This is a genomic window from Clostridium sp. 1001271B_151109_B4, from assembly GCF_015670405.1.
Taxonomy (GTDB): Bacteria; Bacillota; Clostridia; order Clostridiales; family Clostridiaceae; genus Clostridium.
The window spans coordinates 1-115,343 of sequence record NZ_JADPBQ010000004.1; the positions used below are offsets into that span (position 1 = coordinate 1).

The window sequence follows — 115,343 nt, forward strand, 5'->3', positions numbered from 1 at the left end:
TAGAGATACACTTTCTTCTAGTGTTAAATAAATTGGATGGCGTTTATTTATTTTTAGCTGTACTTTTTTCAGCTTTTATTATAGCAACTTTTTTATCTGCAGGGCCTGCTGCTGCAACACTTCTTCCTATATGCTTACAATTAAACCCTATTGTAGGAAGTAATTTAGTATATGCAGCCTTAGCCCTAGGAATATTAGCTGGAAGTAGTATGTTACCTTGGTCAGCTACAGGAGGCCCGATAATGCTTAGTGAAGTAGGCCGATATCAAAATGACCACATTATTCAGCAAAATTATAAACTTAAAATAAATCAAGTTTACAATTTGAAAAAATATATTTCTTTTTCTATTCCTTTTTCACTAATAATATTATCTATATCAGCTTTATTCTTAATATCATATGTTTTTATCTTTTAAGTAAAGCTACAAATTTCAATTTGGTTAATCCAAGTTACTCATTCTACTGAAAATGAGGAGAAGTTTTCTTTAATTAAATATATTAGGTAATTATTATTAAAAACAATAATTATCTAATACATAAAAAAGCGGCATAGACCTTAATCTATACCACTTTTTTTATAATAACTATTAATTAAAGAAAGCTATAAATTCTGTATTTACATATACAGTTCTTTTATCTTCTAATCTTACAGCTGCTATTCCGTTATTTACATAAGCAACTTCACCTGTAATTAATATTGGTAATCCTGTAATTCCTATTGTTAAAGTAACTCCTGTATAATTTCTAATTAATTCTTCCATTTTCTTATTTATCCCCCTGTTTTTCTTTATTATAATATTTAAAAATATGCTTTTTTCATACAGTGTTATTATTTATGATGTTCTTCGCCTTTATTGTGCCCTTTTTCATCATCATGATCTTCTTTATGATGCTCTTCTTTTTCTTCATGGTGATCTTCTTTATGATGCCCTTCTGATTTTTTTTCATTCTTATCTTTATGATCATCTTTCTTATGCTCTTCTTTTTCACCATGATCTTCTTTATTATTATCGTTTTCTTCTTTTACTGCTTCTTTTTCATTATTTTCGTCTGCTTGTTTATCAGACTTTTCTTTTCCGTCTTTTCCATCATTGTTGCTCTTTCCGTCTTTATTATCCTTTCCACCCTTTCCATCATCTTTTTTATGATCTTTATCCCCTGGTTCTTCAGTAAGATCTTTCAAGGTTGAAAATCCTAATCCTAGCCCTTTTAATTCACTAAATCCTTCTTCTTTTTTAATTTCTGCTATAGGTTTAGGTGGTCCTGGTTTTTTCCCTTTATCATCTGGTCTATCTGTTAATGATTTTAAAGGCTTAAAACCTGGTCCTAAATCTTTTAGTTCACCAAATCCACTAAAAGATTTGCTTTTTTTGTCGATTAATTCCTTCAATGGAGCACCTAAACCCTTTAGTGCTTCAAATCCAGCTGCTTTCTCTTTCATTTTGAACCTCCTTTTATTCCCCTTTTGTAGTAATTATCATAGAACTTATAATCTATCTTGAACTTCTTATCATTAATAGAAGAAAGCAATTAGAGTTGATTCTATATAAACGCTACTACCATCCCTTAATCTTAAAGTTATTATAACTCCATCTCCACCAACTACTTCACCAGTAATCACTATTGGTAATCCTGTAAGAGCTATAGTTATATTTGTTCCTTGAAAATTATTTGTTATTAAATCATACATCTTTTTATCCTCCAATGATTCCTCTCCATACCAGCAACCTTTCTCGGTACGCCTTAATACGACAAATATTTATTTTTTTCTTATAGTACATAGTATTAAAACATAATTATTTTCGTTCCTCATAATCTTTTAAAAAAATGAAATATATTAATTTTTAAATATTTACATATTCTTAATAAATTATAAAAAAAGAAGTCCATATAAATAATTCACATTATATATATCGACTTCTTTTTTATACAACTTATAACTATTTAATTAAGTTATATTATACAATATTAAACTCAACACCTATATTTAATATTCTATGCGTAAATTTTATATTTACTATTTTAATATAAAGTAGACTGCAGAATATGGTCTCATATCAATTGATAGTAGTCTTCTCTTACTACTTGAAATTATTGAATTTGAATCATTTTTATTCCCATTTTCATAATACTTAATATACTCTTCAATTAATATTCTATAATCAGTAGTTCCATCTCCACCATATTCATTTATACTACTATCCATAAGAATCTCTAATGTTTTATTTTCAATTGGAACTTCAAATCCTTTATGATATGCATCTGAAAAATTGAACAAAGCTAATATTCGTTCATCTTTGCATATTCTTTCAAAAACATATATACACTTCTCTTCTTCATGGCAATTTACCCAATTAAATCCTTCTGTTTCATAATCATTTTCAAATAATGCTGGATGATTAATATAAACTAAACTTAAATCACGCATGAATCTATGAAACTTATTATGCATCGGATACTCTAGAATATTCCAATCTTGCTCTTTCTTTTCATCCCATTCTCTAAATTGACCAATTTCATTTCCCATAAAATTCAGTTTTTTACCTGGATGAGCATACATATACATATATAATGCTCTAGCCTGCTTAAACTTATCATCATATTCTCCATGCATTTTTTGGATTATAGTAGCTTTCCCATGAACAACTTCATCATGAGATAAAGGCATTAGAAAATGTTCACTATAAAAATACATCATAGAAAAAGTTAGCTTATGATAAGCTCTTCTTCTGTCATAAGGATGTAATTTAAAATATTCTAATGTATCATTCATCCATCCCATATCCCATTTATAGTCAAATCCAAGTCCGCCTTCTTCTATTGGAGCTGTAACTTTTGGATATGCAGTTGAATCTTCTGCAGCTAAAATTATATTTGGATGCATATATTTTAACCCCTGATTCATACCTTTAATGAAATCTACTGCATCTTTATTTTCTCCTCTATTTGAATCCCCTTGCCAATAAATAATATTACTTAATGCATCAACTCTTAATCCATCAAAATGATATTCTTCAATCCAATAATTTGCTGCTGATTGTAAAAAGCTTCTTACTTCTCCTTTTGAATGCATAAAGTTTTTACTTCCCCACTGACTAATTGCAACATCATCATATGAATATTCATATAAAGGCTCTCCATCATAATTAGCCAATGCAAAACTATCTACTGCAAAATGTACTGGAACAAAATCCATTAATACACCAATATTATTCTTATGACATGCATTTATTAAGCTTTTTAAATCTGTTGCAGTTCCATATCTAGATGTTGGACTAAAAAAACCTGTATTTTGATATCCCCATGACTCATCACATGGATGTTCACTTAACGGCATAATCTCAATATAGTTGTATCCATACTCCTTTACATATGGAATTAACTTATCCTCTAACTCTCTATAATTATACCATATGTTGCCCTCTTTCTTTTTCCATGACCCTAAATGAACCTCATAAATATTTAAGGGTTTATCTTTACAATCTGTTCTATTCTCAATCCATTCGTCGTCATCAAATTTATATTCATTTAAATCCCTAATTATTGAGGCAGTATTTGGTCTTAATTCCATTCCAAATCCATATGGATCACAATGCTCAATACATTCTCCATTTTTACTGTATATTCTATACTTATATAACATTCCTTCCTTTAAATTGGGGACTTTACATTCAAAGAATTTACCATCTTCTATCCTTTTCATCTCTGTTCCTTCCCAATTATTAAAATCCCCAATTAATTCTACCTTTAAAGCATTTGGTGCATAAGTTCTAAATATAACTCCATCTTTCTCAATATGTGCACCCATATATTTATAAGCATCAAAAACTTTTCCTGTGTAAAATCCATACATATCCATATTGTAATCTCCTTTTATTGTAATGTAGTGATTTTATCAATCACTTTTATTTTACAATATTTGTAAGATAAAAACTATCATAAATTATTACAAAAATTCAATTTATTTAAAATAAAGCTGCTTACTTGTATTATAAACATTAATTAATTTAATTTGGATTAATTTTAAATCAGTACATCTACTATTAAATAAAAAAAAATAAATAGGTTATCAAAAGGAATATTCTAATTCCTTGAGATAATCTATTTATTTTCTCGTATTACCATGATTCACAATAGTGTTATGGTTTCACATTTACATTACTAAACTAAATACTACGCAATTTGTCTACATCACTTAATTGTTGCTTAATATATAATTTATGTGCAAATGCCATAACTGATGACTTTAATATTTCACTTTCCTTTGTACGATTACTTGGGTTAGAAGACTTTGAAAAATCCCTTGTGAAAAATACCGACTTAATTGCTTCCTCAGTTTCATCACAAAAGTAATCATAAGCTACTTCAATTGGACAGCTTTCAATTTGAATATTTATTAAATCACATATCTCATGTAAACTAAATACTTGTTTTAATAAACAAACAACTATTAAGTATGCCAAATGTTCCTCATTATATTTTTTATCCTTAGGTGGAGAAACAATCTTTTGTTTAACATAATTATTCAACATAGTTGGTGTTAATAGTTTTTCATCACTTTCAATATTTAATGTTTTTGCTAATTCTTCTAAATATATAATTACTTGATCTTTATAAAGTGGAACCCTTGGTAATTCCTTAAATCTTGGTATAGAAAAATCAAAAGACTCCATGTTTCCTCCTCTCTACTTTAATGCATCATGCTTTTTAATGTATTGTACAGAAATACAGCTTGGACCCCCTTGAGTAGTAAATACTGGTCCTAACATATTAATTTCTATATCTGCATTTTCTATATATCCTAGTATAATATTTTTTGTGCATTTTGCCAATTCCTCATTACATGCATGAGAAATATAAATTTTATAATTTGAATCTACATTATTATTAATCATTTCTTCACTTATTTTTTGCATTGCCTTTTTAAGTGTACGTTTAGTTGTAAATTTCACTAAAGACTTTTTATCTTCAGCAAGAGTCATAACAGGTACTAATTTAATTACACTGCCTATTTTCCCAACAATAGGTGATAATCTCCCTCCTCTTACTAAATAATCAAAATCATGTGGAATTAAAAATGATTTTGTTTCTACTAATGACTTATTTATTTCACTAACTATTTCATTTTTAGTCTTTCCTAACTTAACAAGCTCTACAGCTAAATCAACTAAATATTTTTGTGGACCACATAAAGTTCCAGAGTTAATTACTTCAATACGCTCTGGATTCGTTGCCATATCCTTCGCAACACATGCTGAATTATAAGTTCCAGACAATCCATCTGCCATTGAAATATTAATTATTTCATCTTCTATATTTTCATCATAAATATTTAACACTTCTCCTATAGCAGGTTGTGATGAAACAGGAATGTGCCCAGCATTAATTATCTTAATAAATTCCTCAGTTATTATATCTTCATACTCTCTATAAGTTTCCCCATTAATAGTTACTATCAACGGTGCAATTGCAACTCCCTTTGCTTGTCCATCTTCTTTTGAATATAATGCCGATGAATCAGATACTATTTTTATCATAAATTCTCTCTCCAATCACTTAATATAGCGTTCTAAATTATTTTGAGTTTAATTCTAAAATACATAGTTTTAAAAACTATTTGTTTTAGATTATCACCCTAAATACATTTTGTCAATATCATTCATCTATTCTTCATGTTCATCCCAAATAAAAAATACTATAATAATCTGTTAATATAAAAATAGAGCTGAATCTATTTTGATTCAGCTCTATTTTTACTATTAATACTTATAAATCTCTTTATATTTATCATCTAAATATTTTAGGAAATACTTAGCTTGAAGTTCCTCGCCAGTAATTTTCTTTATTAATTCACTTGGATCATAAATATTAGCATATTCATGTACATTTTTCTTTAACCATTGATGTACTGAATTTAAATTTCCCTTTGAAATTTCATCATAAATATGTGGCTCATCCTCAAGCATTTTATTTAGCATTTGTGCTCCATAAAGATTTCCTAAAGCATAACTTGGAAAATATCCAAATGACCCATCTGACCAATGAACATCTTGAAGTACACCTTCTTTATCATTTTTTGGCTCTACTCCTAAGTATTCTTTATACTTTTCATTCCACACTCTTGGAAGATCAGAAACCTTTATTTTATCATTTACAAGAAGCTTTTCTATTTCATATCTTATAATTACATGTAAACTATAAGTTAATTCATCTGCTTCTGTTCTTATAAGAGACGGTTGAACTTTATTTATAATTTTATAAAAATCATCTTTTGTTACATGATCAAATTGATTACAAAATTCCTTTTTAGCCTCCCTATATAAGTAGTTGGAAAAGGCTTTGCTTCTTCCAATTATATTTTCATAAAATCTTGATTGTGACTCATGAATAGCCATTGAAGCTGCTTTATTTATTCCTGTTCCCTCTAAATAATCAGGTATATCCTGCTCGTAAATTGCATGCCCACCTTCATGTATTGCTGAAAACATTGCTGAAATAAAATCATTTAAATAATAATGATTTGTAATTCTAACATCTTTATTACTCATGTCCATAGTATATGGATGTTCACTTTCATCCATTCTCCCTGATTTAAAATCAAATCCCATAGTATTTAAAAGTTTAATACAAAATCTTTCTTGATTTTCCTTTGGAAATCTTTTTCCTGAAAGCTTGTTATTTATTTTCACTTTACTATTTTCTATTTTATTTAATATCTCTACTATTCCATCTCTCAATTCACCAAACACTATGTCTAACTTATCAACTGTTAATCCAGCTTCATAATCATCAAGTAATGTATTATATTTATTTTCACTATATCCTCTATATTCTATAGCACGTTTAGTTAGTTCTACTACTTTTTCTAGCTCTGGCCTAAATATTTCAAAATTACTTTCATTCTTAGCCTTTTCCCAAGATAATTGACCCTTAGATGCCGCTAATGAAAATTCCCTTACAAATTCCTCTGGATATATTTTTTCTTTTTCATATTCCTTTTTCATTTCACTTAACATTCTTTTTTGAATAAAATTCAATTCATTTATATGCTCTTCAAAAAATTTAATAAATTCCTGCTTTTTTACCCCAACTAATAAGTTATGCTGCTGAAGATTCATAAACGACATAGCCTCTGCTCTTTTTTCTGCTGCATTTTCAGGCATACCTGTAGTCATATCCCAATACATAAGGCTTTCTGCAGTTCTATAATATTCTATTTCATTTAAGTACTGTGCATATTCTTTTAATTTATTTTCTAATTCTGTCATAAAAACACCCCCTATATCTTAAACTTTTCCACTATAATATATTATTACTTTCTTTTTAATTTACTATATATATCCACAATTGTACCATAAAAAGTTATAAAATAAAAAATAGTCTTAACCTATATAAACTAAAGGTTAAGACTATTTCATTAATCAAAATTTATTTAATTTTTATTTCTAATTGAATTATTGACTTTTCTGCCTCATTAGCATTTATCCTCGATAGTATTGAAAACTCATTAAAATTCCCGACTGTTTCTATATTATTTTTTTCAATATAATTTAGCATTCTTTTATAATACTTTAAATTATTTTTATATCCATCGTCATAATACATTGTTAAATATTTTCCCTTTGGCAATATAATATTTTCATAATTATCCACTAAGTTCTCATGCTTATATAACATTATTGCAGTATAAACTACTTTACCTTGAGTTTTTAATTCCTCTAAAGAAGCTTCGAATGCTAACTCAGAATTCAACATGCAATCATCCTTTTCTGCCGCAAGTAAAACTTTCCTTAAATTAAGTTCAACTTCTTTTACATTCTCCATTCTGCAATTATATCTCTCAACTACTCTTTCATCATTTTCCTTAATAAAGATTTCTGTTTTCTCTACTTTCTTACTTTCTTTTATTCTAAAATCTAAAAAATCAATATATGATTTAACAGCCTCAAGTTCCCTTATCTTTTCATCTAAAACTATTCTTTGCTTCTCAAGTATTTTTATCATTGAATCTGCAGTTATTTCATCTTTTAATAACTCTTCTATTTCTTTTAATGATAATCCCATAAGCTTGCATTGCTTCAATAAATCAATCTTTATAAATTGATTTATTGAATAATACCTATAATTATTTTGTTCATTTATATACGCTGGCTTAAGAAGGCCCATCTTATCATAATATCTTAATGTTTGAATTGGAACATTAGTTAATTTAGATATCTCTCCAACTGAAAAATAAGTTTCCATATAAAAAATCTCCTGTGATTAACTAGCCTTGGCAATAGACTTTGTAGTATACGACTTAATATTAATAGAATAACTCAAAATTATAAATGTTAGCAATTCTGATATAGCTAAACTAATCCATATACCATTCATTCCAAGCAATTTAGATAAAGTAAATAATGATATAGGAAGTAATATTATACTTCTGCAACTGCAAAAAATATTAGAAACTTTAGGCATATTTATTGCTTGATAATAAACTGTACTTGTTAAATTAAACCCAACCATAATAAATGCAATATTTGTTAAATTTAAACCTATATATGCAGAATTAGCTATTTTAATATCTGAAGTAAATATATCTATCATATTTTTCCCAAATATAAAGCATACAGTCATAAATACTATATTTATTATAAATGCTGATTTCATTGTTATAGAATAAAATTTTAACATTTTTTTTGAATTTTTTGCACCATAATTATAACTTAATAATGGCTGTACTCCTATTGATAGACCTAGTAATACCATATAAATATTTGTTGTTATATAATTAATTATTGCAAAAGCTGATAAAGCTATTTCTCCACCAGTTTTAACTAATGCTAAATTCATAAAGAATATTATTATTGAAAAGCTTACTTCCGCAAAGAAAGATGGAAATCCTATATTAATAAATTCCTTTAATATTTTACTTTCTAATTTTATATTTCCAAAAGTTAATATACCTCTCTTCATTATAAAATGAGGTAATAATATCCCTATAGTAACTATTTGACCAAGTCCCGTAGCTATTGCAGCACCTTTTATTCCAAGCCCTAATGGGAATATAAATATATAGTCTAAAATTATATTAGTTACCGCGCCTAATAATGTTGATATCATGGCAAGCCTTGGTCTTCCATCATTTCTAACAAAGCTATTTAATGCAATACCAACTAAATTTGGAATACAAAATAAACTATAATACCTTAAATAGGTTGATGCTAAAGGCACCAATGTATCTGTAGCTCCTAATATTCTTACTATATATTTTGAAAATACAACTGCAACTAGACTTATAACTAAACTTATAATTAACAAAAACTTAAATACTTGCCTAAATATTTTCACAGCCTTTTCTTTATTATTAGCACCTATATTTTTAGATACTAGATCTCCACCACCTACCGCGAACATAGTTGCTATTCCAAATAGCATTATAGTAAATGGCATAACTATATTAACTGCTGCCAATGCAGAGTCTCCAACACCTTGTCCAACAAAAATTCCATCAATTATTGTATATAGAGATGAAACAAACATGGCTAAAGCTGAAGGAACTGCATATTTTAAAAATTCTTTTATCATGATTTTACCTCCATTTTTGTTTCTCTAACCATAATAAAGTCTATAGTAACTATAGTGTCAATAGTTATTTATAAAAAGTCTATAGTAACTATAGTGTCAATAGTTATTTATAATATGAGTTTATTATATATGCATCATTAAATAAACCATAACCAAACCTATAGTTTAATTATAAAAAAACACATACTAAAAATGTATGTGTTTATATATACTAGTGTAGTTATAGCACCTATTTAGATATATTCAAAGTTTTCTTTTCCAGCGCCTACTTCAAAGTGATATTTAACTATTCCTAAATCTAACTTACTATAAAATGCAGTTAATGCCTTAGCATTTACTTTATTTCCATCTAAACTAATAAGAAACTTTTGTTGATTCATAGCCGTAGGGGCTAGAACTGCTGCTTCCATTCCTCTTTTAAACCAATCCGGCATATCTCCATTTACCCTACAAAGTTGTTCTATAGGTTTACTTTTATGCGCAACACCTTGATTTTCCCCGTATCCTAAAGCTATTACACAACATAATTTTTCTCCATTTTCAATCTTACATATTGTATTACCTTTACTAAAGGTAAGCGCTACCCAACATGTATTCAATCCTAATTGAGTTGCCTTAATAACTATCTTTTCACCATAATATCCACACTTTTCATAAAAGTCATTGCCTTTCTTGCCTACTATAGCAATGTAGTTTCTAACATTGTTAAACTTGCCATAATGAGCCATAAAACTATCAAAAGCTCTAGGCTCATCTGTACATAACTGAATATTTAAATTTCCTTCTTTATTACACTGATCAATAGTCTCTAATAACTCACTTTTAATATTTTCATCAATCTTCCTATCAGTATATCTACGAACCGAATGACGATTATTAATTGCCTCAATAATATTCATAATTAATCTCCCTCACTTATTAATATATTCTTATATAAAATCCTTATTTGATTCTATTTCTATTTGGCTTTTCGAACATTCCTTTTCTGATATCTCATCAACTATTTCATTTATTTTAGCAAACAAATTTCCAAGATGCTTCCATATAGTTTCTTCTGCACTTACATAATAATAATTTTTAGTACCTTCTCTATACATACCTACTATTCCAGCCTCTTTTAATATTCGTAAATGATGTGATACTGCTGGCCTTGAAAGATGTGTTTTTTCTGTTATTTCCCCTACCCTTATTCCGTGAACTTCACTTTCAAGCAATGCTATTATAATTTGCTGCCTAGTTTCATCTCCTAAAGCTACAAAAGCCTTTTGGCATGCTTTTAACTCTTCAGCAAGTTCTAACCTCACTTCATGGCATTTTTTCATATGCTTACCTCTCCCCTTCTTAATATTTTTTTATAAAACCACTATTTCATCTTTAACCTTTGGATCATGTGTTGCAAATACTCCTACACACTCTTTTTTGTGAGCCATATTCCTAATCCATTTTAAAGATGTTATCATATCCTCTTTATTAACTAATGGCCCTGGTATACGTAGATTCTCCCATGAATCCTTGGCATACCCACAATCACCTGTAATTAAAATAAATTTATCGTTATTTTTTACCATAACTACAATATTTCCTTGAGTATGTCCCTTCGCATCTATTAATAATACAGTTCCATCCCCAAATACATCATATGCTTTATTAAATGGCCCATATTCTGAGTATTCCATTGAAAAACCTTCTATATTTATTCCATTCCAAAATCTTTTATAATATCTAACATTTCCTTTTCTTATCGCCTCTAACTCTTCTTTCGATATCATAATTCTTTTAGCATCCTTAACTAATTCTAATCCGCTTGCATGATCACAATCCATATGAGTTAAGAATACATAATCTAAATCTTTAGGCTCTATATTTAATTTTTTAAGCTGTTCATTTATAGCTTCTCCTTCTGGTAATCTAGGCTTACTTGCCATATATAATAATGGAGATAAATGCTTTATAGGTTTATTTCTAACATCTGTATGCCATCCAGTATCTATTAATATATTCCCTTTTGGATGCTCTATTAAATAAGCAGTAACTGGCAACCATACTCGCAACTTTTTACTCCTGCCAATCCCTGTATATGCTATGGGATTTTTAGATACATCCCTAAAAGGAACTGCAGGATCAACCCCAACTTCACCACAATTCAATATATTAATTTTTATTTTCTCTTTCATAATTGTATTTCCTCACCACATTCTTTCTTTTATTTTATTGATACCAATAAATTTTTATTTATATTTTCTATAGTTTAATTGTTTATATTTTTAAACAATTATATCACTAATATCTTTCTATTGTTCAATGGTAAAGAAAATCCATACCATTATCTTAAATACATAATAGTAGCATTTTCATATTTTTTTAAATTAGCAAATTAGTAACCCGTGCAGATAATCTGCACAGGTTTTTACTAATAACTAAAATTAAATTTCCATAAATCAATATCTATATTTGCTTGTCCATTAGCAAATATAGCAACACCTTTACTTTCTTCTTTTGTAAATATCCTTGAAGTAAATACCTCTTCTCCATCATTAACAAATATCTCAACTGAAGAAACATCTACAAATATTTACACTTTTAAATTCTTTTCATTATATTCGCATTTTCTTTCTGTACCATATTCTGTCGAAAATACTTCTCCTGATTTACTTCTATCTAATACTAACTTTTTATTTTCTATACTGTCTACTATAAAGGGAGCATATCATTATCATAGTTTTATATTTTACTAGAATATTAAATTATATGGTTTTCAAAACCACTTGACATCTTATGCCAATTTTTTTAAAATATTACTAGACAAAACATTAACAATTTTATATGAGGAGCTTTGTATATTTATGAATATAAAAAAAATAATTTTATTTATTACACTACTTTTAATATCTATAAATATACCTACACTAGTTCATTCATCTGAACTTATGTTCAATAATCTGATGGCATCAAATGCTTTATCACAAACTTCAATAAATTATATATATCAGGATAGTTCAGATTATATTTGGATTGGTACTAAAAATGGATTGAATAGATATAATGGCTTTGAATTCGAAATTTATAACAAAGGTTTTAGTGAGAAACGAAATATTGTTGATAGCTATATTACATGTTTAAATGAAGATTTAAACAATAATTTATGGGTAGGAACTCTTGATGGTTTAAGTAAAATTAATTTAAAAACTGAGGAAATAAGTAATTACACTATAAATAATAGTTCATTGTCATCAAATACAATTATGGATATCAAAATTAACAATCACGGTGATATTATAATTGCTACATCAAATGGATTAAATATCTATGATGATACTAATGATAATTTTCTTTCTTTAATAAAGGAAGATTTTGAACTTTCATCTTCAAAGATACTCTCTATAGAATTTTATAATGATAATGAAATTTATATGATATCAAACAATTATCTTTTAAAATATGATATGATAAATAACCAATATAGCATCGTTAAATCTTTAATTAAAGATACTATTTTTACAACTTTATCATTATATGAAAGTACTCTATACTTAGGAACCGAATCTGATGGTATATATACATATAATATTAAAACTGGAGAAATGACTAATAAACATAAGTTATATATTAATGGCGATAGTGGTTCTTCATATACTGTTAAACATATTTATATTGATAATACAGGAATTTATATTGCCTCAACTAATGGTATATATATATTGGGAGAAAAAGACTCCCAAATGCATTTTACAAATAATCCATATGATGAATATTCATTACTTGATAATAATGTATCTTATATTATGAAAGATTCTAGTGGATTGTTATGGATAGGTACATTTTCTGGAATAAACACAGTAGATTTTAATTTGGGAATAAGTTACTATAATAATCTTATAGTTGACCCAAATTTGAAAAATAACATTATAGTTGGTACATATGAAGATGTTAATGAAAATCTATGGCTTGGAGTTTATGGAAATGGTATCAGTATATGTAATAAGGAAAATGATACTTTTATACAATTAAATACTAAAACTGATAATAAATTAAACTCTGATACTATTTGGGATATAAAGGGTAATGAAAAATATGTCTTTGCTACATCTTCTGTTGGACTAAATATTATTAATATAGAAACTTTAGAAATACAAAATTTATTAGAAAACAAATTTTGCCACACTTTATATGTAGATGGAGATTATCTATGGGTTGGAACTATAGGTGGTTTTGATATTATTGATCTAAATGACTTTAGCATAAAAAGTATTAACAAATTACTTGCTGAAAATAATATAAATATTACCTTAGGCGGGCCTATTTTTAAAGATTCGCATGGCACTTATTGGCTTGGCGGAGCACGTAAAGGAGGATTGATACAATTTAATCCTAATAATAACGCTGTAACACTCTTCAAATATGATGAACTTGAAAATAGTATTTCTGATAATGCTATTTTATCAATTTCTGAAGATTCTAAAGGAAATTTATGGTTTGGTACTGAAAGTGGTCTGAATAAATATAATAGGTTAACTGAAGAATTTGAAATATACTCCGTAGAAGATGGCCTTTCTAATAATACTATTTATGGCATCATTCCCTCTAATAATAAAATATGGATAAGTACAAATTCAGGGATAAACTGTTTAGAATTTAAAAATGATCAATTAATAAATGTAAAAAAATATTTAACCGATATAGAATTTTCTGTAAACTCATTTTTAAAAACTAAGACCGGAAAATATATTTTGGGATCAATTAATGGTATATACCTTATAGATCCAATTATTATAGAAAAAGATATATCTTCTCCTGTAATACACTTTGATTCTGTGTCTATAAATGGAATAGAGATATATGACTTAGATAATATTTCTATGGATTATAAAGATAGTTCTATTACTGTGAAGTTATTTACTAATATTTATAACAATATGCAGAATGTCGATTTTTATTATCGTATAAATAATGATAAATGGACATTAATGAATGGTAATAAAATTACACTCTCAAACTTAACTGATAAAAAATATAATATAGATTTTATAGCCCAAAACTTTTATGGAAATAATAGTGAAATTAAAAATATTTCTTTTTATGTAAATCCACCATTTTGGAAAAGTAAAATTTTTAAATTTATTTATTTTCTACTCTTCTTTTTAGTTATAATATATGTTTCATTAAAAATAGCACACTTGAAGAATGCCATTAATCTAAAAAATAAACAATTAGCAAAGAAAATAAAAGAAAAAAATGAACTTCTTCAGAGAAATATTGAATTAGAAAAACGTAAAAATAATTACTTGATAAATATGTCACATGAACTTAGAACTCCACTAAATGTTATAGGTGCAACTCAACAATTAATAGTTAATCTTAATAAATCAGGTGGTATTTCGTCAAAAGATCTATCAAGATACATGAAGATAAATGATAATAATTTAAAAAGACTTCTAAATATTATTAATGATTTAATTGATTCTTCTAAAATAAATGAAGGTTTTTATGTCCTTCTTCTAGAAGAAAAAGATATTATATACGTAGTTGAAGAGGCTGCTTTATCATTAAAGAGTTTAGCCGAAGAAAAAGAAATAGACCTTATTATCGATACAAATACAGAAGATTGTATTATGAAATTTGACCCAACTGCTATTGAAAGATGTATTGTAAATATTGTTGGTAATGCTATAAAATTTACGGACTCTCATGGTAAAATACTTGTTAATATATTTAATTCACATGATATATTAACTATAGAAATAAGTGATACTGGTAGTGGAATAGCACCTGAAAAAATAGATAGTATATTTGATAGGTTTAGTCAAGTTGTAAATTCAAAAAGAGAAGTATCAAAAGGTAGCGGATTAGGACTTACTATCACAAAAGGATTAATCGAACTCCATGGCGGAGATATTAGTGTTGTAAGTGAATTAGGCAAAGGGACAACATTCACAATAAAATTACCCAAAAGTAATGATGAGACTGTAGATAATTTTGTGTAATATAGTTTCTTATAAATCAAATATTACTGGAAACTTTTATCTCCATTAAAATTTTCCAAAGCTTATATGTTATATTATTCTAAATCTAAAATCTAATCATACAATAAAAAGCCCTCGACAACACATTCTGTATTGTCGAGGGCTTCATGTGCAAAGTTCAGTGTGTAGACAACATTATTAATAAAATTTAGTGTGATTTATCTTAAGCGGTTATTATCTTAATGTTATTTGAAAGTTTTAAAAAATCTTTATCATTTATAATAATTTTAATATTATTATCCTCACATAATTGTGCAAAATACTTATCATTAAAATCAAAATTCTTATCAGCAATTAATATTTTGCTCATATCTACACTATTAAAATTATCATTTAATTCAACCACAATTAATATTTATAGAAAATTTTTTATACTGCTATTTCTTCTTTTTTATTTAATTTAGGTAATTCTATAATTCTATCACACACTCTATTGGCTAATTCAATGTTATGTGTAACTACAAGCATACCCAATTCATTCTCTTGCGAGATTTTTAAAAGAAAATTCCATATTTGAGCTTGAGTTATAACATCAAGCATAGTACTTATCTCATCACAAACTAAAAATTTTGTTTCTGGACCTAGAACTCTTGCTATGCAAAATCTTTGTAACTCTCCACCGGACAATTCATTTGGCCATCTATTAAACCAAGACTTTTCTATACCCATCTCTTGCAAAATATTATTATCAACTTCCCATGCTTCATTTAATATTTTTGCCATTTTCCATCTTGGGTTAACTGACTTTTCAGGATGTTGATAAATCATTTGAATTGGGCAATATACATTCTTCGGAAGTGGCTTGCCATCCCATAGAATTTCACCCCTTTCTGGCTTTATATATCCAGATATTATTTTAGCTAAGGTACTTTTTCCATATCCCGATGGACCAACTAATGCAACTCTTTCCTTTGAATCTATAGTAAAGCTAACATCTTCAAGTATCCAAGGAGAACTTTTATTGTAACGATAACTTACATTTTTAACTTCAAGTAGCATTAATACATCTCACCTCTCCACCTCTTAATTTTCTCATTTCAATATTTTTATTGCATTCTTCAGTTCTCATATGGCATCTATCTCCAAATAGACACCCTGTTGGTAAATTTCCTGCATACGGTTGAAATCCTGGTATAGATTTAAACTTATTTTGTGGTAAAGCATCTATAAATGCCTTACTATATGGATGTCTCAATGCATCTTTTCCTTTTATAAAATCATCTACTTTTGCTATTTCAACTATTGTTCCTGAATAAAAGACAGCTATTCTATCAGCTACATTTAATGCTAAATCCACATCATGAGTAATTAAAAGAATACCACATCCATTATCTGCAATATCTCTTAAATGCTTCAAAGTATCCATTGCTAGTTCTATATTCAAACCTGGAGTTGGTTCATCTGCTATAATTAACTTTGCATCATTCATTACAGCTGTTGCTATTAATACTCTTCTAGCCATTCCCCCTGATAGTTGAAATGGGTATTTGTCTGCAACATTATCTTCTAAATCATATTTTTTAAATATTTCTTTTCGTTTTTTTTCACTTCCATTAATTCCGATAACTTGTTTTCCAATCTTCATTAATGGATCTAAAAATTCTACGGATTGTGGTATAAAAGATATATCTTTTCCTCTAAGCTTTTTTAACTTTTTCTCTGTTAAATTTTCTCCGTAAAACTTTATATCACCTTTTATATTTGAATTGCCTGGAAGTATTCCCATTATCGCATGGGCAAGAAGACTTTTTCCAGAACCGCTTGACCCTACAACCACTACTATTTCGCCTTTTTTTACATTTATACTTAATTCATGAATAACTTCTAAATCATTTTTATTTAAACCTTTATCATACATATTAAAAGCTACTGATAAATTATTTACTTCTAATGCAAATTCATCATATACACTCTTTGCATTATTCCTCATACCTTCCTCCTTATTAAACTAATATTTATCATAATTAAGAAGATTACCACCATCTCTTAATTATCAATTTTGAAAATTACTCATTACCACTATTGGGATTTATTAATTGTTTAAGATTTTCGCCAATTACATCAAATAGTAATACAACACTCAATAACATAAGCCCTGGGAATAATGCAAGCCACCACTTTCCTGTTGCGATATGTTTCATAGCTTCTGATAATATTACACCAATTGCTGGAACCTCAGCTGGAATCCCAAATCCTAAAAATGTTATAGATGCTTCATGCATGATAGCATGTGGAAATAATAGAACAACACCAATTAAATATACTGGAAGAACTTGAGGTATAATATGACTTATTGCTACTTGAAATTTACTTTTTCCCATCTTATAAGCCGCTTGTACATATTGTGTGGAGCGAACCTGTAATACCTCAGCTCTAACAAGTCTAGTCAATCCTGTCCAATGAGTTAATGCAACAGCTACTGTAACTCCTATAGCTCCTCTTCCAAGCATAAATGATATTAATATTAATAAAATAAGATGGGGAATTCCCATACAAAGATCTACACACCAGTTAATAAATCTATCATACCATCCACCTATAATTGCAGATGAAACACCAAATAAAAGTGCGATAAATGAGCTTACTACAGATGCAAAAATACCGATTAATATACTATTAGATAATCCCTTAATACATCTCCAAAACATATCTCTTCCCATAAAATCTGTGCCAAATAGATGACCTAAAGAGGGGCTAATAAATTTTGCAGAGTAATCTACAGCATATTTATCTGGATTCATCGTTAAGCCTACAATAAAAATTGTTAATAAATAAATTACTGAAATAGTTATATAAAATACTATTCTTCTTCTTCCATTAGAAAATATTTGTATTCTTTTCTTTTCTAAATTAACTGAAGGACTATTAAGCATGATATCCCTCCTCTTTTAATCTTGAGTCTAAAATTCCATATAATATATTTGCAATTAAATTACCTACAAATACAAATATAGCGCTAAATATTGCAATCCCAAGTAATAGTGGAACATCTCCATTTAGCCCAGCAGCTGTTGTTGCGGTACCTAATCCTGGGTAAGAAAATACTGTCTCTGCTAATGCCATTCCTCCAAAAAGTTCGCTAAAAGATGAGAACTGTTCTGTAATTGCTGGCAATGCTATATTCCTTACTCCATGCCTCATAATTAACTGAGTAGTGCTTTCTCCTCTTGCCTTTGCAAAAAGTATAAAATCACTATTTAATATTTCTATTAATTTTTGTCGTGTAAATAATGTTATTTTTCCTATACTTAAAACACTTAATGTGAAAGCTGGTAATATAAGATGATATATTCTATCACCAATGGTTATATCTGATGCTAATTTTCCCATTGGGGCTGCTAATCCTATAGGAAACCAGCCTAACTTGACTGCAAATAAACTTAAAACTAATAAGCCAATCCAAAACGTTGGTGCTGATTGAAGCATAAGACAAAAAACTTTTATAATCTTATCAAAAATACTACCTTTATATACACCAGCTAGAATTCCAATTATAAATCCTAAAACACCTGAAAAAAGCCAAGCTACCATCATTAGAACTATTGAATATTGAAATCTTTCTAAAATTACTGTACCAACAGGTTGTTTAAATGTTATTGATGTTCCTAAATCACCTTTTAATACATTTTTCCCCCATGTTATAAATCTTTCCACTGGAGGGTCATTTAACCTCCAGTGTTCTGCTATTTCATCTTTTGCCTCTTTTGAAAGTGTAGATTCTGTCCCTACATACGATGTCAATGGGTCTATTGGGGATGATGTAACTAAAACAAAAGCTATAATACTAACTGCAATTAAAAGTGATATCAGCCTTAAAAACGTTGAACCTATATACTTAAATCTATTCATTAATTTTCCAATCCTTCATATTACAAATAATTGGTAAACCATGACCATGAGGATGAGCTATTTGAGTATCTACTGAAATATCAATAGAATCATTAACAAAATAACTATGCTCAATATTTACTATATATAAATAAGGATAATCTTCTGCTGAAACAGCTTGTACTTCTTTCCACTTTTTAATTGCATCTTCTTGATTATTAGAATCTATTGCTTCATCTATCAATTTATCTACCTCTTCATTAGAATATCCAACTGTATTGTCATAATCACCACCTAAGAATAATTCTGAATAAAGTAAGGACTTTAATACTGTTGGACTATATTGTCCCCATCCCCATACTATTCCAGCTGTATTTGCATTTGCAGTAAGTTCATCCCATGTTCCTTGTTTTGCATTTATAGATATACCTAATTCCTTAGCATCTTCAGCAACAGCAACTGCTAATAAGTAACGTTGTTGGTCATTAGATGGTGAATATACATCAAATTCACATTTTACTCCGTCTTTTTCTCTAATTCCATCTCCATCTGAATCAACCCATCCAGCATCTTCTAAAAGTTTTTTTGCTTCTTCCCTTTGATTATCTTCATAAACCAAAGGATTTCCCCAAGATAAATTAGTAGTAAACCCAGTAGCTGGTTTGCCTATACCATTTAAAGCATTATTTATTATTGATTCCCTATCTATCCCTATACTTAAAGCTTTACGAACTACAACATCAGAAGTAACATTATTCCCTACTGTTACTTCATTCCCATCAGGATTCTTAACTACTTGTTCTGGTATACATGGCAAACTAATATTACGAACATCCATTGTTTCAAGATTTTCTATATGCATTCCATCTATTTCTTCAAGAGCATAATTGGGCGCTACCATAACTATATCTAATTGACCTGATTTTGCATTTGAAAATGCAGCTTCATTATCCATCTTTACAAAAGTTACTTGCTTAATTTCTGGTGCTCCTTCATAATAATCTTCATTTGCTTGAACTATTATTTGTTGGTCTGTATCATATTGAATAACTTTCCATGCTCCTGTACCAATTGGATACTTATCAAATGTTTCACTATCATAAGCATCACTTGGAACAATACCTAATAAAGCTACCGAATCAAAGAATGGAGAGTAACTTTCTGATAATTTAAATTCAACTGTATAATCATCTAAAGCAGTTACTGATTCCAATCTTGAAAGATCTACATTTTCATTATTTCCTTGATTTTCTTTAACAGTTTCATAAGTAAAAACTACATCTTCTGCTGTAAAATCTGAACCATCATGGAATTTAACTCCTTCTCTTAAATTAAATGTATAAACTAAAGAGTCATCACTTATTTGCCAATCAGTAGCTAAGTCCCCTTCATATTCTGACTCTGAATTAACCCTTGTTAATGCACAATTAGTAAAAGAATATCCATAGCTCATTGCTCCCTTAATTGGATCTAAACTTCCTTCAAATATACTAGTTCCAACATATGCAGATATACTATCTTTAGCTTTAGTATTAACTGCTACTTCTGTATTATCATCTGTATTTTTATTTGTTCCTTCACTTGCACTGTTACACCCCACAAACATTAAACTCATTGCAAAAATTAAAGATAAAGCAATACTTCTTTTTCTCAACTTATTTACCTCCTATAATATGTTTTAAATTGCTACGTTACTGAAATTTTATCATTTGCAATTTTTTCCCACAAGCTTGGTAGGGGGTTATTTTTTTATATTTATTTAAAGTTAAAATTATATTCAATAAAAAAAGAAACTATCAGCTTGTAAAGTGGACCCTATGTCAAGGACATAAAAAAAGGGGCTAAGCTACTAAAAGCTGATTTCTGTATTTTACAGGAGTCAGCTTTTTTAAATTCCATTGATAACGGTAATTATTATAATAATTTATATAATTATCGATTATGCGTTTAAGTTCTTCAAAAGTCGTACAACTTCTATAATTAATTTCATCCTTCATATGTCCAAAAAAAGATTCCTGCGGGGCGTTATCCCAACAATTACCGCGTCTGGACATAGATTGTCCGAGATTTTTAGACTTTAATAATTATTGTACAAAAAAAGACTCTATATAGATAGATACTCTTTTTTTGAATGTCTACTATATAGGGTCCATTTTATTCTTGCCTCCTACTTCTTATTTAGAAAATTATATTGAATTATTTCCTAATTTGAAGTACAATATATTTAGAAAATATTACATTGTATACAAATTGTATCCAATAATTTAAAGAGTAAAAATAGCTGCCAACTATTTTTGCTCTTTTTGTTTTTTGTATAAATAGTTTTAATTAATTATTAATTAATATAATATTATTTCTTTATAGCTTCAATGTAATACATTTCTTCATTATCTATTGTCTTTTCTGTTATTAAATATCTATTTATTATCTTAACATTTTCATCAGTTGATAAAAGTATATCATCTTTAACTACCTCACTTGTAGAATGAACATGATTTATTTCATCTCTACTTTGAGAATGAGCTGTAATTACTTTACCTCTTGGATTTAATAATTTAGATATGTGTTCAGATAACTTTTCTTTTTCCTTAAAATTAGGATAAGCTGAGTGAATAAAAATATAATCATATCCATAATCATTAAATTCCATTTAAAAATAAAAAAAACAACTCTTTATTTTTTTATTTTATCAACTTAGCTAATGATTTATTTAAATCTTCAATTACCTTTTTATCTCCATATTGTATTGCATCTGTTACACATTCTTCTATATGTCCTTGTAAAATTAGTCTACTTACGCTATTTAAAGCTGATGTAACTGCTGCTATTTGATTTAGTACTTCACTACAATCCCTTTCATCTTTCACCATACGTCTTACAAACTCTAAATGTCCTGCTGCTCTAGCTAATCTATTTGATATATCCTTTGTACTTTCATGTGAATGCATATGCTTATGCCCTTCAACATTTTTATGAGTATGGCTAAAGCTGTTCCCATCCTCATCTATATGCGTATGCTCTAATACCTCAATACTATCCATTTTTACCCCTCCATTTTATACTTAATTATAGTTATTGATACACTTATATTATATATTTCTTTACATTTTTTTGTAAATAAAGTGTCTCCTATTTTTTCTTACACTTAAATAATTTATGGAATATAATTGTAACACATCACTTATTACCCTTTTTACAACTGCAACCAAAATAGGCATTACTATAACTACTAACGAATCTGATCTAAAACTTATTTCATTAACTATACATTTGTTAAGCTTTGGATTTATTATTTGAATAATAAAAATATGTATAATCCACTTATTACTGTGGTATATAAAATTTCAGCATCAATTTGTATACTCCCTAAAAGCTCCATAAATATAAATGATACTCCTAATAGAATAGCCAATATAAAATATTTTATAAACTTCTTCCAACTAAGACTACTTTCATTTAAATATATATTTTCCATAAACTTATCCCCTTATAGCAACTATATGAGAGATTATATTTAATTATGTTAATATAGCTTAATTAACTTCTTTTACTCGTAAAAATGCACACCCCTAGTAAAACTTATACTAAGGGGTGTGCACAAATACTCAAAACATATAAATATGGCTAAAATACCTATTAAATATACCTAAAAATTTATCTTTAAAAAGCAAAATACAATGGCCAAGCCTTGATATTCCAAGGTTTTACCATTGTATCCATACTTAAGTTCTTATTTGGTGGAGGCGAGGGGTATCGAACCCCTGTCCGAAAGCAGACCAGCCTGACTTTCTACGAGCGTAGTTTAGTGACTAAAATTTCGGTCCTTAGTTCGCTCACAAACAAACTCCTAATTCCCTAGCTTCATAAATACCCCTTTAGCTCAAAGCTTTGCTAAACTTCGTTTCCCACTTCTATGACACCCGCTACCCAAGTCATGGGGAACCTGGACGGATGAGCGGCTATATTAAGCTGCTAATGCAAAATTGTCTTCTGCGTTTATATTTAGTGCATAGCTTATTAACGAGTCGTCCATGCTTTACTCGGCCCGCTTATCAAACCCATCGCACCCCCGTCGAAGCCAAAACGCCCCCATGTAAGGTTAATAGGTCATAAACGCCTTTACCTATTCAATTTTCAATCGATGATTAACATCGTGACTTTATTATAAAACATACAGTTTGAACTGTCAACTTAACTATTCTATTAAACCTTTGGTAAATTCATAATATTATTCTTTTACAAGAAATTTTATTTATTCTTAAAATAATTATTCTAAATATACCATAATTTTTTTAATTTAAATTTAATAGCTCTTTTCTTATACCTAAATTTAATATCTTCATATCTATCATTCATTATTTAAAGTATGAATATCCACAAAGTTCATAATATACTTACTTGTATATTATATACTAATCTTTCATTATTATAACCTTAATACTCAATATAATTTTAAGCTATAAATAAAAACTCTTGCATTCTTTGTCGAAAGGTGTTATTCTAAATGAGCAGTTGGTACGTAAAGTGCTAATTATTTGTAGAGTCTAGTTTGTCCTTCGCCGGATGCTAGGCTCTACTTTGTTTTACAAGAAAAATTTAAAGATTATCCACAGCAAATAGAAAACTATTCATATTTATATTCATATTTTCCCCATTTATCTGTTTATAAGTGCACAAAATTAGTTCTTTTATATACTCATACACATACTTGTAAAATAAAAAAGCAATATCTTTACAACATTTTTTAAAATTCTATTTATTTTTAATTTGAAACTGTATTACATCATAATTCTCAGTATTTATATAATAATCATTTTTATAATCATCTCTATTAATATCATAAATATATATCATTTTAGAATAACTAAAAAAGGAGCTTCCAAAAGATTCATCATTTATCTTATTTCCATTAATCGTATATGCATCATAACTTTCATTATCACCATCTATAGTTTTGCAAATAAATAAATTATTAAAAGCTGTAATTGAATCATATTCATCATCAATAATCCAATTTCCTTCTAAATCTCTTACTCCAACATTAGTATAATTTTCATCATATACTATTAATCTATTTTTATTTGCAACCTCCACATAATAAAATCCACTTTCTATTAAATTTCCTTTTGAATCAACTATCCCATAACTATAATTATCCTCATTAACTAAATAAGCAGGAGCAATTCCATCTACAAAAGAACTATCAATTTCATATTTAGAATCAAATAACTTATTTCCACAATAATCTATATAGGTATATACTCTCTCATTGCTTCCATAATAATATACACACGCAATTTCATTCTCATTATCAAAACAACAAGTTAAATAGCTATAATCATCCTTTAAATATATTGGTTCTAGTTTACTATTTAAATAAACATATTTCCCTTTATCTTCATTATATAATTCATAGAAACTGGTAGATATATCCGTAATATTATATTCATCAAAATTAATAATTTTTAAATCTTCATTTAAAATATAATAATCATAACTTTCATTATCTTCTATAACTGCATATCCTTCGCAAAATCCTCTATATATAGAGTACTTATCACTTATGGAAATTTCATTACCATTTACATCATATAAAGTTTCTTTATTATCCTTTTCAGTTACAATAAACCCATTATATTCAGTAGTAACATAATCATATTTACCTATTAATACTTCTTTTCCGTCCTTATTAATAACAGCACTAATTTCATCATCTTCTTCATTGCATTTAATATCATAATAGTATACAACTGCTAATCCATTGCAAAAACTATCTCCATAAAAATAATCACCACTTGTAATTACTTCACCTTTTTCGCTTATGTACGCACCTTTTTCACCTATAACTACAAAGGCTATCCCCTCTGAAAAAAAGTTTGCATATCCATATTGCGCTTCAATTATAACTTCTCCATTGCTATCAATATAACCATATAATCCTTCTCCATTAACAAAAGGATATAAATCCACTTCCTCTTCTTCCTCTTCGTAATATAAATGTACATTATTAACAAAAACATTATTGATATCAGTTTCTATTTGTGATTTATCTTCAATTTCTACTTTGACAGTACCTAAAGCTTTCCCTAGATCACTACTTATAAGTTTTGTGCTAAGCAAATAATATACTATACCTATTATTGACATTCCTACTATCAAAAAAGCAGTAATAAAAATAATAACAGCTTTTTTACTAGCTGCCTTTTCAGTTATATATTTTTTCTCTGCAATTTTCTGTACATCATATTGATCATTTTCATCACTCTTGTCCATTTGCAGCTCACCTTCTTATTATAATTATTTACATTTTATATTATATATGTCAATTGGTAGTTTTAATACTATTTCTGTTTTCTTTGCTAATAAAAAAAATGATAAGACCTATGCGTTCGTAAGCCTTACCATCTTTCATTCTTATATATTATATATTATTCAAGTTTATTGTAAATGTTCTAAAATAAAAAATAGACAAATAGTGGTTATAAAAGTTCAATAAATTTTAGAAATTTCTTATTAATATATAGTATACTAAGTAATTGTAAAAGATTCTATCCATTATAGTTAGTACAAATCACCCAATAAACTCCATATATAATTCATATTCTAATTTAATCTATGAAATTACTATAAAAATATAACTTTTTCAATCTCTTTAAAAGTTCCATTTTTCAATTTGTGCAGCACCTTCACCTTTTAATGTTAAAGCAGCATCAACTGACTCATTATAAATTCTAGTACTAAATACTTCTTCTCCATTATTTAAGAAGATTTCTAAAGAAGAATTATCAGAGAAAATTTTCATTGAAGTAATAGCTTCAATTTCTACTGCTCTCATATCTCTTCCACACCCTGATTTCCCAAGTTCTAATTTAAATACTTTATTATTAAATGAAAGCTTACAATCTTCTCTTAATGAAATTTCAAATTCTGAACTATTTTCAAAATTAATATTTAATTCAAAGGTATTGCTTTCAAATATTTCTAAAGTATTAGCTTCATTTAAATAAACTTCCCTCTTTGTTGAATCACCTTTTCTTAAAGCCTCTAATTCAACAACTGGAATTTGGTATACCTTATTATCCTTTAAAACTAATTCTCTTGGAATTGTTAATTGATGTTGCCAGAAATTATTTATAGTTGGATTTTTATGATCTACAGCATCTGGTACTCCCATCCACCCTATAACTATTCTTCTCCCCTTAGAATCTTCAAAAGTTTGTGGCGCATAGAAATCAAATCCTCTATCTATTTCAACAAACTTGCCAAGTTTAAGCTCTTTCTTATCATTAACAAAATTCCCAATGGAATATCCACATTGATATACATTATTATATTTATATCCTTCTGCTTCAATCCCCTGTGGTGAGAACATTAATATATCCTTATTTCCTAACTTAAATGTATCTGGACACTCCCACATATAACCCATATCATCTAATTTTCCAGCTGGTACAGAGTGAAATTCCCAATTATAAAGATCATTTGATTTATATAATAAAATACAACCCTTATCATCAGTAGTTCTAGCCCCTAGAACCATATAATAAGCTCCATCCTCTTCCCAAACCTTAGGGTCTCTAACGTGTAGTGACATATCAGCTGGAAAATCTGTATTTCTTAAAAGCACTTTCTTTTCTGAAAAGTTCATACCATCTTTGCTAGTTACTAAAATAACATTTTGTTCTCTTCCAGTTAATATATAATCATAATCTCCTTCATGTTTTACATTACCTGTATAGAAGAAATAAATTGTATCATCTTTTACAAAAGCTGACCCTGAATATACCCCATCCTTATCTTCATTCATATCTGGGTAAAGAGCAACTCCTTTATCTTCCCAATTAGTTAAATCTTTAGAAACTGCATGTCCCCAGAACTTTAACCCACTCATTGGTGTTAACGGTGAGTATTGATAGTAGAAATGATATTCTCCATTAAATTCACATAATCCATTAGGGTCATTTATCCATCCTATTGGAGCCATTATATGATATTTATTTCTCCATTTGTCACTATTTACAGCCTCTAAATTCTTGTTCATACATTCATTTATTTGCTCATCAAAATCAACTCTTAACATAATTATCTCCCTTGTACTAATGTTAAAACTTCTTCTTTAGTCGGTAAAGCTCCTATAGCTCCCCTTTTACACACTGTTAAGGCAGCCGTTGCATTCGAGAATGTTAAAATCTCTTTTATCTTTTCTTCTGATAAATTAACTAGGCTTTCTAAAGTATTATCTCCCTCAGCAACTTGATATAAGAATGATCCTATAAATGAATCTCCTGCCCCTGTTGTATCTTGAGCCTCCACTTTAAATGATGGAGAAAATACTTTTCTTTCTTTAGTTATAAATTCTGCACCATTAGTTCCTTTTGTGTATATTATAACTTCAACATCTCCTTGTAATAAGAAATTTAATGCCTCAGTTTCATCTGCAATTCCAGTTATAAATTCTAATTCTTCATCACTTATTTTAACTATATTAGCAAATGGTAAGAATTCTAAAATTGCTTCTCTGCAAGCTTCTGATGTTTCCCATAAGGGTAATCTAACATTCGGGTCAAAACTTATTAAACAATTATTCTTTTTAGCAAATTCTATAGCTTTTCTATGGGCTTCTTTTATTGGTGCATCTATTAAGCTAACTGAACAGAAGTGTAATATTCCACCTTGTGCAAATACTTCTTCTTCTATTTCTTCTGCATTTAATAACATATCTGCACTTGGATTTCTGTAGAATGAAAAATCTCTTTCTCCATCTTCTCTTAATGAAACAAAGGCTAATGCAGTATTTGCTTCTTTTGTTCTTAAAACCTTTGATATATCTACTCCTAAAGGTTCAACTTGTTCTAAGATGTGATCTCCAAAACTATCAACACCTAATTTAGTAAGCATTTGTGCTGTACCACCTAACTTTGCAACTGCAGCTGCTACATTAAGCGGAGCTCCTCCTGCAACTCTTAAAAAGTTACTTACATTATTTAAGGATTGTCCTTTTTCATGGGGTATAAAGTCAATTAAGGCTTCACCTATTGAAATTACTTTTTTCATAAATCTTCCTCCTCTACATACATGGGAACGTTCCCTCATAATTCAAAAAATATATTTATTTAAATAAATACTTTCACATCACTTTTCTACGATATTATTATAACATTTATTCATTCTTAGTCTATATATTTTCCTTCATAAATATCCTAATTTTATAAAAAAGATACCTATTATCTTTATATGTCCTTATAGTATAGAATTTAAATATAAAACTCTAACTATAAATTTCTATAAATTATAGGTATCTATTTTTTATTTATCTATTATCAAACATATATGTCACTTGAGCTAAATAATTATTTTCTTTATCTTCATATGCTAAATATAATGTATGATAAGCTTTATCAAAGTTTATTGTATCAAATGATACTACTCCATTTTCATCTACACACTCATCTATATCAAGAGAAACATCTTCTAATGTTATATTATTCCTAACTACTATAGCCGATAATTCTACTGTACTGCCTTCTCTATTAACAGCATCATATTTTACAGTTATTTTATTATCTTCTTTATAAAGACTTCCTATCACTATATTTTGGTACATAGCTTGTAAATTAGATAATTTCTCTAGTTCCTTAAGTTTAGATAAATCATTTATTTCATTATAATTTAAATTTAAACTCTCTAAATTTTTAGCATATTGTAATCCTTCTAAATCTGAAATTCCACAACCTACAGCATTTAATTCAGTAAGTTTATACATATCTCCTATAGTTATATCATTTGATGATATTTTTAATGCTGACTTAATAGCGTCCTTTAGATATTTATCACTTATATTCACTACTTCTGATAAATCAACCGCTTTTTCTAGTTTTTCATATGCTTCATTTAATTTATTAAATAAGTTATCAACTTCTTCTTGAGTATATCCATTAGCTAATTCTACATTAACTTCTTCTAAAACTATTTTTAGATCATCAAAAGTTTCTTCAGTATAAACATCTTTGTTTAAGTTATTAATAACTTCAATTAATGAATCTAATTGTGCTCTATTTATTTCAATACCTTCATTATTTGCAAAGTGTAATTTAGTATCACCCCATGTTGCATGATCTGAACCATTACCATTTCCACCATCAGTTACAACAAGTTTTAACTCCTTTGCACCATTAATATCTACTTCAACATACTTTTGCGCATCTCTTGATGTCATTAATCCACTATCAAATTTCTTTTCACCATCAACCCAAACTTCAAAGCTTACAGACCCAACAGTTCCATACATTTGTCTATCTACACCAACATATGAAGTAAAATATGCATAATCCTTATCACTTAAATTATAAATTATAGTAGATGTTGAATGTGCTCCTATACCTCTTTCATAAGATATTTCTTCTCCATTCTCACCTGTTAATCTTAAACTTCCTCCACTTATTGATATATCTTTCTTTGGAGCAGTATAACTGTTATTAGTTGAATTCCAATCATATTCTGTTAAGTAAGTATAATCATTCATATCAACTACTGCAATAGTTCTTGTTTTTATAGTTGTATTTCCATCACTATCCGTTACTTTATAAGTTAATTCATACTTTCCTGCTTTATTAAAATTAACTTCTCCTGATACTTCAACATTATCTGTTAAATCTCCATCTTCAGCATCACTTGCAGAATATTCTTCATTTAACTCTATAGGATATCCTACTTTTGTAGACACTGACTTTGGTATATTAAGTGTTGGTACTGCATTTAATATTAAGAATTTAGCATCACCAAAGCTAGCATGATCATATGAATTCCCATTTCCTGAATTATCTGCAACAAGCTTCAACTCGGATACTCCCTCTAATGGAATTCTTACTAACTTAGCATCATCTGCCCATTTCATTACTCCACTATTATAAACTTCTACATCATCAGCATAAACTTTAAATATTACACTTGAATTATTTTGTTGTGCAATATTTCTATCTATACCAACATAAGTTTCAAAGTATTCATAATTTTTACCTTCTAAGTTATAAACTATTTCTGAATTTGCATGAGTTCCAATACCTTTATCAAATACTTTTTCTTCACCATTTACACTTAACTTAATTTTATCTCCACCTGATGCTAAATCTTTTCTTACTTGTCCATAGTCAGTTCTTGCAGAATCCCAATCAATATCAGATAAATACTCTGAATCACTATAAACTACAATAGTTTTTTCTGAAGTAGCAATATTTCCATCACTATCTGTTACTGTATATGATACTTTATAGTCACCAGTTTTATTAGTTGTAAAATTATTTGAATTAATTACTACTTTATTTGTTATATCTCCATCTTCTTGGTCGATGGCATTTACAGATGACATTAAATCATATTCACTTCTTAACTTAACATATTCTGTTTCACCTACAGTTAAACTTGGAAATTTATTTCTTATAATTTCTTCTGCTCTATTTAAGTCATCTTGGAAAAGTTCTTCTGCTGGATGAGTACTAACCTCTTCTCTTAACTCATTTAATTTCTCTAAAGTATTATATTTTTCAGTTACTTCATTTTTATTACTGTCAGTAAATAATTCATTCTTAATTTTATCTGATAATTCATCAGTTTTATAGAATGACATTTCACCTATACTTGCCCAGTTTTGATTTGCTTCAATGAATTTAAACTTAACTCTTCTTGCTTCTGTTTTAGTTATATCAATTTCAATAACATCATTTACACTACCATTATATGAGCCAGTACCTGCTAATCTAAAGTCATTGCCTTCTGCTTCGGTAGAAACATAAATTGCAAATTTAGTTGCAAATCCTTTCCCACCATTTCTAGCTGCATAAGCAATTTTATCTATCTCATTAACTTCACCTAAATCAAACACAACTTCATTTTGGAATGAAAGACTATTTGGATTTCCTGTTTCCCAATGAGTATCCCTATTATTATCTATTGCATATCCAATAACACTGCTTCCATAGTTTCCACCATTATTAGAAATTGAAGCTACTGGTATCTTGAATTCTTCATTGTACGCTTCTAAATTATTAAATGAACCATACTTTGATTTAGTAGTAGTTAGCTCTTCATATACTGTTATATATGAAGTCTTTTCCACTACATTATTATCACTATCTGAAACCCTATAAACAACTTCAAATCTACCAACCTTTTCTGCCTCATAAGTATTTGAAATTATTTCGATACTTGAAGTTAAATCTCCATCTTCACTATCAGTAGCAGCTATACCTTCATTAAAATCTACTACTTCTCCTAATTTATAAGTTTTATCTGTAACAATTAAATCTGGTTTTGCATTATTAGTAGTTAATTTTGGATTTGCTATCACTGCATGGTCATATTTATTTCCATTTCCTCCATCACTAACTTCTATAACTAATTCCTGAATGCCCTTAACTGGAACATTTATAGCAACCATATTATCTGCATGTTTTATTATACTTGTAGTAGCTAGGACTTCACCATCACCAATAACCTTAAATGCTACACTTGAATTACTTTGAGATTCTATCCCCATATCAATTCCAACTAATGCTTCGAAATTGTCATAATCTTCATTTGATAAATCATAAGTTATCTTACCATTTGCATGTATTCCAAACCCTTTATCAAAAGTTTTTATTTCATTATTTACTCTACCCTTTATACTACTGTTTCTTCTTGGCGTTCCATATTGAGTTGTAACATTTGTCCAATCCGTATCTGATAAATAATCATAATCACTTACCACTTGTACATTTACTGTTTTCGTAACAAGCACACCATTATCTTCAATAGTATATTCTAATGGATAAGTTCCCTTTTCATTTACATTCACTTCACCATTTATAACTATATTTGAGCTTATATCTTCGCCATTATAATTTAATGCTTTAACTAAATTCATTGGATCAAATTCTTCTCTAAGTTTTATACTTATTGATTGTTGTTGTATATTTAAGCTTGGAGTTAAAGAGTTCACTACTACTTCATCCCCAGTATTTAATTTCTTATCATAAGGTATAACCGTATAATTTACTGACTCTTCTATATTTGATTCTGTATCCACAAAACTATTCGTTGAAGTAAATCCTATTAATTCACCATCCTTAAATATTTCATAACCTAATACATCATCCCTAAAGTCTTCATTAACGTTAAATGATAATTTTATATTTTCATTTTCCCTAATAACATTAACACTTAATCCTGGATTACTAGTAAATCCTTCACCTTCATACTCTATATAATCATAATTAGCATACCAAGTTTTTATATCAGGTTTTGGATATTGACTTAATAATTCTTTTGTCTCATCAGAAACCCAGAATCCATGTCTTTCAAAATGCTCGCTTAAATCTAATCCTAAAGCTATACTAGAGTATTTAGCTAGCTGATTTAACTTATCATTTGCTGAATTTGCTGAATCTAAAATTACATTATTTTCTCTATACTGCCTATTTAATTTCCCCCAATATCCTGGATATATCATTTCTAATTGCCAGAATACTGCTAACTCTTCAAAAGCTTCTCCATCATAATAATAATTACTATCTGTTGATATAACATTCTTAAAAACATGGCTTTCAAAAGGTATTCTTCTATTTGGATTATTATAATAATAAGAAGAATTTTGAGGTATCATATTATTTGTAACTTCACCTATAGTTCTTACTTCTATATCAAGCTTATGACCTATTTCATGGTCAACACCCCATCCACCTACACTAGTTAACATAGACACCATTACATCCCCTTGAACACCTATATGCCCAGATGCAGCATACATGTACCCAAATGGTTGAGCTAATCTTATATTCTCTCTAGTATACTTAATATCATTCTTTATGCTACTTCCATCCATACCTAAATATTCAAATATCATATCCATATGGTCATTATACATATTTATAGTATTCATTGGAGTAAATCCTTGGTTTATATAAGCCTCATATGCCCCTGTTGCAGTTCCTGTAAATACAATATGATCTGAAACTACCTCTACGACATCTATCATTTTCCTATCCATAACATTTGGATTTTCTGCCTTATCTGCATCAAGTCTTGCCTTGTAATCTTTTAGAAGTTCTAAGAATTCTTCTTCATCTGTATTTTTATCCATCATAGGGAACTGTTCACAACCAGATGCAAATCTTATAACCGGAGCTTTACTTTGTTGTTCTTCAGTATAAGGATTCACTATATATACAGCTCCACCTGGAGTTACATCATGATTGTACCATCCATCATTTTGACTAACAGCAGGCACAGTTATTACATTCTTACCTATATTTAAACTTACTGTCCTTCCCCAACTTGCAAAACTTCCTTCTTGTTGTGAAAACATTAACTGTGGTAATGGTTGCCCTGGCTCTGCATCAACATATACTGTTATTGTTTCTCCAGCCCTAGCAACTACTCCAGTAGGCTGATTATTATTACCAAACCCAAATTTTAAATTACTATTTGCATGTGCATTTCTATCTCCATACTGTTCCGCAACAACAGTTTTAACAGTTTGTAAAGTACCATTTACAATATCCTTAGCCAATTGTACGTCTTTTAAATAAACTGCTGCCAATGGATGCTCATTAATCTCATTTTCAAGTTCTGTTAATTTTTCTATAGTATTAAATTCCTCTGAAACAGTATCCATTAATCCATTTGTAAATAGTGTTTTCATTTTTTTAGATATTAAATCTTCTTTATATAATCTTATGTCTGAAATTGATGCCCAGTTTTCATGAGCTTTATCAAATACAAATTTTACTCTTTTAGCTTTAGTTGCATCAAATTGTATTTCTAACATATTATTAGTTACTGTATAACTACCTTCTGTCACCTTTTGAAAATTATCTCCTGAAGCAACTGGCGATATATATATACTAAACTGTTCTGCAAATCCTTTTCCACTAGTTCTTGATTTGTAAGTTAATCTACTTATTACTTCTGCTTCTTCTAAAGTTAATATAACTTCGTTCTTAAATGAATCACTATTAGGCTTTCCAGTTTCCCAATGAGTATCGGTATCTTCATCTATTGCATACTTTATTGCTGAACTAGAATATTGTCCTCCATTGTTACTTATACTTAAGTTTTTAACTCTATATACGTCATCATATTCATTTATATAATCTGTATAAAATGGTTCAAATTTAGATACATTTGCAGTACCACTTTCAACTTTCCCAAATTCAATTAACTCTTTAGCTAAATTTAACTTTTCAATATATTCATCTTTAAATGGATGTCCATTAGCTTCTTCTATTAAATTATCAATAGCCTGAATTGTTCCAAATTCAGGATTAACTTCATTCATTTTTTCATCTGTAAATAATATATCTATTTTTTGATCTAATTCATCTGGCATATATAAACCAAATTCAGAAGCTAAAGCCCAATTTTCATATCCCTTTTTATATACAAATTTTATTCTTCTTACTTCTGTTTCTTTAAATTTTATTTGTAAAGTATCTTTAGTCGTTATACTTGTAGATCCATCTGATATTTTCTCAAATGTATCCCCTTCAGAAGTTCTAGATCCATATATTTCAAATTCCTGTGCAAACCCTCTCGAAACTAGGTTTGTATACATTATCCTATCTATGGTAGTTAACTCATCTAAAGTTATTACTACTTCATTTGTATGGTTAGATGTATTTTGCTTACCTGAATGCCAATTTGTATTTACATCTCCATCCATAGCCCTTGATATATCATTAGAGGCATATTGTCCACCATTAGTTGTTATACTTGTAACTTTTTCTAGTGGCACCTTGAATAATTCATCATAACTTGCTAACCTTTCATCATTAAATGACTTAAAGTTAGATACTTTAGCCTCTGCAAATTCTAATGACTTTCCTTCTAATATTATTCTAGCATTGTTGATATCTTCTGCTATTTCACTATACAAAGGATGTGTACTCGCTTCCAAATCAAAAGCTTCTAATTTTTCTAGTGTATTAAATTCTTCACTTACCTCATTCTTTGAATTATTAGTGAATATATTATTCATTTTATCTATTATGTTATCTTCTTTATAAAACATAAATTCAGATGCACTTGCCCAACCTTGATTAGCCTTTTTAAATACAAACTTTATTCTCTTAAATTCAGTTGCATCAAATTTTATTTCTACAACATCTCTTGTTGAATCTTTATACTCACCAGTAGCTACTAATTGAAAATCATCACTATCATCATTAGATGCATATATTTCAAATTCTTCAGCAAAGCCTTTTCCCCCTGCATCTGGTCTTGCTGCATAAACTATTCTATTTAATATAGTTGTCTCTTTTAAATTAATTATAACCTCATTAGTAAAACTTGAACTATTAGGTGATCCTGTTTCCCAATGAGTTTTGAAATCTCCATCTATAGCTTTATCTATGGTGCTACTTCCATATTTTCCACCATTATTAGTTATAGATTCAATATTAGAATTATCCATTTTAAATACTTCATTATAATTCTCTAATAAATCACTACCATATAAGCTAAATTTAGTTACAGTAGCTTCCTTACTTTCAGTTTCTTCAACTGCTTCATCAACCTGTATAACATTATTTTGTATTAGTGTCTCTGCAAATATATTAGCAGGTGTAGCTAGCAAATTTGTTATTGTTGCCGCTAAAATTAGTGTCGATAATTTTCTTTTTAACATTTATTTTCCCCCCGAAATATTATTTCCCAAGAGAAGTACATTAAAAAAAGCTACTCTTTAAAGAGTAGCTAAAAATAAGTCTTAATAAAGATTAATATTTATCGAAAATGCTGTAAGGGTGCATTTAATTGAAAGTGAAACACTTCAATGAAATATATGAACTTTATTTACTTAAAAACAAAAAGTCTAATGTACTCTTTGGCAACTGGCTGACATAGTAATTAAACTTTAGTCCCTATAGTTTTGCGTCCTTAAATTTCTTTAAGTTTGCCTATTTAATTTTCAATAATATTGATAATACTTAATATTATTTACAGTAAAATAATTACTATATAAATTATATCTCATTCTCATTAGTAATCTGTTAAAAAGTATTAACTTTCATATTTTTCAACACAATTTTCATTAATAAATCTTTATTTTCCTTTTATTCGACTTATATTCCATTTATAATATACATACTTACCTAATATTAACTATTTTTTAATTATTCTATTCCCTATACACTATTTCTTTCAACAAGTAAACAATCTAATTTTACTTTTTTTACCACATGATTATTTTTTTCTATTCTTCTATTAAGCTCATCTAAAATTATCTCTGCTGATTTTCTTCCAGCAGTTTTATAATGATAGTGTACTGTTGTAAGTCTTGGCGTTATAACTCTAGAAATTTTGGAATCTCCCATTCCTACTACTGCTATATCATCTGGAATTTTATAATTGTTATCTGTTAGATACTCTATTGACCCTAAAGCTAAATTATCAGTCACGGCGACAATTGCAGTTGGAACATCTTTCCCTTCCATTATCTCTCTAGTTAATATATATCCACTCTTCTCATCAAAATCACCACTCTTGATATTTTCATAATTTATCTCAATATTATTATTTTTTAATGTTTCTATATAAGCTTGCTTTCTATATAGTCCAACAGCCTTATCCTCTTCATAAACTCCAATATAACCAATTTTTTTATGCCCTTTTGCAATCAAATAATTAGTTATATCTTCTGTTGCTTGAAATTCATCAAAATATACAGATGGAAAATTTTCAATATCTTGTGCAACAACAACTATTGGAACCTCTAAATCTTTTATAACTTCTATATGATTTTCTGTTACCTTAGTTGCCATAAATATTATTCCATCAACTTGATTTGATTTAAATATATTAAGGTATTCTAATTCTTTTTCTATAGATAAATTTGTATTTGCTATCAAAATATCATATCCATTAGGAGATAAAACTTCTGTAATACCTTCAACTACTCTTGCTGGGGTCTCACTGCTTATTTTAGGAACTATTACTCCTATTAAATTCGTCTTTTTAGTTCTCATACCCTTTGCTTGTCTCTGAGGTGTAAATCCTGTTTCATCAAGCACTTTTTTTATTTTATCTCTAGATTCAACACTAACATATCCATTATTTAAATATCTAGATACTGTAGATTTTGAAACACCCGCTAATTTTGCAATATCTATTATGTTTAATGCCATTAGCTATCCTCCCTATATAATGAATATTTATAAATTATCTATTACATTTTAACATTATTTAAGATTTTTATCACATTATTCTTAATATTTTTCAGTAACAATTATAAATGAGACTACTTCTCATTTTCTTTACCAATTGCCTATATATCTTTACCCCTCTAAATTTAATCTTTAAATATCTATTTATTGTAGGAATATTATAAAAATTATTCTTATATATTAAAATAATTGCTATTTTTTTGTTTGGTAAATAATTCTTTAATGAATTGATAATACTATAAATAGATGTTTTTACTAAATATATTTGTATCATATTAATTATAGATGTATATTTTCTAATTATTTATAATAATTAATTTCATATATTTTCACTTAAAGGAGTGATTTTATGCTTCACATAGATAAAAATAATAAATTCAAAGTTATAAATAATATTTTAATAGCAGTATATTACTTATTAGTAATTGCACTGTTTGCTTACTTCTTTTTTTGCATCGGCAAGATTCCTCCTAGTAATTATATTTTACAAAACAACATTTTAAATAGTGTTGCAGCTAGCGCGGATATTACTAGCATTGAATCAACTAATAACCTTAATACTGAAACTACTAGCCCATATGAAGAAGCGCTAACTAAGTTTATTTCATCAGCTTTTAATGAACGTAATAATAGCTTTTTAAATGGCAATGTAGCTAAACTATACAATTATTATGGAACTTCTGAATCTAATGGAAAATATTCATTAGAGTATGAATTTAAAAGAATAGCTTACTTGAGGGATTGGTCACTAGAACGCTCTATAATTTTTACTTCTATTAGTTCATCTGTTGTTATTAATAAAATAAATAGGAATGATAATAAAATCATAGTTAATTTAGATGAATATTACAATTTTAATTATCTTCATAATAAACAAGTAACTTCAAATAAATTTTCTTTCACTATACCACATATAATGACTATTTATTCTTATACTAATGAATATGGTGAAGAAAATTTTATTATCGATAAAGATTATTATAGTGATATTTTCAATGATGATTTAAATGATTATGACTTCACACTAACCGAAACTTCTTTACCTTATACTAAAAGAATAAATCCTGATTATAATGTTTCTAGTAGTTTTAATAAAGATGATGTCATAAGATTTGATAAATCACTTTTTACTGATCACAAAGCAATAATATCCGGATATGATTCAAATGGCTATCCTTTAATTGATAGTAATTTATTTAATATAACTAATATGCCATTTGATTTAGGTTGGAAGGAAAAAAATATAAAATTATCATATTAATAAAAGGTTAGGCAATGCCTAACCTTTTATTAATATCTATTACTTGCTTTCATTTGACGTTCAATATCTCTCTTAGCTGCTTTTTCTAACATTGAATCTCTCTTATCGTAATTTTTCTTACCTTTACAAATTCCAAGAGCCACTTTAACTCTCCCATTCTTTAGGTATAAAGATAATGGAACTAATGTATACCCATCTCTTGAAACTAAGCCCGCTAATCTTCCTATTTGTTCTTTATGAAGTAAAAGCTTTCTTGCTCTTAAAGGATCAACATTAAATATATTACCTTGCTCATAAGGACTAATATGCATATTTAAAATAAATACTTCACCATTTCTTACGTCTGCATAACAATCTTTTAGGTTACACTTTCCACCTCTAATAGATTTAACTTCTGTTCCTACTAACTCAATCCCTGCTTCAATTGTTTCTTCAACAAAATAATCATGACGAGCTTTTCTATTTTCAGCTAAAGAATTACTATTCTTAACTCTTGCCAATCTTCTCACCCACTTTTTATTTACACGTTTTTTCTTAATTATATCAAGAACTCCTAATAATCACAATATATCTAGTTACCTCATGTAATTACGAAAAAAGAAATATTATCTTTTTTCTTGATATACATAGTAAGCTAAAATATACTCAAAACTAAACTTCTAATATCTGCAACTCAAGCATTAACTAATCCAAGTAAAATTCAATCAATTCCGTACATCTGATAATAAAGAAAAATATAAATGGAGTATCGGAAGGAATATTATAATTAAGTTTTAGAATTTAATTATTATCCGTAAGAAAATGACCGTTAAAAAGCTGAGGGAGTGAAACGACATTCGAAGCTTTAGGTCATTTTATGAAGTGAATAATATAAATTCTTAACGAAATTATATTAATTCCTGTAGATATTCCATTTATTTTTTCGCCCTACCATGATAAACAAATATTATTCGTTAAATTCCTCTTCTGGTTCAGTTGTAGTTTCTGTATTTTCCATTTCTTCAGGCTTTGTTCCAAATTCTTTTTTTACTTCAGCTATTATTGATGCTGTTTCTTCACTTGGTACAATTTCTTCAAGATTTTGTTCGCTATCTAAAATATCAAAGAAAACTTCTCTATTATCTATATCAACTCTAGAACATTTAACTTTTACAGAGTCTCCAAGTCTATAAACCTTCTTATTTCTTTGACCCAATAACATTAAATGTTGCTCATCATAAACATAATAATCGTCATCTAAATCAGTAATATGAACAAGACCTTCTACTGTATTAGGAAGTTCAACAAATATTCCGAATGATGTAACTGAAGAAATAATTCCTTCGAATTCTTCACCTATTCTATCCATCATATATTCAGCTTTCTTTAAATCATCTACTTCTCTTTCAGCTTCTTCTGCTAATCTTTCCATTTCTGATGATTGCTTCGCTGCTATATCAACTATTGGTGCTAATTTAGTAGCTCTCTTTTCATCAATCTTACCATTTAAATATTCTTTAATTATTCTATGAATTTGTAAGTCTGGATATCTTCTTATTGGTGAAGTAAAGTGACAATAATAAGTTGCTGCTAATCCAAAGTGACTTGAACATTCTGGCGTATATTTTGCCTTCATCATACTTCTTAATAAAAGAGTACTTACTACAGTTTCTTCCTTCTTCCCCTTTACCTTTTCTAATACATCTTGTAGAATTCTTGGGTGAATATCTTGAGTAACTTTCATTGTATAACCTAAGTTATATATAAAATCTCTAAACTTCTCTAACTTTTCTTCATCTGGATTTTCATGAACTCTATATACGAAAGGTAAATTAGTCCAGAACATGTGCTCTGCAATAGTTTCATTACAAACAAGCATAAATTCCTCAATTATTCTATTAGCAATTTCTCTTTCATATGGTTTTATATCAATTGGCTTACCATTTTCATTTAAGATTATCTTAGATTCTTCAAAATCAAAATCTATAGCTCCTCTCTTCATTCTCTTTTCTCTAAGAATTAAGCAAAGCTCTTCCATTGTTTTAAAATCATCAACTAAATAATCATACTTCTTAATAAGCTCTTCATCATGATCTTTTAATATTTTAGTTACATCAGTATAAGTCATTCTTTCTGAAGTCCTTATAACTGTTTCTGCTATTTCGTGCTCACAGACTTTACCCTTACTATCAATAGTCATAAAGCAACTTAATGCTAATCTATCAACTTTAGGATTAAGAGAACATATTCCATTTGAAAGCTTTTTAGGTAGCATAGGAATAACTCTATCTATTAAATAAACTGAAGTTGCTCTCTTTAAAGCTTCTTTATCTAAAGGATTCTTTTCCCTAACATAATGAGTTACATCAGCTATATGAACTCCTAATTTATACTTCCCATTATCTAATTTCTCAATAGATACAGCATCATCTAAATCCTTTGCATCTTCCCCATCTATTGTAACCATTCTAAGATTTCTTATATCTTTTCTTCTCTTAATTTCTTTTTCTTCTATTTCCTCAGATATACCTTCAGCATATGCTAATACCTTAGGAGGAAATTCTTCTGGAAGCCCATGCTTTTTAATTATAGTTAAAATATCTAATCCTTTTTCACCTTTTTTCCCTAGAACTTCCTTAATTATCCCTTCTGGACTTCTTCTCTTATCTGGCCATTTAGTTACTTCAGCAATAACTACATCACCATGATTTGCACCATTTTTATCTTTTTTAGAAATAAAAATATCTTGATTTAATCTAGTATCTTCCGGAACAACAAATCCAAAATTTCTACTATCTTCATAAATACCAATTATTTTAGTATTTGCTCTTTCAAGTATTTCTATAACTTCTCCTTCCCTTTTTTTACCATTGATATCATCTCTAGTAATTTGTACAAGAACTCTATCATTATTCATTGCACCATTAATAAATGAACTTGGTATAAAGACATCTCTTTCGCCTTCTTCTTCTGGTATTAAGAATCCAAATCCCTTTTTATGTGCTTGAAGTTTTCCTTTTATTAATCCTAGTCTTTCAGGCACTGCAAATTTATCTTTTTTAGTTCTAACAATTGAACCTTCTAATTCCATTACTTTTAAAGCTCTCTTAAAAGCTTTATATTCATCTGGATTAATATCAAAAACTGTAACCAATTCTTGAATATCCATAGGTCTATATGCTTCTTCTCTCATGAAGCTAAGTAGGGTTTCTTTTATTCCCATTTAATTTCCTCCGTTTAACTTATAATATCTCCATTTTTTTCTTATACACACTATTTATTATACTACCACATGTTTGTTTTTTTATTCAATACAGTGCATTAAATATCTTATACTATCATTTTATTCAATTGTTTTATCTTTAAACATGTTAAAAGCAAATTTATAGCTTACTTTTTACATTAATAAAAGGAGTGTACCAAATTACTTATCGATACACTCCCTAAATATCTTAAATTAAATTTAATGCTATCGTATTTATTGCAAATAAAAGCATTGAAACTATAGTTACTTTAACTAGCATTGCTTCTTTTGTCTTTGATTTATTCTTAGTGAAGAATGTTTCACTTTTGCTACCTTGAATTAACCCGCTTAAAGCATCAGCTTTACTTTTTTGCATTAATATTGATATAACAACTATTAATCCTAAAACCGCTTCTAAAACAAATAAAAAAGTTTTCACGGTTACACCTCCCATATTATACTTTTCGTGCATATTCATATACTTCATCATAACATAATATATATTACATATCAAGATTATTTACAAATAGCCCCATTATTAAACATATTTACTTACCTATTGCTATTTTATCAGCTACCCTTTTATTATTCAGATATTTTTCTTTTAAATTCTTCTTAAATAATCCTATAAATAATACTATTACACCACTGATTATTACAAATAAATAAAAACTAATTCCTCTGCTTAATAGCATCGCTGAACTTAATGTACTTGCTGGAAAAAGGGTCTTAAATAGTGTTAAAAAACTACTTTCACTGCTACCTACAGCACCTGGAAGTGGAAGTGCTGATACTGAAATAAACAATATTGATTGTAAAGAAAAAACACTCATAAATGAATATGTTGATAAATTAAGAGCTTTATATACAAAGAAAGTAATACTGTAATTGAAAAATATTTGTGCAAATGTTGTTAAAACTACTTTTACAATAACCATTTTATTTTCCTTAATAAATATAGCCCCTTCTTGATATTGGTTAATTTCCTCATCAACAATATTCCTTAGCTTATTTGAATTTATAAATCTAATTCTACTTACTAACTTAAAAATTAATTCTATTATCTTAGATATAAACTTTTTTGAAAATATAGCTAAACCGATAAATAAAAATACCATGGTATTAAATATAATTCCTATCCCAATCAAAATCTTTATTGCTGGATTTAAAGTTATAATAAACTTGTAATTTCCCATAAATGATAGTAATGCTACTACTATAGTAACAAATTGAAAACTAGCTAACTCTACTAACAATACAAGTGATGAATGTGAAATATCCACATTGTCTTTTTTCATATAATAAATTTGCATTGGTTGTCCACCTGAAGCGGATGGAGTTATCGAACTAAAGAAAAAACCTACAAATGCATATTTTAATCCCTTAACAATACTTATATCATATGAAAGCAATCTTAACATACGTCTTATATTAATGGCTTCACAACATATAAAAAAGAACATAAATAAAATTCCTACATATATATATGTTAAATTTACAGACTTTAATGTTTCAACTATATTATTAAAACTATTATCTTTAAAAACTATAAAAAAAGTAACTCCTATAAGTGCAATAAAAAGCAGACTGCTTTTTAAAATCTTTTTTAAACTCATACTATTCATAAAGTTCTCCTACATTTAAAAACTTAAACCCTTCTTCTAACCATATTGGTATTGTTTTATCTAACGCTGATATTGTTCTTGCTGGAGCCCCATTGCTACCTCTTCCATCATGAAGGCAAATAACATTTTTATTTTTTGATTCCTTCAATAATCGTCTTGAAATTTCATCAGCAGTTATATCAGATTTCCAATCGCCAATAATCACATCCCAAAGAACTAATTTAAAATCATATTTTCTTATATTAAATAATGTCATTAAATTCAAATGCCCCCATGGTGGTCTAAAGGATTTTATATCTATATTTAATTCTTTCATTATTTTTGCACTTTTCTTAAAATCCTTATTAGTATATAAAGGACCCTTTATTAAAGCATTTTCATGCTCAAAAGAATGTAATCCAATAGTATGTCCTTCTTCTTTCATACGATTAATTATTTGGCTATTTTTCTCTGCAAAGCTTGCTACACAAAAAAATGTAGCTTTTATATCATATTTCTTAAGTAAATCTAATAATTGCTTTGTATAATTTTCATCTGGTCCATCATCAAAAGTTAATGCTAAATATTTTTCCTCATCAATACCTTTAGTTATTGGGGTGCCCTTAACCTTAAAATAAAAGGTTGGAATAACACTGTATGTTAATATTAAAAATAGTATTATAACTATAATTTCCATGATTATGCCCCCTTCATAAATTTATCTAAAACATTTATAATTTCATTTTGATTAATTCTGCTTTTTATATCTCTCATGTTCTTTTTCATTTTTGTAATTTCATCGTCATCATTAATAAGATTTAAAATATCTGAAATTATATCAAAATCCTTATCTCTAATGACTTTTCCTATTTTTTCTTTTTCTATAAACTTTGAATTCTTAATTTCTTGAACTAAAAATGGATTTACAACATATATTGGAACCTCACTATAAATTGCTTCAAATAAAGTTATTCCTCCTGATTTCGAAATTATTAAATCTGATTTTTCCATATATTTACTTACTTCTTCTGTATATCCTACAACTTTAATATTTTTATATTTCTCCTTAAGATAGTCATACATACTTTTATTATTCCCTGTTATAATTGTTGTTTTTATATCTTTTACATCATTAAGGGTTTCAAACACCTCATCATTTACTGATATTAATCCTAATCCTCCACCCATAATAAGAATCTCTTTTTTCTTATTACTTTTATTTAGATCTCTATCAATTTCTCTAAATTGTTTTCTCACTGGAATTCCAGTTATAATTATTTTTTCCTCACTAATTCCTTTACTAACTAAACTCTTTTTTATTTTTTTATCTCCAACAAAATAAAAGTTTGTATTTTTATGAATCCATTCACTATGACTAGAGATATCAGTAATAAATGTTAGTAATGGTATATTAGATTTTTTTATTGACTTATATTTTGAAATATATTGAGAACTTATTGGTAAAGTTGAAATAACAACTTCTGGATTATATTCATTAAATAACTTATCTAACTTTTTAATGAATAAATAATTAAATGTTTTTATATTCCGCTCCTCATTATTAGTATTTATAAAATTATAAAGATTAGCCCATTTACTAACTAAAGTATCAAAACTCTTATAAACATAATTGCTTATAGTTGGAAATAAATAATCTATTATATCAATTATTTTTATATTTACATTGATTTCTTTATAATTTTCTTCTATCTCTTGTTTTATTGCTTCTGCAGCTGAATAATGCCCCATTCCAAATTTTCCTGTTAAAATTAATATATTCATATCTTATCCCCCAACCTTCTTACTATATTTAAATTATAAGATTTAAATATTAAGAATTTATAAACCTAAATCTTAATATTTACTTACGTAAATCTACTTATTTATTAAGATTTTATTAACATCTTAGAAACAGATTGTTTTAACTTCTCTTACACTATTAATTTTATAAAAATACTAAAGATTACAACATCGATTAATATTTCATTATAATTACATTTTCGTAAGAAATGAAAAAAGGCCGTGCACCTAAGTGCAACGACCTTTTTTGAGGAAAATTTATAAAAAATATATCGTTTAAGCTTAATTAAAGGAAACTCGACTCCATTCGTCGCTGAGTAAGTTTGAATAACCAAATTAAAATTTGGACTCTTACTTAAGGGAAACTCGACTCCTTTCAGTCGCTGAGTACACTAAAGTGTACTTTCAACTAGCCAAATTAAAATTTGGAGTTTCAAGCAAGTTCGATTAACTAAATCGAAGATTTAGAATCTTGAAAGGAAACTCGACTCCTTTCAGTCGCTGAGTAAGTTCGATTAACTAAATCGAAGATTTAGAATCTTACTTATATTCTACGTCATCACCGTCAACTAATTCTGAATTTTCTTTTATATATTTAATTAACTCATCAACTTGAGCATATGCTACTGCAACATAAGTGTCTGCTGCTCCGTAGTAAATTGCTATTCTTCCTGTTTCAGGATCTTGAAGTGTTGCACATGGGAATGCTACATTTGGAACGAATCCTGTTGTTTCATATTCTTTTTCAGGAGTTAATAAATAATCTCTTGTTCTATATAGAACCTTTGAAGGATTTTCTTTATCTAATATAGCAGCACCCATGCTGTATACAAATCCATTACAAGTTCCAGAAACACCATGATAGAACATTAACCATCCCTCAGATGTTTCAATTGGTGTAGCACCACTACCTATTTTAGTTCCTTGCCACCACCCTTGGCCACCTTTTGTCATAACCCTTCTGTGTCTTCCCCAGTGAACTAAATCTGGACTTTCACTTAAGAATATATCTCCAAATGGAGTATGTCCACTATCACTTGGTCTGCTTAATAATAAGAATTTATCATTAACCTTTCTTGGGAATAAAACACCGTTTCTGTTAAATGGAATAAATGGATTTTCAAGTCTAACAAATGTCTTGAAATCTTTTGTCATTCCTAATCCTAATGCTGCTCCACCAAAATCACAACACCAAACAATATAATAAGTGTCTTCTATCTTAACTAATCTTGGATCATAAGCATAGCTTGGTTGATAATCATTACCTTGTTCATCTACCCAATGAATTTCTTCATCTTCTATATCCCAATTTAAAGCATCTGTACTTCTTCCTAAATGTAATTGTGGTCTACCATTTTTATGATCTGCTCTAAATACACCTATAAATCCATCTTCATATGGAAGTACTGCACTATTAAATATTCTTGCACTCTTTTTTGTTGGATTCCAATCAATTATAGGATTATTATCATGTCTCCAAATAACTCCATCAAACCCCTCTGGTTTTTCTTGCCATGGCATGTTTTTTACTGCATCACCGTAAATCTTAACTTTTTCCATAATACCCTCCATCTTATATCTAAAAATATAAAGTTATTTACTATTTTCCTTAATACAAAGTATCTGAGTTTAATAATTTACTTAACAAAAAATATTTCTTCAAAAACCTTGTTAACAATTACATACTTAATTTACTATGTATTAAATTTAATTTCTATACATTTACTACTTTACCTTTGTTTTTGTATATATATCTGTAAAAATGTTTGAAATGTTTGAAAAGCATAAAAACTTCTAATTTAACAATAAAAATTTACTTTTACATTATTTATACTCAATAATTAATTCCAAATTTCTTCTCCAAAACTTTCTATAAATGCAGTTAATTCTTCTGCCATTTCCTCAGCCTCAGGAATTCTTAAATGACCTAGCGTTCCTGTACCATTTCTTTTAAATTTAAATCTAACAATCTTTTCATCATCAATATCTTTTGTCATTTCATCTAATGCAATGTCCCAACCTTCGTTATGACATAATAAAGTTGTAATAATAACAAATAGTGCATTAGGATATTTACTTCTTAAATCAAGAATAATTTCTTTATATTTAGATTTCCAATATTCCCTTTTTATTACATTATCATTGATATAGTCAATTGGATGTGAATCATTTTGACCTAAAGCCATAATAACTATATGTGGAGTATATCTATTAAAGTCCCACTTATTACACTCTCCAAGCTCTGCACTATATCTTAATTTATCATAAGTAGATTCTAATCCCCTATAACCTAAACTTGGATTAAAATATCCTGTGCCATCTAATACAGCAATTCCACCTTGGGCATTATTATTAATCTCAGCACCTAACTTTCTTGCAGTTATCATTGAATAAGAATACCATGAATTAGAATATACTCCTTCATGTCCTTCTGGATCAACCTTCCCAACATAATCAACAGCCTCAGAAACTTCACCTGCTGATACAGAATCACCAAAACATTCTATTCGTCTATTACTTTTAGCCTCTGGCTTTTCTAAATAACATCCCTTTTCTAGTACTACACCATAAAAATCAAAATAATGAGCTGCATCTGATCTTTTAAATAAAATTAAATCATGAATCCCTTCGCTTAATTCATCAGCAATATCTAAAATAATATCCTTATCATGCTCTTCTATTACTGCTTTACCTTTTATATTACCATCTATAATAAATCCAATAGCATTCTCATAGCATGCATGTATATTTTTAATAGCAACTTTAATACTTGTCCCAGTAAATTTTGTCTTAATCATACTTCCAGCATAAATAATAGTTGGTGACTTAGGATTTTCAAAATCTACTCGCCCCATATATTGATAATTTGAATTATCTGCTTCTATCAATGTATATTTTTCTTTATCTAAATCATTTAAGTACATAATTATCCTCCTAAGAAACTAAAAATCCCATTATATTTACTTCAACTGGTTTATCCTCATTTATAACTGTTATTTCAATTTCATGTTTTGTATTTAATGACTTTTCTACTAAAACCTCTGTTGCAGAATAATCTCCCCATCCATTTTCAAAAAACGTATCTACTGTAATTACTTTATCACCATCAACTTTTATTTCTAATTTTCCTGCAGTATCTTTTATAGACCTCTTGAAAAGTAAAAATATATTATTGCCTTCTATTACAGTTTTTAATAAAGCTTCTTTTTCTTGTGTAGAATCGAATTTCCATCCATTTTTAAATACTTGAAACCCTTCATTATCTAAATTAAACCCAGATACCTCTTCACATACTAAATTATCATTATTTAATATTTTTCCACTTATATATTCTTCTCCAAACAATGGTTCTCCAAGCTCTACTTCATTTACTTTTAATTCTTCTAAATTGTTATATATTCTTTTCATAAAATCTATTAATAATTCTGATATTATAAAATGTCCATAATCATTTGGGTGAACTTCATCACTTCCAACCTCAGGCCATTTTAATCTATTTTCAATCATCTCAGTATAAACAGTATTTCTAAAACTTATCATTGGCAGATTATATTTTTTACCTATTTCTATTTGTTGGTCTTGTACATTACTGCCATCAAAATTTGTCATAAACACTTCAACTATTGCTGGTGGATTTTCTTTTGATAATATTCTTCTTACTAAACTCTCATATGCTTTTTTATCGTAAATAGTATTATTATCATTTACTGCAAAATCTATAAATACTATATCTGGATTATGAGATAATACTTGATTTTCAACTCTATGAACTCCTATTACTGACCCTGTTGCCCCTACTCCTGCATTTATATATTTTACTTTTATATCACTAAATATATTTTTAAACCATTTATAAGTTCTACTTGCATAACATTCTTCAAAGTTACTTGCATTACATCCTTGCGTTATTGATCCACCTAAGAATGCTACTGTAATATCTTGTCCACTCTTAGCTTTCTTAATTACTTGTACAATTCTTGCAATATCTCCCTTACTTACTAAAGAGTTTTTAATCATTTCATCAGTTATTTTAAACTCCATAATGCTCCTCCTATATTTTCTATACTAAAATTAATATTTAAAATTAGTTTATATTTCTCACATTACAATTTTATACCTTTTTAAGATATATAATTATATATCTTAAAAATTTACTATAAATCTGAAAAATAGTTTTATCCATCAAACAATTCATAAAAAAACCATGTTCGTTTTAACATGGTTTTTAATACTTACTATTTTAATTATCTATGATACTAAAAGTCCCATTACTCTTACTTCCACGGGTTTTTCTTCATCAACTACTCTTATCTCTACTTTATGTTTTCCTATCTCTAAATCATTTACTAATATCCTAGTCTCTGCATACTCTCCCCAACCACCTTTAAAGTAAGTATTTAATAACATAGCTTTAGTTTCATCAACCTTAACATATAGATTAACATTTATGTTTTTAAATTTTTCTTTAAACCAATAATAAACCATACTTGCATAACACTTTTCAAAACTTGTTGCATTACATCCTTCAGTTATTGATCCACCTAAAAATGCTATATTTATATCTTGACCGCTATTAGCTTTTCTAATAACTTCTACTATTCTACCCACATCACCTTTATTCACTAATGAATTTTTTATCATTTCTTTAGTAATAGTAAGATTCATTCATATCTACCTCCATCTTAGCAGATAGCTTACTGTTTAACTTAGTAATCAAACTCATAGGTATTCAGTAGTATCATTATAACTCTCATCTATAATACAATAAGTATAAAATATCCCTTACCTTAAAAATACCTAATAAATATGAATAAAAGCATGTAAATTTTTATAGCTACTCTACGTATTTATAATACAAAAGTCGTACTCTAAAAAAAGTACGACTTTATAATTTAACTTATTTATTATTCCTTAATGTTAAAGAATGCTTTTTTGCCCCTAAATTCTGCAACATCATCAAGTTCTTCTGAAATTCTAATTAATTGATTATACTTAGCAACTCTTTCAGATCTTGCAGGAGCACCAGTTTTAATTTGACCAGCATTTACAGCAACAACTAAATCTGCAATAGTAGTATCTTCAGTTTCACCACTTCTATGAGAAATAACTGCTGTATATCCAGCTCTATTAGCCATTTCTATAGCATTTAAAGTTTCTGTTAAAGTACCTATTTGATTTAACTTAATAAGAATTGAGTTAGCAACGCCTTTCTTAATTCCTTCTTCTAATCTTTGGGTATTAGTAACAAATAAATCATCACCAACTAATTGAACTTTCTTACCTAATCTATCAGTAAGTAGCTTCCAACCTTCCCAATCTTCTTCGGCCATTCCATCTTCAATAGATATAATAGGATACTTATTTACCCAATCTTCAAAGAAATCAACCATTTCTGAAGCAGTTAAAGTTTTTCCTTCATTTTCTAGTACATACTTACCATCTTTATAGTATTCAGATGATGCAGCATCTATAGCTATGAATATATCTTTTCCTGGTTCATATCCAGCTTTCTTGATAGCTTCTAAAATTACTTCGATAGCTTCTGCATTACTTTTTAGGTTTGGTGCAAATCCACCTTCATCACCAACACCAGTAGAATATCCCTTATCATTTAAAGTTTTCTTTAATGCATGATAAACTTCTGCACAAGCTTGAACTGCTTTATCAAAATTATCAAATCCAACTGGCATAACCATAAATTCTTGAAGGTCAACTGAATTATCTGCATGTGAACCACCATTAATAATATTCATCATTGGAACTGGTAATACTTTTGCATTTACTCCTCCAACATATTGATACAAAGGTAATCCTAAATAATTAGCCGCTGCTTGTGCTACTGCTAATGAAACTCCTAGTATAGCGTTGGCTCCTAAATTACCCTTATTATTTGATCCATCAAGTTCTATTAGCATTTTATCAATATATGTTTGATCAAAGACATTACATCCTATTAATTCTTCAGCTATTGTGTCATTAACATTTTCAACAGCTTTTAAAACACCTTTTCCCATGTAATAATCTTTTTTGCCATCTCTTAATTCAACTGCTTCATAAATCCCAGTTGATGCTCCTGAAGGAACTGCTGCTCTCCCCATTGTTCCATCCTCTAGGTAGACTTCAACTTCAACTGTTGGAAAACATCTTGAATCTAATATTTGTCTTGCAACAACGTCTACAATCTCAACAAAATTTTTCATTTTAAATCCTCCTTATTTTTAGAAATAAATGAAATTTTTATTTTTTTCTAAAATATCTACCTAATTATTTTTTACAGTGGAAACAAATAATATTCATAAATTAAAATCCATTATTTTTTACTACTTCTTTTATCCATCTTCCAGATTTTTTTATTGTTTTCTTTTGGGTTTCTAAATCAACAGCTATATATCCATATCTATTTTTATATGCATTTGACCATGACCAGCAATCAATTGGTGTCCATGAATGATATCCAAAACAATTAGAACCTTCTTCTATTGCTTTATGAAGATACTGTAAATGTTCTTCAAAAAATTCTATTCTATAATCATCTTGAATAACTCCATATTCATCCTTATATTTTTCTTCGCCTTCAACACCCATTCCATTTTCAGATATATACCAAGGAATGTTATTGTAATTATCTCTTATGTTAATAGCTATATCATACATAGCTTGGGGATATATTTCCCATCCTCTATATGGATTCATTCTCTTTCCTGGCATATCATAATAATCAAAATGTTTTTCAGGGAACCATCCTCTTGAATTATCAAATTCAGACTCCTTAGCTTTTACTCTTCTTGGTTGATAGTAATTTACTCCCAAGAAATCAATAGTATTTTCTTTAATTGTTTTCATTTCCTCTTCAGTAGAATCCCACATTACATTATTTTCACTTAGGATATCTACTAATAATGATGGAAACTCTCCCTTTATTGCTGGATCTAAGAATGAATAATTAAATATCGTATCTGCTATTCTAGCTGCATTTAAATCATTTTCGTTATTACTTCTAGGATATGCAGGAGTTAAATTTAATACTATTCCAATCCTTCCACCATCTTTATCACACCCAAGCTCCTTAAAATTTTTTATAGCTTTTGCTGATGCTAAGTTTAAATTATATAAAGCTTGCATTGCCTTTTTTCCACTAACCAACTTTGGATAATGAAATTGATATAAATATTGTCCTTCAACAACTACCATTGGTTCATTAGATGTTGTCCAATATTTAACTCTATCACTAAATAATTTAAATGCTGTTTTTGCAAACTTTGCAAATAACTCAACTACATATTTTGATTCCCACCCACCATACTTATCATATAGTTCTACCGGTAAATCAAAATGATGTAAGTTCATTACAGGTATCATTCCATTCTTAATCGTCTCATCTATAACATCATTATAAAATCTTATTCCATCTTCATCTGCTTCGCCAGTTTCTAAATCCTTTATAAGTCTTGTCCATTGAATTGAAGTCCTAAAACTATTTAATCCAATTTCTTTAAGCATAGATAAATCTTCTTTATAACTATTATAGAAATTAGATGTAACCTCAGGTCCTACTTTGTTAAAAAATGCTTCTGGCTCAACCTCATACCAATAATCAAATATACTTTTGTGTGGTTTATTAAAACTTCCTTCACATTGTGGCCCCGATGTGGCAGATCCCCACCAAAACCCTTTTGGAAATATATTTTTTTTGTTCATAAGTTCTCCTCCTAACCTTTTCTTGGTAATAATACCCTTGCACATATTTTACTATGCTCTAAACAATAAGTCTATACTTTTAATTTAAAATAATATATTTTTATTTGAGTGGTTATGTAGTTTTCTACATAAGTTAAGAGATGCCATTTATAGCACCTCCTAACTTAATAATATTACTGTTCTTTCGAATAATATTTATTTATTTTTTCTTCCCATTCTAAAGATTTCCTTCTATCGATAATATAAATACCGCTCAAGAACTCTTCTAATACATCAATTCCATCTAAACCTTTCATTAAATGTCTTGGATAATCAACCTTTCTTGAGTAACATTGTTTAGGGTCTATAACCTTTACTCTTTCATTTTTATTTACATATATATCCCTACATCTAGCATCGAGCTTAGTAAACTTTAAAGATTTAAATTCATTGAATAATCTATATAAGTTGTAAATTAATTGCTGACTTAACCCATTTTGTTGAATATAATGATCAAGTCTTTTACCATTGACCATTTCTCTTAATATATAATACTCTCCGCTCTTATATATCCTAGGAAAGTATTTAGATCTTTTGACCTTATATAATATATCAGCTTCACTTTTACAAACATTTTTATCAGTAAATATTTTTATTGCTTTATTTCCTGGTACTTCATAAACAATACCATTATGTCCTTCACCTAATAACTTAGCATCTTTAAATAGACTTTCTACCTCTTTATCAAAGTCTGCTGAATATGCATATGTCCTAGCCATTGTATCCTACCCTTTATTAATATTTCTACTATTATATTAATTAATGTATGCATTTATAACAACTATTGCTAGTTACATGTTTTCATCTTGAAAATTTATAACAAAATAAATAATACGTAAAAATAATTAAATAAAAGTTTCAATTTTATTTTTCATTATCAATTACTATTTATATATTTATCCTTAACTTATTACAAAAACAAAGGCAACTCCATTTCTGTAATCGCCTTTATTTTTGTTAGATATATTATTTTTCATTCTTTAGCAGTTCTTCATTTTTATTTATAAGCTCTTGTCTTTGTGCTGTACAAAGAAGTGCTCTATATGGATCTGCTGGTGTATTGAATGTGTAATCTATTAATTTATCTACTGTAGTTGTAGCAACATGTAATCTAGTATCACTTGATGCATAGTAGATATTAACATTGTTATTTTCATCTACAGTAAGACCGTTACAGAATATAACATTTGATACATCCCCAACTCTCTCATCATCATAAGGAGCAATAAAATGTCCTCCTGGTAATGCAATAATTTCTGTTGGATCTTCTAATGCTGTTGCAAAAGTATAAAGAACATATCTTAATCCTGCTGCAGTATTTCTAACGCCATGTCCTACATGTATCCAGCCCTTTTCAGTTTTAATTGGAGCTGGACCTTGTCCATTTTTTACTTCATAAACTGTATGATATTTCTTCTCATGCATTATTTTTTCTTCACTAACAACAGGATTAGTCATATCATCACAATATCCGTAAGCAATTCCTCCACCTGATCCTGTAGAAATAAATCCATCTTGTGGTCTAGTGTATAAAAGGTATTTACCATTTACGAATTCTGGATGTAATACAACATTTCTTTGTTGTGGAGATGGAGTTTTTATATCAGGTAATCTTGTCCAAGTTTTTAAATCAATAGTTCTTACTAAACCTGCTTGTGCCACTGCTGAAGATGTATCTCCTGGTGCTGCATCTGGATCTTTCCTTTCAGAGCAGTAAATTCCATAGATATAGCCATCTTCATGTTTAACAAGTCTCATATCATAAATATTAGTTTCTTCTTTACAAATATCTTCCCATTGTATTAATGATTCAAATCTAAAATTATCTAAACCATTTTCACTTGATGCTAATGCAAAAATAGATTTTCTATCTAACCCTTCAGTTCTTACAACTAAATAATATCTTCCATTTAAATAAATAGCTCCTGCATTTAAAGTTGCATTTACTCCTAATCTTTCCATGAAGTAAGGGTTAGTTTCTTTATTTAAATCAAATCTCCATTCAACTGGTACATGATGTCTAGTTATTACTGGATATTTATATCTATCATAAACACCGTTATACCAAGTTGTATCTATTTCATTTTTTCTTGTTATTAATTTTTCTTGTTCTTCTTTTACTGCATAATATCTTTCATGTATCATATCTTATTCTCCTATTCTCTTCATAAATTCTAAACAAAATCTTCCATTATGATAAGGTGTTTTCCAAGGTTCAATAACACTTCTCTCTGTTGGTTTACCATTTGGTTCTATAGACCAATACCATTCTCCACTTTCTCTTGGATCAATCATATTTTTCATAGTATATGTCATTAAATTATTAACTATATTTAAGAATGATTCATCATGAGTTCTTTCATAAGCATTTAAATATCCTACCATGGCTTCAACTTGAACCCACCAAACTCTTGTATAATCTTTAACTCCATTTTCTGATTCATTAATTAACGAACCATCTTCTTGAATTTCCGATTTAATATTATAAGCTATGTCAATTATCATTTTTTCAATAGCTTCATCTTTTAAATTTAATACTTTATAAGCATCGTCTATCAGCCAGCTTGCTTCAATATCATGACCATATGATTTAACATCAATGATTGTATTCCATTTGCTATCAAAGAATATCTTTAATAGGTGCTGCTCTTTATCATAAATTTTATTATAGAAAGTATATATAAGTTCCTTTAATCTCTCACCTACAACTCTATTATTAGTTACAGAATAAAGATTAGTATAACCTTCTAAAACATGTAAATGTGTATTAGTTGTAATTTCAGCAATAACGCCATTTTCACTTAACATTTCATTTGGAGTGATATTCCATTCTCTATTAAACTCTTCTAAATACGCTGAATTTTCTTTGTTGAATCCAATATTTTCAACCAATGAGAATAAATCCATTGCTAAATCTAAGGCTTGTTTATCTTTTGTTGCTTTATAATATTCACTTAACGCATATATAGCAAATGATTGACAATATACATGTTTTCTAGTGTCTATAGGACTTCCTAAGTAATCAACCATCCAATACACACCTTTGAATTCTCTATCTATCAATTTATCTCTTAAAAATTCGTAAGCATGTGTTGCAGCTTTTTTATATTCTTCATTTTTTGTTGCACAATAAGCCGCTGAGAAGAACCATAATATTCTTGATGTTTGAATTCCACCTTTTTCACTTGTCTCATTAACTTTAAGATCATAAGTTACTTCTCCATAGAATCCACCATTTTCTTTATCAATTAACTTAAGCCAAAATGGTCCTAAATTATTTAATAATTCTTCTTCGGCCTTCTTCCTTAAATCGTAAATCATTTAAATATCCTCCACTTCCTATATATTAATTTTGAAATAATTTTCTTTCAAAACAAACTCACTATATAGTGGGTTACACAATTATAATATGTTAACATTTTCATCTCTTCAATTAATCTATATTAAAATCTTATTAATTGCTAATTTTTAATAATATTTGTATGTTTTTTATTTTTTATAAATAAAAAAAGCTATAAAATCAAACCTATTTATTGATTTTATAACCTCCATCCTATTATATTAATTTATTCACTAAAATACTGAAAAATCAAATTTTCAGCTTTTTTAAACTTAACAGTATAATCTTTTTCATATTTATCCTTTGCATTTTGAGGTGATTTAATTGGCCAATCCCATAAGCAAAATCCTTTGATAAATCCTCTCTTAGAACTTTCTTCAAAAAGCTCTTTAAAATAATTATATTGATTTTCTTCACAAACTTCTCCTGTTTCAATCAAAAACCAATCATTAGGCATCTTCGAAGCACCTTTAACTGATGGACATCCTGCCTCTGTAAATATAAAAGGTAAGTTAAATTTTTTACATACTTCTTCAATTCTATCTAATTCCTTAGAAATTGTACCTACTGGATAATATCCCGATGCTGAAATATAATCTAATACACCCCACCATTTAACATTATGCTCCTGATATTTATCACAATTATATGTTAATGCTCCATTATATATTTCCCTTATATTTTTCACTAAGTATCTCCATTCATCACACCTATGATCAGTTCCTACTAATTCACAGCCTATTATAAGAATATCAACATTATTCTTTTCACAAAATTGAGCATAATGAATTATATACTCACCATAACTTTTAAACCAATCTTTCCATTTTGGTTCACACGGAACATCCTCATCAAAAAATCTAATATATGCTCTCCAATATCCATCTGAAACATTTAACATTGGCTTAACTAATATCTTTAAACCCTTATTTTTAGAGTATTTAATTAAATCTTCTAACTGATTATCATTAGGCATATGACTGCCTGTCCAATCTATTGTTGTTGAGTAGCAATGATCTTGCTGTGCTGCAAAAGCAAATGTTACAGCATTTATATTACAATTTAAAATTTGATAGTCTATTTCTCTTTTCGCCTCTTCTAAATTAAAATCATTTTTCCAATGCCATGTTATAAAGTTAAAACTTTTTATGTCAAATTCTAAGTTCATAAAAATCTCCTTAATTTATCTATTTATCTTTACTGCATCTATAGTGCTTCTATTTATTTTTACAAACATAGCTGAAATAATAGCAATAGCTAAAATAACTAAAAATTCTTTTCTAAATATTCCTACTGCCATAAATAAAGCAAACAAAACTGTTGTTGTAAATAACTTTTTAGGTTCCATAAACATTATTGCTAATGCATCAATATATTTAATAGGTTTTTCTTTCGCAATTACATATAAAGAATAATATCCCCAGTACATCGTTATAACTATATATAAATATACAAAAAAATAATTTAATGTACTTGCAACCTGTGAATCTATTCTTCTTAACATAAATATTGCAATTACTAAACTCAATGTGTATAAACCTGTTATTATTGCAGGTTTTTTATTATCTTTAAAATATTTTTTCATTCCTGTGTTAAATATTTTTAAAACACCTGAATATCCATCAATTTCATCATTGAATAACATTATTGAAATCTCTATATTAGTAAAAACTACTGGAACTATTGTTAATGCAAATAAACCTATTGCAAGATAGCATATAGATATTATATTGGTTATTAGTAAAACATATAAAATATGAACGAATCTAAATGTCTTTTCCTTCATTATTATCACCTCTAAAAATTAGTTTAGAGTTAGTAGTTTTTAGTTAATAGTTAAGGATGAAACTACTAACGCAGTTTCCAAAATATATTTTTTCTTAATTCAGCCAAAGCTAAATTTACTCCTTAACTACTAACTATTAACTCCTAACTCCTAACTACCAAAACTATTTTACCGCTCCTGCTGTAAATCCGTTATAAATATATTTTTGTAATGATAAGAATACTATTAATGTTGGAATCATAATTAAGATAACCCCTGCACAAATAACATTCCATTGTCCACCATATGGTCCCATGAACTTATAAAGAGATGTTGCAAGTGTTCCCATATTATCACCTGGTGCATATAAGAAAGGTGTATAGAAGTCATTATAAATACCAACTCCACGAATTATTATAATTGTAGCTATAGCTGGCTTTAATAGTGGAACTATTAACTTTCTAAATATATAGAAGTATGATGCACCTTCAAGCATTGCTGCTTCATCATTTGAATATGGAATAGAATCCATAAACTGCATCATTATGAAAATACTCATAACATCTGCTCCTAAATATAACACTATTGGAGCCCAAAGACTATTATATAATCCAAGTTTACTCATTATTTGGAATGTAGCAACTTGAGTAGTTACCATTGGTAAGAACATTGGCACCATATAAACAAGTAATATTGCTTTCTTTAGCTTAAAATCAAATCTATGCAATACATATGCAACCATTGCTCCAAGTAAAATTGTACCTGTTAATGAAATTACCATTATGAATGCTGTATTAAAGAAACCTCTCATCATTCCACCTTGTATGAATGCAGTTTTGAAGTTATCTAAATTTAAAAAACTTTCTGGTAATGCTAATTTGTTTGAAGAGTAAAATTCATTATATTCCTTAAATGATGCTAAAAATATAGTTACTATTGGAAGAAGAAATACAATTGATGCTACTATTAATGATAAATATTTTAATGTTTTAAAAAATATACTTTTTGCTCTTAAAGCAAGTAGTTCTTTATCCATCCTTGCTTTTGTTGCATTTACTTGAGTGCTACTTTGCATACTCTTTTTCCTCCTTAAAGAATATATTTTGAATTAATGCTACTGCTGCAACTATAAGCATTACTATAACAGCCATTGCTGATGCTTTACCTACTTTATTGTAAGTGAATGCTGTCTTAATTGTTTCAATAACAAATGTTGAACTTCCATTTGATCCACCAGTCATGATATATGGTATTTCAAATACTGAAATTGCTCCTGAAATATTTAGTACTAAGTTTAATTGGATTATTCTCTTAACTGAAGGTATATAAATATACCTTATTTTTTGCCAATCTCCTGCACCATCTAGATCTGCAGCTTCTAAAACTTCATCTGAAATTGATTGTAAAGCTCCTAAGAATATAATAAAGTTATATCCAAAAAATCTCCAAATTGATGTAAATGCTAAGGAGAAATTAACATAATGAGCATCTCCAAGCCATTGTCTAATTATACTATCTAGTCCTAACATGCTAAGTACAGTATCTAATGTTCCATTTGGTTGGAAGAAGAATAAAAACATTAATGATATTGCAACCCCATTGATTAAATAAGGGAAAAAGAATAATGACTTAAAGAAACCTTTACCTTTAATTTTAGAATTAATTATTACTGCAAAAACGAATGCTAAAGCTAACTGTATTAAACCGCCAACAAAATAATATAAACTATTTTTTAATACCGAGAAAACTTCTGGATCGCTAAATATATTTATATAATTCTCTAGTCCAATAAACGTCTTAGCTCCATATCCCTTCCAATTAGTAAAACTGTAAGATATCATATTTATTGCTGGTAAATATGTAAATACAAACAGTAATGTAAGTGGAATTAGTAAGAATAGTGCTATTATAAATTTCCTTTGTGTTTTGTAACTTACATTTTTAAACACAGTTTCTCCCCCTTTACGACCTCTTTCCTTTAATACTTCTATGCTCTATTTACATTAATTTAGAGACTTTAATATATAAATAATTTAATAAGTGGGGGAAAATCCCCCCTAATTTATCTATACAAATTACTATTGAGATAATTTTTCTTTGTTAGTATTCCACTTATTGTTATAATCTTCAATAACTTTATCGAAGTCTGCTCTGCTCTTCTTAGCAGCTATTACAGCATTTTGGATGTATTCACCAACCCAGAATTTAGTTCCTGCTTCGTTAGCTATTTCAGTAGTTAAATCACTTGCTGCTTGATCTGCTTCTGCTGGATCTGCAAACATTAATTCAACACCAGATTCTTGATATTCTTTAACAACTGGATTTCCAGAAGTAAGCTTTTGATTAGCAGGAATAAATCCACAACTATCTAAATAATCTAAAGAATTAGCAAAGAATATAGCAAAATCTTTAGCTTCTTCTTTATGTTTAGAGTATTTACTTACACCTAAGTAGTTATCTGGACCTGCACCAGCCTTTAATTCCCCTGAATTAGTTGCTGGGAATGGAGCAATTGCAATATCATCTGAATTTGCTGCATTTGCTTCTTGAATTTGTGATACTGCCCACATACCTAAAGTCATCATACCTATTTTACCGTTAGCCATATCAACTTTTGATTGTTCCCAGTTAGTTGTAGCTAAATCAGCTTCAACCCAGCCTTCACTAACAAACTTATAAAGAATTTCTAACATATCTCCTGTTGGCTTTCCAGCTGAGAATGGACTTTCCATTGATCCCATATCTCTATAGTAATATGGATTTCCATAAATTACAGAAGAAACAGCATCATATTGGCTTAATGGCCACATATCAGCTGAGTTAATAGCTACTGGAATTACCCCTTCTTGTTCACTAATTTTTGCTAATGCAGTATATAATTCATCTAAAGTTCTTGGGAATTCATCATAACCAGCTTCAGCAAATACTTTCTTGTTATAAACAACACCATCTGCCCCTAATCCATTTGGAATACCATAAACTGTATCAGTATTTAAATCAGCTCTCTCACTTACTCCAATGTAATCGCTATAATCATCTACTGATCCTAACGGTTCAAAGAATTCTCCTAATTCATCAGCTTTGAACGCTGGTAATATATTCAATACATCTCCGTAATCCTGAGTATTCATTCTTGTTTGAACTATACTTTCATAATCAGTAATTGCTTCCCATTCTATTTTTACACCTTTTTCTTCATAGTACTTATCTGCAACTGTTTTTAACACTGTGTCTTTTATATCTGTCCTATGTGTTAAAACCTTTAAAGTAACTTCACCTTTTCCATCTCCACCATCAGAAGTTGTTGATGAACACCCTGCAAAAAGCGATGTTGCTATTACACTTGCACAAATAACACTTAATAATCTTTTTTTCATTGTAATCCTCCCCTTGAAAATTCATCTTTTCCTTATCATTCAGCAAACGTTTTCCTGTTTACATTTTTATTTTACAAACTTTTAATTCACTATTCTATGTTTTCACCATTACAGCATAATTTTGATTTATAAATCGTATAATTCATTTATAATTACATAATTATCTATTAATTTTTGTTAGTTCTTCTAATAACTCTATTTTTTATGTTCTAAAAGTACTTTTAAGGATAAAAAAATAGGCAGAACTTATAATTCTACCTATTTTAATAGCAACTTAAGTTTCTTCAGCCGCTGAGTATACCGTATGTAACTTCCACTAACTAAAGCTAAGATTTAGAGTGTCAGTTAAAATTTGGAGTTTTAAGCAAGTTCCATTAACTAAATCAAGATTTAGAATACACCTTAAGGAAACTCGACTCCTTTCAGTCGCTGAGTAAGTTCGATTAACTAAATCAAGATTTAGAATCTCACTTATATAACTGTTATGGTTTTAAATTCGTATTTATCATATCTATGTCTTGCAAAAGAATATTCAAAGGCTTTCCCATTCTCTAAATAAGCAATTCTCTCAACCTCTATAACCGGTTCATCACTTTTTAGCTTCAAATGCTCTTTATCATTTTCATTACTTTTATCTGCTCTAATAGTTGAATGTGCACTTTGTATTTTTAATCCTAGCTTATCTTTAATATATGCATATATAGACCCTTCAACATCATCAATTTTCAAACCTGGAATTATATTTATTGGCATATATGTTTTTTCAATAACTGTTGGCTCATCATCAATATACCTAACTCTATTTATTAGATATACAAAGCTATCACTTTCAAGCTTCAACATATTAGCAATCTTATCATCGGCATTAATTACTGTGAATTTTAATACCTTACTAGTAACCTTATGACCTATACTATTATATGTTAATCCTGAAAACTGCTTTTTATCTATTATTCCATGTATCTCTTTTTCGGTGATATCTTTGATAAAAGTACCAGATCCTCGTCTTTTAACAATTAACCCCTCAGAAACTAATAGATCTAAAGCTTTTTTTACAGTCATTTTACTTACATTATATTTTTCACATATCTCTTTTTCAAAAGGTAATCTTTCATTTGGTTTATATATACCTTTAAGTATATCTTCCTTAATATCAATTGCTATGATCTCATATTTATTCATTTAGCACTTCCTCTGTAATTATTATTTAAAATAATAACCTATTTGATCTCAATTGGCAACTCCTGCTTTTGAAGAAAATTATATAAAGCGCCTAACTTATTAGCATCATTCCCATAGACACATTTTCTTATTACTGGTATAACTGTTGCATACTCATTGGTATCTAATATTTCTTTAACCCTATTAGTAATATCATCAATTATACCTTCTCTTTCAGAAATCGCTCCACCTAAAATCACAGTTTCTGGATCATATGTGTACTGTATATTAATTATACCTATAGCCATATAAGTGAAAAATTTATTAACTTCTTCAATAGCAATTTCGTCTCCATAATCATATAATTCAAAAGCCTTTTTACCATCAAAACTATTAATATCTACTCCTTTTCTCTTTGCTATAGCTTTAGCCAGTGCAAAAGTCGATCCAACATCACTCCATACTAAAAGCTTATTTTTTTTAACATCACAATCAACTATACAATATCCAAATTCACCACCATGCATATGTGCACCTGTATGTATTCTCTTATCTTTTACAATTGCACCACCAATTCCAGTTCCACAAACAATAAATGCAGAATCATCATTATCTTTAGCTGCACCTAACCAACATTCACCTAAAGCTGCACAATTTGCATCATTCTCTATTTCAACCTTTAACCCTGTTTTTTCTTGTAATATTTCTTTAAAGTTAATTCCATAAATATATGGTATAGCAATTTTACTCTTTATACTTCCTTCTACTGAATCAACTGCCCCAGGTGCGCTTATTGCTATACCCTCCAATAAGAATTGCACTTTATGAGTTTCAACTAAAGAAGCCAATTCTTCAAAAAAACCTTCTACCGTTTCAGAAATCCCAATTTTACCACTAATCAATATTTCTCCTAAATTTGTTATTACTGACCATTTAACGGCTGATCCCCCGATATCATATACCATATAATTTGCCATCTCTACCCTCCATAAGTAAATAAAATCATCAATACCTTCTAATAAGTATATACTTTAACTTATTATTTGTCTATACTTTTATCCTTCTGTTTGCTCATTTCATCCCACTTTAAATTAATATCATTAATTAATCTATCTATATCATCATCAATTATAAATCTCTGAACAAATGCAGCATCAATTCCAAGTTCTTTCTTTATTTGTAAAAACTCATCTTCTAATCTAGCTGCCTCTGATGATTGTCTACTAATATAATCTGAGTAAGTGATTATTGGAATATTCAATTCACCTAACTTTTCAAGCACTTCTTTTGTATCCATATCATCCTTCAATGGAGACATTATGTTAACTGCATTTGCATATCTGTTATCTTCAAATATAAACTTTAAAAACTCCTTTGCTGTCTCTGGATTATCAGTATTATTTGAAACAGCATACATATAATCACCATATATTTTTATAACACTGGTTTCTGGTATAGGAAACATCCCTAATGAATCTATATTCATGCCCATGTCTTCTAACTGATATATAAAATCCGAATTCCAAATTGCCATAGCAATTTTCCCCTCACTCATATCATTTTTAAACTGTTGCCAATCATAATTAAACAAATCTTCTTCAGCATATCCTCTTTTAACAATTTCACGTACTAAATTTAAAGACTTATACATTCCCCCATTGCTATCCATTATCTCCTTATCTTCATTCATAACATCATTTGAAAGATTATTATCAAACAAATGTGGTATAACATCTGCCCATAAATCCATAGTCCACGATTGTCTATAATTAACAGCAATAGGCGTTACCCCTATAGCCTCTATTTTACTACACGCTTCAAACAATTCATTAATTGTAGTTGGTAATGAATCTATATTAGCTTCCTTGAATATATCTTTATTATAAATTACTCCTTGCCATGTTATTGATGTATTTAAGCAATACAAGTTATAATCATTACCAGTTCCCATAAAATAATTATAAATATTAGAATCATCAAATCCCAAATCATCTAAAGGTAAAAAGTAATTTCTATATTCACTTTTTGAAATTGTTGATGGAACTAATGTTATATCAGGTAATTCACCAACTGATGCTTTTCTTTGTAATATGGATTGGGCATCACCTATTAACTCTAAATTTACATTAACATTAGGGTGGATTTCCTCAAATTCTTTTATTAACGCTTCAATTTCTACACCCTTATCAGTTCTGTTACTTACGAAAGTTATATCGCCTTTTAAATTACCATTGATTTTAACTTCAGTGTTAAGATTCATTCCCATAAACAAAACGCTCATTCCCATTATTAGAATCATTGATGCAATTAATATTAAAATTATTATTTTTTTATTATTGCTCATATTCTCCATATTACTCATATTTATACCCTACCTTGTTGTACTTTACGCCCTAATCTTATTATTTCTAAAGCTATTTGGTGTTACCCCTGTAATCTTTTTAAAAGCTCTTCCAAATGTAATTGAATCGTTATACCCAACACTTTCAGCTACTTCATATATCTTTAAATTTGTTGTAACTAATAACTCTTTTGCCCTTTTAATTCTATAGTTTGATAGAAATTCATAAAAACCTTCTCCAGTTTCTTTTTTAAATAACTCTGATAAGTAATTTTGACTTAAAAACACTTCATCAGCTACATCCTTTAAGGTTATATTCTTATTGAAGTTTTTTGTTATAAATTGAATTGCTAATTTAATTGATGTTGCACTATATACATTTTTATCATCTTCTAAAATATCTGATAATTCATTTAAGTCATCAACATAATACTTTTTTGCATTTTTATTGTATAGCATTTTCTCTTTAACTTTTCTAACTAATTTAGAATGCTCTCTTACTTCCCAAACCTTATTAGTACACTCTAATATAAATACACTCATTCCATTATCTATAAATACGTTTGATTTTTCATCAATTTTATTTGTTACATCAGTAATATTACTTATTTCATTTACATTAAAATAGAAAACTATATAAACGTTATCATTGTAAAGAAAATATATATATTCAATTTTATTATTGATAGAAATTTCTTTAAAATAGTTATTTAATATTTTATTATTAAATTCCTTATTCTCTTTATTTATTGGAATTACAATCATTTGATAGTAATATCCTTCATCTAATTGTATATTCTCTAATAAAGTTTTATCTGTTTTTATGTTAATATCTGAACTTGAAAATAATAAATGCTTAAAAAAATCCTTCTTTATAACTTCAATAGATTTAGTCATAATTTTATCTTTTTTCTTTAATTCTTGAATTTTTATTTCAACCTCTTCTACAACCTTCTTTAATTCATCCTTTTTGATTGGTTTTAATAAATAATTAAATGCTCCGTATTTCATAGTATCCCTAACATATGTAAACTCATCATACCCACTTAACACTATAAATATCGGCGGATGTTTTAATTCCTTATTAGCTTTCTCTACGAACTCAATTCCCGTCATAATTGGCATTTTTATATCAGTTACTACTAAGTCAACTTGTCCATCATTTGCTTTTAAATATTCAAATGCTAGCAGTCCATTCTGAAAATCTCCAACTATTTCATGATTTTCAAATAATTTATTCAATATTTTTATTAAACCCATTCTAATAATTTTATCATCATCTACAACAATTATTCTCATATAACCTCCTAATATTGAATATTTTTGAAATTTACTATATATTTAAATTAACACAAATTTTATGATATGAAAATAAATTTTTTCATAATAGGGGATTTTATGATTTTAAATAACAATTTATCAATAAAAAAACTTACAATCTTAACTTTCTTAGTTATGTATTCTTTATTTTTCGTAATGACAACGATTAATCTATATTCCTATTCACAATATGAGTTTAGTAAAAATGATAAACTTATTAAAAATTTTAATACAACTCTTAGTAATCAGATTTACGAAAAGTTTAATAACCTTTCTGAAGTATCAAAGTATCCTTTAATAATACCTGAAATAGACAAGCTACATTCTACTTTAACTTCGGATGAAAAATATGATATAGCTGATTATAATTATTTAAATTATCTTTGTGAAATGATGCTTATTCAAAGTAAATCAATAACTGGTGCCTTCATTTATAATTTATCTGGCGAGGGTGTTTTCTCATCTAGAAATACAGCTAATTCTATAATAAAAAATGCTTTATCTGAAGAATGGTTTTCTAGTGCTTTAAATGACTCTAATGCAATTACATTTTTGCCAAACATGAAATCAGAAGATATTTTTCAATATACTTCATCTAATAACAATTTATTGATTGGTGTAGCTCGTCAAATAATTAATTTAAAAACTCAAGAAGTTACAGGTATTTTATTATTAACGCTTCCTATAGATGAGCTATTGAGTACTTTAACTAAAGATTTACCATATGATAATCAAATTCTTTCTTTATATACTCCTAATGGTGATTTAATAATATCAAATAATTATGAAATTAACTTTAATAAGTATTTTAAAGATTTTAACGCTATTAGTGATTCACCAGTTATTAAGACTATTACTAATATAGACCCATATGTAACTACATCTAACACAATACCTTTAACTAATTGGGTGCTATTAAGTGCAATACCTAATGCATCTGTATATACTATTAACAGCTTATATATCTTCTCTTTTGTTACTAACATTGTATTTTGTTCTATATTGTTTTTAGTTTTATACAATTTATTTATTAAAAGAATATTTAACCCAATTAATTACTTAATAGATAATATGGCTAAAAGTAATATTGAAAGTAATTTATCATCCAATCTGTTATACGAAAGAGAAGATGAAATTGGTATTTTGGTTAAATCCTATAATGAAATGAAAAGCCGTATACATGACTTAATAAATATTAATTATAAAAATAAAATTGAACAAAAAGATCTAGAACTGAAACAACTTCAAAATCAAATTAATCCACACTTTATCTATAATACCTTAGAATCTATTCATATGATGGCAGAACTTAATGATGATGAAGAAACTTCTATAATGGCTGAATACTTTGGTTCCATCATAAGATATAGTATGAACAGAAAAGTTAATACTGTTAAACTTAGGGAAGAACTTAATATAATAGATAATTATATTTACTTACAAAAGATACGATTTGATCAATTATTTGTTATTGAAAATTTAATCACTGAAGATGTAATTGAATGTGAAATAATAAAAATGATAATTCAACCTCTTATTGAAAATTCAATTTATCATGGACTAAGTGAATGTAGTAGTGATGGTAAAATAATTATCCAAGGTCAAAAAGTTGGTAATGAATTACTTTTAACTATTTCCGATAATGGTATTGGTATTGATACTGAATTACTTAAAGATTTAAATGACTATATAAATGATAAAAACAATAAATTCAAAGGAATCGCCCTAAGAAATATTAATAGACGTTTAAAACTTAATTATGGAGAAAAATATGGTCTTGAAATATTTAGTGTTTTAGGCAAAGGAACTTCAATGGTTTTAACTTTACCTTATATCGTTAGATAATTTCCTTTTAATTAAAATAAGCTGAGAAAATAAATTTTCTCAGCTTATTTCTATATATCACGAAGTTCTTTATGGCATTATTTAACTAATTATCTTTCTTTCTCTTTATTAAACTACTTCCTCCAACTAATGCTGCTAAGGCTGATATCACCGCAATAGCACTATTTGCCCCACCTGTTTGTGGTAATTTATTGCTTCCATTACCTGTGCTTGGTTTTATAGTTGTTGTTCCATCTGTTCCTACTGTTGAATCTGGTGTCGGCGTCGGCGTTGGTTCCGGTGTTAGATCTGGATCTGGTGTTGGTTCCGGATCTGGTGTTACAACAGCTGATGTATCAATAACTTTAATATCATCAAAATACATTGTGGATTCTACTGTCCATTCACCTTCATTATCTTCTGGCGCTATAGTATTACACCAAATACCGATACTTGAAATGTTAGCAGAATCAAATTCACCTTTGTTTTTACCTACAAAATCTTCAAACTTTAATGTTAATAACTGTGGTTCTGTAGTTGCTGCAAACTCTGGTAAAAACACTTCAAAATCTTCACCATTACTTGTAATTTGAATAACTAATTTTTGTCCATTTCCATCTGGTTTAATCCATAATTGTAATGCATCATATTCAGACCAATCAACATTTTTAGCTGTAGTCATACCTGCCCAACCTTCACTAGTCTTAGCATTAGAAATTTTATAATTGAATTCTAATCCATAACTTCCGCTATTGAAATTACCTTCTTCACTTGTAATTTGAGGGTTCAAAGTACATCCTGGTCCAACATTAGTTGCCCAATCATTTAATAATAATGCACTTTCTCCACTATAGCTTTCGAAGTCATCTACTACATTAACTAATTTTTCTTGTTCTTTTATATTAAACATTATCTTATTAAAACTTACAACTTCTTTGTCAACAACTAACTCTATTGTTCCAATAATTTCACCTATTTTTTCTAATATCATTTCTGTTAAATCAGCTGTATAAATTCCATCTTCATCGTTATCTTTAGCATTTATTTTTTCAATTTCGTTACCATCACCATCTTTAATTACAAAAGAAACATCTCCTTTTAAGTTTTTAACTACTGCTGATATAGTTATTCCCTCTAAAACTCTTGTACCTGAAATTGGATTTAATATATATCCATATCCATATGCTTCTTCATCAACATTTACATCTAAACTTAAAAAATCACCTGTTTGTTTAGCAAATACTGATCTTTCGTCATTATAAAAATCAATAAATTCATTAATCATTTCATGACCTGTAGTTTCAGTCATTCTATATGGTACATAGAAGTTTTCCTTATCATCAAAATTAGCCCAAACCATAAAATATGGCATTCCTGAACCTGATACAACATCTAAGACTTCATTATACCAATCTTTTCTTGTATTACCTACTTGAGCTGTTCCCCCATTTCCAACTCTCATACCAATTTCTGATACTGCTGAAAGTTTTCCTTTCTTTTCAGCTAACCCTTGTACTAAATCAATAGTTTCTTCTAATACACTCATCCAACTATCATCTTCAGTTGGATTATCATGATACATATCGAATGCTAATATATCTACAAATTCATCACCTGGATAACGAGATAAATAATCTTCTTCATCTTCAAATGGTCCGCCTGGTGAATATACATATAAGAAGTTATGAACCCCCTTAACATCTCTTAAGTATTCAACTGTATAAGCATATAAATTTTTATAAGTTTGCTCATCACAGAATGCTTTTCCCCACCAGAACCAACTTCCATTATTTTCATGGAAAGGTCTGAATAATACCGGTACCCCCTCTGCTTCTAATTGTGTACCATAATCAGCAATTAAATCTAAGTATCCTAAGAATATTTCATTTAAATCTCCACCTGGCATTATTCTTTGTACTATATCACCTTTAGTAACACCTGGAGTATATCCTGAATAATCATAATTTCCTTCATCATCTAAACCTTTATCTTTAACAATTTCAAAGTTAGGCATATGTGCTGATAATGTTATTATTCCACCCTCTTCAGCTGCTTGAATTGCAACTTGTGCTGCTGCATCTACCCCACCATCTAATTCATCACCAGTAAATGATAGTGTATCCATCCCAACTAAACCAGCTATTGATCCTGTCATATCTAGTGTATCTGATTTTATTCCACTAGTATCTCCTGGAATTTCATATTTTCCACCCTTATGATGAGTATCATTTTCATGCCCAAATATTACTTTATCTGTTTTTGAAAGCCCCATTAAATATGAATATAAAGATGATGTTTCATCTGTAACCTTCTCATCTACTAACTTAACTTCGCTTGGTGTATCTAAATCACTTACATTTATAGAATCTTGAGGCTTAACTTCTTCTGTTATTTCAACATAAATATTATCTACTTCCTTTTGTGATAATTCTATATTATCAATATAAATATCCCCTTTATAATTGCTGTTAACACCTATTACTGCTAATATAAGGCTATCTATCTCTTTATTTACCCCTGCAAACTCAACTGTAATTCTAGCTTTCTTCAACCCACCACCAATATCTTCTAAATCTTCTAATTTAATATCTTGGTAAACATCAATTGCACCATTTGAATATAACTTAGTTTTAAATGATCCCATGCTCATATTTGCAGGGTCATATATAAAATCATATGATAATACATTATATCCATTAATATTAATAGCTTCTTTAAAATTATTTTGTAACTTAACTTCACTCCAAGAAACTTCTGTATCTTTAGTAAAATCTAATGATAACTTTAATGATCCATCACCAACAGTTTTATCATAATTAACTTCTGGACTTCCTTGATACGCCCATACTCCGCCAAATTCCCATCCTTCTAATCCTGCATCTTCATCATCAAAATTCCACTTTAATGAAGTGACTTCTGGTATTTCTTCATCTCCAGTACTAGCCTTTGAATTTACTTTAACATTATCTAAGTACATAGCTCCTGAATAATCTGTTCCCCCACCAATTACTTGAATAACTACAGCTTTTAACCCTTCTAATTCACTTCCTACTATCACAGATGCCGTAACCTTTGAATATCCATTTCCTAAATCTTCGAATTTATCCTTAGTAAATGAACCATCTGTTCCATCTTGCCATGACCATTGTCCATCTTTTAATGCACCTTTGAATTTAATTTCTCCTTCAAAATCTACTTTTTCTGTAGGTATTACTATATCAAATTCTATTGATGATCCTGCTGGTATAGATTCTTCTAAATCTGTGAAGAAATTAAACTCATGTTTATTACTATCCCATTCCCATGTGCCATCAAATTTTGTTTCAAACTTCATCATTTCATCTTCAATTGAAACATTTTCATTTATAATTACACCACCCACTTCATTAGGTGTTCTATCATTTGAAAAATCGTTGGTATAAATTACTTTTCCACCTTCAAATTGAACCTCATAATTATTAACATTTAAATTATTAGTTGCATAAACCACTGTTTGAAATTGACTTATAGCTACTGAAGTTGCTAATACTAAAGCTGCCAATCTCTTATTTATCGTAAATTTCATTACTTTCTCCTCCTATTTTATGTGTTACATTAACCTCATATTAAAACGTTATCAAGAATTATAAATAATTATCTATCTGTTAAAGTTCTACACCTCCCATCTAAATAATTAGGGTTATATTACTTTAATTCTATTTTCTTATGTAATTATTTACAATCTGAAGATATCTACAAACGAATTATCGCTAATAATTAATAATAATTGTTAATATTTTATAAAATTTAAAGCTATTTAAATATTTGTATTATTATTTAAATTCGTGATTATCAATAATACTAATATATTAAATAGCTTTACTTGTAATTTTTATAATATCTTATTCAGCAATTAAATGTATTAATTTTGAGGAATAATCTCCATATAAAGAGACATTAAGTCCAGCATACATTAATGCTCCTCCTGAAATAACTTCACCGCTTTCCTCAACTTTATACATTTTATCTTCTACTAAACCTTTTAGTTTAATTCTTCTACTATGATAATTGGGTCTTCCTAGTACTTGTACACATGTTACTAATACTTCATTCTTATCTTTAGATACAACTTCCCAAGCATCAAACCCATGATTTTGTGAGAAGTTTTCTATACGATAATAATCTCCCCTTCTTACTAAATCATTATATTTATGATACATTTCAACTTGAACTGGTATCATTTCTCTATCCTTTTCTGATATTCTAGTTACATCCAATTCATATCCAAATGTTCCTGCTAATGCAACATGTCCTCTTGTTTCAAAAGGTGTAATTCTTCCTACTGTGTGATTAGGACAATCACTTACATGTGCTCCCATTGCTGAAAGTGGATAAACCATTGAAGTTCCTTCTTGAATCTTCAATCTTTCAATAGCATCTGTATCATCTGAACACCAAATTTGTGGGCTGTAATATAACATACCTGCATCAAATCTTGCTCCACCACCTGAACAATTTTCTAATAGTATATGTGGGAAATCAGTAGTTAATCTATTCATCATTTCATAAACTGCTAACATATATTTATGAAATAGCTCACCGTGCTTTTCTGGAGATATTGCTATACTCCCTAAATCTGTTAACTGTCTATTCATATCCCATTTTACATAAGTAATATTTGCACTTGAAAGTACCTTTTTAACACTTTCATATATATAATCAACTACTTCTTGCCTAGATAAATCTAATACATATTGTTCTCTACATAACGCTGGCTCACGACCTTCAATATGAATACACCAATCTGGATGTGCTCTAAATAAATCTGAATTTGGTGAAATCATTTCTGGTTCAAACCATATTCCAAATTCCATTCCTAATTTATTAACTTGATCAACAAGATTTTTTAATCCACCTTGAATCTTTTCTTCGTTAACTGTCCAATCTCCTAATGAAGAGTTATCGCTATTTCTCTTTCCAAACCAACCATCATCCATAACAAGCATTTCTATTCCTAGCTTTGAGGCTTCCTTTGCAATAGATAATAATTTTTCTGTATTAAAATCAAAGTAAGTTGCTTCCCAGTTATTTATTAATATTGGTCTCTTCTTATCTTTAAATTGCCCTCTAATTAGGTTATTTCTATATAAATCATGGAAAGTTCTTGTCATCTTTCCTATACCTTCATTTGAATATACCATTACAACTTCTGGTGCTGTAAACTCTTGTCCTTCTTCTAAAATCCAAGCAAAATCTTCTGGATTTATTCCCATAACTACTCTTGTTGTATCAAATTGACATCCTTCAATTTGAGTAAAGAAATTTCCTGAATAAATAAAGTTAAATCCATAAACATTTCCACTTTCATCAGTTGCATTATTATCTAAAAGAGCTATGAATGGATTATCCTGATGACTTGATTCTCCTCTAATACTAGATACAGCTTGTCTGCCATAACTTATTTTCTTTCTTGAAATATGTCTTTCTCTTGCCCATGACCCATGAAGAGAAATCATATCATAATTCACTCCATCGAAATCTACACAACTTGATAGCACTTTAGTAAGAGTTACAGAATTATTAGAACAATTCTTTACTCTTACACTTCTAGTTATTACATCTACACTTTCAAATGTTGTATATATTAAAACTACTTCTAAATTTAAATCCTTATCTAAGCAAGTTATTTCTAATGTTGTACATTCTTTTTCATCTCCAAAAGTAGCTGGTAATCCTTTTAATTCTTTCTTACCTTTAAATATTTCATGTGATATATATTGCAGTTTGCAAGCAGTGTGTCCATTACTATCTCTTACTTTCAGGCATGATTCTCTAAAGTCACCTATACCATGTGTTGAATACTCCATTGGAAAACTATCATAAAATGATACTCTGTCTCTATTATTTTTTGAAGGTACATATGGTGGCTCATCTATACGCAATAAATAATTAACGTTTTCATCAATTATCTTATTTCCAAAATAGACGTGTCCAACAAATTGCTCTTCATCTACTATTGCTATAATATAAGATGTATCTTTTGAATCTAATTTAAATACTTTATGCTTTTCTATAAATTTTATACTCATATTATTCTCCCCTAATTATTATATTTATTATGCAAAATTTAATTTTCAACTCTAACTTATTACAATTATATTTGCAAATCAATAATATCTGAAATATCATTAATATTAATCGTTATTACTGATTTTTTGTTTATAATACCATCATAAAGCTAATAATAATATCCTAATAATTTCATTAAAAACATTAAAAAACTGTATAAAAACTACTAATAGTTTCTATACAGTTTAATTTCTATCTATTATTACTCAAACAGATTGCTGCTAAAACTCCTGGTCCTGCATGAGCCCCTACAACATTCCCAACGTAATTAATAATTACATCTTTAAATTTTACTTCTTCCAAAATCATATCTCTTAAAGTTTCTGCTTCTTCTAAGCAATCACCATGACATATATATAATATTTCATTTTCAGCATTTACTGCTTTTTCTATAACTTCGTTTACTAAAAATCTTAAGGCCTTCTTTTTCCCCTTAATCTTTTCACCTTGAATCAATTTACCTTCATTATCTAAAAATAAAGTTGGCTTAATATTTAAAAGACCTCCAATGGCAGCAGTTGCACCTGAAATACGTCCACCTCTTTTTAAATGATTCAAATCATCTATTAATATAGAATGTATTACTTTTCTCTTATTTTCTTCTAGCCAATTAACTATTTCTTCAGCCCCTATTCCACTATCTCTCATTTCACACGCTTTAGCTACTAGTAATCCTTGACCAACTGAAACACTTAATGAATCAACTAAGTAAATATTTGAATTTGGATATTCATCCATTAAATTATTCTTTGCTATATTAGCACTATTGAATGTTCCACTTAAACTTGATGATAATGATATATATATAATTGAATCTCCATTTTTTATATATTTAATAAATTCTTCTTCAAACTCATGAGCATTTATTTGAGATGTTGTTGGTGTTGCTCCTTCTCTCATCTTATTATAAAAATCTTTATAACTTAAAGTTTCACCTAAATCATCTTTTATTGCTTGTCCATCTAAATTTAATATTAATGACAATAATCCTATATTATTATTTTTTATATAATCTCTTGTTAAATCACATGCTGAATCTGTTATTATCTTTATTCCCATAATTTTCATCCTCCACTCACCTTATAATAGTGTGTTTTGTTTTGTAAAGAAATTATATCTATAAATATTAATATTGTCAAATCTTTTGACTCTCAAATAATATATCAAACAAAAAAAGAGAGGGATTCCCCCTCTCCTAAAATACTATTTTATTAAAGATTCACCTGACATTTCAGCTGGAACATCTAATCCCATAACAGTTAACATTGTTGGTGCTATATCAGCAAGCTTTCCATCACTTAAAGACTTACCTTCAGTGTGGTTAGATACCCATACAAATGGAACTGGATCAGTTGTGTGAGCTGTAAATGGATTTCCTGTTGTTAAGTCAATCATTGTTTCAGCATTTCCGTGGTCAGCAGTTATAAATACTGTTCCATCTAATTCTAAAACTTTATCAACTACTCTTCCTAAACATGTGTCAACAGCTTCAACAGCAGCTTTAGCAGCTTCCATTACTCCTGTATGTCCAACCATATCTGGGTTAGCGTAGTTTAATATAATCATGTCATACTTATCTGAATCTAATCTATTTATTAATTCATCAGTTAATTCTGGTGCGCTCATTTCTGGTTTTAAGTCATAAGTTGCAACTTTTGGAGATGCAATAAGAGCTCTATCTTCACCTTCATTTTCTTTTTCAACACCACCGTTGAAGAAGAATGTAACGTGAGCATACTTTTCAGTTTCTGCTATTCTTAATTGGTTTAATCCCTTAGAAGCAACATATTCACCTAAAGTATTAGTTATTGCTTCTGGTCTGTAAGCAACTTCAACACCTTCTAAAGTCTTATCGTATTGAGTCATTGTTACAAATATTAAGTTTAAAGTTTCTCTTTCAAATCCTGCAAACTCTTTATCGTTTATAGCTCTAGTTATTTCTCTAGCTCTATCAGGTCTGAAGTTGAAGAATACTACTGAATCTCCATTCTTTATTGTTCCAACTGGAGCTCCATTTTCTTCAATAACGCATGGTAATACAAACTCATCTGATTTGTTATCAGCATAAGATTTTTCCATACATTCAACAGCAGATGTAGAAGTTTCTCCTTTTCCAAGTACCATTGCATCATAAGCTAATTGTACTCTTTCCCATCTGTTATCTCTATCCATAGCATAGTATCTTCCTGAAATAGAAGCAATCTTACCTACGCCAATTTCAGACATATAGTTTTCTAATTCAACAACGAAGTCTTTTCCTGAACCAGGAGCAACGTCTCTACCATCCATAAAGCAGTGAACATATACATTTTTAACTTCTTGTTCCTTAGCTAATTTTAATAATCCTTTTAAATGATCTATATGAGAGTGAACTCCACCATTAGATAATAAGCCCATTAAGTGTAATGCACTATTATCTTTTTTAGCATTTTCCATAGCCTTTACTAATGCTTCGTTCTTAAAGAATCCACCTTCGTTTATCTCTTTAGTTATTCTTGTTAATTCTTGATATATAATTCTTCCAGCACCAATATTTAAGTGTCCAACTTCTGAATTACCCATTTGTCCATCTGGTAATCCAACAAACATTCCACTTGCTTGTAATTGTGAGTGAGGATAGTTTGCAACTAATTTATCAAAATTTGGTTTGTTAGCAGCTGCAACTGCATTTCCATCACCTTCTGGAGCAATTCCAAATCCATCTAATATCATTAACATTACAGGTTTCTTAGCCATAATTCCCTCCAAATATATAAATACTTTTTAGTTTCAAAAAGACTTATAACCTTGTGAGTTTCATCATATAGCTTAAGTCCTCTCTGAATCTCACTCGTCATTAGTATTCTTATTGAACCATGTTTATTATACTATAATTATTATTTCTAAACAATATAGATACTTTTTTGTAAACGATTGTCCAAAAAATTTTCTGATAATTTATTTTTTGCAACCTTGAGAAAAATTATTAAAGGCACTTAATATTTATTCCTTTTCATATAATGAATTAGAATATATACAAGGGATGGTTTATTATGAAAAAGCTTTTAATCTATATTATAATTCTAGCAATAACGCTAATTATAACCTTAAATCTCTTTGTCTTTTATAACAACTCCTCGCTATCAAATACCTTAAGTGATTCAGATAATATTAGAAATACAATAACAGAACTTGATAGCTTTAAAACTACGATAACTGAAATGAGTGATTCTCAAGAATCTTTTATAGTGACAGGAAAATCAAAATATAAAGACGATTATGAAACTAATTTAAACAATGCCTATGATTATTCAGATACACTTTTGAATAACGAAATAATATCAACGGAAGATAAAAATACACTTGTTGATTTAATTAAGGATTATGATTCTATAAATCAAACAATTTTTGATAGTACTATAACTTATCCTGCTTCAAAAGACTTCGAAACACTTGTTACTAATTCTAATAATTCTAAGTTAAAAATTCTTCACACTGTTAGTAATCTTATAGCTGCTCATAAGGATTCTCTTGAAAAATCATCAAATAATATTTCTCAGTCTATTGGTAATCAAAAAACTTTTATAGGGTGGATTAGTAGTATCTTTACTGCTCTAATGGCTCTTCCCCCATTGCTTGCAAAAAAATTTGTAAAAACTTCTAAAAATATTAGCAATGACTTTTCTTCTCTAACATCGACTAATACAACTAACTCTAGTGATAATGATGAATCTTCACCTTTATCTAATTCAATTAATACACTAGAAACATTTTTCAATTTTCAAAATAATTCAGAAGAAGTAAAAGAAGTACGAAACCAATTAATTCAAAATGCTACATTGATTAATTATTTAAATGTTGTAGACTTCAATAATTCAGAAATGGCAAAAAATTATAATGATTGCAAAACTGCATTATCATCAATCATTAATAAATTTATTACCATTGAAAAGAAATGTTCAGATGATTCATCAATAGATATATGTAATGAAATAGAATCAATAAGATCAGCCCTAAATCAACTTTCAAATTCTATAAATAATTTATATAACTATAATGAATATATGATTAATATAAGTAAGTTACTTCTTGATAAAAATGGCGATTCTAAATAATTTAATGAAAAAAAGAAATCCCTAGCAGAGGATTTCTTTTTTTATTAAATTCTAGTAGTTTACGATTTGAGCAAAATCAGCAGCAACTAAGCTAGCTCCACCAACTAAAGCTCCATCGATATCAGATTGAGCCATTTGAGCTTTTATAGTTCCTGGCTTAACTGATCCACCATATTGTATTCTTACTTTATTAGCAACTTCTTGACCAAACATTTCAGCAACAACGCTTCTTACAGCCATTATTGTTTCGTTTGCTTGCTCATCTGTAGCAGTTTTACCAGTTCCGATAGCCCAGATTGGTTCGTAAGCTATAACAACTTTTTCTGCTAATTCTGGTGATAAACCTTCTAAATCAGCTTTGATTTGAGCTCCAACAACTGCATTAGTTGTTCCGTTTTCTCTTTGCTCTAAAGTTTCTCCACAGCAAAGGATTGGAGTTAAGTTGTGAGCGAAAGCAGCTTTAACTTTCTTGTTTAAAGCTTCATCTGTTTCGTTAAACATTTCTCTTCTTTCACTATGTCCTAAAACAACATAGCTAACTCCCATAGCTTCTAACATTCTTGGAGCAATTTCACCAGTGAAAGCTCCTTTTTCTTCAAAGTGCATGTTTTGAGCAGCAACTTTGATGTTTGATCCTTCAACTGCTTTTAATACAGCATCTAAACAAACAAAAGTAGGGCAAACTACTACATCACAAGTAGCATCCTTTACTAATGGTTTTAATTCATTTATAACTTTAACAGCTTCTTCTGGAGTATAGTGCATTTTCCAGTTTCCAGCAATAATAGCTTTTCTCATTCTATTCACCTCATAATTTAATTTTAAACAATTAGTTATGAATGAAGATTAGCCTTCATTCATAACCTTTAAACCTATTTTTAATAAAATCCTACTTATCGTTTAAAGCAGCGATTCCTGGTAAAGTTTTACCTTCTAAGAATTCTAATGAAGCTCCACCACCTGTAGAGATGTGAGTCATTTTGTCTCCGAATCCTAATATGTTAACAGCAGCAGCTGAGTCTCCTCCACCGATAACTGTTGTAGCATCTGCATCAGCCATAGCCTTAGCAACAGCAATTGTTCCTTTGTTGAAGTTTTCGAATTCGAATACTCCCATTGGTCCGTTCCAGATAACAGTCTTAGCATCTTTAATTGCATCAGCATATAAAGCTTCTGTCTTAGGTCCGATATCTAATCCCATGAATCCAGCTGGAATGTTTTGATCTTCAGTAACTGTAGCTTCAACATCCTTGAATCCATCAGCAATTCTGTGGTCTACTGGTAATAAGAATTTAACACCGTTAGCTTCAGCTTTAGCGATCATTTCCTTAGCGTAGTCCATTCTATCATCTTCACATAAAGAAGTTCCGATTTCATATCCTTGAGCTTTTAAGAATGTATAAGCCATTCCTCCACCAATGATGATTGTATCAACTTTTTCTAATAAGTTGTTGATAACAGCTATTTTATCAGAAACCTTAGATCCACCTAATATAGCAACGAAAGGTCTAACTGGGTTGTTTACAGCTTCCCCTAAGAATTTTAATTCTTTTTGGATTAAGTATCCGCATACAGCTGTATCTACAAACTTAGTAACACCTTCAGTTGAAGAGTGAGCTCTGTGAGCAGTTCCGAATGCATCATTAACGTAGATATCACATAAAGAAGCTAATTCCTTAGATAATTCTTCTCCGTTCTTAGTTTCTTCTTTTCTGCATCTAGTGTTTTCTAATAATACAACGTCTCCGTCTTTCATATCAGCAACAGCTTTTCTAGCATTTTCTCCAACAACTTCTTCATCTCTAGCGAAAACAACTTCTTTACCTAACATTTCGCTTAATCTTACAGCAACTGGTGCTAAAGTCTTAGAAGCATCTTTTCCTAAGTGAGAGCAAAGTATAACTTTAGCTCCATTTTCAACTAAGTACTTGATTGTTGGAAGAGCTCCTACTAATCTATTTTCATCAGTGATAACTCCATCTTTTAATGGAACGTTAAAGTCACATCTTACTAAAACTCTTTTACCGTTAACTTGAATATCTTCAATTGTTTTCTTATTAAAGCTCATTCTTTTCACCTCATAATTTATTCATAATTTTATCTATAATTTTAAAAGAGGCCCGGTCTTATAAGTATGCCTTAGAGACCGGACCCATTTTAGGATCTTATAAGAGTGCTTTTATAAGCATCTAAATCCGTATTTATTTATCTATTAAAATTAAGCTAATTCAGCGAAGTATTTAATAGTTCTAACCATTTGGCTAGTGTATGAGTTTTCGTTGTCATACCATGAAACAACTTGAACTTGGTATAATCCTTCTCCGATTTCAGATACCATTGTTTGAGTTGCATCGAATAATGAACCGTATTTGATTCCGATGATGTCTGAAGAAACTAATTCTTCTTCAGTGTAACCGAATGATTCGTTAGAAGCAGCTTTCATAGCAGCGTTGATTCCTTCTACAGTTACATTTTCACCCTTAACAACTGCAACTAAGATAGTTGATGATCCAGTTGGAACTGGTACTCTTTGTGCAGAACCGATTAATTTTCCGTTTAATTCTGGAATAACTAATCCGATAGCTTTAGCAGCTCCAGTTGAGTTAGGTACTATGTTAACAGCCCCAGCTCTAGCTCTTCTTAAATCACCTTTTCTTTGAGGACCATCTAAGATCATTTGGTCTCCAGTGTAAGCGTGGATTGTTGACATTATTCCTGATTGGATTGTAGCGTAGTCATTTAAAGCTTTAGCCATTGGAGCTAAGCAGTTTGTAGTACAAGATGCAGCTGAGATTATGTTATCTTCAGCAGTTAATATATCTTGGTTTACGTTGAATACAACTGTTGGAAGGTCGTTTCCAGCTGGAGCTGATATAACAACTTTCTTAGCACCTGCTTCGATATGAGCTTGAGATTTAGCTTTTGATACGTAGAATCCAGTACATTCTAATACTACGTCAACACCAATTTCTCCCCATGGTAATTTAGAAGCGTCAGCTTCAGCATAAATTCTTACTTCTTTTCCATCAACAGTGATAGAATTTTCTCCAGCAACAACTGTATCACCTAAAGCGTATCTACCTTGTGCTGAATCATATTTTAATAAATGAGCTAACATTTTTGGGCTTGTTAAATCGTTGATAGCAACTATTTCATACCCTTCTGCTCCAAACATTTGTCTAAATGCAAGACGTCCTATACGTCCAAAACCGTTTATTGCAACTCTTACCATTACAATTACCTCCTAAAAATAGATATTATATATTTAAAATTAAATTTTAAATCTTAACTAATATGTTGAAATATCTTAATTAACAAATTTTCTTTTAATTAAGTACTATTTATTTGACTTAATTAATTCAGCAATTTTTCTTCCTGCAGCTTCATCTGTTACTAAAACAGCATTTGAATTATTCATTTCAGCTGCAATAATAGCTTCCACTTTATTTTCTCCTGCCGCCACAGCAATATGCGTGTTAATTTTTTTAGCATCATTAATGTTTATTCCAATTGGTGTATTTTCTGAAACAACTTCTGAATCTTTATTGAAATAACATCCAAAGGCTTCACCAACTGCTCCTAGTTTTTGAAGTTTACTTATATATTCTTCTGACAACCCACGTTTTTTAGCCATATGAATTGCATTACCTATTCCATAAATTAAAATATCAGCATTATGAATAGTATCAATAACTTCTTTTATTTGTTTTTCTTTAAGAAGTCCTTCTAACACTTTATAGCTTACATTTTCAGGAATATGTAATAATCTATAAGTTCCATCAAGTTTATTTGCTAAAGATGCTGCTAAATAATTAGCTTGACTTTCAACTTTTCTTCCCATTCCGCCTCTAGCAGGAATAACAAGAACATCTGAAACATTATTTACCTTTGGAAAAGCTTCAACCACTTCTTTAATTGTGCTTCCTCCAGTTATGGCAATTATATCTTTATCTTTAATAAGATTCTTTATATAGTTAGCTGCTGCTCTACCTAGTTCCTTTATAGTTTCTGGATTTTCATCAACATTTCCTGGAACTATAACAACATCTTTTACACCTAAAAATGATTTAATACATTGCTCAATATCATTTAACCCTTTAATTTCATAGATAAATTCTTTTAATCCATCTAATACTTTTTGTCCATCTTTTGTGACCGTCATACCAGGGGTATTAATTTCTATTAAGTTTTGTGATTTTAACAAATCAATTTCATTTCTAACTACTCTTTCGCCAAGATCAAGTTCATTTGCTAGCATTCTTCTTCCAATAGGTTGGTTATAATAAATTGTCCTTAAAACATTATATCGTTTTTCTAGGACTTCCACTAGCTCAGGAACTATCTTTCTTTGCAACTCTAATATTTCCTGCACCACAGACCCTCCTTTGGACTAAAAACGTCCCAGCAATGACTTTTATGTCCCACATTTATTATTATAAAACAGATATCTAAAATTTGAAAGTCTTTCTAGTAATTTTTTTTATATTTTTTTCTCTTTTTTGCTTATAATGAGTTTTTAACCTCATTATAACTATATTTTATAAACTTTCAAACCAATCTTTTATCAGTTTACTATTATATTTTATACTATTTATACATATCTATTCATGAATTTTTTTCCATTAGGCATCAAAAAAATAAGCAAGTAATAACTTTAGAGTTATTACTTGCTATTACACTATTTTTTAATAAAGAAAATACCACATGCTTTAATACCTGAATGTATTCCAACAGTACATCCAACTTTTGCATCTATATAATTAATATTATTTTCATCAAAATATTTTTTTAACCCTAAATATATTTCCTCATTTAGTATTTCTAATAATACTATCGGTGAATTAAGATCTACATTTCCATTTTCAAAATCAGAAATAACTTTCTTTAATGCCTTTTTACTACCTCTAACCTTATCTTTAACAGCCATTTGACCATCTTTAACTTCTAAAATAAGTCTTAATCCTAAAACACTTCCAATTGTACCTGCCGCCTTAGAAAGTCTTCCACCTCTTACTAGGTTTTCTAATGATTCAAAACTTAAAGAACTTTTTACTTTTGGAATTAAATCTTTGATTTTTTGTTCAATCTCAAAAATATTATCTCCATTATCTCTAAACTCACAAGCTTTTAATACTAAAACCCCTAATCCAGATGTTACATTTCTAGAATCAATTATAACAATATCATCACTTTCTAACATATTTTTCGCTATACAAGCTGATTGATATGTCCCGCTCATTTCTGATGATAAAACTAATGTTACAATTTTATATCCTTCATCTAGGTATTTTTTAAAAGTCTCTTCAAATCTACTTGGTGTAACTTGAGCTGTAGTAGGAAGAATATTTTCTTTCTCTATTCTTTCTAACATCTCATGTGTATTTATCTCTACTCCATCTAGATAACTATCTTCTCCAAAGTTAATTAATAAAGGTAAAACTTCAATCCCCTTTTCCCTAACAAGATCTGCTGGTAAATCTAAAGTACTATCAGTAATGATCTTAATTTTTTCCATACAAGTACCCCCTATTATTATTATTTCATATTTGGAAAACCAATTTGTTTTAATGCTTCATAAGCTACTATAGCTACGGTATTTGATAAATTCAAGCTTCTTGTACTTGTTTGTACCATAGGTATTCTTATTCCCATATGTGCATTATGTACCTCTTCAGGAACACCTGATGATTCTCTTCCAAACATTATAAAATCTCCATTTTGAAATTTTTCATCTGAATACATATTTCCTCCATGGGTAGTAGCTAAAAATATTCTTCTATCTCCATATTTAGCCATGAAATCTTCATACGATTCATGAACTTCCAATTTTAAGTCTTTCCAATAATCTAAACCTGATCTTCTAACAGCCTTATCATCAATACTAAACCCTAATGGCTTTATTAAATGAAGAGTTGAATCTGTTAAAACGCAAGTTCTTGCTATATTTCCAGTATTTTGTGGTATTTCTGGTTGATATAAAACTATATTTAAATTCAAAGATTTCACCTTCCAAAACAAAAAGTAAGATGATATAACATCTTACTTTACACTATTTATATATATTTTATGATACTATATAGTCTTTTAATAGTCAAAGCATTTTACATTTTCTTAATTTTTAAATAAATAATTAATATTATTTATATCATTATAATATGCTATTATCATAATAATTATTTAAACTATTTTCCTTTTAATATAAATTTATCAATAACCTTTGCAACTCCATCATTTCTATTAGTATCAGTTATATAATCAGCTATATTTTTAAGCTTCGGGATTGCATTTCCCATGGCTATTCCTAAACCTGCTAATTCTATCATAGACATATCATTTTCATTATCTCCAATGCAAATTAACTCTTTTTCACTAATATTATATTTATCAATTAATGCTTTAACTGCATTACCTTTTGATGCATTCCTATAATTAATTTCTAAACTATGTCCTCCTGATGAAAAACTAACAATATCGCTTAAACTATTTATTTCTTTTTTAATTTTTAATATAGTAGACCCCAAAGGACTTATAACAATTGCTTTATCCATATCCTCATTATTAAATACTTTTATCCATTCCTCTTTACTTCTAACATTTATATACTTTACATTTAAATTTTCACAACATACTTGTTTTGTCATATAACATTGCGTTGATACTTTTGTTAACCAATTATTGCAGTAAATAGTGTCCTTTGTATTAAACTGAAAAAAAGCATTATATTTCATTAATATATCAAGTATTTTAATACATTCCTCCTTTGGAATAGAACATTCATATATAACTTCATTAGTTTTCTGATCTATAACAATAGCACCATTAGCTGCTACTACAGGAGAATTTACACCTAAAATTTTAGAAAAATATAATGCATTATTATATAACCTTCCTGTAGTTACAACTATTTCAACTCCCAGATCATGTGCTTCTTTTATAGCTCTTTTGTTTTTTTCTGAAATCCTCTTTCTTCTTCCTAGCAAAGTGCCGTCCATATCTATACATATCATCTTATACTTCATATAGAACTCCTTACTTTCTAACTTTGATCCATAAAATTCGTACATTATATTTTATAGCTTATACTTATAAAAGGTTTTTTATTTTATAAAAAAAAGTCATAATATAATGTTATTGGCTTATACTTTCCCATAACATATATTATGACCATTTTATAATTTACAATATTTTTTTATGTAAATCTTTCATTTAATTTACTTCTACTTCTTCAGCTGGCTGTTCTGTAGTTGTTTCTACTGGCTGTTCTACTTGAGTTTCAACCTTTTTCGTCCCCACACTAACAACTTCATTTCTTGATGAGTAGACATCTGTAGATATAAGTTCTTTATTTACTTGAACTCTATTTTCATAAGTTACTAAGTAACCACTTGCCTTACATCCATTTGCTCCTGCTGACTTAACAACTCTTGTTCCTTCATTTAATGAAGCATCCTTAACTTCTTCTGTACCATAATTATAAGTTTCTAATATTTCATTAACAAGCTCATAAGTTTTTCCACCCATAGCTCCTTTATTTCCAAAAATATTAAATACTACTTGATTTCCTGATAAATAACCTTGAATATAAATTGGGAAATCATAAGTATTTACAAACTTATAATCTATGTATCCTGCCGCAACTGTAGCATCAAGTCCTGGCTTAGCATATCCAACTGTCATTGAATGATTTCTTCTTTCAGTTGATCTTATATTAGCTTGTATTACTGCTCTATAAAGCGTACTTGATACTTGACATACACCTCCACCATATCCTGGTACGATTGTTGCTCCTACATATGTATTTGCTTCTTTATAACCTCTTTCAGGGGTTGTTGGTCCTATAGTATTATTATAACTGAATTCATCACCTGGCATTAATAATGTTCCATTAATATATCCAGTAGCTATTCTTAAATTTTCAACTCTTCCAGAATCTGCTTGACTAAATGTACTTGAAAATGACGACATTACCCCATCAATTTTATTTAATGCTTCTGCCGTAACCCTTGGAGAATACTCTTGTAACTCTACAGCTACTTCTTCTGTCTTTTCTGGATCTGGATCTATGCAGCCTTTTATCTCATTTATTAAAGCCTCTACATCAATATGTTTTCCATTAGTCTCTGAAGTAACTGATATATTGCTACCACTAATTGAAATAGTTGCATCTACTGCTTCAACTTTGATTTGATCATTAACGCTATTTGCAAATTCATTAACCTTTTCTTCATCGTAGCTTAATACAGTATCAACATGAGCCTCTACACCATTTTCTATCATTTTCTTTTTATCAAATAACTTGGCATCTTTTCCATATTCTAAAGCTTTCTCCACAGTTTCATCTGCACTTACTGTTGGGTTAACATCTGAATATTTTAATTCAAACGAATTATCACCAACTGAAACCTTTATTACTTTATCACCAATTAAAGAAAGTAGTTGAGTATTAATTAGATCTATTGCTTCTTCTTTTGTTTTACCACCTAAGTCTATTCCATAAGCTTGTACACCAGGATATATTTTATCATTCCATGCTTCAACTTTGTTTTTAACATTCAAAATATAGGCACCACATATTCCTGCAAGTAATACTACAATACTCGCTATTATAATTATTAGTTTCTTATTTTTAGACATAGCAGCCTTTAATTTACCATCTTTCGATTCCTCAGTATTCACACCTTCACTCCTCCCACAAAAAATATCTATAATTGCTTATAATTGCATTATGTATTAATTATATTCCATTCTTTAATTTAATACAATTAATAAAATCATTCCATTTTTTTAAATACAATAAAAAACATGAATAAAAATAGCTTTCTTTATCGTTTTATATTCATTTATTATTTGTAAATTTAATTTTTCTATGCAAAACAATAAGAAAGCTATTCTTTTATTACAATTAACTCCATCCTCCTAACTGTCGGATGAATACACTAAAGTGTACTTTCAGCTTGCCAAATTCAAAATTTAGAGCTTCAAGCAAGTTCGCTTAACTAAATCAAAGATTTAGAAGCATTTCTCAAATGAAACTCCTCCTCCTAACCGTCGGATGAGTAAGTTCGCTTAACTAAATCAAAGATTTAGAAGCTCACTTATATTGTAAAACTGCTTCTATTTTTTGATGTTTCACCATCTCTATCAAAGGCTTCAATACTTATTTTTATTGTTCCTTTTACGGTAAATGGTAATTGATTTATATTAATTGAAAAACTAGTATCTTTTGCATCTACTGTACCTATCCAGTAATTATTTGCAAAAATATTATATCCAACTAAGTCAGTATCAGTATTCTTTTTCCAACTAATATTTAATATATTTCCCTTTCTATTTACAGTAAGTCCTGCAACATTTCTAGGCTGAGTTAATAAATCTATACTATCTGGTCCCCAGTTAGCATCTACCATGCTAGTAACCCCTGCCACCGTTGCTGATTCACTATATTGCCATATTCTCCATCTTGTCCATCCTCCTACATCTGGTGGAACCGGTGCATTACCTGGAATTGCAGTATAATGAGCAATCCATAAAATCATATTTTTTAATGGATACCCTTCATTAGGTATATAAAAATTATTATACATTTCCACAAAGAATACACCTGTATAAAGCATCAATCTTCTTCTAGTCTTTTTCTCGAATCTTTTTCTAAATCTATCAATCCAATTTATCAATGCCGATGTAGAAATTGAGTTATCAGTAGGTGTCTCAATATCTAGTACTGGAAATAAATCTCCGTAATCTTTCTCTCCAAATCCCTCTTGAAGTATATTTATAAAATCATCACATTGAGAATCAGCTGTAGTTAGATCATAACTAGGAACTCCAAAATGATATGCTCCAACTGGTATTTTTAAATTTCTAGCTTTACCTGCAAATTCTAAAAATTTCTTATCAACTCTAAAACGTCCTGAAGCCGATCCTGAAGATCTTAGGTATAAAAAGTCTATAGTCGTTGCAAGAACGGAAAAATCCACATCTTGTGAATATTCATTAATATCTATACCAAATAGACTTTTGTCAGTTCTATCTTGCATAAGCCCTCCAATAAATAAAATTCCTTAGTATTATACTATTTTAAAATTTATTTATTGTTACAAAGTTTAAATAGTTAATAATTAACAGTTAAGATGTACACTCCTAAGGAAGTTTTTTAATTCAGCTTAGCTGAATTTTTTTACTTAACAACTAACTTAAAACTCATCTATCTTAGACGCTATAAATTTCCCAAAAAAAGCTAGAATCATCAAATATGATTCTAGCTTTTATACTTATCTTAATTTAGCTTTGGTTGAATTTATTCCTCAACTACTAACTATTAACTCAAAACCTTTAACTATCTTAATGGCTTCTTTTTACTTTCATAGAAGTTTCTATAATCTTATCTAATAATCCAGAATAACTAATATTTATTGCTGCAGCACTTTTTGGGAAAAGACTTGCTGGAGTCATTCCTGGTAAAGTATTAACTTCTAATATATACGGTATTCCATTTTTATCTATTATCATATCAACTCTAGCATAAACTTGACATTTTAATGCCTTATAAGTATTTAATGCCATTTTCTCAACTTCTTTATGAAGAGTTTCTTCTAGCTGAACAACAATTTCATCTGCTCCATCTGCTGCGTATTTTTGAGTATAATCAAAGAAATCCGAATGTGGTTTTATTGCTATAACAGGCCACATTTCACCATCAAATACAGGACAAGTTATTTCTTCGCCTTCAACAAATTCTTCAATCATTACTTCACAATCCCATTTTAACCCTTCTTCAACCGCTGCTTTTATTTCACTTTTTTCTTTTACTTTAAATGTCGCAACACTTGAACCTCCATTAGTAGGTTTAACAAATACAGGATATCCCATTTCCTCAATCTTATCATAATCAATTTCATCAACAGATGAAACATTTATCCATCTAGCTGTTCTGATATCATTTGCTTTTAAAACTCTCTTTGTAAAATCCTTATCCATACATACACCTGAACTAATTGGTCCACATCCTGAATATGGTATATCTAAAGTTTGAAGTACAGATTGAACAGTTCCATCTTCTCCAAATTTTCCATGAAGAGCTAATAAAGCAAAATCAAGTCCTTTAACCTTTGTTATTATATCTTCTTTATTATCTATTACTACAGGTACTACCTCATATTTAATTTTATCTATTTTTTCTACTATAGAATTACCGCTTTTAAGTGAAATTTCTCTTTCTGATGAAATTCCTCCCATTATTACTCCAACCTTCATTCATTTCCTCCTATAATTCATTCAATTTAATAATTATCTCTTTCAAAGCAAAATATATTTTCTCCTAAATTTATATGGAATTTTATATATTATACAACATATTCTTAGAGAGAATAATTCTTTAATAATTATATCATATAAATTTTTTTATAATTTATAAAGGTTGTAATTAATATATCCTTATAAACCTTAATGTTTTTTTGCTTTTTGCTCTTTAAAATATTTACATCTATTAGTAAATGGACACTCTCCACACTTAGGATTTCTTGCTATACACATTCTTCTACCATGAAATATTAATAAGTGATGAGTAAGACTCCATTCCTTTTTAGGCAATTCTGCTTGTAACTGCTTCTCAACTTCAAGTACATTATCTGAATCAGCAAGACCTAATCTATTAGATACTCTAAAAACATGAGTATCTACAGCAATAGAAGGTACTCCAAATGCATTTGATAAAACTACATTAGCTGTTTTTCTTCCTGCACCAGCCAAACTTGTTATTTCATCCATAGTTCTTGGAACTTCTCCATTAAACTTACTCTTTAACTGATTGCACATAATTAATATATTTTTAGCTTTACTTCTATAAAGCCCTATTTGCCTAATTCTATTTTCTAACTCATCAATTGATAAAGTTAAAAATGCATCTACATCTGGATACTCCTTAAATAAATCTTCAGTAACTTCATTTACCTTCTTATCAGTTGTTTGAGCTGATAAAATAGTTGCAACTAATAATTGAAATGGAGTTTCATGATTTAATTCACATTTTGCATCAGGATACATTTTTTTTAACTCTTCTAATATTATTTTAGTCCTTTGTTTCATCTTTCATTTCCTCCATTAACATGTAAATATACGAAACCCTAATCCCAATATACTTACATTCTTAATTATTTATAAAAACCCCTATATTCCTCCGGAAGTCCTTTTGCTATAGATTTCATTAAATAATTTAAGCATCTTTCGTCATAATCATGTTTAGATTCTTCTTTTTCTTTCTTAGGAATAATAACAGGTTCACCTATATTTACATTTACAACAGCATTATTCCATTTTTCTTGAGACATATCTCCGTCTTTATTAATAGGTAATAACTTTTCCGTACCACTTAAAGAAATTGGAATTATGTTAGCTTTGCTCATTCTAGCAATAAGTATAACTCCTTTTTTAGCTTCAATCATACTCCCAGTTCTGCTTCTTGTTCCCTCTGGAAATAGAACTAAATTTTCACCATCTTTAAGAATTTTTATCATTCCCATTATTGCATCTTTATCTGCAGTATTAGGTTTTATTGATATGTTTTTAACTATTTTAGTCCCTAGATTTGTTACAGGATCATTACTTAACTTTACACCAGCTACAAATGTTGGATCATAATCTTCTTTCAATACCTTTTCTAATATAAATCCATCTGAATTACTTAAGTGATTACAAATAAATATTTTTGCCCCATCTACCTTTTTAATATTTTCATATCCATTAACTTTTATCTCTGCATATTTATTTAAATATCCATTTATAGCATTTCTAGCTATCTTAAACACTACTTTCTCTGGTAAAAACCTCATTAACCTTGCAGCACCTTTAGAAATCACTTTTATCCCCCCTTATATAATCACTATTTATATTATATTTTATATACTTAAACTAAACAATTGTCTTTACTTATTTAATCTTTCAATATAATCATTTAAATAAGGTGAATCTCCTTTATATTTCTTTATATCTCTACCTTCATTATGTAATTTTATTATAGCATTTCTTTTAATTATATTTTTTCCTCTCCATCCACATGAAGTAATTAATATATTTTCTTTAAATGCCTTATTATTAATCCCCGCATATAGCTCACAATCTAATTCTTCCATAAACCTTAAAGGTTTAAACTCACCTATATTAGAAAATTTTATATTCTTATTATATGGACATTTATTTTGACAAATGTCACAACCAAATATCTTTCCTTTTAAAAGCTTTATTTCCATATCTGAAAGTTCTTTCTTTTGAGTTATATAAGACGAACAAATATTAGGATTCTTTTTTCTCTCATTTATAGATTTAGTTGGACACTCTTTATAACATATATTGCATTGCCCACATTCCTTAAATTCTTTTATTTCATTAAAATCTCTTTTATCTTTATCAAATAAACTTAAGTCTGTTATTATTTCTCCTAAAAAAACATAAGATCCATAATTCTTAGTTGCTATCATATTATTTTTCCCTATAAAACCAATACCGGCTAAATATGCAATATATCTTTCTGGTAATGTATTACTATCAACAAACGAAATTGCCTTTCCTCCGTTTTCATTTATTAAACTGCATATTTCATCTAAATACTTTTTTACAACCCTATGATAGTCAAGCCCCTTTGTATATTTGGAAAATCCATTTTCAATATAGTTATCAACCCAAAGATAGGGAAAAGCTATTGAAATAATAGTTTTCCCTTCATTCATATACCACTTTGGATTTATTCTTTTCTCTATATCACTTTCTTCAAATTCATTTTCCAGTTTATTACTTTTTCTATAATCATAGAAATCATATAATTCATCAAATCTTCTACACTCAATAAATCCTATATCTTCTATCCCTCTAGAATTACAATATTTTTTGATTTGTTCTTTCACCTATATCACCATATTATTATATATTTCTTTTTTTCTTCCTCTATAATCTTTAATTTCTATTATTTCTGATTTTTCTTCTTTAATTTTAATAATATTTTTAGCAGGAATCCCTACTGCTGTTGCTCCTTCAGGCACATCCTTTAGCACTACAGAATTTGCACCTATCTTAGAGTTGCTTCCAATATATATTGGTCCTAATACTTTTGCTCCAGCGCCAATTACAACATTATTACCAAGTGTAGGATGTCTCTTTCCTTTATCTTTTCCAGTTCCACCTAATGTTACTCCATGATATAAAAGAACATCATCCCCTATTTCTGCAGTTTCTCCTATTACTACTCCCATACCATGATCTATTACCAATCCTCTCCCTATTTGGGCCCCTGGATGAATTTCTATACCTGTAAAAAATCTTGATATTTGTGATATAAATCTAGCTAGGAAAAATAATTTTTTAGTATAAAAATAATGTGCTATCCTATATGCAATTAGTGCATGTATTGTTGGATAAAGCAAGAAAACTTCAATTTTACTCCTAGCTGCTGGATCATTTTCCATTACCTTATTTAAATCATATTTTAAATTTTTAAACAATATTTGCACCCCTTTCTTTTGTTAAAAATCTTTGAAAAACCTTTTTTAAATATTAATCATAAATTCCCATAGAAATATACTTTTCTCCACCATCTGGTGCCAAAGCTAAAACTTTCTTTCCTTTTCCTAACTTCTTAGCAATTTCTATTGCTGTATATATTGCCGCACCTGAAGATATTCCAACCAATATTCCTTCTTTTTTAGCAAACTCTACTGCTGTTCTTATTGCATCTTCATCTGTAACAGGCATTACATTATCTACATACTCATCCTTATAATTTTGTGGCACAAATCCTGCTCCTATTCCTTGTATCTTATGTGCTCCTGCTTTCTTTCCTGCAATAACTTGTGAATTATTTGGTTCTACTGCAACTACTTGTATTCCACTTATTTTTTCTTTCAATCTTTTTCCAACACCAGTTACTGTGCCACCAGTTCCAACTCCTGAAACAAATACATCTAAATCATTAATATCATTAAATATCTCATCAGCAGTTGTTTCATAGTGTTTGTCTGGATTAGCTATATTCTCGAATTGTTGTGGCATAAAGTATCCTTTATTATCAACTAATTCATTAGCCTTCTCTATAGCTCCTTTCATTCCTTTAGCTCCTTCAGTTAATACTAATTCTGCTCCAAAAGCTTTTATTAAATCTCTTCTTTCCTTACTCATAGTTTCTGGCATTACAATTACAACCTTGTAACCTTTAAGCCTTCCAATCATAGCTAACCCAATACCTGTATTTCCACTAGTAGGTTCAACAATTACTGAATCTGCTTTTAATATACCTTCTTTTTCAGCTCTTTCTATCATTCCTAAAGCAGCTCTGTCTTTAACACTTCCGCCTGGATTAAATTTTTCTAATTTTACATATACATCTGCACAATTTTCATTCACCATGCTCTTCACCTTTAATATTGGTGTGTTTCCTATTAATTCAATTGCTCCATTATAAATCACTTCTCTGCCTCCTAGAATTTAATTTTTAATAAAAAAAAACTCCGTCTCTATATATAGAGACGAAGTATATTCGCGGTTCCACTCTAATTAAACCATCATAATAATAATGATTTCACTCATTCTACGGTACAATTAATACCTGATCGCTATAACGGGCGCTACCGTAAAACCTTACTATTATTTCAGGCTTAAACTCCAAAGGGCACTTCATATAAATTACCGGTGAAAAGATCCCAGCTTCCTTTTCTCTCTGTAACCATCCTTTATACTACTTTCCTTTTTCATAGTTTTAATTCCGAGTATTTAACTAAACTTTATAATATAATTATATGCCTATCCCTAAAAATGTCAACAGATAATTTGAAATTTTTTACTTATTTTTCTTTTTCCACATTGGATATAGTACTTCATCTATTAAATCATGAGTATTTACAACCCCTATTAATACCTCACTATTATCAACAACTGGAATAGCCATCAAATCATATTTTGATGCTATTTCAACAGCTTCATTAATAGACTCATTATGCTTAAGTATATTTATATTTTCATTCATTACTTCTTTAGCTTTAACATTTGAAGCATTTAAAATAAGGTCCTTTAATTCTATGATTCCAATTACCTTTTCATCCTCATTCTTAATAAAAATTGAATTTAATTCTTCATCTTCTGGATCACTTTCTCTTAATATATCTATTATTTCACCAATTGTTATATCTAAATTAAACGAAATGAAATCTTTACTCATTATACTTCCAACTGTTTCATCTTCATATTTAAGAAGTTCCTTAACCTCTTCAGCATCCTCGGTTTCTAGATTAACTAATATTTTTTCTCTTTCTTCATCATCTAATTCATCCAAAATATCGGCGATTTCATCATTAGGCATATTTTCTAATACCTCAACAGCCTTTGCTTCGCTTAAATCTTTAATGATACTACTCTTATATTCTGGCTCAATTTCTTCTAAAGTATCAGCTGCTAAATCTTCATCTAATGATTCAAATATTTGCTTTCTAGAGCTTGCATCTAAATTTTCTAATATATCAGCTAAGTCAGCTGGATGTAATGTTGATAACTTTTTATACGGTACCGAAATTTGAAGATTTTTATTAACCATTTCTAATGACTCAACATCATCCCACATTAATACCTTATCTTCATAATCCTTATTCATGATTTTATAAAGAAACTTACCTAACCCTTGACAATTCATCCTTCTAAACTTAGCAAGTGGTCCAGTTTCAACTGCTATTACTCTATATTCTCCTGCTATTTCAGCGATTCTTAAGTCATCAACTCTAACAACCTGCTTGCCATTAATATCAACAATTTTCTTATCTAATAAATTTCTTGATAATAAATACGAATAAGTTCTTGGTAGTATTTCTTTGCTTCCCCTAGTCATAATCTTAACCTTATTATCATCACTATAAAAAACTATACTTCTAAATTCATAGTGAAAAGTAACTCCATCCCTTTTGACTTTATAACCAATTACCCTTGGATAACCTTGCTCTGTTGTTACATAAATGTCCTTTAATTCTCCTAGCACATCATCAAACTCATCATACATGTTCTTTCCTAATATACTAGTAAACAAAAACACTGATAATCTTTGCATAAAAATCCTCCTCAACTAATAGAGGAGATTTAAAACATTAAATGTGTGTTTCCCCTCTATTACTTCTTATATTCAATTTTCTTAAATTAATACTCTGAGGGACACCCTCCATTTAATCTCACCACCATTTTTTGCATAAATTATAACTTTTTATTCGCAATAAAAAAGCCCTTCTTCGGGCATTATTATATATATTAATATTATATTAATCTCCCTCTAAAAGGCAATACTTTATATGATTATTATTTAATTTTATTTCTTAAAAGTTGCTATAGCTTTATATGAACATCCAATCATTGCAAATTCACCCAATACCGGGTAAGGAAAAAGCTTTATTCCTCCCAAAAATAATATAAATTCTACTACTGTTATAGCCAATGAAATCAATAACAATATCATTCCACCTTTATTACTATATGGCTTGTCTAAAAATAATAGTGTCACAACAGTCATTGATGACATTATTATTAAGTAAATCAGGCTTGGAACCAACATCTCTTTATAGCTTACTACAAATCCAAAAGTGTTATCTACTCTTATATCTAACTTATAAAATAAATTAATTACTATATAAGCTAAAAATAAAATAATCATAAAACTATAATTATAATCAAATTTTCTATTTTGATCTCTTAAAAATATATAAAAACTCGCTAATGCTAGTAATGGCATTCCAATAAACGTTAATTGTGTTAACGCCTTAATTATATATATGATTCGTTGATGCTGTACTATCCATAATGATAGCAATGACACATACCTAATAAAAATTATAAATAGGGTTATAAAATAAAACCTCTGTATTTTTATTGGACACCTTTTAGAGCTTATTGATATTAAATACAAAGAAAAAATAATTATAAATAACAATATACATAAATAAATAAAGGCAATCACATCTTCTCTCCTTTACAAAAATACTATTATTTATAATTATTAATTGAATTTTATATTTATTCTTTAATTCTTTATATTAACACCTAAAATTTTCAGACCACCTTTTATACATTTTATATCAAGTGGAAAATCTGGTCCCTTTTCTCCATCAATATCAGTAACTATATCTTCGTTACATTCAACATGTAAGTGCTTTGTTTTAAAGTATATTACCTTATCTGAATCTAGATGTTCACCTTTTAACACCTTAATAAATAGAGGTAATAATTCATATATTTGCACTGCTTTAAATACTATAACATCCAGCATACCATCCGTTGCGTCTGCCCTAGATGCTAAATTAAAGTTTCCTGCTGTTTTACCATTAAACACTAACATAAGATACATATTACCTTCAAAATTAACCTCATCAGATTTTATGTTAACCTTAAGTGGTCTAAAGTTAGGTAATTCTTCTATTCCTTTTAAGTAATAAGCTAACTTTCCTATAGTATTTTTTAAATTTACGTCAGTTTTTTGTGAAACATCAGTAAAAAGACCTGTACTAGCAACATTAACAAAATATTTATCATTAATGCTTCCTAAATCTACACTAGTTACATTAGAATTTATTATTTGCTTGCAAGCTTCTTCTACATCAAATGGTATTCCTAAAAATTTTGAGAAATCATTTGCTGTTCCTACTGGTAAAATACCTATTGGTAATGAAATCCCCTTTCTAGCCATAGCATTTACAACTGAATCCACAGTTCCATCTCCACCAGCAACTAAAATATATTCATATTCACTTGGTATAATGTCGTCGAAAGCAGAATCTATACTACATTCTCTTCTAATTCTATATGGTACTATAGTCATACCTGCTTGTTGATGTATATTAATTATTTCATCTAACTTAGATAAAATAATATTTTCTCCAGAATACGGATTATAAATTAATTTTACCTTTTTCATTGTACCCCTCCTAATTATATAAGAAATTATACCACATAGTTTTAAATTCTCCACCCCCCAATATACCTTAGTTTACTATATATAAAACTTGTTTATACCATAAATATATAGGTATATCTCATTTAATCTCTACTTTTCTCTTTTCAAGCCAGTATTGTTAATTTTTTATAAAATCTATGCTATAATATTGATGTTAAGATTAACGTAGGAGTGATTATATGAGAAAAAGCAGTATTCCTAACATCTTTACTTTTATTAATTTATCATTTGGTATTTTATCACTATTAGCTACCTTTGAAGGCAACTATCAGCTTGCTTGTATTTTTATATTACTTGCAGCCTTAGTTGATAGATATGATGGTAGAATAGCACGTTATTTACAGGTTTCAAGTGATTTAGGAAAAGAGCTAGATTCTTTAGCAGATTTAGTTTCTTTCGGTGTAGCACCATCTATATTAATGTTTTTATTATTTGATTTTTATACACTAGGTCCTTCTAAAATATTTGGAATAATTCCACTATTATTATTCCCAATCTGTGGTGCTTTTAGATTAGCTCGATATAATGCAAGTGAATTTAATGGAGTGTTTACTGGTGTTCCAATTACTGTTACAGGAAGCTTCTTAGCTTTATTTTGTTTATTTACTATTAATAAAAATATATCTGCACTTATTCCATTTTTATTATTGTTATTAGGTTCTTATTTAATGGTAAGTACTTTAAAGCTAAAGAAATTTTAATTATTAAAAATTGGGCTATAGTTTTCTAATAAACTATAGCCCATAACATTTAATCTTCAAAATCCTTTTGATGCTCTTCTTTATACTTTTTTAAAGCCTCATATTCTTCCCTTACAGATGAATCTTGGAAAAGTAACTCATTATCAACTTCTGTTAAAATTACACTACTATCTGTATTTTTTAAGATATGATCTCCTACAAGGGCAATATATTTAAAATAACTCTCCCCACATTCATCTAATAATTCTATTACATGATCTATTATCTTTCCTAAATTATCCGCCCTCTTAACTGCCACTTTAACATAACTACTTCTTGCTTCATTAATATTATTTAGCTCAGCTGCTCCAGCAATTAATAATCTATAGGAGTTCACCATAGATTGTAATAATTGATTTAAATTACTTAAATCCCCATAATACTCTTTCATTAATTGTTGGTATTTCATGTAATACCTCCATCTATAAACTAATTAATAATAAAGTTTATCTGTTAACTAGCCATTGTAATACGTCTACCAATTTAACTAGAAGATGATAACGGCTAACCCCTTAAACTAAGCGACTTTGTGCTATAAAGAATTCTAACTTTAACATGTAGTTAAAACTACATCTTAAACTAAAAATTCAACTTACTTATCTTCGCACCCTTTAATAACTATATTACCTATAAATTCTTCATCTATCTCTGTAAATATTTGCTCAATTTCCTCACACTTTTTATATTCATCTTCATCTTTTTTTAATGACATATAAATTGTATTATCTTTTTTTTCAGCAGTTTTAGCCTCTTCTTCACTCTTTCCACATTTAACATTACTCATTTCCACTTGTAATATATCTTGTTTCTCATTTGCAGATTTACTATTTTCTAAAGTTTTACTTATACTTTCACTTTTTGTTTTGCCTGTACTTTCTCTATATAAATTTGTATCAAATTCCAAGTGATTAGTTTCTTTATTTAGTATAAAACTATCACTAAATACTACTGGAACAAAAAACTCTTTAGGTATTGATATAAACATTTTAATCCTCCTCTTATAAATCCTCTATTTCACAATAAGGTTTAAAATATGCTCTAGGATATCCACATAATGGACATTTCTCCGGAGCTTCACTTCCTTCATGTATATACCCACAATTCATACAAACCCATTTTGATTCCCTTGGTCCAGCAAACATTGTTCCATCATCTAATTTATCATACAAAGCTTTAAATCTTTTTGCATGCTCTTCCTCAACTTCTCTTAACTCCTTAAAAAAATTAGCGATATCTACAAAACCTTCTTCTCTTGCTTCTTGTTCAAATTTAGCATAAATATCTTTAAACTCATCTGTTTCACCACATATAGCATCAACTAAATTTTCTTTTGTATTACAAACTAACTTTAAATACTCTTTATATACTCTTCTAGCATGTGCTAATTCATTTAAAGCTGTTAAATCAAAAATACTTCCTACCCATTGATATCCTTCTTGCCTTGCTTTTTCAGCATATAAAGTATATTTATTTCTAGCCCTACTTTCTCCAGCAAATGCTCTATATAAGTTTTTTTCAGTTTTACTTCCCTTTAAGTCCATGATTTTCTCCTTAAAAATATTCCTTATACTAAACTATTCAAAACATACAAAAATGATGAATTAAATCTGATAGTAATTCTTACTTATCATCATTAATCCATCATTTTTAACACTTTTTTTAATTTACTGTAACCCTTCTATCATTATCGCATACTATTTCTACACTTCTACCTTCTTTAGTCTTAGTAGTCAATATTACTTTATGTCCCCAAAGATCAAATAAATATTTAATTGTTTCTTTAGCATAAAGTAACTCTAACTCTCTTCCATCGAAAACATGCTCTAATGTTAAAGTTCCATCTCTCTTATTTAAGTCAGTTATTCTTATATAAGGTATAGAGCCAACTCCGCATGAATCAGACATAGTATCCCTAATACTCTTCCATCCTTGTTCATCAGATACTTCATCAACAACAAATTCAAAGCTCTTTTTAGCATATTGAAATAAACCTAATTCCTCACATAATTCTTGTGTTAAGTACTTACGTAAGAATGAATTATCTCTTTCAATATATCTAACTTCAAAAATCTTATCTCTTCCATACCTCTTCTCTATATCCTCAAACACCTTAAATCCAACATAATACGGATTTAATCCACCTAACGCTGGAGCAATTACATCATTATGACGTTTTATAAACTCAAAATGTAAACTTTGAGGCAATTCTAAGCTTTTTAAAATATTATAATGACAATAGCTGGCCCAACCTTCATTCATTATTTTAGTTTCTATTTGTGGAATAAAGTATTGTGTTTCCCTTCTGACTATTTTAAGAACTGACCTCTCCCATTCTTCTAAAGCCCCATATTTAATAATAAATCCAATAACATCATCACAAGGCTCAATTGGAGTCTTACTTAAATCTGGTATCTTTATTTCCTCATCCTCACTTAAAACATCTCTATTCTCAATTTTTCTATTATATTCTTCTATTAAATTTGATTTTATCTCCTCATCGCTTAAATCCTTAAGTCCAACCACCCTTGGAATTTGATATCTAAGCGCATGAGCAGCATCAAGTATTTTTTCTACCTTAGCATATCCTATACTTGGATCGTTAATATATCCTCTTATTATATCAGCATCTAATTTAAACATCTCTAAAGTATAATAAGCCTTAGTTCCTTCTCTAAACAGTCTATTATTCTTAAAGAAATCATTATGGCCATAAACATGAGCCATAGTTAATATCTGCAATAATAATGTATTCTCATTCATTAAATATGCTAAGGATGGATTTGAATTTATAACCATTTCATAAGGTAATCCAGTTAAATTTAATGAATATAATGTTTTACTCTTTTCATATGCCTTACCATAACTCCAATGTGGATACTTTGAAGGCATTCCAACATATGCTTCATAAGCTAACATTTCATTAAACCCAACTATTTCAAACTCCTGAGGATAATAATCAAGCCCAAATTCTGTAGCTTTCTTTTCAATTTTCACATTCCATTCTTCTAAATCCTTTAATGTGTACTCCATTATTCATCCTCCCTTAACTCCTTGCTAAGCATCAACTTAAGAGCATCCCATAAATTCTTTTTTTCCTTTACAATAACAGATACAAATTTCTTATCTACTATTTCCTTATTGAATCTATAATACATTGTTGTTGAATAAGTTGATGGTAAAAGTTCAGCATAACCAAACATATTACTTACTTCACAAAGTTTTTTGACTGATTGAATTGCTTTTTCATTATCCTCAGACCAGTTATCTCCATCACTAGCGTATATAGGATATATATTCCATACTTCTGGTGAATATTTTTCTTCAATAAGTTTTAACGCTAAATTTAAACCACTTGATATATATGTTCCTCCTGACTCTGCCTTATGGAAAAATTCATATTCGTTAACTTCTTTTGCAACTGTTGTATGAGAAATAAATTCAAAAGCAATATTATTATATTTTCTTTTTATGAAAGTTGATAAAACAAAGAAAAATGATCTTGCTAAATACTTTTTAGTACTATCCATTGAACCTGATACGTCCATTATAAAGAGCATAACAGCATTGCTTTCCTTCTTAGGCTTCGTTTTTACCCTATAATATCTAATATCATCTTCCCTAAATGGAAATCTTTCTAATTCAGTATCTAATCCAGCCTCCCTTAAAGCCCTTACCTTCCCCTGCTTACGTGCAGTCTTGGCCATAACAGTCTTCTTCTTTGCAAGCCTTGGATTAATTCCATGCTTTTGATATCCTCTTTTTCTACTTGCACTTTCACTAATAATTTCTGAATATTTCTTTTTATCTAAATTAGGCAAATCCAAATCTTCAACTATATAATCCATCAATTCTTCTAACGTAATTTCTGTTTCATATACATCATCACCTTCAGAGTTACCTGCACCTTTATTTCCTTTTTTACCACTAGACTCAGCTGAGCCTAATTTATCTCCACGTTTTTCCTCACCAGTACCGGTAGCAACACCTTTATTGTTGCTACCAAATACAAATTGATATTCCTTTATTCCTCTAATAGGAATTTTAAATTTTTTATTTTTAGTTTCACCTACTATGCTTTCTTCTGAGAGTATATCTCCTAAGTTTTCTTTAATGGATTTCTCTACCAACTGCCTATGTCTTCTTCTATCTTCTATACTTCTATCATGCTCAACAGGATTTGTTGTATTATCTCTAAATATAGCCATCCTTATCAATCCTTCCACAAGTTGTTTGCTGCATACTTAAGAATTACATCACAGCAGTGTTGGCAATATCCATTCCTTTTCATTTCTTCAACCATTGCGTTGTATTTTTCTGTTTGTTCTTTATCTCTAACTCTTGACTTAGTAATAATTCTAGATAAATCTCTAACTGATGCTATAAGCTTCTTTTCTATAGCTTCTTTTAATGGTTCATAAGACTTATAATCAATCTTAGCTCCATTTCTTACTAAGTAGAACATATAAGAAGTAACATCTGCTCTAAAGCCTTTACTTGATGCTTCAGATACGCCTATTTGTTCTTCTATATTTCTCATAAACTCTTCATCTGGATTTAATTCTTCGCCAGTTTGTTCATCTTTTATTCTAGTCTTATTTACAAATGCCTCTGCATTATCTATATAATTATTGAATAAACTTTCAGCTTGTTCTCTGAATGAATGGATGAATGCCTTTGTAATTTCTTTTTCAAGTATCTTGTTATACTCTTTACGTATTGTATCTTGAATAAAGCCTAAATACTTCTTCTTATCATCAGATGGAATATCCATATCTTTAACTGACTTAATAATACTTTCCATTATGCTTAAAGGATTAATACAATTAAACTCTGAATTAGAAAGAGCATTATCAATTGCCTTAATAATAAATCTTGTACTAATTCCCTTCATTCCTTCATAAGGGCCAGCCTCTTCTCTAAGCTCAATAATATCGATCTTCTTAGTTGTTCCCTTTTCAACTAAATCCTCACCATTATAAATCTTAAGCTTAGTCATAGGATCAACTTTAGCTGATGGTGTTAATCTAGAAAGTATTGCAAACATAGCTGCAACTTCGATAGTATGAGGTGCAATATGTGCACTAAAGTTACTCTTCTTTAAAATCTTTTCATAAATTTTTATTTCTTCTTCAAGTTCTAAACAATAAGGTACTTCTACCTTAACAATTCTGTCTAAGATTGCTTCATTTGTATGGTCTGATTTAAATTTATTCCATTCAGCTTCATTTGAGTGAGCTATTATAAGACCATCAAAATAAATCATTGAACCTTTACCTGGTGATGGTATAGATTTTTCTTGTGTAGCAGTTATTATTGTATGCAAATACTCAACATCATTTTTAAATACTTCTATAAATTCTACTAAACCTCTATTACCAACATTAAATGCACCATTTAATGAGAATATTCTTGGATCATCTTCTGGATACATATCCATCTTTGAAATATCAACAGAACCAGTTAATATTGATGTATCTTGGTTATTTGGATCAACTGGTGGAACAACACCAATTCCTTTTCTTGATCTTATAGAAAATCCCTTTCTCTCAACTGGGAAATTTTCATATTCACCATTAAACTCATGAAGTAATCTATACTTACAAACTGGGCATAAATCACCTTCTATTTGTGTGCCTAACATTTTATTAAATTCATCCCTTAAATGATTTGGAACTAAGTGTAAAGGTTCTTCATGCATAGGGCAACCTTTAATTGAATATATAGGTTCACAATGAACTAATGCACTCTTTAGTGCTTCAACTAATGAAGATTTACCTGCGCCAACTGGTCCTACTAAGTATAAAACTTGTCTTGCTTCTTCACCCTTCATAGATGCAGAATTTAAGTAATTCACTATTTTCATTATAACTTTGTCTATTCCAAAAAAATCATCCTTGAAATATCCATATTTCCTAATAGCTTCATTACCATATATCTTTCTTACTCTTGGGTTTTCATCTGCTTTTAATACCTCAACACCTTTGCTCATAATAAAATCATATAATCTCTTATGAGAAAGCTTTGCCACATCCGGGTTTTTCTTTACTATCTCTAAGTAATCTAAAAATGTTCCTTCGAATTTTTCACTATTTCTATTTTCTCTATCTGTAATTATAAAGTCCTTGAAGTCCATAAACTCATCCCTCCCCTTAATTTAATATATTATTGATTCAAATAGTTATATTCCTATTTTTTAAAATTTACACTTCTCTATATTTTATATGTTTTAATTTCATAATTATTATTAAATTTAATGAATTTTATTATTTTTATTTATCTTACATAATAAATAAAAGCTCATGTAAATTTTTCATTATTTACACAAGCTTTTACACTTTTTATCAATTATTTATTTAGCAAACTTAACAAAGCTTTCCCATACTTTTCAAACTTCTTTTGACCCATTCCTCTTATATCTAAAAGTTCATCTTCACTTTTAGGATTTTTATTACATAATTCAATTAAAGTTGCATCTGAAAAAATAATATATGGTTTTACCCCTTCTTTAATAGCCATTTCTCTTCTCCAAGACCTTAACATATTAAATAATTCACTATTAATTACCTTTTCTTCATTTTCAAATGTTAATTTTAACATTACCTTCAATTGAGACTTTAAAACTTTATATGAATTCTCATTTAATTTAAGCATTGAATAAGTTCCATCTTTCAAATTTACATATCCATATTCGATTAATTCCTTTATAAAGTCCCTTATAAATTTACTGCTATAATCTTTCATTATTCCATATGTAGTTAATTCATTTAATTTATCATTTATTATTTTAGGTCCAACCATTCCACGAAGAATATCTATTAAAACTGAAATTCCATATCTTTCTTTTGTTCTATACACGCAAGATAATATTTTTTGCGCTTCTATTGTATAATCTCTAAGTTCATCATTATTTAAGCAGTTACTACAGTTCGTACAATACTCTCTAATATTTTCTTCACCAAAATACTTCAATATGAAACTTCTTAAACAATCCTTGCTTTCACAAAAATCTATCATTTTTTGCAACTTTTTAATTTCAATTTCTTTTCTATTTATTTGTACTGTTGTATGAATCAAATATTCTAAAGTTCTTATATCTGCTCTATTAAATAACAAGTGACATTCCGCTGTTAATCCGTCTCTTCCTGCTCTTCCTATTTCTTGATAGTAGCTTTCAATATTTTTAGGAATTGTAAAATGAATTATATATCTTACATTAGATTTATCTATTCCCATTCCAAAAGCATTCGTTGCTATCATTACATTTGAATTTTCATTTAAAAATTCATCTTGGTAATACTCCTTTTCACTATCTTTTAACCCACCATGATATTTTAATACATTATAACCTAAATCTTTTAAGTAATAATATAGTCCATCAACTTCTTTCCTTGTGGCACAATAAATTATACCTGCTTCATTTTCCTTTTCTCTTATAATATCTTTTACTAACTCAAGCTTATCTTCTTCAATATGTAATTTAATCTCTAAATTTTCCCTATCAAAACTACCAACGTATATGTATGGATTTCTTAATCCTAAAAGTTTAATTACATCTTCTCTTACTATCTCAGTTGCCGTTGCAGTAAAAGCTGTTATTATTGGTCTTACCCTTAAACTATTTATAAATTCAGCTATTAAACTATAACTTTTTCTAAAATCATGACCCCACATTGATACACAATGAGCTTCATCTACAGCTATTTGACTTATATTAAGAGATCTTAATTTTCGTTTAAAGAATTCATTTTCTAATTTTTCTGGTGCTATGTATAGAAGCTTAACTTCTCCTCTTTTGCAAAGTTCTATTATTTCATCACTTAGTTCTAATCTTTGAGTACTATTTATATATCTTGCATTTATACCATTTGAATTTAAATTATCTACTTGGTCTTTCATCAAAGAAATTAATGGTGAAATCACTACTGTAATACCCTTAAATAATAAAGCTGGTATTTGATAACAAATAGACTTTCCTCCACCTGTAGGTAAAATACAAAAACTATCCCTACCTCTTAAAATATTGCTTATAATTTCATATTGTCCTTTTCTAAAGGTGTTATATCCATAATACTTATTAAGTACTTCAAAAACTTTATTCATTTAATTTCACCAGCTTTCTTAAATATGTTAAAATACTATCACTTTTTATTAATACTAACATAATTTTTATTATTTTTAAAATTTATGTTGACATATTTATAAAATAATATTACAATAATCTTGCTTGCTGAAGTGGCGGAACAGGCAGACGCACAGGACTTAAAATCCTGCGGTAGCGATACCGTACCGGTTCGATTCCGGTCTTCAGCACCAAAAAGACTATACTTAAGTATAGTCTTTTTTTATCTATATCTGAATCCTCCATTTCAAATAAATATTCTAATGCCAAATCTACAATAAATTTATCATTTTCTTTTTTGTACTATTTACTTTCCCTTCATCGCCCTTTTTCTTCTATCATATTCATAAGAATTATAATTATCTAATGAAATATAATCATAGTTTTCCCCCACCTTCTAATAACTTCTATACTAGTTTCTAGTAATTGTTATTTTGCCTTATTAATTAATTTCAAATACAATTAATCGCACCCCCCCATTTTGTCAAATTATCATATTTATGGTAACATTTTTGCTACTTTTTAATAGAATATATTATACGAACAAAGTAAATTTTAAATAAAATTAAACAAAGTGAAATATAATCAAAAAAATATAATTTGATATACGGAGGATTTTTAATATGAGTAACCAATGCGATCCAAATTTTCTACCTGAAAACTGTTCTATTGACGATCTTATAGATTGTGGAATCGAAACTGAAACAGAAGTTATTAACTCTACTGGTTCAACACTTACTCCAGTACCACCACTAGGACCTAATGCTGTAAAAGTTCCAAGATTCTTAAAAAGAGTTGTCATTTCAGGTTGTATCAAGAGTACAATTTTTATTCCTGGTAATTTTTCAGAAATAAAGGATATAAAGAAAAAAGTTGTAATTACTCAATCTAAATTAATTTGTGATGAATTAATAGTTGAAGGTTATATACTAAAAGATATTAAATATGTAAGACCTGTAAGTGGAGTTGAGGACCCTAATATGTGCTTAGCTTATCCAAACCAATGGTTTGATATCTCTGAAAAAGTACCATTTACACTTTGCATGACTGTTACTGGACTTCCAACTATATATCCAGTACCAAACACAGATCAAGTATCTGAATTCAATTATTTATGTGATACAATGAGTGGTAAATGCTGTGATAAAGGCTTTATGGCACCATCACCTTGTGAAACATTAAAAATCGAAACTAACTATTTAAATGAAAGACCATATTCTGAATTAGTTGGATATAGAATAGCAGAATTAGATATAAATAATCATCCTTGCTGTTCTAATAATGAATCCGATAGATGCTTATATTCTTCTTTAACTGAAAAAGTTAAATTAGATATAGTTTTAGATTTATATGTTTTAGGAATTGCAACAGCTACAGTAGCTACAGTTCCAGTTCCTCCTCAACCACCTATTACAGGAGTAACTTCTACAACTAATGTAGGGCCATGTGGAGCTCAACCTCCTAAAACTCAATCTAACTGTTGATGCGGACTTCAACCTTAACTTATAAATTTATAAAAATTTAAAAATTAATTCTTTAAGAATAAAAATATAAGTTAATACAGAGGCGTAACACCCTCTGTATTTTTTTCATATATTAACAATAAAATGCTAAAAGGATGATAATATGAATGTAGATTTGTTAATTATGTTAATAATTCTCTATATAATTAAAGATAACAATAGTCAATGTTTATATCATAATAGAAATCAAAATCAGAATTTATCAATTCCTTTTGTTCCTATTAATGAAAGGAAACCATACTTAAATAATAAATATAACCATACAAATTTAATTAATAATAAAAATATAGACTATATATATTATCCTAATCTGCCTTTAAGGAATTCTAATAGCCTTAAAAACTCTCCTATAAATACTATTACTGATAAAGATATTACTATAAATAGAGATACCTCTATCATTGATAATACTCTTAAAGATAATCATAAAGTTGATCCTATGAATACTAATAAAAATACTATTACAAGTGATAAAAGAGATGATGTTATAAGCAAGAAGAATACTTCTTCTATATGTACCGATAAAGATTCAACTATAAAAAAGGATAATACTACAAATACCATTGCTAATGAAGATAATATTATAAGTAAAGCCGCCCCTATAATTACTACTATTAAAGATAATCATAATTATATTAATGAAAATAATACTATAAGTGATGATAAATCTGGTGCTGTAAGCAAGAATAATGCTTCTTCTATAGATACCTATAAAGATTCAACTATAAAAAAGGATAATACTACAAATCCCATTGCTAATGAAGATAATATTATAAGTAAAGCCCCCCCTATAATTACTACTATTAAAGATAATCATAATTATATTAATAAAAGTAATTCTATAAATACTAATGAAAATAATAATATAAATAATGATAAATCTGGTGCTGTAAGCAAGAATAATGCTTCTTCTATAGATACCTATAAAGATTCAACTATAAAAAAGGATAATACTACAAATCCCATTGCTAATGAAGATAATATTATAAGTAAAGCCCCCCCTATAATTACTACTATTAAAGATAATCATAATTATATTAATAAAAGTAATTCTATAAATACTAATGAAAATAATAATATAAATAATGATAAATCTGGTGCTGTAAGCAAGAATAATGCTTCTTCTATAGATACCTATAAAGATTCAACTATGAAAAAGGATAATACCACAAATACTATCACTGATAAAGATATTACTATAAATAAAGACAACCCCCTAATTAATAATAATACTATTAAAGATAATCTTAATTATATTAAAAATATTGATAAAGTTAATTCTATTAATTCTAATGAAAATAATAATATAAATGATGATAAATCTGGTGCTGTAAGCAAGAATAATTCCTCTCCTATAAATACCGATAAAGATTCAACTATAAAGGGGGATAATACTCCAAATACTATTGATAATAAAGATAATATTATAAATGATGATAAAAATGATTCTATAAGTAACAATAAAAATTCTAATCAAACTATTTTAAAAAATAAATCTATTAAATCTTCTACTAATACTAATAATAGGTCAGTAACATATAATAATCTACATAAAAAGGATTATAAGATAAATATTAATAATACATTTAATCAACTTCAATTATCCAAGGGTGAAATTAATAAAGATGATTTTATAAAAAATTTAAATCCAAGCATACAAAAACCTACAACAGATTTTAAAACTAAAGTTCCTGTGCTAATAGGTTCCACAAGTATTACCGAAGTATTTCATGGTGATATAAAGTTTAGTACACCTATTATATCTATACAGAAGGTTACTAGTGAACTATTTATAACAAATAAAAGCCTATTACCTAATTTACATTGCAATAATAATAACGCAATATTATATTATGAAGGATTTTTAAAAACTCAATTAGAATATTTAAAAGATGTTTCTATTGAAGAGTATGAAATAACAGGTGAGTCTAAGTATTATATAATGTGCGTACCATTTTCCGGAAGTAAGTCTTTGACTATTTATGATGAGACTATTAATTCATCTAATACTGTATTTCAAGATTTTACATTAGATATAAATAAAAGCACCTTTTCTATAGATAATCACTTAGAAGAACCTATAAAAAAAAATAAGTATATTAATCTCTACAAGTTATGTAATTTAACTATAAAAGTTGATTGCAATATTAGTTTGTATAGAAAACAACTTATGCAACTATAAATATTAAAAATCCCAATATATTGTTATTCCAATTTATATTTAAAGTATCAATCTAATAATGAAATAATAAAATATTATCTACTTAATAAACCTAATGATGAAAAAAATTATCTTTAAAAGATCTTCCAAATCATTAAACTTAAAGAACGGATGCTTATCAAATAGATAAATATCCGTTCTTTAAGTTTAATGAATAAATATATAAATTAATCTATACCTTTTAATGTTATAGTAGCTTATTTATATTTAAATTTTTACTATCTTTATTTATTGCACCTATATAATATTCAATTCCCTTACTAACCGCTCCAAAGTCTCCATGTGAATCTGATCCAGCTGTTATCAACAGATCATTTTTTTCACAAAACTCCACACATGTTTCTGTCATCAAGTTAGAATTAGCAGGATAATAGCATTCAACACCATCAATGCCTAACTCCTTGAATACTTCTAACTTCTCTAATATTTCTTCTTTACTTTTATTACTATAATAATTACAAGGATGTGCTAAAACCACATATCCACCGGCTTCATGAGTTATTTTACATACTTCTTCAACACTTGGGAAAGTAAACTTTTCATGTCCACATTCATATTTTCCATAAAATTTCACGCCTTCAAATAATCCTTGGGTAATCTTTCTATCATGAAGATAATGTATTCCCTTCCAGCCACCTTTTTCTCTTTGATATTCATAAGAATTATAATCATCTAATGATATATTTTCATAATCCTTTTCCATTCTTCTAATAAGCTCTATACTTGTTTCTAATAATTGCTCCTTTGCTTTATCAACTAATTTAAAGAAATTTTCATTATCTTCAAATTTATATGCTAATAAATGAACTAAATGCCCTTCAAATATTGCATCTATCTCTACTCCTCTTATAGCAATAATTCCGGCTTTTTCAGCTTCTTTTTTTAACTCTTCATAAGAATCTAATACATCATGGTCTGTTATTGCTATAATGCCCAAATTCTTCTTTTTAGCTTCTTCTACAACTTCTTTAGGAGACATTGTTCCATCTGAATAATATGTATGTATATGTAAGTCAACTAACATTTTCTCTTCTCCTTCTTAATGTAAATTAATTTTTTCTTTTACTATTTTACATCAATTCTTAAAACTTTTCACAGCTATTTTTTACTATTATTTTCATTTCCTTCTGCATATTATAGCATTTTTTTGTTTTCATTCTTATAAATTTGGGGTATAATAACCAATGGAGAATAAATTGATATACATATTTGTTAATTTTATAACACTGAATGTTATTTTATTTCTCTTATAAAATAAATTGAAATATACGGAGGTATTGCCATGTTAGTTTCAGCTAAAGAAATGTTAAACAAAGCAAGAGAAGGAAAATATGCTGTTGGTCAATTCAACATCAACAACTTAGAATGGACAAAAGCTATTCTATTAACTGCTCAAGAAAATAACTCACCAGTAATCTTAGGAGTATCTGAAGGTGCTGGAAAATATATGTGTGGATACAAGACTATCGTTGGAATGGTTAACGGTATGTTAGAAGAATTAAACATCACTGTACCAGTTGCTCTACACTTAGATCACGGTAGCTACGAAGGATGTTATGCTGCTATGAATGCTGGATTCTCATCAGTTATGTTTGATGGATCTCACTATCCAATCGCTGAAAACATTGAAAAGACTACTGAATTAGTTAAAGCTACTGCAGAAAAAGGATTATCTTTAGAAGCAGAAGTTGGATCAATCGGTGGAGAAGAAGATGGAGTTGTTGGTAAAGGTGAAGTTGCTGATGCTCAAGAATGTAAATCAATCGCTGATTTAGGAGTTACTATGTTAGCTGCTGGTATCGGAAACATTCACGGAAAATACCCAGCAAACTGGCAAGGACTTGCTTTCGACGCTTTAGAAGAAATCAATGCTGCTTGTGGAAACATGCCATTAGTATTACACGGTGGAACTGGAATTCCAGAAGATATGATCAAGAAAGCTATATCTTTAGGAGTTTCTAAGATCAACGTTAACACTGAATGTCAATTATCATTCCAAGAAGCTACAAGAGCTTACATCGAAGCTGGAAAAGACTTAGAAGGAAAAGGATTTGACCCAAGAAAATTATTAAATCCTGGATTCGAAGCTATCAAAGCTACAGTTAAAGAAAAAATGGAATTATTCGGATCAATAAACAAAGCTTAATTCCTTTTAATATAAAAAGAGCACTTTTGTGCTCTTTTTATTTTATTTCATCTTTTAAAATAATATTCTATATCACCATATAACTTAATTTTTTCAGCATCTATTTTTAATATTTCTTCTAATAGATATTCATTCATTAATTTAATATTATTTTCATACTCACTATTATTAAACTGTTTCTTCATTAACCCTATTGAATTTTTTTGTGCTATATAAAAAGCTAAAGTTGAAATTAATACAGCTTGTACAATTTCACTTTTATTATTACATATACCAATGCTACTAGCTATCATACCTGTATAAATATTATCTATAAATTCTTCATCAGTAAAATACCCATTTTTATTTTTTATATAAAATTCACTGTATCCATCAGTTATATAATATTTTTCACCTTCAATAATTAAAACACAACTATTCCTTTTGGCAAATCCTCTATAATTAAAGTTAATATCTTCTTCCTTATTTTCAAGTGATATTAATGCATTTATTTCTTCCTCAGTTCCCTTAATCACATTAATATTATATCTATTAATTAAACTAAATGCTAAATTTCTTTTGTGTATTATTACATCTATTCCTTTGGCCTCTAATAATACTACCTCTTTTTTGCTTATAGACATTAATTTTTTTTCTATGTCCATAATATTTTCATCTCTTATTTCATCTAAAAAAATTAGTAATGTGCTTATGGAATTACTCTCATCATTACTTCCATCAAATTTAGATTTTACCTTTCCATTGTAGTATATAATTCCTCTACTTAAGTCATTTAATCTCTCAATACTAGAACAACAATATACACGAGGCAGTTTTTTCTTTTGCAGGTCTAAAACATAATTAATAGACTCTCCACTAAGCCTCATAAACTTTTCCTCACTTTATTATCCATAGTGCATTTTGCCTAATAATATCTTATTCGACAAAATCTACTTTGTGCATGATAGTAAGGCGAAAAAACAAATAGAGTATCTTCAGGAATTAATATAATTTTCCTTACGATACTCCATTTATTTTTTCTTTATTACCACACGCACGGCATTAACCCCAATTTAATCTTTATTGGTTAATATTTCTTTTTTCCGTTATTACCCATGGTAGCTAAACTACCATACAATAGTTCTATTCTTCGCCGAATACTTTTTTACGAAGTTCAAGGCCTGCTTTTGTTACTGCAACTCCACCCATTGCTGTTTCTCTTAGCGCTGATGGAAGACTCTTCCCTACCTTATACATAGCTGAAACTGTGTCGTCAAATGGTATTTTGCTTCCTACTCCTGCCATAACCATATCAGCTGTACAAAGTGCACTTATTGCACCTGCTGCATTTCTCTTTGCACAAGGAATTTCAACTAAACCTGCAACTGGATCGCAAACTAATCCTAAAACATTCTTAATAACTATAGCTGCTGCATCTAAGCTCATTTTAGGTGTTCCACCCATCATTTCTACTACAGCTGCTGCTCCCATAGCTGCTGCCGAACCACATTCAGCTTGGCAACCACCTTCTGCACCTGAAAGTGTAGCATTCATTCCTATTATCATTCCTACAGCTGCTGATGCAAATAAAGCATCTATAAGCTCTTCATCAGTTTTACCAAGCTTTTCTCCTGCTGATAAAATTACTGCTGGTAAAATTCCACATGATCCGGCAGTTGGGCATGCTACTATTCTTCCCATTGCTGCATTTACTTCTGATGAAGATAATGCCATTGCCATTGCTTTTACTGTAACATCTCCAGTTAATGTATTCCCTTTTTCTAAATATTTTTGAATTCTATATCCATCTCCACCAATAAGTCCGCTTAAAGAATTAACTTTTTTTTCTCTTCCCTCTGTAGCTCCATCTTTCATAACCTTAAGGTTTTTAGCCATCTTTTCATAAACTTCTTCCCTAGATAGCTCTTTATCACTCATTTCTCTTCTTATAGCATATTCACTTAATGATATATTTTCTTCTTCACAAATCTTTAATAATTCTTCACCTGATCTTGCTAGCATATTATTCACCGTCCTTGATTGGATTAATCATTATTACTTTATTTATACCCTCTATTGCTTTAACATTTCCTATAATTTCAGCTGTAACTTCATGATCAACTTCAAATACCATTGTTGCATCCTTACCTTTTTGATTTCTAAAAACTTTCATGAAAGCAATATTTATATCATTATCATAAAGTATTGACGTTACCTTAGATACTACTCCTGGAACATCCCTATTAGAAATGATGATCGTTGGATAAGCACCTGTAAAATTAACTGAATTTCCATTAACCGATGTAACTTCTATACTTCCTCCACCGATTGAAGACCCAATTAACTCATAACTTCCTTCTTTTCCCTTTATAACAAATTCAACTGTATTTGGATGCACATCTCCTAAATCAGCTTCCTTAAAATTTATTTTAAGTCCCATTTCCTTAGCTATATCTAAAGAATCCCTAAGTCTTAAATCACTTGGTTCCATTCCTAAAATTCCAGCTACTAATGCCCTATCAGTTCCATGCCCCTTATATGTCTTAGCAAATGAACCATGTAAATAAAATGTTACTTCTTCAATATCTGCTCCTGCAACAGCTCTAGCTACTTTTCCTAATCTTGCTGCTCCTGCTGTATGAGAAGAAGATGGACCAACCATTATAGGTCCTAATATATCAAAAACTCCTACACTCTTCATATGTTACCTCCATTTATTATGTACTTTTATGAGTTAATAGTTTTGAGTTAATAGTTAATAATATATTTTTTCAAATTCAGCTCCACTGAATTTATTCCTTAACTATTAACTCTTAACTATTAACTCTTAACTCATCTTAGTATTTGTAAAAAATGCTTCCTCCAATAAATTCTCTTAATATAGAATTTTGTGGTACAATATCCTTATCAACCTCTCTAAAGAATCCTAAAAATTCTTTTAATCTTTTAGCTTCTTCATAAACAATACTATCTTCCTTAATCTTTTCAAGTTCTTCAAGAGCATATTTCTTTAAAACACACAATTCATATACTAAAGTTGAATTAAACATTACATCGGCTTCTTCTTGATAAACAAAA

The 115,343-nt window shown here is 28.6% G+C and carries 93 protein-coding genes, 1 tRNA gene, 1 other RNA gene, 2 pseudogenes, 1 riboswitch and 1 other annotated feature (1 of these 99 running past the window's edge); of the genes and pseudogenes, 10 read left to right on the forward strand and 87 right to left on the reverse strand.

What is annotated here, in order from left to right:
* Positions 1–416: pseudogene (locus I4V63_RS03815) on the forward strand (hypothetical protein); the annotation flags it as partial.
* A gap of 171 nt (positions 417–587) precedes the next feature.
* On the opposite strand, the gene I4V63_RS03820 reads toward I4V63_RS03815, so the two are convergent.
* The 13 genes from I4V63_RS03820 to I4V63_RS15560 form a co-directional block, all read right to left on the reverse strand.
* Positions 588–761 carry a hypothetical protein gene (locus tag I4V63_RS03820; protein ID WP_195999980.1) on the reverse strand — a complete coding sequence of 58 codons (174 nt, stop codon included), beginning with the start codon at positions 759–761 and terminating at the stop codon, positions 588–590.
* 68 nt (positions 762–829) lie between these two features.
* Entirely contained in the window at positions 830–1,441 is a 612-nt protein-coding gene (locus I4V63_RS03825; protein WP_195999981.1) for a hypothetical protein, read from the reverse strand.
* A 72-nt stretch (positions 1,442–1,513) separates the two neighbouring features.
* Entirely contained in the window at positions 1,514–1,705 is a 192-nt protein-coding gene (locus I4V63_RS03830; protein WP_207746495.1) for a hypothetical protein, read from the reverse strand.
* Positions 1,706–2,017: 312 nt separating this feature from the next.
* Positions 2,018–3,859 (reverse strand): 1,4-alpha-glucan branching protein GlgB, encoded by a 1,842-nt coding sequence (gene glgB, locus I4V63_RS03835; protein ID WP_195999983.1) that lies wholly within the window; start codon positions 3,857–3,859, stop codon positions 2,018–2,020.
* A gap of 307 nt (positions 3,860–4,166) precedes the next feature.
* The gene (locus tag I4V63_RS03840) at positions 4,167–4,673 is read right to left on the reverse strand and encodes a DUF1836 domain-containing protein (protein WP_195999984.1); all 507 of its coding nucleotides are present in this window, start codon (positions 4,671–4,673) and stop codon (positions 4,167–4,169) included.
* 12 nt (positions 4,674–4,685) lie between these two features.
* On the reverse strand, positions 4,686–5,537 hold the full coding sequence (locus I4V63_RS03845) for a DegV family protein (RefSeq protein ID WP_195999985.1): 852 nt from the start codon (positions 5,535–5,537) through the stop codon (positions 4,686–4,688).
* A gap of 222 nt (positions 5,538–5,759) precedes the next feature.
* A complete protein-coding gene (locus I4V63_RS03850) occupies positions 5,760–7,268 on the reverse strand; it encodes a carboxypeptidase M32 (protein WP_195999986.1) in 1,509 nt (502 codons plus the stop codon).
* A 160-nt stretch (positions 7,269–7,428) separates the two neighbouring features.
* Positions 7,429–8,244, reverse strand: a complete 816-nt coding sequence (locus I4V63_RS03855) for a MerR family transcriptional regulator (RefSeq protein WP_195999987.1) — start codon at positions 8,242–8,244, stop codon at positions 7,429–7,431.
* Between the two features lie 18 nt (positions 8,245–8,262).
* Positions 8,263–9,573: an MATE family efflux transporter gene (locus tag I4V63_RS03860; protein WP_195999988.1), complete on the reverse strand. Its 1,311-nt coding sequence runs from the start codon at positions 9,571–9,573 to the stop codon at positions 8,263–8,265.
* 233 nt (positions 9,574–9,806) lie between these two features.
* Positions 9,807–10,472 (reverse strand): nitroreductase family protein, encoded by a 666-nt coding sequence (locus I4V63_RS03865; RefSeq protein WP_195999989.1) that lies wholly within the window; start codon positions 10,470–10,472, stop codon positions 9,807–9,809.
* Between the two features lie 30 nt (positions 10,473–10,502).
* On the reverse strand, positions 10,503–10,895 hold the full coding sequence (locus I4V63_RS03870) for a metalloregulator ArsR/SmtB family transcription factor (RefSeq protein WP_195999990.1): 393 nt from the start codon (positions 10,893–10,895) through the stop codon (positions 10,503–10,505).
* A gap of 30 nt (positions 10,896–10,925) precedes the next feature.
* On the reverse strand, positions 10,926–11,747 hold the full coding sequence (locus tag I4V63_RS03875; protein WP_195999991.1) for an N-acyl homoserine lactonase family protein: 822 nt from the start codon (positions 11,745–11,747) through the stop codon (positions 10,926–10,928).
* 236 nt (positions 11,748–11,983) lie between these two features.
* Positions 11,984–12,145: a GH32 C-terminal domain-containing protein gene (locus I4V63_RS15560; protein WP_347707720.1), complete on the reverse strand. Its 162-nt coding sequence runs from the start codon at positions 12,143–12,145 to the stop codon at positions 11,984–11,986.
* A 271-nt stretch (positions 12,146–12,416) separates the two neighbouring features.
* On the opposite strand from I4V63_RS15560, the gene I4V63_RS03885 reads away from it, so the two are divergent.
* Positions 12,417–15,554 (forward strand): ATP-binding protein, encoded by a 3,138-nt coding sequence (locus tag I4V63_RS03885; RefSeq protein WP_195999992.1) that lies wholly within the window; start codon positions 12,417–12,419, stop codon positions 15,552–15,554.
* A gap of 202 nt (positions 15,555–15,756) precedes the next feature.
* On the opposite strand, the gene I4V63_RS03890 is transcribed toward I4V63_RS03885, so the two are convergent.
* The 16 genes and pseudogenes from I4V63_RS03890 to I4V63_RS03965 all read right to left on the reverse strand — a co-directional run bounded on the left by I4V63_RS03890 (position 15,757) and on the right by I4V63_RS03965 (position 37,579).
* A complete protein-coding gene (locus I4V63_RS03890; RefSeq protein WP_195999993.1) occupies positions 15,757–15,903 on the reverse strand; it encodes a hypothetical protein in 147 nt (48 codons plus the stop codon).
* Positions 15,904–15,962: 59 nt separating this feature from the next.
* Complete coding sequence (locus I4V63_RS03895) at positions 15,963–16,592, reverse strand: ATP-binding cassette domain-containing protein (RefSeq protein WP_195999994.1); 630 nt, start codon at positions 16,590–16,592, stop codon at positions 15,963–15,965.
* A complete protein-coding gene (locus tag I4V63_RS03900) occupies positions 16,582–17,523 on the reverse strand; it encodes an ABC transporter ATP-binding protein (RefSeq protein ID WP_195999995.1) in 942 nt (313 codons plus the stop codon). Before I4V63_RS03900 ends, I4V63_RS03895 begins: the two co-directional genes overlap by 11 nt.
* A 76-nt stretch (positions 17,524–17,599) precedes the next feature.
* Positions 17,600–18,466 (reverse strand): ABC transporter permease, encoded by an 867-nt coding sequence (locus I4V63_RS03905; protein WP_195999996.1) that lies wholly within the window; start codon positions 18,464–18,466, stop codon positions 17,600–17,602.
* Complete coding sequence (locus I4V63_RS03910) at positions 18,459–19,442, reverse strand: ABC transporter permease (RefSeq protein ID WP_195999997.1); 984 nt, start codon at positions 19,440–19,442, stop codon at positions 18,459–18,461. The genes I4V63_RS03905 and I4V63_RS03910 overlap by 8 nt, the downstream gene beginning before the upstream one ends.
* Entirely contained in the window at positions 19,435–21,075 is a 1,641-nt protein-coding gene (locus I4V63_RS03915; protein WP_243280441.1) for an ABC transporter substrate-binding protein, read from the reverse strand. Before I4V63_RS03915 ends, I4V63_RS03910 begins: the two co-directional genes overlap by 8 nt.
* 187 nt (positions 21,076–21,262) lie before the next feature.
* Positions 21,263–21,487: pseudogene (locus I4V63_RS03920) on the reverse strand (IS3 family transposase); the annotation flags it as partial.
* A 284-nt stretch (positions 21,488–21,771) separates the two neighbouring features.
* Positions 21,772–22,071 carry a hypothetical protein gene (locus I4V63_RS03925; RefSeq protein WP_195999998.1) on the reverse strand — a complete coding sequence of 100 codons (300 nt, stop codon included), beginning with the start codon at positions 22,069–22,071 and terminating at the stop codon, positions 21,772–21,774.
* A 31-nt stretch (positions 22,072–22,102) separates the two neighbouring features.
* Entirely contained in the window at positions 22,103–22,462 is a 360-nt protein-coding gene (locus I4V63_RS03930) for a metal-sensing transcriptional repressor (RefSeq protein ID WP_195999999.1), read from the reverse strand.
* Between the two features lie 248 nt (positions 22,463–22,710).
* Positions 22,711–22,896, reverse strand: a complete 186-nt coding sequence (locus I4V63_RS03935; RefSeq protein ID WP_196000000.1) for a hypothetical protein — start codon at positions 22,894–22,896, stop codon at positions 22,711–22,713.
* Between the two features lie 260 nt (positions 22,897–23,156).
* Positions 23,157–23,512: a transfer-messenger RNA gene (gene ssrA, locus I4V63_RS03940) on the reverse strand.
* Positions 23,513–24,173: 661 nt separating this feature from the next.
* Positions 24,174–25,694, reverse strand: coding sequence for a WG repeat-containing protein (locus I4V63_RS03945; RefSeq protein ID WP_196000001.1), 1,521 nt, complete (start codon positions 25,692–25,694; stop codon positions 24,174–24,176).
* Between the two features lie 379 nt (positions 25,695–26,073).
* Entirely contained in the window at positions 26,074–27,501 is a 1,428-nt protein-coding gene (locus I4V63_RS03950) for a sucrose-6-phosphate hydrolase (RefSeq protein WP_196000002.1), read from the reverse strand.
* Between the two features lie 2 nt (positions 27,502–27,503).
* Positions 27,504–28,475 (reverse strand): carbohydrate kinase, encoded by a 972-nt coding sequence (locus tag I4V63_RS03955; protein ID WP_196000003.1) that lies wholly within the window; start codon positions 28,473–28,475, stop codon positions 27,504–27,506.
* Positions 28,476–28,731: 256 nt separating this feature from the next.
* On the reverse strand, positions 28,732–36,081 hold the full coding sequence (locus I4V63_RS03960; RefSeq protein WP_196000004.1) for an NPCBM/NEW2 domain-containing protein: 7,350 nt from the start codon (positions 36,079–36,081) through the stop codon (positions 28,732–28,734).
* Positions 36,082–36,278: 197 nt separating this feature from the next.
* Positions 36,279–36,363: riboswitch (cyclic di-GMP riboswitch) on the reverse strand.
* A gap of 217 nt (positions 36,364–36,580) precedes the next feature.
* Positions 36,581–37,579 carry a LacI family DNA-binding transcriptional regulator gene (locus I4V63_RS03965; protein WP_196000005.1) on the reverse strand — a complete coding sequence of 333 codons (999 nt, stop codon included), beginning with the start codon at positions 37,577–37,579 and terminating at the stop codon, positions 36,581–36,583.
* Between the two features lie 388 nt (positions 37,580–37,967).
* Between I4V63_RS03965 and I4V63_RS03970 the strand changes: the two genes are divergently transcribed.
* Complete coding sequence (locus I4V63_RS03970) at positions 37,968–38,879, forward strand: hypothetical protein (protein ID WP_196000006.1); 912 nt, start codon at positions 37,968–37,970, stop codon at positions 38,877–38,879.
* A 29-nt stretch (positions 38,880–38,908) separates the two neighbouring features.
* Here I4V63_RS03970 and smpB read toward each other — a convergent pair whose 3' ends face one another.
* The 24 genes from smpB to I4V63_RS04090 form a co-directional block, all read right to left on the reverse strand.
* Complete coding sequence (gene smpB, locus I4V63_RS03975; protein ID WP_042395960.1) at positions 38,909–39,379, reverse strand: SsrA-binding protein SmpB; 471 nt, start codon at positions 39,377–39,379, stop codon at positions 38,909–38,911.
* A 446-nt stretch (positions 39,380–39,825) separates the two neighbouring features.
* The gene (gene rnr / locus I4V63_RS03980; protein WP_196000007.1) at positions 39,826–42,081 is read right to left on the reverse strand and encodes a ribonuclease R; all 2,256 of its coding nucleotides are present in this window, start codon (positions 42,079–42,081) and stop codon (positions 39,826–39,828) included.
* Between the two features lie 229 nt (positions 42,082–42,310).
* Positions 42,311–42,541 carry a preprotein translocase subunit SecG gene (gene secG, locus I4V63_RS03985; RefSeq protein WP_196000008.1) on the reverse strand — a complete coding sequence of 77 codons (231 nt, stop codon included), beginning with the start codon at positions 42,539–42,541 and terminating at the stop codon, positions 42,311–42,313.
* 109 nt (positions 42,542–42,650) lie between these two features.
* Positions 42,651–43,727 carry a lysylphosphatidylglycerol synthase transmembrane domain-containing protein gene (locus I4V63_RS03990; protein WP_196000009.1) on the reverse strand — a complete coding sequence of 359 codons (1,077 nt, stop codon included), beginning with the start codon at positions 43,725–43,727 and terminating at the stop codon, positions 42,651–42,653.
* Positions 43,720–44,403 (reverse strand): polysaccharide deacetylase family protein, encoded by a 684-nt coding sequence (locus I4V63_RS03995; protein WP_196000010.1) that lies wholly within the window; start codon positions 44,401–44,403, stop codon positions 43,720–43,722. The genes I4V63_RS03990 and I4V63_RS03995 overlap by 8 nt, the downstream gene beginning before the upstream one ends.
* Before the next feature lie 2 nt (positions 44,404–44,405).
* The gene (locus tag I4V63_RS04000) at positions 44,406–45,488 is read right to left on the reverse strand and encodes a glycosyltransferase (protein ID WP_196000011.1); all 1,083 of its coding nucleotides are present in this window, start codon (positions 45,486–45,488) and stop codon (positions 44,406–44,408) included.
* Between the two features lie 558 nt (positions 45,489–46,046).
* Positions 46,047–47,066: a glycoside hydrolase family 130 protein gene (locus I4V63_RS04005; RefSeq protein ID WP_196000012.1), complete on the reverse strand. Its 1,020-nt coding sequence runs from the start codon at positions 47,064–47,066 to the stop codon at positions 46,047–46,049.
* 281 nt (positions 47,067–47,347) lie between these two features.
* On the reverse strand, positions 47,348–48,430 hold the full coding sequence (locus tag I4V63_RS04010) for an electron transporter RnfD (RefSeq protein ID WP_196000013.1): 1,083 nt from the start codon (positions 48,428–48,430) through the stop codon (positions 47,348–47,350).
* Between the two features lie 10 nt (positions 48,431–48,440).
* Positions 48,441–49,547 carry an SGNH/GDSL hydrolase family protein gene (locus I4V63_RS04015; protein ID WP_196000014.1) on the reverse strand — a complete coding sequence of 369 codons (1,107 nt, stop codon included), beginning with the start codon at positions 49,545–49,547 and terminating at the stop codon, positions 48,441–48,443.
* A gap of 207 nt (positions 49,548–49,754) precedes the next feature.
* A complete protein-coding gene (locus I4V63_RS04020; RefSeq protein ID WP_196000015.1) occupies positions 49,755–50,171 on the reverse strand; it encodes a hypothetical protein in 417 nt (138 codons plus the stop codon).
* Between the two features lie 239 nt (positions 50,172–50,410).
* On the reverse strand, positions 50,411–51,706 hold the full coding sequence (gene eno, locus I4V63_RS04025; protein WP_042395681.1) for a phosphopyruvate hydratase: 1,296 nt from the start codon (positions 51,704–51,706) through the stop codon (positions 50,411–50,413).
* Between the two features lie 100 nt (positions 51,707–51,806).
* Positions 51,807–53,204 carry a glycoside hydrolase family 1 protein gene (locus I4V63_RS04030; protein WP_196000016.1) on the reverse strand — a complete coding sequence of 466 codons (1,398 nt, stop codon included), beginning with the start codon at positions 53,202–53,204 and terminating at the stop codon, positions 51,807–51,809.
* A gap of 173 nt (positions 53,205–53,377) precedes the next feature.
* Positions 53,378–53,962 (reverse strand): protein kinase, encoded by a 585-nt coding sequence (locus I4V63_RS04035; RefSeq protein WP_196000017.1) that lies wholly within the window; start codon positions 53,960–53,962, stop codon positions 53,378–53,380.
* A 247-nt stretch (positions 53,963–54,209) separates the two neighbouring features.
* On the reverse strand, positions 54,210–55,388 hold the full coding sequence (locus I4V63_RS04040) for a glycosidase (RefSeq protein ID WP_196000018.1): 1,179 nt from the start codon (positions 55,386–55,388) through the stop codon (positions 54,210–54,212).
* A 3-nt stretch (positions 55,389–55,391) separates the two neighbouring features.
* Positions 55,392–56,564, reverse strand: a complete 1,173-nt coding sequence (locus I4V63_RS04045) for an AGE family epimerase/isomerase (RefSeq protein WP_196000019.1) — start codon at positions 56,562–56,564, stop codon at positions 55,392–55,394.
* 245 nt (positions 56,565–56,809) lie between these two features.
* Positions 56,810–57,751, reverse strand: a complete 942-nt coding sequence (locus I4V63_RS04050; RefSeq protein ID WP_196000020.1) for a 1,4-beta-xylanase — start codon at positions 57,749–57,751, stop codon at positions 56,810–56,812.
* 15 nt (positions 57,752–57,766) lie between these two features.
* Positions 57,767–58,369, reverse strand: coding sequence for a hypothetical protein (locus I4V63_RS04055; RefSeq protein ID WP_196000021.1), 603 nt, complete (start codon positions 58,367–58,369; stop codon positions 57,767–57,769).
* A 163-nt stretch (positions 58,370–58,532) separates the two neighbouring features.
* Complete coding sequence (locus tag I4V63_RS04060) at positions 58,533–59,423, reverse strand: carbohydrate ABC transporter permease (RefSeq protein WP_243280442.1); 891 nt, start codon at positions 59,421–59,423, stop codon at positions 58,533–58,535.
* Positions 59,413–60,297 carry a sugar ABC transporter permease gene (locus I4V63_RS04065; protein ID WP_196000022.1) on the reverse strand — a complete coding sequence of 295 codons (885 nt, stop codon included), beginning with the start codon at positions 60,295–60,297 and terminating at the stop codon, positions 59,413–59,415. Before I4V63_RS04065 ends, I4V63_RS04060 begins: the two co-directional genes overlap by 11 nt.
* Before the next feature lie 129 nt (positions 60,298–60,426).
* Positions 60,427–61,725, reverse strand: coding sequence for an ABC transporter substrate-binding protein (locus I4V63_RS04070; protein WP_196000023.1), 1,299 nt, complete (start codon positions 61,723–61,725; stop codon positions 60,427–60,429).
* Between the two features lie 471 nt (positions 61,726–62,196).
* Entirely contained in the window at positions 62,197–62,907 is a 711-nt protein-coding gene (locus I4V63_RS04075; protein ID WP_196000024.1) for a GntR family transcriptional regulator, read from the reverse strand.
* A gap of 38 nt (positions 62,908–62,945) precedes the next feature.
* Positions 62,946–63,863: an ROK family protein gene (locus I4V63_RS04080; protein WP_196000025.1), complete on the reverse strand. Its 918-nt coding sequence runs from the start codon at positions 63,861–63,863 to the stop codon at positions 62,946–62,948.
* 62 nt (positions 63,864–63,925) lie between these two features.
* The gene (locus I4V63_RS04085; RefSeq protein WP_196000026.1) at positions 63,926–65,248 is read right to left on the reverse strand and encodes an extracellular solute-binding protein; all 1,323 of its coding nucleotides are present in this window, start codon (positions 65,246–65,248) and stop codon (positions 63,926–63,928) included.
* A gap of 24 nt (positions 65,249–65,272) precedes the next feature.
* Positions 65,273–66,526 (reverse strand): helix-turn-helix domain-containing protein, encoded by a 1,254-nt coding sequence (locus tag I4V63_RS04090; RefSeq protein ID WP_196000027.1) that lies wholly within the window; start codon positions 66,524–66,526, stop codon positions 65,273–65,275.
* Between the two features lie 99 nt (positions 66,527–66,625).
* On the opposite strand from I4V63_RS04090, the gene I4V63_RS04095 reads away from it, so the two are divergent.
* A complete protein-coding gene (locus tag I4V63_RS04095; protein WP_196000028.1) occupies positions 66,626–68,392 on the forward strand; it encodes a histidine kinase in 1,767 nt (588 codons plus the stop codon).
* A gap of 85 nt (positions 68,393–68,477) precedes the next feature.
* On the opposite strand, the gene I4V63_RS04100 is transcribed toward I4V63_RS04095, so the two are convergent.
* The 4 genes from I4V63_RS04100 to gpmI form a co-directional block, all read right to left on the reverse strand.
* Positions 68,478–71,936, reverse strand: coding sequence for a CIA30 family protein (locus I4V63_RS04100; RefSeq protein ID WP_196000029.1), 3,459 nt, complete (start codon positions 71,934–71,936; stop codon positions 68,478–68,480).
* 316 nt (positions 71,937–72,252) lie between these two features.
* The gene (locus I4V63_RS04105) at positions 72,253–74,439 is read right to left on the reverse strand and encodes an alpha-galactosidase (protein ID WP_196000030.1); all 2,187 of its coding nucleotides are present in this window, start codon (positions 74,437–74,439) and stop codon (positions 72,253–72,255) included.
* A 232-nt stretch (positions 74,440–74,671) separates the two neighbouring features.
* Positions 74,672–75,538 (reverse strand): DegV family protein, encoded by an 867-nt coding sequence (locus I4V63_RS04110; RefSeq protein WP_196000031.1) that lies wholly within the window; start codon positions 75,536–75,538, stop codon positions 74,672–74,674.
* A gap of 144 nt (positions 75,539–75,682) precedes the next feature.
* On the reverse strand, positions 75,683–77,215 hold the full coding sequence (gpmI, locus tag I4V63_RS04115) for a 2,3-bisphosphoglycerate-independent phosphoglycerate mutase (protein WP_196000032.1): 1,533 nt from the start codon (positions 77,213–77,215) through the stop codon (positions 75,683–75,685).
* 296 nt (positions 77,216–77,511) lie between these two features.
* On the opposite strand from gpmI, the gene I4V63_RS04120 reads away from it, so the two are divergent.
* Positions 77,512–78,573: a hypothetical protein gene (locus I4V63_RS04120; RefSeq protein ID WP_196000033.1), complete on the forward strand. Its 1,062-nt coding sequence runs from the start codon at positions 77,512–77,514 to the stop codon at positions 78,571–78,573.
* A gap of 51 nt (positions 78,574–78,624) precedes the next feature.
* Here the strand turns inward: I4V63_RS04120 and tpiA are convergent, their stop codons facing one another.
* From tpiA to I4V63_RS04210, 18 genes are all read right to left on the reverse strand, one after another.
* The gene (gene tpiA / locus I4V63_RS04125) at positions 78,625–79,371 is read right to left on the reverse strand and encodes a triose-phosphate isomerase (protein ID WP_196000034.1); all 747 of its coding nucleotides are present in this window, start codon (positions 79,369–79,371) and stop codon (positions 78,625–78,627) included.
* 91 nt (positions 79,372–79,462) lie between these two features.
* Positions 79,463–80,641, reverse strand: coding sequence for a phosphoglycerate kinase (locus I4V63_RS04130; RefSeq protein ID WP_133013754.1), 1,179 nt, complete (start codon positions 80,639–80,641; stop codon positions 79,463–79,465).
* Positions 80,642–80,791: 150 nt separating this feature from the next.
* Positions 80,792–81,805: a type I glyceraldehyde-3-phosphate dehydrogenase gene (gap, locus tag I4V63_RS04135; RefSeq protein ID WP_005211699.1), complete on the reverse strand. Its 1,014-nt coding sequence runs from the start codon at positions 81,803–81,805 to the stop codon at positions 80,792–80,794.
* Positions 81,806–81,910: 105 nt separating this feature from the next.
* Positions 81,911–82,945 (reverse strand): sugar-binding domain-containing protein, encoded by a 1,035-nt coding sequence (locus I4V63_RS04140; RefSeq protein WP_196000035.1) that lies wholly within the window; start codon positions 82,943–82,945, stop codon positions 81,911–81,913.
* 306 nt (positions 82,946–83,251) lie between these two features.
* Entirely contained in the window at positions 83,252–84,088 is an 837-nt protein-coding gene (locus I4V63_RS04145) for a DegV family protein (protein ID WP_196000036.1), read from the reverse strand.
* 20 nt (positions 84,089–84,108) lie between these two features.
* The gene (locus tag I4V63_RS04150; protein ID WP_196000037.1) at positions 84,109–84,570 is read right to left on the reverse strand and encodes a tRNA (cytidine(34)-2'-O)-methyltransferase; all 462 of its coding nucleotides are present in this window, start codon (positions 84,568–84,570) and stop codon (positions 84,109–84,111) included.
* Between the two features lie 185 nt (positions 84,571–84,755).
* Positions 84,756–85,592 carry an HAD family hydrolase gene (locus I4V63_RS04155; protein ID WP_196000038.1) on the reverse strand — a complete coding sequence of 279 codons (837 nt, stop codon included), beginning with the start codon at positions 85,590–85,592 and terminating at the stop codon, positions 84,756–84,758.
* Positions 85,593–85,779: 187 nt separating this feature from the next.
* A complete protein-coding gene (locus I4V63_RS04160; protein WP_347707719.1) occupies positions 85,780–87,249 on the reverse strand; it encodes a VanW family protein in 1,470 nt (489 codons plus the stop codon).
* A 419-nt stretch (positions 87,250–87,668) separates the two neighbouring features.
* On the reverse strand, positions 87,669–88,610 hold the full coding sequence (locus tag I4V63_RS04165; protein ID WP_196000039.1) for a glycoside hydrolase family 25 protein: 942 nt from the start codon (positions 88,608–88,610) through the stop codon (positions 87,669–87,671).
* A gap of 304 nt (positions 88,611–88,914) precedes the next feature.
* Entirely contained in the window at positions 88,915–89,826 is a 912-nt protein-coding gene (locus I4V63_RS04170) for a D-alanine--D-alanine ligase (RefSeq protein WP_196000040.1), read from the reverse strand.
* A 189-nt stretch (positions 89,827–90,015) separates the two neighbouring features.
* Entirely contained in the window at positions 90,016–90,657 is a 642-nt protein-coding gene (gene nth / locus I4V63_RS04175) for an endonuclease III (protein WP_196000041.1), read from the reverse strand.
* A 65-nt stretch (positions 90,658–90,722) separates the two neighbouring features.
* Positions 90,723–91,427: a lysophospholipid acyltransferase family protein gene (locus I4V63_RS04180; RefSeq protein WP_196000042.1), complete on the reverse strand. Its 705-nt coding sequence runs from the start codon at positions 91,425–91,427 to the stop codon at positions 90,723–90,725.
* Between the two features lie 66 nt (positions 91,428–91,493).
* Positions 91,494–92,468: a tRNA epoxyqueuosine(34) reductase QueG gene (gene queG, locus I4V63_RS04185; RefSeq protein WP_196000043.1), complete on the reverse strand. Its 975-nt coding sequence runs from the start codon at positions 92,466–92,468 to the stop codon at positions 91,494–91,496.
* Positions 92,469–93,071 (reverse strand): serine O-acetyltransferase EpsC, encoded by a 603-nt coding sequence (gene epsC / locus I4V63_RS04190; RefSeq protein WP_196000044.1) that lies wholly within the window; start codon positions 93,069–93,071, stop codon positions 92,469–92,471.
* Positions 93,072–93,114: 43 nt separating this feature from the next.
* Entirely contained in the window at positions 93,115–94,023 is a 909-nt protein-coding gene (gene cysK / locus I4V63_RS04195) for a cysteine synthase A (protein WP_196000045.1), read from the reverse strand.
* Positions 94,024–94,075: 52 nt separating this feature from the next.
* Positions 94,076–94,317 (reverse strand) — a binding site (T-box leader).
* 76 nt (positions 94,318–94,393) lie between these two features.
* On the reverse strand, positions 94,394–95,647 hold the full coding sequence (locus tag I4V63_RS04200; protein WP_196000046.1) for a CBS domain-containing protein: 1,254 nt from the start codon (positions 95,645–95,647) through the stop codon (positions 94,394–94,396).
* A gap of 252 nt (positions 95,648–95,899) precedes the next feature.
* A complete protein-coding gene (locus I4V63_RS04205; RefSeq protein WP_196000047.1) occupies positions 95,900–96,397 on the reverse strand; it encodes a hypothetical protein in 498 nt (165 codons plus the stop codon).
* A gap of 210 nt (positions 96,398–96,607) precedes the next feature.
* Positions 96,608–97,498, reverse strand: a complete 891-nt coding sequence (locus I4V63_RS04210; RefSeq protein ID WP_196000048.1) for a YegS/Rv2252/BmrU family lipid kinase — start codon at positions 97,496–97,498, stop codon at positions 96,608–96,610.
* 218 nt (positions 97,499–97,716) lie between these two features.
* Here I4V63_RS04210 and pssA point away from each other — a divergent pair, with 218 nt between their 5' ends.
* Positions 97,717–98,238, forward strand: a complete 522-nt coding sequence (gene pssA, locus I4V63_RS04215; protein WP_196000049.1) for a CDP-diacylglycerol--serine O-phosphatidyltransferase — start codon at positions 97,717–97,719, stop codon at positions 98,236–98,238.
* Positions 98,239–98,287: 49 nt separating this feature from the next.
* Here the strand turns inward: pssA and I4V63_RS04220 are convergent, their stop codons facing one another.
* From I4V63_RS04220 to recQ, 7 genes are all read right to left on the reverse strand, one after another.
* Positions 98,288–98,686, reverse strand: a complete 399-nt coding sequence (locus I4V63_RS04220) for a hypothetical protein (RefSeq protein WP_196000050.1) — start codon at positions 98,684–98,686, stop codon at positions 98,288–98,290.
* A 183-nt stretch (positions 98,687–98,869) separates the two neighbouring features.
* Complete coding sequence (locus tag I4V63_RS04225; protein WP_196000051.1) at positions 98,870–99,262, reverse strand: hypothetical protein; 393 nt, start codon at positions 99,260–99,262, stop codon at positions 98,870–98,872.
* A gap of 13 nt (positions 99,263–99,275) precedes the next feature.
* Positions 99,276–99,818, reverse strand: a complete 543-nt coding sequence (locus I4V63_RS04230) for a rubrerythrin family protein (RefSeq protein ID WP_196000052.1) — start codon at positions 99,816–99,818, stop codon at positions 99,276–99,278.
* A gap of 118 nt (positions 99,819–99,936) precedes the next feature.
* Positions 99,937–101,307, reverse strand: coding sequence for a SpoVR family protein (locus tag I4V63_RS04235; protein WP_196000053.1), 1,371 nt, complete (start codon positions 101,305–101,307; stop codon positions 99,937–99,939).
* Positions 101,307–102,482 carry a sporulation protein YhbH gene (gene yhbH, locus I4V63_RS04240; protein ID WP_196000054.1) on the reverse strand — a complete coding sequence of 392 codons (1,176 nt, stop codon included), beginning with the start codon at positions 102,480–102,482 and terminating at the stop codon, positions 101,307–101,309. The genes I4V63_RS04235 and yhbH overlap by 1 nt, the downstream gene beginning before the upstream one ends.
* Positions 102,483–102,487: 5 nt before the next feature.
* Entirely contained in the window at positions 102,488–104,410 is a 1,923-nt protein-coding gene (locus tag I4V63_RS04245; RefSeq protein WP_196000055.1) for a PrkA family serine protein kinase, read from the reverse strand.
* Positions 104,411–104,622: 212 nt separating this feature from the next.
* Complete coding sequence (gene recQ / locus I4V63_RS04250; RefSeq protein ID WP_196000056.1) at positions 104,623–106,377, reverse strand: DNA helicase RecQ; 1,755 nt, start codon at positions 106,375–106,377, stop codon at positions 104,623–104,625.
* A 126-nt stretch (positions 106,378–106,503) separates the two neighbouring features.
* Between recQ and I4V63_RS04255 the strand changes: the two genes are divergently transcribed.
* The 3 genes from I4V63_RS04255 (at position 106,504) to I4V63_RS04265 (ending at position 110,101) form a co-directional block, all read left to right on the forward strand.
* Positions 106,504–106,590, forward strand: a tRNA-Leu gene (locus I4V63_RS04255).
* Between the two features lie 429 nt (positions 106,591–107,019).
* Positions 107,020–107,880: a hypothetical protein gene (locus tag I4V63_RS04260; RefSeq protein ID WP_196000057.1), complete on the forward strand. Its 861-nt coding sequence runs from the start codon at positions 107,020–107,022 to the stop codon at positions 107,878–107,880.
* 142 nt (positions 107,881–108,022) lie between these two features.
* Positions 108,023–110,101, forward strand: a complete 2,079-nt coding sequence (locus tag I4V63_RS04265; RefSeq protein ID WP_196000058.1) for a hypothetical protein — start codon at positions 108,023–108,025, stop codon at positions 110,099–110,101.
* A 226-nt stretch (positions 110,102–110,327) separates the two neighbouring features.
* Here the strand turns inward: I4V63_RS04265 and I4V63_RS04270 are convergent, their stop codons facing one another.
* Complete coding sequence (locus I4V63_RS04270) at positions 110,328–111,164, reverse strand: PHP domain-containing protein (RefSeq protein ID WP_196000059.1); 837 nt, start codon at positions 111,162–111,164, stop codon at positions 110,328–110,330.
* A gap of 258 nt (positions 111,165–111,422) precedes the next feature.
* On the opposite strand from I4V63_RS04270, the gene fba reads away from it, so the two are divergent.
* The gene (gene fba, locus I4V63_RS04275; RefSeq protein WP_196000060.1) at positions 111,423–112,286 is read left to right on the forward strand and encodes a class II fructose-1,6-bisphosphate aldolase; all 864 of its coding nucleotides are present in this window, start codon (positions 111,423–111,425) and stop codon (positions 112,284–112,286) included.
* A 47-nt stretch (positions 112,287–112,333) separates the two neighbouring features.
* On the opposite strand, the gene I4V63_RS04280 is transcribed toward fba, so the two are convergent.
* From I4V63_RS04280 to I4V63_RS04295, 4 genes are all read right to left on the reverse strand, one after another.
* Positions 112,334–113,152: a hydroxyethylthiazole kinase gene (locus I4V63_RS04280; protein WP_196000061.1), complete on the reverse strand. Its 819-nt coding sequence runs from the start codon at positions 113,150–113,152 to the stop codon at positions 112,334–112,336.
* A 256-nt stretch (positions 113,153–113,408) separates the two neighbouring features.
* Positions 113,409–114,287, reverse strand: coding sequence for an L-serine ammonia-lyase, iron-sulfur-dependent, subunit alpha (gene sdaAA, locus I4V63_RS04285; RefSeq protein ID WP_196000062.1), 879 nt, complete (start codon positions 114,285–114,287; stop codon positions 113,409–113,411).
* Between the two features lies 1 nt (position 114,288).
* A complete protein-coding gene (sdaAB, locus tag I4V63_RS04290) occupies positions 114,289–114,966 on the reverse strand; it encodes an L-serine ammonia-lyase, iron-sulfur-dependent subunit beta (protein WP_196000063.1) in 678 nt (225 codons plus the stop codon).
* Between the two features lie 136 nt (positions 114,967–115,102).
* Positions 115,103–115,343, reverse strand: partial view of a nucleoside kinase gene (locus tag I4V63_RS04295; protein WP_196000064.1) — the end only. The gene runs 1,256 nt beyond the window's last position; 241 of the gene's 1,497 nt are visible here — the last part of the coding sequence; its start codon lies off the right edge, out of view; it ends in the stop codon at positions 115,103–115,105.

Excerpts from the sequence above, each read along its gene's own strand:
- I4V63_RS03820 (WP_195999980.1), bottom strand. The coding sequence starts at position 761 with ATGGAAGAATTAATTAGAAATTATACAGGAGTTACTTTAACAATAGGA.
- I4V63_RS03825 (WP_195999981.1), bottom strand. The coding sequence starts at position 1,441 with ATGAAAGAGAAAGCAGCTGGATTTGAAGCACTAAAGGGTTTAGGTGCT.
- glgB (WP_195999983.1), bottom strand. The coding sequence starts at position 3,859 with ATGGATATGTATGGATTTTACACAGGAAAAGTTTTTGATGCTTATAAA.
- I4V63_RS03840 (WP_195999984.1), bottom strand. The coding sequence starts at position 4,673 with ATGGAGTCTTTTGATTTTTCTATACCAAGATTTAAGGAATTACCAAGG.
- I4V63_RS03845 (WP_195999985.1), bottom strand. The coding sequence starts at position 5,537 with ATGATAAAAATAGTATCTGATTCATCGGCATTATATTCAAAAGAAGAT.
- I4V63_RS03850 (WP_195999986.1), bottom strand. The coding sequence starts at position 7,268 with ATGACAGAATTAGAAAATAAATTAAAAGAATATGCACAGTACTTAAAT.
- I4V63_RS03855 (WP_195999987.1), bottom strand. The coding sequence starts at position 8,244 with ATGGAAACTTATTTTTCAGTTGGAGAGATATCTAAATTAACTAATGTT.
- I4V63_RS03860 (WP_195999988.1), bottom strand. The coding sequence starts at position 9,573 with ATGATAAAAGAATTTTTAAAATATGCAGTTCCTTCAGCTTTAGCCATG.
- I4V63_RS03865 (WP_195999989.1), bottom strand. The coding sequence starts at position 10,472 with ATGAATATTATTGAGGCAATTAATAATCGTCATTCGGTTCGTAGATAT.
- I4V63_RS03870 (WP_195999990.1), bottom strand. The coding sequence starts at position 10,895 with ATGAAAAAATGCCATGAAGTGAGGTTAGAACTTGCTGAAGAGTTAAAA.
- I4V63_RS03875 (WP_195999991.1), bottom strand. The coding sequence starts at position 11,747 with ATGAAAGAGAAAATAAAAATTAATATATTGAATTGTGGTGAAGTTGGG.
- I4V63_RS03885 (WP_195999992.1), top strand. The coding sequence starts at position 12,417 with ATGAATATAAAAAAAATAATTTTATTTATTACACTACTTTTAATATCT.
- I4V63_RS03890 (WP_195999993.1), bottom strand. The coding sequence starts at position 15,903 with ATGAGCAAAATATTAATTGCTGATAAGAATTTTGATTTTAATGATAAG.
- I4V63_RS03895 (WP_195999994.1), bottom strand. The coding sequence starts at position 16,592 with ATGCTACTTGAAGTTAAAAATGTAAGTTATCGTTACAATAAAAGTTCT.
- I4V63_RS03900 (WP_195999995.1), bottom strand. The coding sequence starts at position 17,523 with ATGAGGAATAATGCAAAGAGTGTATATGATGAATTTGCATTAGAAGTA.
- I4V63_RS03905 (WP_195999996.1), bottom strand. The coding sequence starts at position 18,466 with ATGCTTAATAGTCCTTCAGTTAATTTAGAAAAGAAAAGAATACAAATA.
- I4V63_RS03910 (WP_195999997.1), bottom strand. The coding sequence starts at position 19,442 with ATGAATAGATTTAAGTATATAGGTTCAACGTTTTTAAGGCTGATATCA.
- I4V63_RS03925 (WP_195999998.1), bottom strand. The coding sequence starts at position 22,071 with ATGGAATTTAATGATTATGGATATGATTATATTTTTATTCACTCAGCT.
- I4V63_RS03930 (WP_195999999.1), bottom strand. The coding sequence starts at position 22,462 with ATGGATAGTATTGAGGTATTAGAGCATACGCATATAGATGAGGATGGG.
- I4V63_RS03935 (WP_196000000.1), bottom strand. The coding sequence starts at position 22,896 with ATGGAAAATATATATTTAAATGAAAGTAGTCTTAGTTGGAAGAAGTTT.
- I4V63_RS03945 (WP_196000001.1), bottom strand. The coding sequence starts at position 25,694 with ATGGACAAGAGTGATGAAAATGATCAATATGATGTACAGAAAATTGCA.
- I4V63_RS03950 (WP_196000002.1), bottom strand. The coding sequence starts at position 27,501 with ATGTTAAGAGTTGATTTTGATGAGCAAATAAATGAATGTATGAACAAG.
- I4V63_RS03955 (WP_196000003.1), bottom strand. The coding sequence starts at position 28,475 with ATGAAAAAAGTAATTTCAATAGGTGAAGCCTTAATTGACTTTATACCC.
- I4V63_RS03960 (WP_196000004.1), bottom strand. The coding sequence starts at position 36,081 with ATGTTAAAAAGAAAATTATCGACACTAATTTTAGCGGCAACAATAACA.
- I4V63_RS03965 (WP_196000005.1), bottom strand. The coding sequence starts at position 37,579 with ATGGCATTAAACATAATAGATATTGCAAAATTAGCGGGTGTTTCAAAA.
- I4V63_RS03970 (WP_196000006.1), top strand. The coding sequence starts at position 37,968 with ATGCTTCACATAGATAAAAATAATAAATTCAAAGTTATAAATAATATT.
- rnr (WP_196000007.1), bottom strand. The coding sequence starts at position 42,081 with ATGGGAATAAAAGAAACCCTACTTAGCTTCATGAGAGAAGAAGCATAT.
- I4V63_RS03990 (WP_196000009.1), bottom strand. The coding sequence starts at position 43,727 with ATGAATAGTATGAGTTTAAAAAAGATTTTAAAAAGCAGTCTGCTTTTT.
- I4V63_RS03995 (WP_196000010.1), bottom strand. The coding sequence starts at position 44,403 with ATGGAAATTATAGTTATAATACTATTTTTAATATTAACATACAGTGTT.
- I4V63_RS04000 (WP_196000011.1), bottom strand. The coding sequence starts at position 45,488 with ATGAATATATTAATTTTAACAGGAAAATTTGGAATGGGGCATTATTCA.
- I4V63_RS04005 (WP_196000012.1), bottom strand. The coding sequence starts at position 47,066 with ATGGAAAAAGTTAAGATTTACGGTGATGCAGTAAAAAACATGCCATGG.
- I4V63_RS04010 (WP_196000013.1), bottom strand. The coding sequence starts at position 48,430 with ATGTACTTAAATGATTTAGATAAAGAAAAATATACATTGATAGAAGCA.
- I4V63_RS04015 (WP_196000014.1), bottom strand. The coding sequence starts at position 49,547 with ATGGAGTTTAAAATAACTGATGAAATGATTAAAAACTCTTTAGTAAGT.
- I4V63_RS04020 (WP_196000015.1), bottom strand. The coding sequence starts at position 50,171 with ATGAATCTTACTATTACTAAAGAAATGATAAAAAATTCATTAGTGAAT.
- eno (WP_042395681.1), bottom strand. The coding sequence starts at position 51,706 with ATGAAAAATTTTGTTGAGATTGTAGACGTTGTTGCAAGACAAATATTA.
- I4V63_RS04030 (WP_196000016.1), bottom strand. The coding sequence starts at position 53,204 with ATGAACAAAAAAAATATATTTCCAAAAGGGTTTTGGTGGGGATCTGCC.
- I4V63_RS04035 (WP_196000017.1), bottom strand. The coding sequence starts at position 53,962 with ATGGCTAGGACATATGCATATTCAGCAGACTTTGATAAAGAGGTAGAA.
- I4V63_RS04040 (WP_196000018.1), bottom strand. The coding sequence starts at position 55,388 with ATGATACATGAAAGATATTATGCAGTAAAAGAAGAACAAGAAAAATTA.
- I4V63_RS04045 (WP_196000019.1), bottom strand. The coding sequence starts at position 56,564 with ATGATTTACGATTTAAGGAAGAAGGCCGAAGAAGAATTATTAAATAAT.
- I4V63_RS04050 (WP_196000020.1), bottom strand. The coding sequence starts at position 57,751 with ATGAACTTAGAATTTGACATAAAAAGTTTTAACTTTATAACATGGCAT.
- I4V63_RS04055 (WP_196000021.1), bottom strand. The coding sequence starts at position 58,369 with ATGAAGGAAAAGACATTTAGATTCGTTCATATTTTATATGTTTTACTA.
- I4V63_RS04060 (WP_243280442.1), bottom strand. The coding sequence starts at position 59,423 with ATGCAAAGTAGCACTCAAGTAAATGCAACAAAAGCAAGGATGGATAAA.
- I4V63_RS04070 (WP_196000023.1), bottom strand. The coding sequence starts at position 61,725 with ATGAAAAAAAGATTATTAAGTGTTATTTGTGCAAGTGTAATAGCAACA.
- I4V63_RS04075 (WP_196000024.1), bottom strand. The coding sequence starts at position 62,907 with ATGAATAAATATGAGATCATAGCAATTGATATTAAGGAAGATATACTT.
- I4V63_RS04080 (WP_196000025.1), bottom strand. The coding sequence starts at position 63,863 with ATGGCAAATTATATGGTATATGATATCGGGGGATCAGCCGTTAAATGG.
- I4V63_RS04085 (WP_196000026.1), bottom strand. The coding sequence starts at position 65,248 with ATGAGTAATATGGAGAATATGAGCAATAATAAAAAAATAATAATTTTA.
- I4V63_RS04090 (WP_196000027.1), bottom strand. The coding sequence starts at position 66,526 with ATGAGAATAATTGTTGTAGATGATGATAAAATTATTAGAATGGGTTTA.
- I4V63_RS04095 (WP_196000028.1), top strand. The coding sequence starts at position 66,626 with ATGATTTTAAATAACAATTTATCAATAAAAAAACTTACAATCTTAACT.
- I4V63_RS04100 (WP_196000029.1), bottom strand. The coding sequence starts at position 71,936 with ATGAAATTTACGATAAATAAGAGATTGGCAGCTTTAGTATTAGCAACT.
- I4V63_RS04105 (WP_196000030.1), bottom strand. The coding sequence starts at position 74,439 with ATGAGTATAAAATTTATAGAAAAGCATAAAGTATTTAAATTAGATTCA.
- I4V63_RS04110 (WP_196000031.1), bottom strand. The coding sequence starts at position 75,538 with ATGGGAATAAAGATAATAACAGATTCAGCATGTGATTTAACAAGAGAT.
- gpmI (WP_196000032.1), bottom strand. The coding sequence starts at position 77,215 with ATGGCTAAGAAACCTGTAATGTTAATGATATTAGATGGATTTGGAATT.
- I4V63_RS04120 (WP_196000033.1), top strand. The coding sequence starts at position 77,512 with ATGAAAAAGCTTTTAATCTATATTATAATTCTAGCAATAACGCTAATT.
- tpiA (WP_196000034.1), bottom strand. The coding sequence starts at position 79,371 with ATGAGAAAAGCTATTATTGCTGGAAACTGGAAAATGCACTATACTCCA.
- I4V63_RS04130 (WP_133013754.1), bottom strand. The coding sequence starts at position 80,641 with ATGAGCTTTAATAAGAAAACAATTGAAGATATTCAAGTTAACGGTAAA.
- gap (WP_005211699.1), bottom strand. The coding sequence starts at position 81,805 with ATGGTAAGAGTTGCAATAAACGGTTTTGGACGTATAGGACGTCTTGCA.
- I4V63_RS04145 (WP_196000036.1), bottom strand. The coding sequence starts at position 84,088 with ATGGAAAAAATTAAGATCATTACTGATAGTACTTTAGATTTACCAGCA.
- I4V63_RS04155 (WP_196000038.1), bottom strand. The coding sequence starts at position 85,592 with ATGAAGTATAAGATGATATGTATAGATATGGACGGCACTTTGCTAGGA.
- I4V63_RS04165 (WP_196000039.1), bottom strand. The coding sequence starts at position 88,610 with ATGCAAGATAGAACTGACAAAAGTCTATTTGGTATAGATATTAATGAA.
- I4V63_RS04170 (WP_196000040.1), bottom strand. The coding sequence starts at position 89,826 with ATGAAGGTTGGAGTAATAATGGGAGGAATTTCATCAGAAAGAGAAATT.
- nth (WP_196000041.1), bottom strand. The coding sequence starts at position 90,657 with ATGAAACAAAGGACTAAAATAATATTAGAAGAGTTAAAAAAAATGTAT.
- I4V63_RS04200 (WP_196000046.1), bottom strand. The coding sequence starts at position 95,647 with ATGCAAAGATTATCAGTGTTTTTGTTTACTAGTATATTAGGAAAGAAC.
- I4V63_RS04210 (WP_196000048.1), bottom strand. The coding sequence starts at position 97,498 with ATGAAAAAGGTAAAATTAATTTATAATCCGTATTCTGGAGAAAATATT.
- pssA (WP_196000049.1), top strand. The coding sequence starts at position 97,717 with ATGAGAAAAAGCAGTATTCCTAACATCTTTACTTTTATTAATTTATCA.
- I4V63_RS04220 (WP_196000050.1), bottom strand. The coding sequence starts at position 98,686 with ATGAAATACCAACAATTAATGAAAGAGTATTATGGGGATTTAAGTAAT.
- I4V63_RS04225 (WP_196000051.1), bottom strand. The coding sequence starts at position 99,262 with ATGTTTATATCAATACCTAAAGAGTTTTTTGTTCCAGTAGTATTTAGT.
- I4V63_RS04230 (WP_196000052.1), bottom strand. The coding sequence starts at position 99,818 with ATGGACTTAAAGGGAAGTAAAACTGAAAAAAACTTATATAGAGCATTT.
- I4V63_RS04235 (WP_196000053.1), bottom strand. The coding sequence starts at position 101,307 with ATGGAGTACACATTAAAGGATTTAGAAGAATGGAATGTGAAAATTGAA.
- yhbH (WP_196000054.1), bottom strand. The coding sequence starts at position 102,482 with ATGGCTATATTTAGAGATAATACAACAAATCCTGTTGAGCATGATAGA.
- I4V63_RS04245 (WP_196000055.1), bottom strand. The coding sequence starts at position 104,410 with ATGGACTTCAAGGACTTTATAATTACAGATAGAGAAAATAGAAATAGT.
- recQ (WP_196000056.1), bottom strand. The coding sequence starts at position 106,377 with ATGAATAAAGTTTTTGAAGTACTTAATAAGTATTATGGATATAACACC.
- I4V63_RS04260 (WP_196000057.1), top strand. The coding sequence starts at position 107,020 with ATGAGTAACCAATGCGATCCAAATTTTCTACCTGAAAACTGTTCTATT.
- I4V63_RS04265 (WP_196000058.1), top strand. The coding sequence starts at position 108,023 with ATGAATGTAGATTTGTTAATTATGTTAATAATTCTCTATATAATTAAA.
- I4V63_RS04270 (WP_196000059.1), bottom strand. The coding sequence starts at position 111,164 with ATGTTAGTTGACTTACATATACATACATATTATTCAGATGGAACAATG.
- fba (WP_196000060.1), top strand. The coding sequence starts at position 111,423 with ATGTTAGTTTCAGCTAAAGAAATGTTAAACAAAGCAAGAGAAGGAAAA.
- I4V63_RS04280 (WP_196000061.1), bottom strand. The coding sequence starts at position 113,152 with ATGAGGCTTAGTGGAGAGTCTATTAATTATGTTTTAGACCTGCAAAAG.
- sdaAA (WP_196000062.1), bottom strand. The coding sequence starts at position 114,287 with ATGCTAGCAAGATCAGGTGAAGAATTATTAAAGATTTGTGAAGAAGAA.
- sdaAB (WP_196000063.1), bottom strand. The coding sequence starts at position 114,966 with ATGAAGAGTGTAGGAGTTTTTGATATATTAGGACCTATAATGGTTGGT.